Annotated in this window: 104 protein-coding genes and 3 pseudogenes (1 of these 107 running past the window's edge); 52 read left to right on the top strand and 55 right to left on the bottom strand. The window is 35.0% G+C overall.

Annotated features, from left to right (window positions below):
• From BMW63_RS13270 to BMW63_RS13260, 3 genes are all read right to left on the bottom strand, one after another.
• On the bottom strand, positions 1–588 hold the 5' portion of the coding sequence (locus BMW63_RS13270; RefSeq protein ID WP_074723959.1) for an aminotransferase class I/II-fold pyridoxal phosphate-dependent enzyme. It extends 444 nt beyond the left edge of the window; the window shows 588 of its 1,032 coding nt (coding positions 1–588); it begins with the start codon at positions 586–588; the stop codon falls past the left edge of the window.
• A 6-nt stretch (positions 589–594) separates the two neighbouring features.
• A complete protein-coding gene (locus tag BMW63_RS13265) occupies positions 595–1,605 on the bottom strand; it encodes a dipeptide epimerase (RefSeq protein WP_074723958.1) in 1,011 nt (336 codons plus the stop codon).
• 70 nt (positions 1,606–1,675) lie between these two features.
• Positions 1,676–2,479, bottom strand: a complete 804-nt coding sequence (locus tag BMW63_RS13260) for an alpha/beta hydrolase (protein WP_074723957.1) — start codon at positions 2,477–2,479, stop codon at positions 1,676–1,678.
• A gap of 415 nt (positions 2,480–2,894) precedes the next feature.
• Here BMW63_RS13260 and BMW63_RS13255 point away from each other — a divergent pair, with 415 nt between their 5' ends.
• Both BMW63_RS13255 and BMW63_RS13250 read left to right on the top strand, forming a co-directional pair.
• A complete protein-coding gene (locus BMW63_RS13255; RefSeq protein ID WP_139174244.1) occupies positions 2,895–3,185 on the top strand; it encodes a hypothetical protein in 291 nt (96 codons plus the stop codon).
• 296 nt (positions 3,186–3,481) lie between these two features.
• Positions 3,482–3,883: an excinuclease ABC subunit B gene (locus tag BMW63_RS13250; protein WP_074723955.1), complete on the top strand. Its 402-nt coding sequence runs from the start codon at positions 3,482–3,484 to the stop codon at positions 3,881–3,883.
• Here the strand turns inward: BMW63_RS13250 and uvrB are convergent.
• The 7 genes and pseudogenes from uvrB to BMW63_RS18010 form a co-directional block, all read right to left on the bottom strand.
• A complete protein-coding gene (gene uvrB / locus BMW63_RS13245) occupies positions 3,880–5,871 on the bottom strand; it encodes an excinuclease ABC subunit UvrB (RefSeq protein WP_074723954.1) in 1,992 nt (663 codons plus the stop codon). The two genes, BMW63_RS13250 and uvrB, sit on opposite strands and share 4 nt — an antisense overlap.
• Before the next feature lie 128 nt (positions 5,872–5,999).
• Positions 6,000–9,143, bottom strand: coding sequence for a TonB-dependent receptor (locus tag BMW63_RS13240; protein ID WP_074723953.1), 3,144 nt, complete (start codon positions 9,141–9,143; stop codon positions 6,000–6,002).
• Between the two features lie 307 nt (positions 9,144–9,450).
• Complete coding sequence (gene rlmF / locus BMW63_RS13235; protein ID WP_074723952.1) at positions 9,451–10,410, bottom strand: 23S rRNA (adenine(1618)-N(6))-methyltransferase RlmF; 960 nt, start codon at positions 10,408–10,410, stop codon at positions 9,451–9,453.
• Positions 10,411–10,532: 122 nt separating this feature from the next.
• Positions 10,533–11,195: a thiamine diphosphokinase gene (locus BMW63_RS13230; RefSeq protein ID WP_074723951.1), complete on the bottom strand. Its 663-nt coding sequence runs from the start codon at positions 11,193–11,195 to the stop codon at positions 10,533–10,535.
• Positions 11,196–11,296: 101 nt separating this feature from the next.
• The gene (locus BMW63_RS13225) at positions 11,297–12,127 is read right to left on the bottom strand and encodes a DUF4249 family protein (RefSeq protein WP_074723950.1); all 831 of its coding nucleotides are present in this window, start codon (positions 12,125–12,127) and stop codon (positions 11,297–11,299) included.
• Positions 12,128–12,156: 29 nt separating this feature from the next.
• Positions 12,157–14,538, bottom strand: a complete 2,382-nt coding sequence (locus BMW63_RS13220) for a TonB-dependent receptor (RefSeq protein ID WP_074723949.1) — start codon at positions 14,536–14,538, stop codon at positions 12,157–12,159.
• A 134-nt stretch (positions 14,539–14,672) separates the two neighbouring features.
• A pseudogene (locus BMW63_RS18010) lies at positions 14,673–14,813 on the bottom strand (NADP-dependent isocitrate dehydrogenase); the annotation flags it as partial.
• A 546-nt stretch (positions 14,814–15,359) separates the two neighbouring features.
• On the opposite strand from BMW63_RS18010, the gene BMW63_RS18170 reads away from it, so the two are divergent.
• Positions 15,360–16,172: a hypothetical protein gene (locus tag BMW63_RS18170; protein ID WP_083380495.1), complete on the top strand. Its 813-nt coding sequence runs from the start codon at positions 15,360–15,362 to the stop codon at positions 16,170–16,172.
• A 349-nt stretch (positions 16,173–16,521) separates the two neighbouring features.
• On the opposite strand, the gene BMW63_RS13210 is transcribed toward BMW63_RS18170, so the two are convergent.
• From BMW63_RS13210 to trmD, 3 genes are all read right to left on the bottom strand, one after another.
• Entirely contained in the window at positions 16,522–18,744 is a 2,223-nt protein-coding gene (locus BMW63_RS13210) for an NADP-dependent isocitrate dehydrogenase (RefSeq protein WP_074723948.1), read from the bottom strand.
• Positions 18,745–19,016: 272 nt separating this feature from the next.
• The gene (rplS, locus tag BMW63_RS13205) at positions 19,017–19,367 is read right to left on the bottom strand and encodes a 50S ribosomal protein L19 (RefSeq protein WP_074723947.1); all 351 of its coding nucleotides are present in this window, start codon (positions 19,365–19,367) and stop codon (positions 19,017–19,019) included.
• Positions 19,368–19,541: 174 nt separating this feature from the next.
• A complete protein-coding gene (trmD, locus tag BMW63_RS13200) occupies positions 19,542–20,219 on the bottom strand; it encodes a tRNA (guanosine(37)-N1)-methyltransferase TrmD (protein WP_074723946.1) in 678 nt (225 codons plus the stop codon).
• A gap of 239 nt (positions 20,220–20,458) precedes the next feature.
• Here trmD and BMW63_RS13195 point away from each other — a divergent pair, with 239 nt between their 5' ends.
• The 5 genes from BMW63_RS13195 (at position 20,459) to BMW63_RS13175 (ending at position 26,815) form a co-directional block, all read left to right on the top strand.
• Complete coding sequence (locus BMW63_RS13195) at positions 20,459–22,588, top strand: M3 family metallopeptidase (protein WP_074723945.1); 2,130 nt, start codon at positions 20,459–20,461, stop codon at positions 22,586–22,588.
• A gap of 248 nt (positions 22,589–22,836) precedes the next feature.
• Positions 22,837–23,832 (top strand): alpha/beta fold hydrolase, encoded by a 996-nt coding sequence (locus BMW63_RS13190; protein WP_074723944.1) that lies wholly within the window; start codon positions 22,837–22,839, stop codon positions 23,830–23,832.
• Between the two features lie 14 nt (positions 23,833–23,846).
• The gene (locus BMW63_RS13185) at positions 23,847–24,512 is read left to right on the top strand and encodes a peroxiredoxin-like family protein (RefSeq protein ID WP_074723943.1); all 666 of its coding nucleotides are present in this window, start codon (positions 23,847–23,849) and stop codon (positions 24,510–24,512) included.
• A gap of 141 nt (positions 24,513–24,653) precedes the next feature.
• Entirely contained in the window at positions 24,654–25,838 is a 1,185-nt protein-coding gene (locus BMW63_RS13180) for an MFS transporter (protein WP_074723942.1), read from the top strand.
• A gap of 44 nt (positions 25,839–25,882) precedes the next feature.
• A complete protein-coding gene (locus BMW63_RS13175; RefSeq protein ID WP_074723941.1) occupies positions 25,883–26,815 on the top strand; it encodes a peptidylprolyl isomerase in 933 nt (310 codons plus the stop codon).
• 278 nt (positions 26,816–27,093) lie between these two features.
• On the opposite strand, the gene BMW63_RS13170 is transcribed toward BMW63_RS13175, so the two are convergent.
• Positions 27,094–27,651: a thioredoxin family protein gene (locus BMW63_RS13170; protein WP_074723940.1), complete on the bottom strand. Its 558-nt coding sequence runs from the start codon at positions 27,649–27,651 to the stop codon at positions 27,094–27,096.
• 111 nt (positions 27,652–27,762) lie between these two features.
• Here BMW63_RS13170 and BMW63_RS13165 point away from each other — a divergent pair, with 111 nt between their 5' ends.
• From BMW63_RS13165 to BMW63_RS13150, 4 genes are all read left to right on the top strand, one after another.
• Positions 27,763–28,104: a tRNA-binding protein gene (locus BMW63_RS13165; protein WP_074723939.1), complete on the top strand. Its 342-nt coding sequence runs from the start codon at positions 27,763–27,765 to the stop codon at positions 28,102–28,104.
• Positions 28,105–28,500: 396 nt separating this feature from the next.
• Positions 28,501–29,835: an erythromycin esterase family protein gene (locus BMW63_RS13160; protein ID WP_217643734.1), complete on the top strand. Its 1,335-nt coding sequence runs from the start codon at positions 28,501–28,503 to the stop codon at positions 29,833–29,835.
• A gap of 37 nt (positions 29,836–29,872) precedes the next feature.
• Positions 29,873–30,205 (top strand): four-helix bundle copper-binding protein, encoded by a 333-nt coding sequence (locus BMW63_RS13155; protein WP_074723938.1) that lies wholly within the window; start codon positions 29,873–29,875, stop codon positions 30,203–30,205.
• Between the two features lie 85 nt (positions 30,206–30,290).
• Positions 30,291–30,746 (top strand): YbhB/YbcL family Raf kinase inhibitor-like protein, encoded by a 456-nt coding sequence (locus tag BMW63_RS13150; protein WP_074723937.1) that lies wholly within the window; start codon positions 30,291–30,293, stop codon positions 30,744–30,746.
• Positions 30,747–30,804: 58 nt separating this feature from the next.
• Here BMW63_RS13150 and BMW63_RS13145 read toward each other — a convergent pair whose 3' ends face one another.
• From BMW63_RS13145 to BMW63_RS13110, 8 genes are all read right to left on the bottom strand, one after another.
• On the bottom strand, positions 30,805–31,299 hold the full coding sequence (locus BMW63_RS13145; protein ID WP_074723936.1) for a nuclear transport factor 2 family protein: 495 nt from the start codon (positions 31,297–31,299) through the stop codon (positions 30,805–30,807).
• Between the two features lie 90 nt (positions 31,300–31,389).
• Positions 31,390–32,076 carry a GNAT family N-acetyltransferase gene (locus BMW63_RS13140; protein WP_074723935.1) on the bottom strand — a complete coding sequence of 229 codons (687 nt, stop codon included), beginning with the start codon at positions 32,074–32,076 and terminating at the stop codon, positions 31,390–31,392.
• A gap of 12 nt (positions 32,077–32,088) precedes the next feature.
• The gene (locus tag BMW63_RS13135; RefSeq protein WP_317040283.1) at positions 32,089–32,892 is read right to left on the bottom strand and encodes a sulfurtransferase; all 804 of its coding nucleotides are present in this window, start codon (positions 32,890–32,892) and stop codon (positions 32,089–32,091) included.
• A gap of 2 nt (positions 32,893–32,894) precedes the next feature.
• Positions 32,895–35,420 carry a cation-translocating P-type ATPase gene (locus BMW63_RS13130; protein ID WP_074723934.1) on the bottom strand — a complete coding sequence of 842 codons (2,526 nt, stop codon included), beginning with the start codon at positions 35,418–35,420 and terminating at the stop codon, positions 32,895–32,897.
• A 111-nt stretch (positions 35,421–35,531) separates the two neighbouring features.
• A complete protein-coding gene (locus BMW63_RS13125) occupies positions 35,532–36,701 on the bottom strand; it encodes an MFS transporter (RefSeq protein ID WP_074723933.1) in 1,170 nt (389 codons plus the stop codon).
• A gap of 121 nt (positions 36,702–36,822) precedes the next feature.
• The gene (locus BMW63_RS13120) at positions 36,823–37,740 is read right to left on the bottom strand and encodes a mechanosensitive ion channel family protein (RefSeq protein ID WP_074723932.1); all 918 of its coding nucleotides are present in this window, start codon (positions 37,738–37,740) and stop codon (positions 36,823–36,825) included.
• A 117-nt stretch (positions 37,741–37,857) separates the two neighbouring features.
• Positions 37,858–38,241 carry a PUR family DNA/RNA-binding protein gene (locus BMW63_RS13115; RefSeq protein WP_074723931.1) on the bottom strand — a complete coding sequence of 128 codons (384 nt, stop codon included), beginning with the start codon at positions 38,239–38,241 and terminating at the stop codon, positions 37,858–37,860.
• A 71-nt stretch (positions 38,242–38,312) separates the two neighbouring features.
• Positions 38,313–40,073: an ABC transporter ATP-binding protein gene (locus tag BMW63_RS13110; protein ID WP_074723930.1), complete on the bottom strand. Its 1,761-nt coding sequence runs from the start codon at positions 40,071–40,073 to the stop codon at positions 38,313–38,315.
• Between the two features lie 202 nt (positions 40,074–40,275).
• Between BMW63_RS13110 and BMW63_RS13105 the strand changes: the two genes are divergently transcribed.
• The 3 genes from BMW63_RS13105 to yajC all read left to right on the top strand — a co-directional run bounded on the left by BMW63_RS13105 (position 40,276) and on the right by yajC (position 42,802).
• Positions 40,276–41,382 carry a Glu/Leu/Phe/Val family dehydrogenase gene (locus BMW63_RS13105; RefSeq protein ID WP_074723929.1) on the top strand — a complete coding sequence of 369 codons (1,107 nt, stop codon included), beginning with the start codon at positions 40,276–40,278 and terminating at the stop codon, positions 41,380–41,382.
• 206 nt (positions 41,383–41,588) lie between these two features.
• Positions 41,589–42,500, top strand: a complete 912-nt coding sequence (gene nusB, locus BMW63_RS13100) for a transcription antitermination factor NusB (protein ID WP_074723974.1) — start codon at positions 41,589–41,591, stop codon at positions 42,498–42,500.
• Positions 42,501–42,529: 29 nt separating this feature from the next.
• Positions 42,530–42,802, top strand: a complete 273-nt coding sequence (gene yajC / locus BMW63_RS13095) for a preprotein translocase subunit YajC (protein WP_074723928.1) — start codon at positions 42,530–42,532, stop codon at positions 42,800–42,802.
• A 73-nt stretch (positions 42,803–42,875) separates the two neighbouring features.
• On the opposite strand, the gene BMW63_RS18000 is transcribed toward yajC, so the two are convergent.
• The 3 genes from BMW63_RS18000 to BMW63_RS13080 form a co-directional block, all read right to left on the bottom strand.
• On the bottom strand, positions 42,876–43,298 hold the full coding sequence (locus BMW63_RS18000) for a hypothetical protein (RefSeq protein ID WP_074723927.1): 423 nt from the start codon (positions 43,296–43,298) through the stop codon (positions 42,876–42,878).
• 346 nt (positions 43,299–43,644) lie between these two features.
• Positions 43,645–44,922, bottom strand: coding sequence for a peptidase T (pepT, locus tag BMW63_RS13085; RefSeq protein ID WP_074723926.1), 1,278 nt, complete (start codon positions 44,920–44,922; stop codon positions 43,645–43,647).
• Between the two features lie 101 nt (positions 44,923–45,023).
• The gene (locus BMW63_RS13080) at positions 45,024–45,569 is read right to left on the bottom strand and encodes a phosphoglycerate mutase family protein (RefSeq protein WP_074723925.1); all 546 of its coding nucleotides are present in this window, start codon (positions 45,567–45,569) and stop codon (positions 45,024–45,026) included.
• 176 nt (positions 45,570–45,745) lie between these two features.
• Here BMW63_RS13080 and BMW63_RS13075 point away from each other — a divergent pair, with 176 nt between their 5' ends.
• From BMW63_RS13075 to guaB, 5 genes are all read left to right on the top strand, one after another.
• The gene (locus BMW63_RS13075; protein WP_074723924.1) at positions 45,746–46,765 is read left to right on the top strand and encodes a quinone-dependent dihydroorotate dehydrogenase; all 1,020 of its coding nucleotides are present in this window, start codon (positions 45,746–45,748) and stop codon (positions 46,763–46,765) included.
• A 127-nt stretch (positions 46,766–46,892) separates the two neighbouring features.
• On the top strand, positions 46,893–47,756 hold the full coding sequence (locus BMW63_RS13070; RefSeq protein WP_074723923.1) for a hydroxymethylglutaryl-CoA lyase: 864 nt from the start codon (positions 46,893–46,895) through the stop codon (positions 47,754–47,756).
• Between the two features lie 112 nt (positions 47,757–47,868).
• Complete coding sequence (locus BMW63_RS13065) at positions 47,869–48,420, top strand: hypothetical protein (RefSeq protein ID WP_074723922.1); 552 nt, start codon at positions 47,869–47,871, stop codon at positions 48,418–48,420.
• Positions 48,417–49,817, top strand: coding sequence for a DUF5723 family protein (locus tag BMW63_RS13060; protein WP_074723921.1), 1,401 nt, complete (start codon positions 48,417–48,419; stop codon positions 49,815–49,817). Before BMW63_RS13065 ends, BMW63_RS13060 begins: the two co-directional genes overlap by 4 nt.
• A 210-nt stretch (positions 49,818–50,027) precedes the next feature.
• Positions 50,028–51,500, top strand: a complete 1,473-nt coding sequence (guaB, locus tag BMW63_RS13055) for an IMP dehydrogenase (protein ID WP_074723920.1) — start codon at positions 50,028–50,030, stop codon at positions 51,498–51,500.
• A gap of 110 nt (positions 51,501–51,610) precedes the next feature.
• Here guaB and BMW63_RS13050 read toward each other — a convergent pair whose 3' ends face one another.
• The 5 genes and pseudogenes from BMW63_RS13050 to BMW63_RS13035 form a co-directional block, all read right to left on the bottom strand.
• Positions 51,611–51,913 (bottom strand): WapI family immunity protein, encoded by a 303-nt coding sequence (locus BMW63_RS13050; RefSeq protein ID WP_449403944.1) that lies wholly within the window; start codon positions 51,911–51,913, stop codon positions 51,611–51,613.
• Positions 51,906–52,016, bottom strand: a pseudogene (locus BMW63_RS18730) (hypothetical protein); the annotation flags it as partial. The pseudogene BMW63_RS18730 and the gene BMW63_RS13050, both read right to left, overlap by 8 nt.
• A 225-nt stretch (positions 52,017–52,241) precedes the next feature.
• Positions 52,242–54,482 carry a cation:proton antiporter domain-containing protein gene (locus BMW63_RS13045; RefSeq protein ID WP_074723918.1) on the bottom strand — a complete coding sequence of 747 codons (2,241 nt, stop codon included), beginning with the start codon at positions 54,480–54,482 and terminating at the stop codon, positions 52,242–52,244.
• 331 nt (positions 54,483–54,813) lie between these two features.
• The gene (gene purB, locus BMW63_RS13040; RefSeq protein WP_074723917.1) at positions 54,814–56,160 is read right to left on the bottom strand and encodes an adenylosuccinate lyase; all 1,347 of its coding nucleotides are present in this window, start codon (positions 56,158–56,160) and stop codon (positions 54,814–54,816) included.
• Positions 56,161–56,228: 68 nt separating this feature from the next.
• The gene (locus BMW63_RS13035; RefSeq protein ID WP_074723916.1) at positions 56,229–56,921 is read right to left on the bottom strand and encodes an SIR2 family NAD-dependent protein deacylase; all 693 of its coding nucleotides are present in this window, start codon (positions 56,919–56,921) and stop codon (positions 56,229–56,231) included.
• Between the two features lie 276 nt (positions 56,922–57,197).
• Between BMW63_RS13035 and BMW63_RS13030 the strand changes: the two genes are divergently transcribed.
• The gene (locus tag BMW63_RS13030; protein WP_074723915.1) at positions 57,198–57,869 is read left to right on the top strand and encodes a TrmH family RNA methyltransferase; all 672 of its coding nucleotides are present in this window, start codon (positions 57,198–57,200) and stop codon (positions 57,867–57,869) included.
• Here BMW63_RS13030 and BMW63_RS13025 read toward each other — a convergent pair.
• The 6 genes from BMW63_RS13025 to BMW63_RS13000 all read right to left on the bottom strand — a co-directional run bounded on the left by BMW63_RS13025 (position 57,864) and on the right by BMW63_RS13000 (position 65,580).
• Complete coding sequence (locus BMW63_RS13025; protein WP_074723914.1) at positions 57,864–58,379, bottom strand: MepB family protein; 516 nt, start codon at positions 58,377–58,379, stop codon at positions 57,864–57,866. The two genes, BMW63_RS13030 and BMW63_RS13025, sit on opposite strands and share 6 nt — an antisense overlap.
• A gap of 1,034 nt (positions 58,380–59,413) precedes the next feature.
• Complete coding sequence (gene secA / locus BMW63_RS13020; RefSeq protein ID WP_074723913.1) at positions 59,414–62,758, bottom strand: preprotein translocase subunit SecA; 3,345 nt, start codon at positions 62,756–62,758, stop codon at positions 59,414–59,416.
• 85 nt (positions 62,759–62,843) lie between these two features.
• A complete protein-coding gene (locus BMW63_RS13015) occupies positions 62,844–63,065 on the bottom strand; it encodes a DUF2795 domain-containing protein (RefSeq protein WP_007138072.1) in 222 nt (73 codons plus the stop codon).
• Positions 63,066–63,262: 197 nt separating this feature from the next.
• Complete coding sequence (locus tag BMW63_RS13010) at positions 63,263–63,832, bottom strand: cob(I)yrinic acid a,c-diamide adenosyltransferase (RefSeq protein WP_074723912.1); 570 nt, start codon at positions 63,830–63,832, stop codon at positions 63,263–63,265.
• A 55-nt stretch (positions 63,833–63,887) separates the two neighbouring features.
• The gene (locus BMW63_RS13005; RefSeq protein WP_074723911.1) at positions 63,888–64,745 is read right to left on the bottom strand and encodes an ATP-grasp domain-containing protein; all 858 of its coding nucleotides are present in this window, start codon (positions 64,743–64,745) and stop codon (positions 63,888–63,890) included.
• Between the two features lie 148 nt (positions 64,746–64,893).
• The gene (locus BMW63_RS13000) at positions 64,894–65,580 is read right to left on the bottom strand and encodes an ABC transporter ATP-binding protein (RefSeq protein WP_074723910.1); all 687 of its coding nucleotides are present in this window, start codon (positions 65,578–65,580) and stop codon (positions 64,894–64,896) included.
• A 425-nt stretch (positions 65,581–66,005) separates the two neighbouring features.
• Between BMW63_RS13000 and BMW63_RS12995 the strand changes: the two genes are divergently transcribed.
• Positions 66,006–66,665, top strand: coding sequence for a DUF6565 domain-containing protein (locus tag BMW63_RS12995; RefSeq protein WP_074723909.1), 660 nt, complete (start codon positions 66,006–66,008; stop codon positions 66,663–66,665).
• 59 nt (positions 66,666–66,724) lie between these two features.
• On the opposite strand, the gene BMW63_RS12990 is transcribed toward BMW63_RS12995, so the two are convergent.
• From BMW63_RS12990 to BMW63_RS12965, 5 genes are all read right to left on the bottom strand, one after another.
• Positions 66,725–67,504, bottom strand: a complete 780-nt coding sequence (locus tag BMW63_RS12990; RefSeq protein WP_074723973.1) for an O-methyltransferase — start codon at positions 67,502–67,504, stop codon at positions 66,725–66,727.
• Positions 67,505–68,020: 516 nt separating this feature from the next.
• The gene (locus tag BMW63_RS12985; protein WP_074723908.1) at positions 68,021–68,650 is read right to left on the bottom strand and encodes a carbonic anhydrase; all 630 of its coding nucleotides are present in this window, start codon (positions 68,648–68,650) and stop codon (positions 68,021–68,023) included.
• Between the two features lie 727 nt (positions 68,651–69,377).
• Positions 69,378–71,240, bottom strand: coding sequence for an ABC-F family ATP-binding cassette domain-containing protein (locus BMW63_RS12975; protein ID WP_074723906.1), 1,863 nt, complete (start codon positions 71,238–71,240; stop codon positions 69,378–69,380).
• Positions 71,241–71,469: 229 nt separating this feature from the next.
• Positions 71,470–72,741, bottom strand: a complete 1,272-nt coding sequence (locus BMW63_RS12970) for a DUF445 domain-containing protein (protein WP_074723905.1) — start codon at positions 72,739–72,741, stop codon at positions 71,470–71,472.
• Positions 72,742–72,863: 122 nt separating this feature from the next.
• Positions 72,864–73,871: a T9SS C-terminal target domain-containing protein gene (locus BMW63_RS12965; RefSeq protein ID WP_317040282.1), complete on the bottom strand. Its 1,008-nt coding sequence runs from the start codon at positions 73,869–73,871 to the stop codon at positions 72,864–72,866.
• A gap of 123 nt (positions 73,872–73,994) precedes the next feature.
• Between BMW63_RS12965 and BMW63_RS12960 the strand changes: the two genes are divergently transcribed.
• From BMW63_RS12960 to BMW63_RS12885, 16 genes are all read left to right on the top strand, one after another.
• A complete protein-coding gene (locus BMW63_RS12960) occupies positions 73,995–75,158 on the top strand; it encodes a glycosyltransferase family 2 protein (protein ID WP_074723904.1) in 1,164 nt (387 codons plus the stop codon).
• Positions 75,159–75,242: 84 nt separating this feature from the next.
• Positions 75,243–76,553 carry a dihydrolipoamide acetyltransferase family protein gene (locus BMW63_RS12955; RefSeq protein ID WP_074723903.1) on the top strand — a complete coding sequence of 437 codons (1,311 nt, stop codon included), beginning with the start codon at positions 75,243–75,245 and terminating at the stop codon, positions 76,551–76,553.
• A 172-nt stretch (positions 76,554–76,725) separates the two neighbouring features.
• The gene (locus BMW63_RS12950) at positions 76,726–77,499 is read left to right on the top strand and encodes a 3'-5' exonuclease (protein WP_074723902.1); all 774 of its coding nucleotides are present in this window, start codon (positions 76,726–76,728) and stop codon (positions 77,497–77,499) included.
• A gap of 62 nt (positions 77,500–77,561) precedes the next feature.
• Entirely contained in the window at positions 77,562–78,173 is a 612-nt protein-coding gene (locus tag BMW63_RS12945; RefSeq protein ID WP_074723901.1) for a fumarylacetoacetate hydrolase family protein, read from the top strand.
• Positions 78,173–78,517 (top strand): Hpt domain-containing protein, encoded by a 345-nt coding sequence (locus BMW63_RS12940; protein WP_074723900.1) that lies wholly within the window; start codon positions 78,173–78,175, stop codon positions 78,515–78,517. Before BMW63_RS12945 ends, BMW63_RS12940 begins: the two co-directional genes overlap by 1 nt.
• A gap of 101 nt (positions 78,518–78,618) precedes the next feature.
• Positions 78,619–79,872, top strand: a complete 1,254-nt coding sequence (locus tag BMW63_RS12935; protein WP_074723899.1) for a CinA family nicotinamide mononucleotide deamidase-related protein — start codon at positions 78,619–78,621, stop codon at positions 79,870–79,872.
• 73 nt (positions 79,873–79,945) lie between these two features.
• Positions 79,946–80,182: a 50S ribosomal protein L28 gene (gene rpmB, locus BMW63_RS12930; RefSeq protein ID WP_007138096.1), complete on the top strand. Its 237-nt coding sequence runs from the start codon at positions 79,946–79,948 to the stop codon at positions 80,180–80,182.
• Positions 80,183–80,211: 29 nt separating this feature from the next.
• The gene (gene rpmG, locus BMW63_RS12925; protein WP_007138097.1) at positions 80,212–80,394 is read left to right on the top strand and encodes a 50S ribosomal protein L33; all 183 of its coding nucleotides are present in this window, start codon (positions 80,212–80,214) and stop codon (positions 80,392–80,394) included.
• 75 nt (positions 80,395–80,469) lie between these two features.
• The gene (locus BMW63_RS12920; protein WP_074723898.1) at positions 80,470–80,622 is read left to right on the top strand and encodes a DUF4295 domain-containing protein; all 153 of its coding nucleotides are present in this window, start codon (positions 80,470–80,472) and stop codon (positions 80,620–80,622) included.
• Between the two features lie 128 nt (positions 80,623–80,750).
• Positions 80,751–81,704: a signal recognition particle-docking protein FtsY gene (gene ftsY, locus BMW63_RS12915; protein WP_074723897.1), complete on the top strand. Its 954-nt coding sequence runs from the start codon at positions 80,751–80,753 to the stop codon at positions 81,702–81,704.
• 254 nt (positions 81,705–81,958) lie between these two features.
• A complete protein-coding gene (locus BMW63_RS12910; RefSeq protein ID WP_074723896.1) occupies positions 81,959–83,059 on the top strand; it encodes a sensor histidine kinase in 1,101 nt (366 codons plus the stop codon).
• Complete coding sequence (locus tag BMW63_RS12905) at positions 83,059–84,393, top strand: sigma-54-dependent transcriptional regulator (protein WP_074723895.1); 1,335 nt, start codon at positions 83,059–83,061, stop codon at positions 84,391–84,393. Before BMW63_RS12910 ends, BMW63_RS12905 begins: the two co-directional genes overlap by 1 nt.
• A 211-nt stretch (positions 84,394–84,604) precedes the next feature.
• Positions 84,605–84,826, top strand: a complete 222-nt coding sequence (locus BMW63_RS12900; protein ID WP_139174243.1) for a hypothetical protein — start codon at positions 84,605–84,607, stop codon at positions 84,824–84,826.
• Between the two features lie 6 nt (positions 84,827–84,832).
• Entirely contained in the window at positions 84,833–86,113 is a 1,281-nt protein-coding gene (locus tag BMW63_RS12895) for a Glu/Leu/Phe/Val family dehydrogenase (RefSeq protein WP_074723893.1), read from the top strand.
• Between the two features lie 92 nt (positions 86,114–86,205).
• Positions 86,206–86,622, top strand: coding sequence for a GreA/GreB family elongation factor (locus tag BMW63_RS12890; protein WP_074723892.1), 417 nt, complete (start codon positions 86,206–86,208; stop codon positions 86,620–86,622).
• The gene (locus BMW63_RS12885) at positions 86,619–87,038 is read left to right on the top strand and encodes a hypothetical protein (RefSeq protein ID WP_074723891.1); all 420 of its coding nucleotides are present in this window, start codon (positions 86,619–86,621) and stop codon (positions 87,036–87,038) included. Before BMW63_RS12890 ends, BMW63_RS12885 begins: the two co-directional genes overlap by 4 nt.
• A gap of 133 nt (positions 87,039–87,171) precedes the next feature.
• Here BMW63_RS12885 and BMW63_RS12880 read toward each other — a convergent pair whose 3' ends face one another.
• Positions 87,172–88,242 (bottom strand): serine hydrolase domain-containing protein, encoded by a 1,071-nt coding sequence (locus BMW63_RS12880; protein ID WP_074723890.1) that lies wholly within the window; start codon positions 88,240–88,242, stop codon positions 87,172–87,174.
• A 238-nt stretch (positions 88,243–88,480) separates the two neighbouring features.
• Between BMW63_RS12880 and BMW63_RS12875 the strand changes: the two genes are divergently transcribed.
• Together BMW63_RS12875 and BMW63_RS12870 are read left to right on the top strand one after the other, a co-directional pair.
• Positions 88,481–88,924, top strand: coding sequence for a hypothetical protein (locus tag BMW63_RS12875; protein WP_074723889.1), 444 nt, complete (start codon positions 88,481–88,483; stop codon positions 88,922–88,924).
• Positions 88,905–89,201 carry a DciA family protein gene (locus BMW63_RS12870; RefSeq protein ID WP_074723888.1) on the top strand — a complete coding sequence of 99 codons (297 nt, stop codon included), beginning with the start codon at positions 88,905–88,907 and terminating at the stop codon, positions 89,199–89,201. Before BMW63_RS12875 ends, BMW63_RS12870 begins: the two co-directional genes overlap by 20 nt.
• Before the next feature lie 159 nt (positions 89,202–89,360).
• Here BMW63_RS12870 and BMW63_RS12865 read toward each other — a convergent pair whose 3' ends face one another.
• The 3 genes from BMW63_RS12865 to bshC form a co-directional block, all read right to left on the bottom strand.
• Entirely contained in the window at positions 89,361–89,780 is a 420-nt protein-coding gene (locus BMW63_RS12865; protein WP_074723887.1) for a nucleoside-diphosphate kinase, read from the bottom strand.
• Between the two features lie 109 nt (positions 89,781–89,889).
• Positions 89,890–91,161 carry an acyltransferase family protein gene (locus tag BMW63_RS12860; RefSeq protein WP_074723886.1) on the bottom strand — a complete coding sequence of 424 codons (1,272 nt, stop codon included), beginning with the start codon at positions 91,159–91,161 and terminating at the stop codon, positions 89,890–89,892.
• 58 nt (positions 91,162–91,219) lie between these two features.
• Positions 91,220–92,812 carry a bacillithiol biosynthesis cysteine-adding enzyme BshC gene (gene bshC, locus BMW63_RS12855; RefSeq protein ID WP_074723885.1) on the bottom strand — a complete coding sequence of 531 codons (1,593 nt, stop codon included), beginning with the start codon at positions 92,810–92,812 and terminating at the stop codon, positions 91,220–91,222.
• Between the two features lie 97 nt (positions 92,813–92,909).
• Here bshC and BMW63_RS12850 point away from each other — a divergent pair, with 97 nt between their 5' ends.
• The 4 genes from BMW63_RS12850 (at position 92,910) to BMW63_RS12835 (ending at position 96,547) form a co-directional block, all read left to right on the top strand.
• Positions 92,910–93,164 (top strand): autorepressor SdpR family transcription factor, encoded by a 255-nt coding sequence (locus BMW63_RS12850; RefSeq protein ID WP_074723884.1) that lies wholly within the window; start codon positions 92,910–92,912, stop codon positions 93,162–93,164.
• 4 nt (positions 93,165–93,168) lie between these two features.
• Positions 93,169–93,816, top strand: a complete 648-nt coding sequence (locus tag BMW63_RS12845) for an SdpI family protein (protein ID WP_074723883.1) — start codon at positions 93,169–93,171, stop codon at positions 93,814–93,816.
• Positions 93,817–93,887: 71 nt separating this feature from the next.
• The gene (locus BMW63_RS12840; RefSeq protein ID WP_245744965.1) at positions 93,888–95,150 is read left to right on the top strand and encodes a DUF3887 domain-containing protein; all 1,263 of its coding nucleotides are present in this window, start codon (positions 93,888–93,890) and stop codon (positions 95,148–95,150) included.
• 113 nt (positions 95,151–95,263) lie between these two features.
• Positions 95,264–96,547, top strand: a complete 1,284-nt coding sequence (locus tag BMW63_RS12835) for an MFS transporter (RefSeq protein ID WP_074723970.1) — start codon at positions 95,264–95,266, stop codon at positions 96,545–96,547.
• Positions 96,548–96,561: 14 nt separating this feature from the next.
• Here the strand turns inward: BMW63_RS12835 and BMW63_RS12830 are convergent, their stop codons facing one another.
• Positions 96,562–98,655 carry a T9SS type B sorting domain-containing protein gene (locus BMW63_RS12830; RefSeq protein WP_074723882.1) on the bottom strand — a complete coding sequence of 698 codons (2,094 nt, stop codon included), beginning with the start codon at positions 98,653–98,655 and terminating at the stop codon, positions 96,562–96,564.
• Positions 98,656–98,851: 196 nt separating this feature from the next.
• On the opposite strand from BMW63_RS12830, the gene BMW63_RS12825 reads away from it, so the two are divergent.
• From BMW63_RS12825 to BMW63_RS12810, 4 genes are all read left to right on the top strand, one after another.
• Positions 98,852–101,125, top strand: coding sequence for a B12-binding domain-containing radical SAM protein (locus BMW63_RS12825; protein WP_074723969.1), 2,274 nt, complete (start codon positions 98,852–98,854; stop codon positions 101,123–101,125).
• A gap of 181 nt (positions 101,126–101,306) precedes the next feature.
• Positions 101,307–101,792, top strand: coding sequence for an acyl-CoA carboxylase biotin carboxyl carrier protein subunit (locus BMW63_RS12820; protein WP_074723881.1), 486 nt, complete (start codon positions 101,307–101,309; stop codon positions 101,790–101,792).
• Between the two features lie 4 nt (positions 101,793–101,796).
• Positions 101,797–103,239: an acetyl-CoA carboxylase biotin carboxylase subunit gene (gene accC / locus BMW63_RS12815; protein WP_074723880.1), complete on the top strand. Its 1,443-nt coding sequence runs from the start codon at positions 101,797–101,799 to the stop codon at positions 103,237–103,239.
• Between the two features lie 4 nt (positions 103,240–103,243).
• On the top strand, positions 103,244–104,785 hold the full coding sequence (locus tag BMW63_RS12810) for an acyl-CoA carboxylase subunit beta (RefSeq protein WP_074723879.1): 1,542 nt from the start codon (positions 103,244–103,246) through the stop codon (positions 104,783–104,785).
• A gap of 136 nt (positions 104,786–104,921) precedes the next feature.
• Here BMW63_RS12810 and BMW63_RS12805 read toward each other — a convergent pair whose 3' ends face one another.
• Positions 104,922–105,356 (bottom strand): DUF4268 domain-containing protein, encoded by a 435-nt coding sequence (locus BMW63_RS12805; protein WP_074723968.1) that lies wholly within the window; start codon positions 105,354–105,356, stop codon positions 104,922–104,924.
• Between the two features lie 84 nt (positions 105,357–105,440).
• Between BMW63_RS12805 and BMW63_RS12800 the strand changes: the two genes are divergently transcribed.
• Positions 105,441–106,091 carry an NUDIX hydrolase gene (locus BMW63_RS12800; RefSeq protein ID WP_074723878.1) on the top strand — a complete coding sequence of 217 codons (651 nt, stop codon included), beginning with the start codon at positions 105,441–105,443 and terminating at the stop codon, positions 106,089–106,091.
• Positions 106,092–106,212: 121 nt separating this feature from the next.
• The gene (locus tag BMW63_RS12795; protein ID WP_074723877.1) at positions 106,213–107,022 is read left to right on the top strand and encodes a lysophospholipid acyltransferase family protein; all 810 of its coding nucleotides are present in this window, start codon (positions 106,213–106,215) and stop codon (positions 107,020–107,022) included.
• Between the two features lie 92 nt (positions 107,023–107,114).
• Here the strand turns inward: BMW63_RS12795 and BMW63_RS12790 are convergent, their stop codons facing one another.
• Both BMW63_RS12790 and BMW63_RS12785 read right to left on the bottom strand, forming a co-directional pair.
• Positions 107,115–107,747, bottom strand: a complete 633-nt coding sequence (locus BMW63_RS12790; RefSeq protein ID WP_074723876.1) for a hypothetical protein — start codon at positions 107,745–107,747, stop codon at positions 107,115–107,117.
• Between the two features lie 5 nt (positions 107,748–107,752).
• Entirely contained in the window at positions 107,753–108,247 is a 495-nt protein-coding gene (locus BMW63_RS12785; protein WP_074723875.1) for an RNA polymerase sigma factor, read from the bottom strand.
• A 253-nt stretch (positions 108,248–108,500) separates the two neighbouring features.
• On the opposite strand from BMW63_RS12785, the gene BMW63_RS12780 reads away from it, so the two are divergent.
• Positions 108,501–109,805, top strand: a complete 1,305-nt coding sequence (locus tag BMW63_RS12780) for an NAD(P)/FAD-dependent oxidoreductase (RefSeq protein WP_139174242.1) — start codon at positions 108,501–108,503, stop codon at positions 109,803–109,805.
• A gap of 34 nt (positions 109,806–109,839) precedes the next feature.
• On the opposite strand, the gene BMW63_RS12775 is transcribed toward BMW63_RS12780, so the two are convergent.
• Positions 109,840–110,901, bottom strand: coding sequence for a DUF3810 domain-containing protein (locus BMW63_RS12775; protein ID WP_074723873.1), 1,062 nt, complete (start codon positions 110,899–110,901; stop codon positions 109,840–109,842).
• A 739-nt stretch (positions 110,902–111,640) separates the two neighbouring features.
• Here BMW63_RS12775 and BMW63_RS18695 point away from each other — a divergent pair.
• Positions 111,641–111,973: pseudogene (locus BMW63_RS18695) on the top strand (transposase); the annotation flags it as partial.
• Between the two features lie 280 nt (positions 111,974–112,253).
• On the opposite strand, the gene BMW63_RS12765 reads toward BMW63_RS18695, so the two are convergent.
• From BMW63_RS12765 to BMW63_RS12745, 5 genes are all read right to left on the bottom strand, one after another.
• On the bottom strand, positions 112,254–112,553 hold the full coding sequence (locus tag BMW63_RS12765) for a type II toxin-antitoxin system RelE/ParE family toxin (protein WP_074723869.1): 300 nt from the start codon (positions 112,551–112,553) through the stop codon (positions 112,254–112,256).
• The gene (locus tag BMW63_RS12760) at positions 112,546–112,794 is read right to left on the bottom strand and encodes a type II toxin-antitoxin system ParD family antitoxin (RefSeq protein ID WP_074723868.1); all 249 of its coding nucleotides are present in this window, start codon (positions 112,792–112,794) and stop codon (positions 112,546–112,548) included. The genes BMW63_RS12765 and BMW63_RS12760 overlap by 8 nt, the downstream gene beginning before the upstream one ends.
• 473 nt (positions 112,795–113,267) lie before the next feature.
• Positions 113,268–114,017, bottom strand: coding sequence for an IS3 family transposase (locus tag BMW63_RS12755; RefSeq protein ID WP_083380492.1), 750 nt, complete (start codon positions 114,015–114,017; stop codon positions 113,268–113,270).
• Positions 113,969–114,352 (bottom strand): helix-turn-helix domain-containing protein, encoded by a 384-nt coding sequence (locus BMW63_RS12750; protein WP_074723866.1) that lies wholly within the window; start codon positions 114,350–114,352, stop codon positions 113,969–113,971. The genes BMW63_RS12755 and BMW63_RS12750 overlap by 49 nt, the downstream gene beginning before the upstream one ends.
• Before the next feature lie 417 nt (positions 114,353–114,769).
• Positions 114,770–115,231 (bottom strand): hypothetical protein, encoded by a 462-nt coding sequence (locus BMW63_RS12745; RefSeq protein ID WP_139174241.1) that lies wholly within the window; start codon positions 115,229–115,231, stop codon positions 114,770–114,772.
• Positions 115,232–115,343 lie beyond the last annotated feature (112 nt).

Below are 115,343 nucleotides of genomic sequence, written 5' to 3'. Positions count from 1 at the left end.
ATTTTTATGATGGATCGTAGAAAAAATTCCACATCCGTTATTTCCTAAAACACCTAAAGAGTGAGATTCATCAATAACCAAAGTAATTTCCTTATTCGAAGCAATCAAATCGATAGCGGCTAAATCAACTTCTTTTATCTGAAAACTAGCGACGGCATCTGTTAGAATAGTTATTCTTTCATTTGTATCGTCTAGTAAGCGGGGATTTAATTCGTTTTCGATAAAAAACGGTAAACTATTAGGGACTTTTAGAGCCGTATGATTATTTGGAAAGCTAAAGAAAATATCTGTATGTGACGTAAGTTCTTCAATTACTAATTTTGCGGCAAGCATTCCCGATGAAACAGTAACTGTAGCATCTGCATTAATATATTCCGTTAAAAACTGTTCCCCTTTTTCATAAGCTGTAAGTTGTATGTTTGAATTCCTGGAACTTCCGTAAGCGGAGCCCCAACGTAGTATGTTTTTCACAATCAGTTGTTGAAATTCTGGGTTGGCAGGCATTCCTAAATAGGCTGTTCCGCCAAAGTATAAATAATTTTCTTTTTCAACCTCAATTATTCTGTCTGGAAACTGATTGATTTTCATTTGTAATTATTTTAAAACAACTCCCGTACCGTTCAATTCAGAATAGGTAATTTTTCCGTGTTTGATGGTTACACCATTTGCGATATCTTCTGCTAGAAGTAAGGCACCGTCCATGTCAACATAATTCAATTGTGGTAATAAATGAGCGATGGCTGAAATACCTACAGAAGATTCCGTCATGCATCCCACCATTGTTTTTAAACCTAGTTGTTTTGCTTCTTGAATCATGCGTCTGGCCGGAGTTAAACCGCCACATTTTACTAATTTGATATTTACGCCATGAAAATGGTTGTGGCATTTAGCGACATCTTCTTCAATGATACAACTTTCATCGGCTATGATTGGTAGCACAGAATGTTTGAAAACTTCCTTATGTCCTTCCCAATTATCCGCTTTCATAGGTTGCTCCAGGAATTCAACACCTAATTTTTTTAATGCTATAGCATTTCTGATTGTTTCCTCAACTCCCCATCCGCAGTTAGCGTCAATTCTGAAAATAGCATTAGTATGTTTTCTAAGCTCTGTTACGATGGCGATGTCTTCGTGGGTTCCTAGTTTAATTTTATATATAGGCCAAGGCAATTCCTTCATCTTAGAAACCATTTTGTCTATAGAAGCAATCCCGATGGTATAATCGGTTAATGGATTGTTTTCTATTGTATAGTTCCAGTATTCATATAATTTTTTCCCTTTTTTTCGAGCGTACAAATCATTGTATGCCATGTCCAAAGCGCATAACGCAAACATGTCCTCTTTTAAGTGAAAGTGCATTTTATTCCAAAAAACCTCAGGGGTTTCACCATCGCTGTCTTCGATAATGCTGCGAATTTTGTTTAAATCTTCCGTCATTACTGGTACAGTCGTATTATAATACGGATTTGATGTTGCTTCACCGAAACCCGAAAATCCTTCACTTTTTAATTCTACAATTAAAGAAGGTTGGAAATCGATTGATTCTCTCGAAATAGTAAACGTATGTTTTAACTTAAGGTCGTATGCTCTTATTATTAATTCCATAATTGGTTTTGTGGATTTATAATTTTATGTAAATCTGTAGTGACAATGGTTTGTAAATATAACGAATTAGTTAATATCCCAGCCAAATAATGGCCTTTGTAAATCCATCACGCCATAGTTTTTCATTGTGTTGGCCTCCTTCTACGATTTTCTTTTTATTCAAGTTTAAACAATAACAGCGCTTTGTATTTAAGAGATTTTCCATTTTGTTCAGGTCTGACACCATATCTTCACTTTCATTGTCGCCACACAGAAAATATATTTTGCTTTTAATTTTTTTTGTGTTTTCGACTACATCATATATTTTATCTGAGAACCAAAAGGAAGGGCTGAAAATGGCCGCTTTTCCAAACACTTGCGGGTATTTCAAAATTGCGTAAAAAGACACTAATCCACCTAGAGAGCTGCCCATTATTAGCGTATTTTTCTTTTTTGTCTTAGTTCTGTACTTTTGGTCAATTTGTGGTTTTAATGTTTTGACAATAAACTCAAGATAAGCATCGGCATTTCCTCCACCATATTTTTCATTTTTGAAGGGTGTCAACTCTTCCATGCGTTTATCATTACCATGTTCGATGCCAATAACAATTAGCTGTGCATTGATACTGTCCAATTTTTCATCAACATTCCATTCGCCTGCATAGGCCGTTTTTGTATCAAATAAATTCTGCGCATCGTGCATATAAAGAACGGAATACTTCTTCTTTGTGTTTTCATAATTCTTTGGAAGGTAAATCCATATTTTTTTTGTTGTCTGTAATTGTGGGACTTCAATCGTAAAAGTAGAAACTTGTTTTGAGGTAGTGCTTTCTTGCGCCGTTATATTTGTTACAGCAAAAAATAATCCAAGAAGGAGGAAGAGTCGGTTAATCATTAAGTATTATTTTGTGTTTTGATTTGGAAACAATTTCGTAGCTAAAAATAGTAATTATTTTTATAATTTGATTTTGAATCAAGCTAAAATACGATAGCTTTTTATTAAGTATTGCTCTTATTCTATAAATCAAATTAGTAGATTTTTATGCTGGACTTTATTTATACGGAGTATTCTATTTGTTAGTTTTAATTACTTTGAATAATGTTTTTGTCCAAGGAATGGATTTCGGTTGTCTTTTTTACTTTACTTTAACTTGCTGTAATTTATTGATTATAATGTGATTGTATATTTTTTTTATTTGTTTTGGTTAACTGTAGTAGTTTTAGAATCATTTAGTGGCACAGTTATTGGTTTTAGCCATAATAGTTATTAATTAAAATTTTGAAATATGAAAAATATAAAAATACTCGCAATGCTAGGAATTGCCTTTTTTGCCTCAAGCACAATAAATGCACAAGTTTCAGTGGGTGTAAATATTGGATTGCCTTCAATAGTTCTATCGGGTCATTATGAGCGTGGATACGAACCACAAAGAAGAACTGTTGAATATCAACAGGAGCGCGTCATTTATGTAGATAATAGAGATTATGATGAAGATAGATGGTATGATGAAAGAAGATGCGACGATAAAAAGCATCATGGAAAATGGCATAAAGGGAAAAAATATAAAGAAAGAGATCATGATGATAGGTATGATGATTAATACCCATTTCAGATAAATAGTAAAAAAGAGAACTAATTTGGTTCTCTTTTTTTTTGTTCCTTTCTCCTCATTCGATTGTTGTTCTGGTATAGATGTTTAGAATCAAAGGATGTTTTTATAGCTGTCTCTAGGCCTTCTGGCTTTTTTGAATGAAATATACTTTGATGAACACTTTACGAAACAAATGATTTGATAGTCATCAAAAAAAACAATTTAATTAGGATAAATTGTTGAATGCCTGCTTGTTTTAGGGTTTTAAATTTAAAAGCCATATTTTAGCTAAAATTAATAATTTGATGAATATGTACGAAGAAAAAAAGAGGCTACTTTTAGAAATGATTGCTTTTTCAACAGTTGATGGTCATTTACATAAAAAAGAATATGAATTTTTGTTTCTAATTGCTAATGATTTGAATATCGAAAAAGGAGGATTTAACGATTTATTTCATCAGGAATTACCAAAATTGCCTATTAAGAATGAACTTCAAAGAATTCAACAATTTTATAGATTGGCATTATTAATGCATAGCGATGCGATTTTGCACGGTAACGAAGCTACGGCCGTTAAACAAATTGCAATACGTATGGGATTGAATCCTGAGTCTGCCAAACTTGTGGTAAAAAAAATAGAAAAAGCTCCCAATACGGCCATTCCTGCTGATGTGTTATTGAGAATTTTTAGAGAAGAACGTAACTAGGTAAGCTGTTCTTGTAATTTTTTGATGTCATCACGTAATTTAGCCGCTTGCATAAAGTCCAAATCTTTTGCAGCTTTCTCCATTGCCTTTCTTTTTTCACGAATGCGCTTTTCTACTTCTGCTTTCGATAGATATTCTGTTTCTGATTCGGCAGCCGCATTTAAAGTGAGTCCTAATTCGTAATCCGCCAAAGGATTTTTAGTAAAAGCGCTCTCAATTTTTTTGTTTAGCGCTTGTGGAACTTGGTTGTTTTGTGTATTAAAATTAATTTGCTTTGTTCTGCGGTAATCGGTTTCGTCAATTGTTTTTTGCATGCTAGCCGTTATTTTATCAGCATACATAATCGCTTTCCCGTTAAGGTTTCTAGCGGCTCGACCTATAGTTTGCGTCAGCGAACGATGGCTACGTAGAAATCCCTCTTTGTCGGCATCTAAAATTGCTACAAGCGATACTTCAGGCAGATCTAGCCCTTCACGAAGTAAATTTACCCCGATCAAAACATCAAACATTCCTTTTCGTAAGTCTTGCATGATTTCAATTCGCTCTAAAGTATCGATATCCGAGTGGATATAGCGGCAACGAATATTAACCTTTGTTAAATATTTCGCTAATTCTTCTGCCATTCTCTTGGTTAGGGTAGTTACTAAAACTCTTTCGTCAACTTCACTACGCGCATGAATTTCTTCGATTAAATCATCTATTTGATTTAAACTTGGTCGAATTTCAATTACAGGATCTAATAATCCTGTTGGTCTAATAACCTGTTCTACTACTACGCCATCCGTTTTTTGTAATTCATAATCGGCTGGAGTTGCCGAAACATAAATAACTTGGTTTTGCATCGCTTCAAATTCCTCAAACTTCAAGGGGCGATTGTCCATAGCAGCGGGGAGTCTGAAACCATATTCTACTAAATTTTCTTTTCGGCTTCTGTCTCCGCCGTACATGGCGCTAACTTGAGAAAGGGTTACATGACTTTCGTCCACCACCATTAAATAATCTTTAGGAAAATAATCTAACAAGCAGAATGGTCTTGTTCCGGGCAGTCTTCCGTCTAGATAACGGGAATAGTTTTCAATTCCAGAGCAATAGCCCAGTTCTCGAATCATTTCTAAATCAAAATTAGTACGCTCTTCTAATCGTTTTGCTTCTAAATGTTTTCCGATTTCTTTGAAATAATCGACTTGTTTGACTAGATCTTGTTGGATTTCCCAAATAGCACCTTGTAGCACATCTGGAGAAGTCACGAACATATTGGCTGGGTAAATCGTCAATTTGTCAAATTTTTCAAGAACCTTAGAATCTTTTGTATCGAAACTTTCAATCTCTTCAATTTCATCTCCAAAGAAATGAATTCTGTAAGCTTCATCTGCATAACTAGGATATACGTCTACTGTATCGCCTTTTATTCTGAAGCTTCCAGGATTAAAATCGGCTTCTGTTCTGGAATATAAGCTTTGTACTAGTTGATGTAACAATTTAGTTCGAGAAATGATTTGACCTTTCTCAATAGGAATTAAATTTTTCTGAAATTCTACAGGATTACCAATACCGTACAAACAAGAAACCGATGCAACTACTAAAATATCTCTTCGTCCGGAAAGCAACGAGGCAGTTGTTGACATTCTCATTTTTTCCAGTTCTTCATTGATGGATAAGTCCTTTTCAATAAAAACTCCGGTAACAGGCATAAAAGCTTCAGGTTGGTAATAATCATAATAGGATACAAAATACTCTACTGCATTGTTTGGAAAGAATTGCTTAAATTCAGAGTACAGTTGCGCAGCCAACGTTTTATTATGTGCTAAAACTAGGGTAGGGCGCTGTACTTCCTGAATAACATTAGCGACTGTAAATGTTTTACCAGAACCAGTTACTCCCAATAAGTTTTGAAATTTCTCGCCGTCAATGATCCCTTGGGTTAATTTTTCAATGGCTTGTGGCTGGTCACCTTTGGGCTGATAATCTGATACTACTTGGAAATTCATTGGTATTGGGGTACAAAAGTTTTAGAACTGCAAAGTTACAAAGTTTATAATCATTCTAATCGAAAGTTAAAACCAAAAAAAAACCATCATGTTCGCATGATGGTTTTGATTAAATAAAATATTTTTTATTAGAAACTAAAGCTTAATCTAGCAAAAAGGAATCTTCCGTTTTGTCCAAATTGAGAAACGTTTCTTGAATATACAAATTGATTTGCGTTTGATAGATCAATTGAATTATTTGAAGATGTAGTAGGGGAATAAACAACATTTCCACTAGAGTCAACTCCAGAAGCTCTTTGAGCAATTGTTTGCGGTCCTAAATTTCTAGATGGATAAACATCAAAAATGTTATTGGCACCAATTACAACTTTAGTAGATTCTGAAACTTTGTATCCTACAGATAAATCAGTAATTACTCTGCCAGACCAAATTGGGTGTTCATTTTCAACAGCAGAACCATTTACAACAATTGCATTAATTTTCCCGTCACCGTTTGTATCTGCTATATTAGGATCTGTTACTTGACCAAAATATACGTTTCTCAAAAAGAAATCGAATTTTTTGTATGCAAGTGAGTTCGTCAAGTTTGCTTTTACTCTAGGTACCGCTTCTTCCAAATAGATTCTACTAGTCTCAGAGAAATATCTGTTAATTTGTCCGTTATCCTTTAATATTTGAGAACCGTGAATGTCGCCTACTTTTTGAGTATTTGATATTGTTCCTGATAAATCTGTTTTTAATGTTAATCCATTTCCAACAGAAGCTTTGTGACTAATTACAATATCGATACCTTTCGACTCTGTGTCAATTCCATTAGCAAAAAATGTTGCAGCTGTTGCGTTTGCATTGTCAAAAAGATTTTGCAAATCTCTTTGTGTAGTTCCAGTAGGATAAAAATAATTTGGTGCAACACCTCCATTACTAGTTGATAAACTAGGTCTAGAAAATTGGTCAGTAAGTACAACTCTGTCGGCAATTTTAACAAAATAAGCATCAGCTGTTATCGTAAGTTTAGCTTCAGGAATTTTAGCTGTAAAACCAATACTTGCACTTTGAGACTCTTCTTGTTTTAATTGTGGAATTCCTAATAATTTTGCTGCAGGTGAATCATTACTAAATGTTCCTACTTCAAATGGTACACCTCCTACGAATTGAGTAGCTGTAGAATTAAAATAAATTTGGTGTAATGAAGGAGCTCTAAACCCAGTTGAAATCGCTCCACGTAGATTGATATTCTCTGTTAGTTTGTAACGAGAAGCTAATTTATAGTTTGTAGTTCCACCAAAATCAGAATAATTCTCATAACGTAATGCTCCGTTAATCATCCATTTTTCAGTTACATCGTATTCTAAGTCAGCATAAACAGCACCACTATTGCGTCCTTTGTCAACTGCATTTACAGGTTTAAATCCTGGGAATACTTGTGCTCCACCAGCTCTTTGTCCGTTGTAAGCAGTAGTTGCTGATCCGTAGATAGCTCCAGCGTAACCACCTAATACACCGTTGTAAAAATCAGTAACTTTTATATTAGAAGGCGTTGTTCCTGTTACAACATTTCCATTAATATCATATTGATTGTATGAGTCTTCCTCGCCAGCTTTAATTTGAAAGTTTTCATGTCTGAATTCTGCTCCAAAAGCAACGTTTAATTTGTCAATTTTTCTTGATATATCAAAATTAGTTGTGTTTTGAGAAAAAGCCAATCCACCAGCATCAAACTCAGTAGGGGAGTTTTCTCTCAATGATGCATTTAATGTGTTTTCGATGTTATAATCAAATCCATTTCTACCAAAAGTATTACTTAAATCAAATTTCCAATCTTTAAAGATTGTACCTCTAAGTCCAGCAGCAGCAGAAATGTCATTAATTGTAGAGTGAATTTCAGGTAAGAAACCATTAGGGTATAAAGCTGTGTAAGCTCTTGATTGATTTGGTTTTCTGTAAAAACCTGCAGCTTCACCTGTTCTATGACTAGTACCTCCAAAAGCGTATACTTCAAGATTCTCGTTGATAGGGTAAGCAGCATTCAAGAAAAATTGCGCACTTTGTAATGATGATTGTCCCACCTTCATATTGAAAGCACTTCTTTCTAATTTTCTATAAGCTAATTCTCCAGCAGTTGCATCAAAGTTTAATGCAGTTTGCATAGAGCTTATCGAAGTTGCACCAAGAATTGATGCTTGTTGTCCTGCAGTAAAATAACTTATTTGCGGTGCATAAGTTTTAATAGTAGTAAGTATTTGTTCAGAATTAGGAGTGTTGTTAATATTTCCCCATAAAGCATTGATATTAGTATCAGCTTCTGTAGCTCTTTGTTCAATAGCATTAAAAGCACTGAATAGTCCACCAGTTACATCATTTGCTCTACTTGTTTGTCCTCTTAATTGAAAACTCGCAGTTGCGTTGATGAAACTTTTTTCTTTACCAAGACCCGTACCGTAGTTCAAATCTATTTGTAAGTTGTTTCCATCGTTACCACCTCTATGGTCATTAGAACCTTTAGAAACTTGACTTCCCCCTAAGATATTAATGTCTAACTTATTTGTTGCTTTTTTAACATTTACGTTAATTACACCAGCAATCGCATCAGATCCGTATTGTGCAGAAGCACCGTCTCTTAATACTTCGATTTTATCAATTGCAAATGCAGGAATAGCATTTAAATCTGTTCCTACAGACCCTCTTCCTGGTGATCCATTAATGTTTACAAGAGAAGATGTGTGTCTTCTTTTTCCGTTTACTAATACTAATACTTGGTCTGGCCCTAAACCTCTTAATTGAGCTGGGTCAATATGATCCGTTCCATCAGCTACAGTTGTAGTGTTTGATGTAAAAGATGGAGCAACCATGTTTAATATTTGATTTAAGTTGGCTTGTGGTCCTTGTGAAGCAATGTCTTTCATACTAATCACATCAATAGGCACAGCAGATTCTGTAACGGTTCTTGCAGCACTTCGCGATCCTAATACCACTACATCTTGCAGTGTTTCTCCACTTTCAGCTAGAGATACATTTACTGTGCTTCCAGTAACTTTTACACTTTTACTTTCAAATCCTACAAAAGAAAATTGTAAAACATCTCCGATAGCGGCAGATATTACATATTTTCCGTCGGCATCGGTTGATGATCCTTTCGTTGTTCCCTTAACCAGAATTGATGTACCTGGTAAAGGGGCTTTTGTGTTGTCTGTTACGACTCCTGAAACTTTAATCTCTTGCGCAGTTAATCCTGCAGAAAAAATTAAGGTTAAAATAAATAGTAGTTTTTTCATAGTTTGGGATTGTTTGAGTTTACAGCAAATTTACAATTAAAATAGCGAAAATGTTATTTTTATGTTAATTATTAACAAAACAGCATTTTTATGTTATTTTTAAGTTTGGGTATTATTGTATTCTTTTGTTTCGGTCTTTTTTTTGCGGATAAATCTTTTTAGTTCCATTTTAGTAGTAGAATTTGATTTTTTTTTTTAGGAGTAGGTCGTATTGGTTTAATTTTTATATAATAAAAACGACAAAGCCCTTTTATAATAAAAAAGGGCTTTGTCGTTTTAAGCTTGTTTTTAATCGGTAAAGTTTTAATTATTCAAATTTCCACTGTTTTTGTTGTCCTTCGCTCAGAAACGTCCAAGCAATTATGCGGCTTGTTTTTTGGCCTTGAGCCATATCAATAGTTTTTATTTCCACAACATTAACCTTGTTCAATGTTTTATAGATACTAGAAAGATGGGATTGCTTTGAAACTAAAGTAGTGAACCAAAAACATTGCATAGGATATTTAGCACTTTCATATATCATTTGGGTAATGAAGCCTAGTTCTCCACCTTCGCACCATAATTCCGCATTATGACCCCCAAAATTTAAAATGGGCTTTGTTGCTTTATTTACAAAATCGCGAGATTCTAAATTATTCACTTTTCGCAAAGAAGCTTTTGTGGCTTCTTCTTGTGATTTGTGAAAAGGCGGATTACAAATCGTGAATGCAAATTTATCTTCAGGTGTAATAATGTTTTTAAAAATAAAACGAGCTTCAGTTTGTTGTTGCAGACTTATAAAATCAACTAATTTTGGGTTGGCTTCAATTATTTTACTGCAGTTCTCAATTGCTTTTTCATCAATATCCGTTCCTACAAAACTCCAACCATATTCTACATTTCCAATTATTGGATAAATACAATTAGCGCCAACGCCAATATCTAAACCTTGAATTGCATTGCCTTTTGGGATTATGCCATTATTACTGCCAGCTAGTAAATCAGCGATATAATGAATATAGTCTGCTCTTCCAGGGATGGGAGGACAAAGATAGTTTGCGGGAATATCCCAATTATTAATATCGTAATAGCTAACTAATAATGCCTTATTTAAAGCCTTTACAGCTTCTGGATCACTAAAATCAATCGTTTCAATATCGTGCTCATTTATAGAAACATATGCTTTTAATTCTGGGCAGTTTTCTATTAAAAGTTTAAAATCGTATCGAAATCGGTGTTGATTTCTTGGGTGTAAATTTGTTTTTTCAGTATTCTTTTTAGGTGTCATTTCTTTTATTTCAAGGCAAATATGGCGATTTCTTTTAAAATCAAGATTTGTAGCAAGTTATGTAAAAAAGTGTTGCTTTAGTGATTTACTAAAGATTTGTTTTATTTTTTTGGAATTAAAAATTAATCACTGCACTCCATCATCAAGAGATCACCTGCATCATGTTCTATAATTACAATCCCGTCTTTTACCACGTGGTTGCTGCTACCAGTGCGATAACCAATGGTTAAACTGTCATCTTTTAAGGGATAAAATAAATTTTCAGAGTGAATTCCAGTAACATGACCTATTGGAATTAGTGAAATAGGGGTGTTTGCAGTGTACCATTTTTCGAATCTTTTGGATAATAAAAAAACCTTGGAATGGTCGTCCAGAATTACAATTTTTAATTTTTCGCGATAGCGAACGATATTAGTAAGATTTGTTATCGTATGATCCGTGCGTTTTCCGGTTGCCCAAACAACATTTACTGCAGGAATTTTTCTTTCATACAAGTAATCAAAGGCTTTTTCGAGATCTGTTTTACTTTGGTCTGGGGTATGTACGATTTCAATGGGATACTGAGATTTTCTGTAGGACTCTGCATCAAAATTTCGGTCAAAATCTCCTAATAAGACATCGACCTTTATATCGAGTTTCATTACTCTTTCCATAGCAGAGTCTAGTACAATCACTAGTGGTGACCATTCTAATAATTGCCCGAGTAATTCTGGATCGCAAGAAGCACCATTTGCTATTATTAATGCGGGTTCTTGGTCGTCGCGAACGATGTGGTGTGAGGACATTTTAGAGAATAGATTTCGGTTTTATTTTTAAAATTTAAAATTAGATTGAAAGGCAATCGAATTTCAGTTTTGCAAAGTTAATCAAAATCTGATTAAGGATACTATTGTATTGTATAGGTTCGTGTGTCCGTTTCACTTACAGCAAAATAACCCAATGGGTAGTTAGCTGCATTAGCTGCATTAGTGGTATTAATAATATTTCCTCTAACAGTTGCAGGTGGGGACTGAAAAGGTCCTCCGCCATTGCCACCGGCAATGCTCACTATTACATTAATATAATTATAATAGGCTTTAGAAATTCCGTAATGGCTTACAGTGACTTCATCTCCTACCTTTAAGTCATCGCTTTGTGAAATGCTGAAAAATTTATTTCCTTGAAAAAAAGTATCTTCATCTGCATAATAATTTTTCTTTTTTTGGTTTGAATAAATGTATTTGTATAGATAATAATTAGATTCGTCAGCTGGATCCGTATAATAGGTTTTGATTTCAATATTTTTTCCAGTAAATCCTCCTTCATTATTTTGAACGATTTCAGAAATTGGGGATACTGATTTTAGCTTTTCTGTAGCGTTATAAGTAGCTCCATCGTGTATTACCGTTAGGACATAGGTCTCGTTGATCACGGGTATAAAATTATTGCAAATGTATTCTCCCGTTTTAGGGGTTTCAATAAAATTAAATTGGGCATTGGAGCTGTTTGTAATAAATATTGTTGCTCCCGATACGACTGGAATTGTATTGCTGAAGTAGCCTGTTGTTGTCGTTAATTGTATTGTTTGCAAATTTCCGTCGGTTCCTTTAAGCCAGTTGATAGATGCTTCTATAACTAGTTTTGGAGAGGCAGTATCTAAATTTACATCCACAACTTCTTCACAACTGATTAAGAGAAAGGATAATAATAGTGCTGTATATTGAATTGCTTTTTTCATGTTATTTGTTTTAATTTCCGTTTCCGTTCTTAAAATTTAAAATTGTAACTAACGGCGGGTACTATCCCGAAAATAGAAGTTTTTATAGCTTCATTATTTCCGGTGTCATCGTTTCTTCTAAAATTAATGGAAGCCGCATTTTTCCTGTTGTATAGATTATAAATACTAAAAACCCATTCTCCTTTCCAGTTTCTACCCTCGTTTTTTCTCGGGGTCAAAGTAGCAGAAATATCAAGGTGATGATAGGTAGGAAGTCGGTTTTCATTTCTTAGTCCATAACTTGGAACAGTAATACCTAAGTATTCGTATTGTCCATTTGGATAACTGACAGGTTGCCCAGTTTGAAGTGCAAAGTTAGCTCCAAAAGACCATTTTTCATTTAGATTATAAGAACCGGTAACCGCAATGTTGTGTAGTTTGTCATAAGTTGAATTGTACCACTTACCGCCGTTTATACCTGACTCTTCTGCTGTTCTTCCTGGAGTTTGTTGCTCTGATTTTGATAAAGTATAGGAAATCCATCCGTTTAATTTCCCTTCGTTTTTACGGAGCATGAGCTCTAATCCATAAGATCTTAACTGACCATTCAAAACTATTTGTTCGATGGCTTTATTTGCAATTAAATTAGCGCCATCAATATAATCCAATCTATTTTTGACTTCTTTATAATAGGTCTCTACTTCCAGCGAGTAGCTATCCTCTTTAAAGTTCCTAAAATAACCAATAGCCACTTGGTCTGCAATTTGTGGCTTTATAAAATTATCACTTGGCATCCATACATCTAGTGGGGTAGGAGATGACGTATTGGAAATTAATTGTAAATATTGGGTCATTCTATTATAACTTACTTTTATTGATTGTGCATCGTTTAGCTGATAAGAAGCTGAGAATCGAGGTTCAAGATTATTGTAACTTTGAATCACCTCATTCTTGTCGTAGAATTTAGTTCCTATAGGTGTTGCTTTTTCATAAATTTGTAAATCCGTATTGAAATTTAGTGGGCTGTTATTTTCATAAATGTTCACTGTCGACGATCCTAATCTGTAAAATTGACTGTATCGAAGTCCATAGGAAAGAGAGAACCTAGTTGAAATTTCCTGAACTGCACTAATATAGACAGAAGGTTCGAATGCATATTTTTTGTCCAATTGGTCGAAATTGATTCCTGAGTCGCTATTAGATGGCCGTATGGTTCCTGGATTAAAATCATAGTAAATGGCATTTACACCATAATTTAATTTGAATTTATCAGAAATATAATTTTTGAAATCATATTTTATATTGTAATTCTTAATTCCTGAATCCCATTTGAATCCAACGAAATCCAAATCTAATCCATAGTAATAGTCGCTATAGATAAGGGATAGGTTTGAAAACAGTTTGTCTGAGAAAAGGTGGTTCCATCTTAGATTCAAAATCGAATTGCCATAAATATTAGTAAAGCTTTTATTTAATGAAAATACATCTCTCCCAAAATATCCTGATAGAAACAAGTTGTTATTTGGGTTTAATTTGTAGCTGATTTTGGTATTCAAATCATAAAAATAAGCAGAATTATCTTTTTGATCTTCAGAAAGTTTTAAAAATAAATGGGCATAAGAACTTCTACCGCCGATCAAGAAAGAGCCTTTGTCTTTTACTAATGGACCTTCCAGTAAAAGCCTGGACGAGATTAATCCTATACCACCATTCATGTGGAATCCTTTGCTGCTTCCGTCTTTTTGATAAATGTCCAAAACGGAAGAAACCCGACCTCCAAAATTTGCTGGAATACCTCCTTTATATAATTTTAAATCTTTGATGGCGTCAGGATTAAAAACGGAGAAAAAACCAAAAACATGTGAGGAATTAAATATGGTAGCTTCATCTAGTAAAATCAGATTTTGATCTGCACCACCACCACGTACATTGAATCCAGAAGCTCCTTCACCCGCGTTCGTTACTCCGGGGAGTAGTAAAAGTGATTTTAGGACATCGACTTCACCAAGGACAACAGGCATTTTTTTGATGGCAGAAATGGAAAGTTTGTTGAGACTCATTTCTGGAGAACGAATAGCGCTACGGGGACTATTATCTGTAATGATTACTTCTTTAAGGATTTCACCACTTTCAGATAGACTGAAATTCATTTTTTTATTTTCAGATAATTCTATTTTTTGGGATTCAATCTGAAACCCGATGTAGCTAATTAAAACGGTATAAGTAGCTTCAGGAAGTGTTATCGAATAAAATCCATACTCATTTGTTGTAGTACTTGATTTGATTTCAGGAATGTAAACATTCACACCAATAAGTGTTTCGTTATTTTTTATATCTGTAATTACACCGCTAAGTGTAAATTTATCTTGAGAATAGGAGGATAGTGTAAATAAGAATCCGACAATTAAGATGATAATTTTCTTGAAAAACATACTATTTATTTAGAATTACAAATTTGGAGTAACGGTAAGTGAAATGCTATTAAACAAAGGTTAAAAAAATATTAATAATAAAAAAGGCAACCGTTGATCATTGTCTTTTAAAGTAGAGTAAGTGAACGTATTAATTAAGTAATTTTAGCTAAAATAGCATTAAATGTTGGACTAGTACGCATTACCCTGCCTGTTAATTTAGGGTTAGGCTGGTAATAAAGACTTATATGTTGAGGTTTTCCTAAGGCTGCAATAAATTCAATAATAATTTTTTGTTTCGTTTTCTTCGAATTCTTTTATAATAGGAGTAAACATAACTTGTAATTACGTGTCTTTGGCTTGAGTTGTTAAAGTGGCTAGCTCAATACATCGCTAAATAAAAAGGAGATCTACAGTTATTAATTTGTACAACTCCTCTACATGGAAATCAATCATAATACATATACAGTTAAAAAAGTAAACATTATAGGTAAAATCAGTAAGGAAGGCAGTTGCTTTAAGTACAAATATTAAAACCTAAATTAAGGACTTAAGAGGAATAAGAAAATTAAAGTTGCAGTAGCTAGATAATGAAGCTTTTTTTATTGATGAGGTGATTCTGTCGTTGATGCAGCAAGATGATTTTGAGTTTTTTTTTAAACCTGATAAGTTGGGTAGAAGCTCCATACTATCAAGCAAAATGAATAAGATTCGAAAAAAAATAGCCTCTGAAAGCAGTATTAGTGCGTTATGTTATGTATTTTATCTTTTAATTTATCTTTTTTCTTTTTTTTAAATAGTATATATATTTGCGTAAAAAATAACTAATTTATAAAGAAATTATGGTTAAAAATTTATTAAAAGGAATAAGTAAAAGTATTCTAGTTTGTGGTTTGGGAGTGTTGGTTTTCAGTTGTACTCCAGAAGATGGTAAAAATGGTATTGATGGTATTGATGGTAAAGATGGAGCGCAGGGGATTCAGGGGATTCAAGGAATTCAGGGAATCCAAGGAATCCAAGGGATACCAGGGGTAACAGGTACAACAGGATTGGTTGGAGCAAGTGGAGCAGTTGGAGCGACAGGAGCAACAGGAGCAACAGGAGCAACAGGAGCAACAGGAACAGCTGGTGTTGGTTTTGATGAGGCAGCGAAGTTTGGTGCCATAACTTTAACTGTTTCTGGAGAAGAAACAGACGGTACAAAGTTTGATCAAACAAATAAGTTACCGTTCGTTTCTAGAAATGTAAGATATGCTTCGGCAGTTACTAAACAGGTGTATGACAATGGGCGAGTAGACTATGGATTTGATTTGCAAAGAGTAAATGTGTCTAGTAGTACTCCTTGGGAACCTGCTGGAACAAATTTATTTTTGCATTTGGGTGTTCAAGATTTTGGTACTGCTTCTCAGTTGTTAACACTTAATTCGAATCTACAAATAGAGATTATAGATGTTAAAGGTAATAACTTTACCTATAGTAGTTATGATAATGGACCAGATATGCAAGGCCTTGCGATATCAGAATTTAGTTATGATGAAACTACGAAAAAACTTAAATTCAATTTTAGTTACACAAATGTTAATAATGGCATGAAGGTTAGCGGGATTGTTGTTGTTATTGTTTCTTTAGAGGCTTCTGGTATATCTCAACCGTAGGAAACGCTATAGAGTTTTTTTAAATTTGTTTTAAAGTTATTTGAATCAAAGAGATAAAATAAAGGAGGCTGCCAAATATGGCAGCCTTTTTGCTGCAATTAAAACTTTTTTCTTATGTTATTAGACAAGGAGTTTATTTCAATAGTTCTTACTCTGTTATAACGCTTTAAAAGTACTGTAAGAGTTGTTTATATCTAGCTGTCTTTATTATATGTTAAAAGTCATGCCGTACCGTAGTAGTTATAATAGGACAAGAGCGGTAAAAGAATGGTTTTTTACTAGCTATTCAATAAAAAAGGCAACTGTTTCCAGTTGCCTTTTTTATTGAATAGCTAAGTAGTAAATAGAATTAAGCAATTTTAGCTAAAATAGCATTAAATGTAGCGCTAGGGCGCATTGCTTTAGTTGTTAATTCGGGATTAGGCTGGTAATACCCACCAATATCCTGAGGTCTTCCTTGAGTTCCAATTAATTCAGCGTTAATTTTCGCTTCGTTTTCTTCCAGTTCTTTTGCGATAGGAGCAAATATAGCTTTAAGCTGAGCATCTTTAGTTTGCTTTGCAAGAGCTTCTGCCCAGTACATTGCTAAATAAAAATGAGAGCCACGGTTGTCTATTTGTCCTATTCTACGGGCCGGAGATTTATCGTTTTGTAAAAATTGCTCTGTAGCTTGATCTAAAGTTTCTGATAATACCAATGCTTTTGGATTATTATAAACAGAGCCTAAATGTTCTAATGAAACGGCAAGGGCTAAGAATTCTCCAAGAGAATCCCAACGTAAATACCCTTCAGAAGTGAATTGTTCAACATGTTTTGGAGCAGATCCACCAGCGCCAGTTTCAAACAAACCACCACCACTCATTAATGGAACGATTGATAACATTTTAGCTGAAGTTCCCAGTTCTAGGATAGGGAATAAATCTGTTAAATAATCACGTAAAACGTTTCCGGTTACAGAGATGGTGTCTAATCCTGCTTTAGTTCTTTCTAATGTGAAATTAGTAGCGTCAATAGGGTTTAAAATACGAATGTCTAAACCAATTGTGTCGTACTCTTTTAAATATTTTTCGACTTTTTCAATTACTTTTCTATCGTGTGCTCTGTTTTCGTCTAACCAGAATATTGTAGGCACGTTTGTGGCGCGAGCTCTGTTTACAGCTAGTTTTACCCAGTCTTGAATGGGAGCGTCTTTGGCCTGGCACATTCTGAAGACATCTTTTTCTTCAACGGGCTGTTCCATTAAAATGTTTCCTTTAGTGTCTGTAACACGAACAACGCCGTCTCCAGTCATTTGGAATGTTTTATCATGTGATCCGTATTCTTCTGCTTTTTGTGCCATCAAACCTACGTTTGGCACACTTCCCATGGTTGTTGGGTCAAAAGCACCGTTCTTTTTACAGAAATCAATAGTTGCTTCATAAACACCAGAATAACAACGATCTGGAATCAAAGCGATAGTGTCTTGTAATTTTCCTGCTGCGTTCCACATTTGTCCTGAAGTACGAATCATTGCAGGCATAGAAGCATCTACAATAACATCTGAAGGAACGTGAAGGTTTGTAATTCCTTTATCTGAATTTACCATGGCTAAACTAGGACCATTTTCAATTGCTTGATTAATGGCAGCTTCTACTTCAGCTTGTTGTGGCTGACCTGCAATTTTTGCATAAACATCACCTAATCCATTTCTGGTATCAATGTTCAACTCAGTAAATAAAGTTTTGTATTTTTCGAATACGGTTGCAAAGAAAACTTCAACGATAGCGCCAAAAATGATTGGATCTGAAATTTTCATCATTGTTGCTTTCAAGTGTACAGAAAGCAAAACGTTTTCTTTTTTAGCTTCTGCAATTGCATTAGTAACAAAGCTTTTTAAAGCTCTTAAGTTCATCACTGAACTATCTATTATTTCGCCCGCTTTAAGTGGTGTGCTAGCTTTTAAAATGCTAGTCGTGCCATCTTTTCCTACGAATTCAATTTTTACGTCAGTAGCTTCAGGAACGGTTATGGATTTTTCACTTCCGTAAAAATCACCATCTTTCATAGCCTCTACTTTTGTTTTTGAATCTGCAGACCAAGCTCCCATGGAGTGAGGATGGGCTTTTGCAAAGTTTTTTACTGCTTTAGGAGCTCTACGATCAGAATTTCCTTCACGTAAAATCGGATTTACTGCTGAGCCTAATACTTTTGAATATTTGGCTTTAATTTCCTTTTCTTCGTCGCTTTTCGGGTCTTCAGGGAAATTTGGGATTTTATAACCATGTTTTTGTAATTCGGCAATAGCTTCTTTTAGTTGAGGGACTGATGCAGAAACATTTGGTAATTTAATAATATTTGCCTCAGGAGAATTGGCTAGTTTTCCAAGTTCAGATAAAGCGTCTTTCACTTTTTGGTCTTCATTTAAAAACTCTGGGAAGTTAGATAAAATTCTAGAAGCTAGTGAAATGTCTTTCGTTTCTATTTCAATAGCTGCAGTTGCAGTAAATGCTTGTACAATTGGTAAAAAAGAATAAGTGGCCAACAAAGGCGCCTCATCAGTCAAGGTGTAAACAATCTTTGATTTTTGTATCATTTTTTTATTTTTATAATCGTATCCCTATTAAATAGGATGTGAAATGTATATTATGCTTAAAAATTAAGCATAGCAAATATAAGGAAATCAGACCGAAAACAGACTCGGTTTGACACATAAATTATGATTTTTAAGATAACTAACGTGTTGGTCTCAAAATGTTATTTTTATGATTGATTGTGGCAGAATTTAAGGTTTAAAATAAAAGCAAAATAAAAGCAAAAAAAAAAGTCCCGACAGTGTCAGGACTTTTATGATAAAGAGATATTTTACTATCTTCTTTTGTCTTTAATTTTTGCTTTTTTACCAGTAAGTTCTCTGAAGTAGAAAATTCTAGCTCTACGAACTGCACCTTTTTTGTTGATTTCAACTTTTTGTAAAGCTGGCAAGTTTACAGGGAAGATACGCTCAACACCTATAGCACCAGACATTTTACGAATAGTAAAAGTTTCTGTGTTAGCAGAACCTCTTCTTTGGATAACAACTCCTTTAAAAAACTGTGTTCTAGTTTTTTCACCCTCTTTAATTTCGTAGTATACAGTGATAGTATCACCAGCTCCGAATACAGGAAAATCTTTTCTTACTACTAATTCGTCTTTAACGAATTTCATTAAATCTGCCATGATAATTTTAATTATGGTTTTGAATTAGAGCAACATACGCGGATCTCGCCAGAGGTTAGTCTAATGTGGGCGCAAAAGTAATTAAAAAAGTTTAAAGTTTAAAGCATTTCCTCTATAATGTTCTAATCAATTTACTTAGTAGCTTTCAAGTTTCCCCTTTTGGGGGTAGAGGGACTACTCTTCCAATAAATCTGGACGGCGATTTTTAGTATGCTCATAAGCCATATCTTCGCGCCATTTGTCGATTTTGGCAAAATTTCCACTGGTTAAAACTTCAGGTACCTTCCATCCGTTATAGTCCGCAGGTCTTGTATATATAGGTCCCGACAGTAAACCATCTTGAAAACTGTCTGTTAATGCTGAGGTTTCATCACTCAATACACCGGGAATCAATCGGATTAAAGCATCTGACAAGACTAATGCTCCTAGTTCTCCTCCTGATAAAACATAATCGCCAATAGAGATTTCTTTAGTGATGAAATGGTCACGTACGCGTTGATCCACTCCTTTATAATGACCACATAAGATGATAATATTCTCATACATGGACATGGTATTTGCCATTTTTTGATTTAGGGTTTCCCCATCAGGTGACATATAGATGATCTCGTCGTAGGTTCTTTCGCTTTTTAAATGCGTGATACATGCATCAATAGGCTGCACTGTCATTACCATTCCGGCACCACCGCCATAAGGGTAATCATCAACACTTTTCTGTCTGTTAGTTGTGTAGTCCCGTAAATTATGAAAATGAACCTCTACTAATCCTTTGTCAATAGCACGTTTCATAATGGAAGCCTCAAACGGACTTCTTAGCAATTCAGGTAAAACAGTAACAATATCAATGCGCATGATTTTATATCTAAGTTTGAAGGCGCAAAGGTACAAAGTTTTTTTTCAGAAGCTAATCGCAGTCTCACCCTAAAGGCGCGATAGCAATCTTTTTCTTTTTAGAGAAAAAAAGAAAGGGATTTTCACTGCTTTATAGACTATTGGATTGTATGTTAATGACGAACAATAGTTATGAGATCGTTTTAGTAACTGTTTTTTTTAACTACTTTTATGGCTGGAAAATTAATCAATCTTAAAATATGCAAATCTTTTCAAAAATTAATCTGGCAAGCGCAATACTTGTTTTTGCGGCCTCATTACAAACAAACACGATTCAAGCACAAAATAATTCGGTTAAAATGACAAACCCTCTTTTACAAAAAAGTACGCTGCAGTATCAAGCACCCCCTTTTAATTTAATTAAAGAGGAGGATTTCAAGCCAGCTTTTGAATATGGTTTAGGAGTTCACGATAAAGAAATAATGGCAATAGCAGATAATCCTGCTAAACCTAGTTTTCAAAATACTGTGCTAGCATTAGAAACTTCGGGAGTAGATTTAAAAAGAGCTACAAGTGTGTTTTATAATTTGACTGGTTCTAATACCAATCCAACTTTGCAAGCTTTACAAGCGGAATATGCACCTATCTTTTCGGCGCATAGCGATAAAATGTATTTAAATAGTAAATTGTACAAGCGCTTTAAAGCAATCGATCTTACTACTTTAAAAGGGGAGGATAAAAAATTAACAACGTATTATGTGCAAGAATTTGAACTTGCTGGAGCTAATTTATCTGATGCCGATAAAGACAAAATGAAAAAAATTAATGAAGAGCTAGCCAGTTTAGGTACGCTTTTCGGTACTAAATTATTGATTGCCCGTAAAAACGGTGCCGTTTTGTTTGATAGTGCAACTGATTTAGATGGTTTAAGTGCTAATGACCTTGCTGCTGCAAAAGCAAAAGCAACTGAAGCGGGTCATGAAGGACAGTATTTAATAGGATTACAAAATACAACCCAACAACCATTATTGCAAAGTCTTACTAACAGAGCAACTAGAGAAAAAATATTCAAATCGTCTTGGACACGTGCCCAAAAGAATGATGATGGCGATACTCGCGAGGTATTAGAAAAAATGGCGAAATTGCGTTTGCAAAAAGCCAATTTGATGGGCAAAAAGAATTTTGCTGAGTGGAAATTGCAAGACCAAATGGCGCAAACTCCAGAGAGAGCGATGAACTTATTAGCAAAAATCGCTGGTCCAGCGGTTGCAAAAGCAAAAGTTGAAGCAAAAGAAATACAAGAATTAATCGATGCTCAAAATGGCGGATTTAAATTAGAACCTTGGGATTGGAATTTTTATTCAGAGCAAGTACGTAAAGCCAAATATGATTTGGACGAAAGTCAAATAAAACCTTATTTTGAGTTGACAACAGTATTAGAAAAAGGAGTGTTTTTTGCAGCCAAAAAAATGTACGGTATTACCTTTAAACAACGCAAAGATTTGCCGGTTTATCACCCAGATGTTGTTGCCTATGAGGTTTTTGACAATGACGGAAAATCAATGGCAATCTATTATTTAGATTTCTATACCAGAGACAATAAAAATGGTGGTGCTTGGATGAGCAATTTTGTAGATCAATCTCATTATTTAAAACAAAAACCAGTAATTGTAAACGTTTATAATTTTGCAAAACCAGTAAACGGAAACCCTTCTTTAATTAGTTTCGATGATGTAACGACTATGTTCCATGAGTTTGGGCATACCTTACACGGTTTATTTGCAAATCAAAACTATACGAGTCTTTCTGGAACGGCTGTGCCACGTGATTTTGTAGAATTTCCTTCTCAAATCAATGAGCACGCAGCTTTAGATCCTGAAGTTTTAAAAAATTATGCACTTCATTATAAAACTAAAGAGGTGATTCCTCAGGAATTAATTGATAAAATTAAAAAAGCCGAAACGTTTAATAAAGGCTATGATGTAACTGAACTTTTGGCGGCCTCCACATTAGACATGAACTGGCATAGTGTTGAAAACGAAGCAGATTTCAAGCCCGCTTTAATTTTTGAAAACGAAGCGCTAGAAAAATATGGTTTGTTAGTAAATGAAGTACCTACAAGATACCACACGCCTTACTTTGCACACATTTGGAGTGGAGGTTATTCAGCGGGTTATTATGCTTATACTTGGTCTAAAACCTTAGATTATAATGTATACGACTGGATGAAAGCAAACGGTGGTCTAACAAGAAAAAATAGTGAGCGTTTTAGAAAATACATTTTATCAGTTGGGAACAGTGTAGATTTAAATGAAGCTTTCAAACAATTCATAGGACACGATATGGAAATCGAACCATATTTAAGAAATGCAGGACTTTCTGATAAGTAATCTAATTTTACCAATTAAAATGGCATTCGTAATGGATGCCATTTTTTTTAGGAGCAATTTCCAGCTGTACACTATATCTATTGTGTCTCGTCCAAAAAAAGACGATACACAATAGGATGCCGTTTCCATCTGGGCTAGCGTATGTACTAGCAATTATGTTTTGGTTTCCAAATTGTAAAGTTTTCCTAATAGTTTTCCAGTAGGAATTCTTCTGCTTAAATTTACAATTCTAATAAAAAATATTGAAAATGAAATTTAAACTTTTGATAGGACTCTTTCTTATAACGCTAGGATCTTCTGCCCAACAAGACCAATTAAAATGGTTGGATATCAATTTAAGTAATTATGAGTATCCGTATCCAGTACATTTTATAACTTTAAACGTGCAACAGCAAGTACTCAAAATGGAGTATATGGATGTGATGCCGGACAATTATAATGGAAAGAATATTCTGTTGCTCCATGGTAAAAACTTCAACGGAGCCTATTGGCAAACGACTATTGCTGCTTTAACTAAAAAAGGTTTCCGAGTGATTGTTCCGGATCAGATTGGTTTTGGGAAGTCAGATAAGCCAGATTATTTTCAATATACATTTCAGCAATTAGCACAAAATACAAAACAAATTTTAGATACACTCGGTATTCAAAAAACAGCTGTTTTAGGACATTCTATGGGAGGTATGCTCGCAACTCGTTTTGCATTACTATATCCGGAAGTAACGGAGAAATTAATTCTTGAAAATCCGATAGGTTTGGAAGATTGGAAACTTAAAGTGCCGTATCAAACCGTTGATTGGTGGTATCAAAATGAATTAAAACAGAGTTATGACGGAATCAGAAAATACCAAATGGACAGTTATTATGACGGTAAATGGGAACCAGAATATGACAAATGGGTTAATCTTTTGGCGGGGTGGACTTTGAACTCTGATTACAAAAAAGTAGCATGGAATTCGGCATTGATGTATGATATGATTTTTACCCAGCCTGTAGTGTATGAGTTTCAGAATTTGAAATGTCCTACTTTATTAATCATCGGAACCAGAGACAGAACCGCTTTGGGGAAACCCTTAGTTAATGAAGAGGTTAGGAAAACAATGGGATTGTATGCTGTTTTAGGAAAAGAAACACAAAAGAAAATACCAAATTCAAAACTTGTTGAAATACCTAATATTGGGCACATGCCACATATAGAAAGTTTTGACAAGTTCATTGAGCCTCTAACGGAATTTTTGGAGAAATAGTAAAACAATAAGTTATGAGTATAGAAAATATAACAAACGGTCTACAAGCAACTTTAGATAATGCAAAAAACGCATGGGAAGCAAAAGCACCAGAACAAATTAAAGAAATATACGCTGAAGGAATTGCTGATGTAACACGTCAAAATGTGGTTGTAAACGCTAAGAAAAATCATGATATAGTACCTAACTTTATCCTTACAAACGCTACAGGAAAAGAAGTGCAATTAAGTGATTATCTTAAAAAAGGGCCAGTTGTTTTAACGTGGTATCGCGGCGGGTGGTGTCCTTATTGCAATATGACTTTGCATTATTTGCAAGAGCAATTGCCAAATATTCAGTTAAAAGGAGCTAATTTATTGGCTTTAACGCCTGAGTTACCTGATAAATCTATGTCTACGGTAGAAAAGCACGAATTACAATTTGAAGTATTGAGTGATGTGGGTAACAAAGTAGCGAAGGAATATGGTATCGTTTTTAAATTGACTGATGCTGTTGCTGATACATATCAAAAAGGATTTGATTTGCATGGTTTTAATGGTGACGAATCAGATGAATTACCCTTAGCGGCGACTTATGTGATTGATCAAAATGGAGTAATTGTCTATACGTTTTTAGATGCTGAATATAGAAATAGAGCAGAGGCTAAAGATATCTTGGCAGCTCTTGATTCTCTAAAGTAATAATTAAATTGAACTATTTTTTAATACCCTCAAATGAGAAAATCTTCTAAGTGTGTTTTTAATTGGTGTACTTCTATTTTTGTCTTAAAATTTGGCTTTTGTTTAAAACAATAATCTAAAAACACAACGTATTTTTGCGCGATGAATTTATCAAAAAAGAATGTCTTGTTTATGGCGGCGGCTACTGGACTTATAGTAGCTAATTTGTATTATTGCCAACCATTAATAATATTAATAGCAGACGAATTTAAAATCCCTCATGCTGATGCTGGAACAATAACCTATCTCACACAGGCAGGTTATGCTATTGGTTTGTTTTTTATGGTTCCGCTAGGGGATAAGATAGAACGTAAAAGTCAGATACTTTATACCACTTTTGCATCTGTCATTGCTTTGATAATTGCAGCCACAGCGCAAAGTTATCTTATCTTAGAAATTGCTTCCCTTTTAATAGGAATCACTTCTATTGTTCCTCAACTTATTTTACCGTTAGCCGCCTCTTTAAGTGCACCAGAAGAACGAGGTAAAGTAGTAGGGACAATTATGAGCGGACTCTTAGTAGGAATTCTGTTATCAAGAACCTTAAGTGGTTTTATAGGAGATGTTCTTGGTTGGCGTGCCATGTTTTGGATTGCCTCAGGATTATGTCTGGTATTATTTTTTATCATAAAAAAACAATTTCCTTATAATAAACCTGTTTTTGAGGGCTCTTACAAACAACTGATTGGTTCACTTTTTACCTTAATCAAGGAGCAACCTTTATTGCGTGAAGCGACTTTAATTAATGTATTCAGTTTTGCTCAATTTGGCGCTTTCTGGACTACCATGGTTTTATTACTTTCGGCAGAACCTTTCAATTTCACTAGTACTACAATAGGACTTTTTGGTATTGTAGGTGCTTCGGGTGCACTGGCAGCTCCTCTGGTTGGGAAATTAAGTGATAAAGGAAATTCTAGAATTGCAGTAGGATACGGCTGTATGTTAATTGCTTTTAGTTTTATGATTTTCTATTTCTCAGGATCAAGTGTTGTCGGAATCATTTTTGGGATTATTTTCATAGATATTGGTTTGCAAGGGGTGCATATATCAAATCAAACTCGTGTTTATTCTATAATGCCTGAAGCGACAAACCGTATGAATACAGTATTCATGTCTTTTAGTTTTTTAGGAACAGCTGCAGGCTCTGCCTTTGGATTGTTTTTATGGCGATTGGGTGGCTGGCATGCTGTAACCTTAGGGTGTTTATTATTATCAGTATTAGCGTTCTCTGTGTATGCCTATACCTATAAATCCAAACGTAAAGCATTAGAAAGCATCAATGGATAACAAATTAATTCGTAAATTTGCACTTCAATAAAAATTATACAACAATGGAAAATGGAATATATGCTAAATTCAACACTGCAAAAGGGTCGGTTTTAGTAAAATTAGAGCACGAATTAACACCAGGAACTGTTGGTAACTTCGTAGGATTAGCTGAAGGAAACTTAGAAAATAAAGTAAAACCGCAAGGAACAAAATTTTATAACGGATTGAAATTCCACAGAGTGATTCCTGATTTTATGGTTCAAGGTGGATGTCCACAAGGAACTGGAACTGGTGATCCTGGATATAAATTTGATGATGAATTTCACCCAAGTTTAAAACATGATAAACCGGGAATATTAGCTATGGCTAATTCAGGTCCAGGAACAAATGGTTCTCAATTTTACATTACACACGTTCCTACTTCATGGTTAGACGGTAAACATACTGTTTTCGGACATGTGGTAGAAGGACAGGATGTTGTTGATGCTATCGCTCAAGGAGATGTTCTAGAAAGTGTAGAAATCGTAAGAGTAGGAGAAGAAGCTGAAAAGTGGAATGCTATCGAAGCTTTTATCACTTTCAAGGGAGCTCGTAACAAACGTGATATCGCTTTGAAAGCAGATGCAGAAGCAGCAATGGAAAAATTAGCTGCTGGGTTTGAAAAAACAGAAAGCGGTTTGCGTTACCAATTCATTCAAAGAGGTGAAGGAAAACAAGCTGTAGCTGGTAAAACAGTTTCGGTTCACTATGAAGGGTCTTTAGAATCTGGAAAAGTTTTTGATAGTTCGTATCCAAGAAAAAAACCAATCGAATTTCCATTAGGACAAGGAAATGTAATTGAAGGATGGGATGAAGGTATCGCTTTATTGCGCGTAGGGGATAAAGCACGTTTTGTGATTCCATCTCATTTAGGGTACGGATCTCGCGGTGCTGGAGGAGCAATTCCACCAAACGCTACTTTGATTTTCGACGTAGAATTAATGGACGTTAAGTAATATAGTGTTTAGTGATCCGTTTTTTAGTGGGCAGTTTACATAATATAAAATCCCAATTATCATTTTAGATAATTGGGATTTTTTTATGCGATAAAATGTTGCTATTCCTCAGTTCGTGCTGAGCAGCGGTTCGCAAAAGAAAACTGCTGCGAAGTATCGAGAACCATTTTACAGGACGAAGCTGATTGATATCTTTTAGCTAAATGGGATCTTTTTTTTTAAATTTTCACACCAAAAATAGTAGAAGTGACTATCGATTTTTTATCTAACCTCTAACCTTATTTCCATTTGATATTACACCCAATGCTCGGTTTCTGATTGGGGTTCATCGTACGATTGTAAATAACGCTGTCAATTGCCCCGCGCAAATCGTTACCGCTAAGGTGAATACCATTTCCTGGTCTGCTGTCATCAAGTTGACCGCGATAGACTAATTTATCCTGGCTGTCATATAAAAAGAAGTCAGGGGTACAGGCAGCATGGTACGCTTTAGCTACTTCCTGTGTTTCATCATATAAATAAGGGAATTCAAAATTATTTTCGAAAGCAAATTCCGTCATAAGTTCTGGCGAATCCTGCGGATAATTCACTACATCATTGCTCGAAATCGCGACAACACCAAGTCCCTGTACACGATAGTCATTAGCAATCATAACGACCTCTTCAATCACATGAAGCACAAATGGACAGTGATTGCAAATGAATAGGATTAACGTTCCTTTTTCTCCTTTTAAATCGGAAAAAGAAAACGACTCTGTTCCAGATTTCATGTCTTTCAGATAAAATTCGGGAGCCTTCGTTCCCAGGGCGACCATATTTGATGGGGTTCGTGACATTGATGTTTTTTTATAATTACAGGGTTTAAAGTTAAGAAAAAAGGATTGCTTTTAGTCTGAAATGATTATTTTTAGTTTTTATAATTCATTGGAATAAAACCAAAATTTAAGATGGAGAATAATTTAACTTGGCAAGAATTTGAAAGAGTGGCAATGCACGTGGGCACCATCGTGGAAGTTAATGATTTTCCGGAGGCCCGAAAACCGGCTTACCAACTCACCATAGATTTTGGAGAAAGTATCGGAATAAGAAAAACCTCGGCACAAATTACCAAGCGCTATTCCAATACCGATTTACTCCACCGCCAGATTGTTGCCGTAATTAATTTTCCAAAAAAGCAAATTGGCAAATTCATGAGCGAATGTCTCGTGCTTGGCGCAGTAGGAGAAGAAGGAGATGTGATTCTTCTAGCTCCCGACTTTAAAATTGAAAATGGGCTCCGAATAGGTTAATAATTATATTCCTCCTTTCGAATGTATATCTTAAAATACATAGTAAAGATCATCCTACTTACTTCTATTAATACTTAACATTTTTGTAGTTAAAACTTTAATTATAAAAATGTTAATATGTTATTAATCAGTTATTTGAATCAAAATTTATTTGTAACTTCACTATAGACTTGATTGATCTAGTATTTTTTTCGCCCCAAATATTTTTTCGCTTAATTAATTAGCAATCGACTGATGAGTAATCATTCCTTGGTATAAAAATAACGGCTGTGCAGCTGAGTTATTTATACAATAGTAGTAATTATCGTTAACTGCTATTAGGGTTACCTACACTTTTTACGCTTCTGAAATTGATTTGTAACCATCCTAATAAAGGACTTAAATATGTAGAATAGTATGGAAATGTCTGACTCAAAACATAAACCACCTGAAATTCTCGATGTGAGAAAGTTAATTGTTGATAATTCAATAGAATTAAATGAAGAGCGTGATCTCGATAAACTAATTGAAAAAATTGGCGATGCTAAATATGTATTGTTGGGGGAAGCCTCTCATGGGACACATGAATATTACACTTGGCGCATGAAAATCAGCAAAAAATTAATAGAAAAAAAAGGGTTTTCATTTATTGCAGTGGAAGGGGACTGGCCTGATTGTTATAAGCTGAACCGCTATGTAAAAAATTATCCTGACTCTGGGGATTCTGCTTTAGATGTTCTTCACTCTTTCAATAGATGGCCGACCTGGATGTGGGCCAACTGGGAAACGGTCGCCTTGGGAGAATGGCTTCGGGCACATAATGACAGTCAGTCTAAGGGGCATAAAGTAGGGTTTTATGGTTTAGATGTCTACAGTCTTTGGGAATCCTTTGATGAGGTTATTAAATATTTAGAAGAAAAAGATCCCACAACTAGAAAGGCCGCCTTAGATGCCTTCAATTGTTTTGAACCCTACAGCAGAGGCGAAGGGCAGGAATATGCACGGGCGGCACGGATGGTTTCGTTGTCTTGCGAAGATGAAGTGGTTAATCTGCTGACAAAAATAAGGAGGCATATTCCCACTCATAACGGCGATCCCGAAGATATTATGAACGTCAGACAAAATGCACAGGTAATTGTTAACGCAGAACGGTACTATCGCGCAATGGTAACTGCAGGGCCAAAATCCTGGAATATTCGGGATCGTCATATGGTTCATACTTTAGAAAACCTCATGGAATTTCATGGCGCAGAGGCTAAAGGAATTATCTGGGAACACAATACTCATATTGGTGATGCGCGGGCTACAGATATGGCTGACGACGGAACAGTAAATGTAGGGCAAATCATAAACGAAGAGCACAAACCGGAAGAGGTGTTTTCTGTAGGCTTCGGCTCCTATCAGGGGACTGTTATTGCCGGTCGGGAGTGGGGCGATGTCATGCAGGTTATGAGGATTCCGGAAGCGGTAAAGCATAGTTGGGAATATGAATTACACAAACTTGAGGCTAAAGACAGGATTGTGTTCATGACCGAATCAATGAAAGAGCACCTTGGAGAGCGGGAATTTGGGCATCGTGCCATAGGCGTCGTTTATCGACCACAATACGAGCATTTTGGCAATTATGTACCAAGCAAGATTCCCTATCGCTATAATGCTTTCATTTATTTGGACGAAACATCGGCATTGCACCCGCTACACACAAAACCGGATGGAAATCAAATGCCGGAAACATTCCCGTTTGGAGTATAAAATAGAAAGAACAATATAAATCTAAAAACCAATTACAATGGAAAAGCAAAAAATGATTGAGGTATTGCAATTTTGTGCTGCACAATGCACACATTGTTATGATGCATGCCAATTAGAAAAGGAAATGGATATGAGTGCCTGTATGATGCACGATCAGGATTGTGCTGATTTATGTCGTTTGACTGCACAAGTATTAGAACGAAAATCAGAGAATATCGATATTTTTTTAAAAACAACTTTAGTGATGTGTGAACGATGTGCCTCTGAGTGCGAAAAATACCCGCAAATGGAGCATTGTAAAAAATGTGCTGAGGCCTGCCGTAAATGCGCAGAGATGTGCCATGAACATGAATTGGCGCATAGAGAGTAGCAATGTCATTTTATAAAGGATGCTCCGTAGCACTAATAAACAACTAATCAGAATAAAAAATATAAACCTTATTACACTATTTATCATGGCAAAAACTGTAAGTACTACCCTAATTGTAAAAAGTTCGGCTTTTAAGAACAATGAAATGATCCCTTCGCAATATACTTGTAATGGGTTGAATATTAACCCAGAACTGATTATAGAAGAGCTTCCTGCAAATACAAAAAGTCTAGCTATTATTGTGGATGATGCAGATGCGTCTTCCGGCATCTATTGCCATTGGTTGGTATGGGATATTCTACCCGAAAGAATTGTTGAAGAAGATAGCGTTCCAGGCATCCAAGGCAGAAATACCATGGGAGAAAATAGATATACAGGTCCTTGCCCTCCAAGCGGAACACATCATTATCATTTTAAAGTATATGCTTTGGACAGTAAACTGAGTGCGTTGCCACCAAGTACCAATGAAAAAGAACTTACGGCAGCAATGAAACCACATATTATTTCCTCTGGGGAACTGATAGGCTTGTATAAAAAATAAGCTGATGGTTATAAAAAACGAAATAGCTGCTTTTTATGAAGGCAGCTATTTTGTGTTGTTAATGTAGGCTAATCACCTTTGCAATGTGCCATTCCGTATTTTTATGCTGCCACATTATTATAAACTTGCTTACTTTTGAGGGAGTTCCGGTTGGCTCCTGATTGTTGTGAAATTTGTGCAATCCTATTTCCACGGCGCCATAATCTTTGATCGGATACACTTCAATACTTCCTTTTACCAGTTCTCTGGTTACTTTGCCACAGATATTTCTTTTCGTGGCATCCAAAATTTCTTGTTTTGAAGTCATCAAACCGCCTTTGTCATGATAAAATTCTAGGCTGTCCCCATAGATTGCTGCCTGTTTGTTCATGTCGCAATTGTTGTAGGCATGGAAAAAAGTACTGTCCATACCGATAATTTCGTCGTACAATTCTTGGTCGTCTGGAGTGTAGGTATACTCTTTTTCGCGGGTAGAAATTTGCTTCGAAGAGCAGGCGGAAAGAAGAAGAACAATTAATAAGAAAGGAAAAAGGAAGGTTTTTATGCTTTTCATAGCGTTATAGTGTTTAATGTTTGATACTTTTTAATAGTGCCGAATTTAGAAAAAGTAATTTTAAACAAAGTTGGGTTTAGCCAACTTCTGTTATTCGTTTCTAGTGATGTTCCAAAAACTGATTTTTCGTCTCGTCTCAAATCCTAGTTTTTCGTATAATTTAATAGCGCCAAAGTTTTTTTCATATACGTGCAAGAAAGCGGTTTTATTTTGATTCAAAATTGTATTTGCGGTATGCGCTACCAGCTGTTTTGCATATCCTTTTCCAAGGTAATTGGGATGTGTAATTACCGCACTGACTTCAATAAAAGTATTCATTTGCATTCGCTCACCAGTAACAGCGACCAGTTGGCTGTCTTTGTAAATACCATAATAGTTCCCTAATGTGGCTGTTTTAGATTTAAAATATTCAGGATAGACTATTTTGACTAATCCCAGAAGATCTTCTCTGTGATTTTCTTCCAGTTTTATAATAGTGTCGATAATCGGAATGTCTATTGGTTCCCGAATCATCATTTGTAGACAAACCAATTCATTCGCTATTTTTAAAGTAGCGGGGATTTCTGGCTTTTCGCCGACAATAAAAAAATTATCGGATAAATTAGAATATTGGGCAATGGCATTGGAACTCTTTTTAGTATTTAGTGTAGCTCCAAAAGGGCAATATTCAGGATCGTAAAACTGAGTATCGTCATAGGTTATTGCATATTCTTTGTGACTTTCTGATAACGAATGCCAAACGGGATTGTCTAATTTGTTACTGCCTTTTTCACTCATAATTCTAACTCTCTATTTCTCAATCGGTAAATTTTCTTCCTGTCCCCATTCGGTCCAAGAACCATCATAAATTGCTTTGGGGTTATCTGAAACCAGTTCGTAGGCGATCAAATCTATGCAAGCCGTTACACCAGATCCACAAGTGAACAATAGCGGTTTGTCCTGCAATGGGAGAATTTTTTTTAATTCTTCTTTGAGCAAAAATTTCCCGTCTTTTAGGACTTGGGTATAGGGAATATTTATCGAACCGGGAATGTGTCCGCTTCTCAATCCTGCTCTGGGTTCTTCCGTTTCTGCAAAAAAGCGGTCCGTGGATCGTGCATCGACAAGCAAGGCTTCTTTAGACTGTATGTTTTCTAAAATTTGTTCTTTAGTTTTAAACAGCTGAGATTGGAAATTTGCAGTAAAATTCCCTTTTTCATATGATTTTTCCTGTCTTTTTTCAGTGGGATAGCCTTCCTTTATCCAAGCAGGTAAACCACCATCGAGAACCCAAACTTTTTCGTGTCCCATGACTTTAAAAAGCCACCAAGCTCTAGGGCTCGAATAAATCCCTTTGGTATCATAAACCACTATTTTACTGCCATTGTGAATGCCTAGTTTTTGGCAGGCTGTCGCAAAGGCTTCTGGATTTGGTACTGTATTGGGTAGCGGACTATTGGTATCGCTAAACTTGTTTTTAATGTCAAAAGTTCTGGCTCCTTTTATTTGGATATCCTCAGGTGGCATTTCCAAAATAGCATCCAGAATAATTAATTCAGTGTCTTGAAGGTGTTCATGAAGCCAGGCTACAGATACTATTGGGTTTTTCATCATTTTTATATTTCGTTTGATTGTTTGTTATTGTTTCGCTTGTTCCATTTCCAAATCTCAATCCAAAGCACCGAAACGCCACTTACACCAATACAAAATGCAATTTGATGGGGTTGTAACGGAAGAACGTCAAAGAAACGGGCAATTGGACTTATGTATACAATCACGGCTAGGAAAATCAGGGTCAGCGAATTGGCAATTACCATCATGTTGTTTTTATTTTTCAAGGAGGCGAAAACAGAATAATAGAATGAACGGTTTACCAATGACAGAATCACATTCGAAAAAACTAAAGTGGTAAACACCATTGTTCGTGTCAGTTGTTCGTTACCTCCATTTTGTACGGTCCATTGGTACACAAATAAAATTCCTATGGTAATCCCAATTCCTTGCACGATGCTTATTCCTAATTCTTTTAACGATAAAAAGGTGCTGCCTATAGGTCTAGGTACTTGTTGCATACTATTTTTTTCAGCGGGTTCATTTTCATACACAATGGAACACATGGGACCCATCACTAATTCTAAGAAAATGACGTGAACAGGCGTGAAAATATCAGGATAAATCCATCCCAGAAACAAGGGTAAGGACACGGTCAATATGATAGGAATATGAATGGAAACGATATACCGTATAGCTTTTTTAAGATTGGAATAGATGCGACGTCCTGCAGCTACCGCGATAATCATTTTTGATAAATCATCATCTACCAAAATAAGATCTGCGGCTTCTTTTGCGATTTCAGTTCCCTTTTTTCCCATGGCGACGCCAATATTTGAGGCCTTCAATGCAGGGCCATCATTTACGCCATCGCCTACCATTGCTACCACTTGCTTGTCTTTTTTTAAGGCATTTACAACGGCCAGTTTAGCTTCTGGAAACATGCGGGTCAAAAGAGTGGTATCATGAATGGCTTTTAGCATTTCGACTTCATTCAGTTTCATGAGCTGCTCTCCTTCCATAACACTTTCGGTATTTTTAATTCCTGCTTTTTCAGCAATGGCCTTTGTGGTTAAGCTGTTATCTCCTGTTATAACTTTTACTCGGATGCCCGCTTCATAGAATTTTTGAATGACACTGTTTATGTTCGCTTTAGGAGGATCGTAAAACACCACCAACCCTACGAAATGAAAAGGTAATTCCTGTTGGTCATTTGGGTAACTGGTTTCGGAATAATCAGAATAAGCAACACCAAGGATGCGATACCCTTTGGATGCCAGTGTACTAATTGTATCATTAATTTGTTCTTGTTTTTCCGTGCTGAGGTTGGATACCTTTATAATCGTTTCAGGTCCACCTTTGGCTGCAATAATGCGTTTCCCTTCCTTATTTTCAAACACATGAGTCATCATCGGCGGTTTCCCGTCAAGCGGGTATTCATGTGCCATGGAAAATTGTCTACGTGTATCGATGGTTGTCGTTTTTTCATATGCCTCATGCACCGTTTTTTCCATCGGATCAAAAGGCACAGGTTCGCTAGCCCACATTGCAATTTCAATAACTTTTTTAGCATCTTCCGTATCCCATTGCTCATTTTCGTATAATTTGCCGCTGCTAAAAGCGTAAACGGATTGCAGACTCATTTTGTTTTGAGTCAGCGTTCCTGTTTTATCCGTACAAATGGTAGTGGCACTTCCCAAGGTTTCTACCGTTCTGATTTTTTTGACTATAACACCTTCTTTCATTAATCGCCAAGACCCCAAGGCCATGAAAGTCGTAAATGCCACTGGTATTTCCTCTGGAAGAATGGACATCGCTAGGGTTAATCCTTTAAGTAAACTGGTTAATACATTATGTGTTTTCCAAAAATAGACGCCCCAAACTAATAAGAAAACAGCAATACCCATAATGGCCATTACTTTTACAAATTTTTGAATCTGAACTTGTAATGGGGTAGATGTTTCTTTGATGTTTTGTAACGAACTGCCTAATTTACCAACTTCTGTATTAGAGCCAATTTTGGTTACTCGGTAAACCGCTAAACCAGAGGCGACCAAGGTACCACTGAAAACAGATTTTAGCTCTGTTTTTTCTGATTTGAAAACAGCATACGGTTCGCCGGTCAATAGGGATTCATTAACTGAAAAATCATTACTGTGTATAATTTCGCCATCTGCATTAATTGTGTTTCCTTCCGCAGCTACTACAAGATCATCGATAACAATTGCTGCAGTGGGTATTCTTGTAGGTTCTCCATTTCGCAAGACCGTACTCAGGGGCTCATTCAATTTTTCTAAAGCTTCCATCGCAATCCGACTGCGGTTATCTTGGTAAAAAGAAATTCCAGAGACTGCCACTATTGCAGCAAGCATAAAATAAGCTTCGTTATTTTGTCCCATGATAAAATAAATGATTGCTACGGCTATCAATAATAGCAACATGGGCTCTTTGAACAAGTCAAAAAGAGCTATCCACCATTTGTGCTTTTGTTTGTGAATTTGTTTGTTCTGACCAAATTTTTTCCTTGAAGCTTGAACTTCCTCATCAGTCAAGCCGATGATGTTTTCGGGAATATTAATTTTTATAGACATAGTTTTGTGAATAAATATTGCCACTCAAATATAAGATTTTTAGTTGTAGTATACCTTTTATAGACCATGGTTTATGAGACAAAAAGTGTAATCAGAGTATAAATATTCAAATTATGCTTTTTCAGTAGTCATGAAAATAAAATAAAGACCAATTAAAACACTAGCAAATGCGGTCACTATAAATGTAGCATTCGCTCCAAACTGATACCAAATAACTCCCGCCATAGAACTGGCGAGCATAGTGAAAAAACTTTGAAAAGCAGAATAGGTTCCGATAGCGGTCGCGGTGTCCTTTTCGTTTGAAATATTACTGAGCCACGCCTTGGATATACCTTCCGTTGCGGCAGCGTAGATTCCATAAAGCGCAAAAAGTCCAGCGAAAACATAAATATTTTGGTTGAATCCCATGCCAAAATAGACAATAGAGAAAATCCCTATTCCAAAAATCAGCATTTTCTTTAGCCCAATTTTATCGGCCAAGATTCCTATTGGGAAAGCAAATAAAGCATAAACGAGATTGTAAAAAATATAAACACCAATAACCAGCGTATCACTTAATCCAGATTCCTTAGCTTTAAGTAGAAGGAAAACATCGGAGCTGTTAAATAATGTGAAAGCTAAAAGTCCGATAACGACCTTGCGGTACATAGGAGGGCTTACTTTCCAATAGTCTAGAAACGAGAAGAAAGGAGTTGCTTTTTTTTCTATTGTGTTGGTTCTTTTTCTGTCTTTTAACAAAAAGGTAGCGCCTATGGCAAAAAGTCCTGGAATGAACGCAATGTAAAATAGGGCAATGTAATTCTCAGGATAAAAGTAGAGGTATAGCAATGCTAATGATGGACCCAAGACAGCGCCCAATGTATCCATAGAACGATGAAAACCAAATATTTTTCCTTTGGTTTGCGCAGTTGCTTCGTCAGAAAGCATGGCGTCTCTTGCTCCAGTTCGGATTCCTTTTCCAAAACGGTCGATTGTTCGCGCAAAGAAAATCCATAGCGGATAAACGAATAATGCCATCATAGGCTTTGAAATAGCGCTAAATGTATAACCTAGTTGAACAAACCTAACTCTTTTTCCGCTCACATCTGAACGCTTTCCAAAATAGCCTTTACTTAATCCAGCAGTAGCTTCGGCAACACCTTCAAGAATCCCAATAAGCACAATGGAGAAACCAATTGACTTTAAATAAATCGGCATTATAGGATATAGCATTTCACTGGCCGTGTCTGTAAATAAGCTTATTAAAGATAAAATCCAGACGGTGCGACTGATGTTTTTCAAAACAGGAGAGATTGAAAGTTATGTTGGATAAATGTAAATAAAAAGTCTGAAAATCATAAGACTTTCAGACTTTTAAAATCATGCTTTTATTGGGGCAAATTAGTTTCCTAAATGAATGCGATTACGATTTTTGAATTTCGTTGGCGTCATTTTTAACTTTGGCTTCTTCAACACCTTTTGGTCGGTGCATCACCACTTGCGGAAATGGAATTTCTATTCCTTCATTGTCAAAGGCAATTTTTAGTCTTTTGCGCAGCTCTCCGGTCACTTCCCATTGCTTGCTTGGTAATGTTTCTCCTAATATTTTTAGCATAATGGAAGAATCTGCAAAATCATTAACGCGTAAAAATTGGGGAGAGAGGATAATGTAATTTTCCCATAAAGGATCAGTGGAAAGTTCGGTTCCGACTTTGTTTATTACTCCGATAACGTGTTCTAAATTAGATCCATATCCCACGCCAATGTCTAAGTTTATTCGACTGAAATCCTTGGAAAGATTTGATACTTTTTTTATTTCGCCATGAGGAATGTGGTGAACGGTTCCGTCTAAGTCTCTTAAAGTTGTTTTTCTCAAACTGATCTCTTCAACAGTACCACCTGCGTTGTCAAACTTCACGATATCACCCACGCGGTATTGATTTTCGAGAATAATAAAAAGACCGGAAATAATATCTCTGATAAGATATTGACCTCCAAAACCAAATGCCAAGCCGACAATTCCGGCTGCGGCCAAGATAGGGGCGATCTCGACTCCAAATTCTTGAAGGACCATCAAACCAGCAATGGTCAGTAATCCAATTTTAGAGGTAGTGGTAAAGATCTGGATTAGCGTATTTTCTCTTTTTTCCTCGGCATCTTTAGAAGAAATTCCATCAGGTCTTACGGCAATTCGCACTGCTTTTTCGATAAAGGTTATAATAACCTTATTTAGAATTAAAGAACCTATGATAATAAATACGATTTTAAGTCCGCTGGTTAATAGCCATGGGATGATAAGTTCAGCGTATTTGTCTGTGTATTTCATTAAAATCTCCTGCATGGATACTATAATTTTTTAGTTGTAAAAGGGTTTTGTAACTATGTAAAAAGTCCAAAAACCGTTTGATTTTTGGACTTTTTGCTTAAGTAAGTAAAGTGTTTAGTTCATATTTATAAATTAAATATCATCAAAATCAATATCTGTAAAAGTAGATATGTTTGGCAACGCTTCATCTGCGGTTACTTTTTCAGTAGCGTATTCTTTTTTGAAATCTTTCTGATGTCTCTCTGAAATTACTTCTTCACCTTTATGGTTCAAAACATAAGAAGTCATATCTCCAAGAATTTCGGCGAAAGCAGAAAAATCTTCTTTATACAAATATATTTTATGTTTTTTGAAGTGAAACGATCCATCTTCTTCCGTAAATTTTTTGCTCTCCGTAATCGTAATATAATAATCATCTGCTTTTGTCGCTCTTACATCAAAGAAGTAGGTTCTTCTTCCAGCACGTAAAACTTTAGAAAATATCTCTTCTTTTTCTAACATATCATTTTCTCTCATAATCCTTTCTCTCAATTTATGGTTGTTAAATCGCAATCAAAAATCATAAAAATATATGTATTAAACAACAATTACAGCAATTCTTTTTCTGAAAGTTGTTTTAAATATAAAGAAGCATAATAGCCTTCTTGATTTACTAACTGGTTATGAGATCCTTGTTGAATAATTTTACCTTCGTCTATAATGATAATCTTATTGGCATTCTTGGCAGAGGAAACTCTGTGGCTTACAATAATGGTTGTTTTATCTTTACAGATCTCGTTTAGGTTATTCAGGATAGTTTCTTCGGTTTCTGTATCGACAGCTGATAAACAGTCATCAAGAAGTAAGATTGGTGGATTTTTAATGATTGCTCTTGCAATGGAAACCCTTTGTTTTTGTCCGCCGGAAAGTGTAATCCCTCGTTCACCTAGAACAGTATCGTATTGTTTTTTGAATCCTACGATATTATCATGTACCACAGCACTCTTGGCGGCAGCCATAACTTCTTCATCGGTAGCGTCTTCTTTGCCAAATTTGATGTTGTTCTTAATTGAGTCTGAAAAGAGAAAAGCATCTTGTGGAACGATCCCAATACTGTTTCTCAAATCATTAAGATTTAAAAGACTAATCTCTTGATTGTCAACGGTAATTTTTCCATCAGTTACATCATACAGTCGTGATATCAATGATAAAATGGTTGATTTTCCCGAACCTGTTTTTCCAAGAATTGCTAATGTTTCCCCTTTTTTTACCGTAAAAGAGATGCCTTTAAGTGCCTTTATGTTGGTGTCTTCATAAGTGTAGCTTACATTTTCGAAAGAAATCGAACCGTTGATGATTGATTTATTTGGGTTTTTGTTTTTTATTTCCGGTTCAATTTTTAGGAATTCATTCAGACGCTTTTGGGAAGCTTCTGCTTCTTGAACCATTGATGAAACCCATCCTAATGAAGCTACAGGCCAAGTAAGCATGTTGACATACAAAATAAATTCAGCGATAGTACCGATACTTTTAATAGTACCTTCAATATACATCAAACCTCCAAAGTAAATTACAACTAGGTTACTAATTCCTATAAGAGCCAACATTAATGGGCCGAATAAAGATTGCACTTTGGCTAAATTTAAACTTTTACTTTTGCTTTCTTTAGCTAGGGACACCATGTTGTTTTGGTGTTGGTCTTCTAGTGAATAGGCTTTGATTACTCGGATACCTGAAAATATTTCTTGGGAGAAACTCGATACTTTCGATAAATATTGCTGAAAAATGGTACTTCGCTTATTGATTTCTGAACTCAATTTGAAGATTCCATAAGATAATAAAGGTAAAGGAAGAATGGTATATAATGTTAATCTTGGGGAAACATTGTACATGTACACAATAACGATAGTAAAACGGATAATCGTATTGATGGAATACATGACGGCGGGACCAACATACATTCTCACTTTTGAAACATCCTCGCTGATGCGATTCATCAAATCTCCAGTGCGGTTCCTCTTATAAAAATTCTGGGATAAATTTTCATATTGCCTAAAAACTTCATTTTTTAGATCAAATTCAATGTGACGGGACATAACGATTAGTGTTTGTCTCATCAGGAAAGTCAGGAAACCAGCAATTATAGTGGTGGCAATGATTAATAGAATGTTCGAAATTAACTCTTCCCGAATAACAGATGCCGAGATGTTCTTGTCTTTAGAAAATGCTTCAATTACTTTAAATGAACTGCTGATCAATTTAGGGGTGAACAGCATGAAAATTTGTGCGATGATTGTGAATATAATACCCAGTAAAAAACTGTATTTATATTTGACGAAGTATTTGTTTAAATAAAGTAATTCTTTCATTTTTTTAAGATATTCTGTATGGTAATCGTTTTATTTTTATGATTTTTTTTAATTTTTTACTAATTGTACAATTTGCTTTTATTGCGGCGAATTATTGAATCAGTAAATTTTATTAATAATATTAATATATATTCATTTTTTGTGTAATTTTGACTTGTCTTTTTGACAAATTCATAATTTTATCACTATAAAAATTAATACTATGGATGCAACTTTCACAACAGGAAAGGAACTTCAAAAAATGGATCCCGTTTTTGGACAATTATCATTTGATGATCACGAACAAATTGTATTTTGCAACGACAAAGATACGGGTTTAAAAGCAATTATTGGTATTCATAATTCGGTTATGGGACCCGCTTTAGGAGGAACTCGTATGTTTAATTATGCTAATGAGTGGGAAGCATTGAATGATGTGTTACGTCTCTCTCGCGGAATGACTTTTAAAGCAGCAATTACAGGGCTGAACATTGGAGGAGGAAAAGCTGTTATTATGGGCGACGCCAAAACTCAGAAAACACCTGAATTGATGCGTAAGTTTGGAGAATTTGTCCACGGTTTAAGCGGAAGATATATCACTGCAGAAGATGTAGGAATGGAGACGAAGGATATGGATATCGTGCGCGATGTTACGCCTTACGTTACAGGGATTTCTGAAGAAAGAGGAGGAGCAGGTAATCCGTCACCTGTGACTGCTTATGGAGTTTACATGGGAATGAAAGCGGCTGCGAAACATAAATTTGGATCTGATGTACTTACGGGAAAGAAAATATTGGTTCAAGGAATTGGTCATGTTGGGGAAACGCTAGTAGATTATCTGACTAAAGAAGGAGCTATTGTCACCATTGCAGATATCAATGAAGAGAAACTCTATGAAATGGGAACTAAGTACAAAGCTCAAATTTTCACAGGACCTGATTTATATACAGCTGATGTAGATATTTATGCGCCTTGTGCAATGGGAGCAACCATTAATGACGCGACAGTTCATAAAATAAAAGCAAAAGTAATTGCGGGTGCTGCTAACAATCAATTAGCAAACGAAGATGTTCATGGTGCGATTTTGCAAGAGCGCGGTATTTTATATGCTCCGGATTTCTTGATTAATGCCGGTGGAATCATTAATGTTTATGCTGAATTAGCGCATTATGGTAAAGAAGAAATCATGCGCAAAACAGAAAACATCTACAATACAACCTTAGAAATTATAGATTATGCTGTTGCCAATGGAATTACGACGCATCATGCGGCGCTTACCATTGCCCAAAACCGCATTGATCAAAGAAAAATAGAGAACAGTACGAAGTAATTTATTTTTTAATATGTTAATAGTCACAGTTTTCAGGATAGCATCGGAAACTGTGACTTTTTTAGTATAAAGGAAACAAAATTAGCAGCAAAATCTTTATTTGATGTTTTAATTTTATTTTGAAAAAGGAAATGCTTATTTTTGCAAACTAATTTAATAAAAGTTCTTACAAGGTGGTAAATAGAAGACACATTCGCGTTAAAGTCATGCAGTCCATTTATGCAATGCATCAAAACGGTTCTGATAATCTAGAAAAAGAAGAAAAATTCCTTTTTTATAGTATCGACAACATTCAAGATTTATACCTTACAATGATTTCTTCCTTATCGGAAATATGTAAAAAAGAATCCGAATTTTTACATAAATCAAGTCTTAAGCATCTTGCGACTCCTGAGGAGCGTAAACCCAACGAAAAATTCATTAAGAACAGCATCTTTCAAATTTTTGCCGAAAACAATTCTCTTAGCATTGCTATGGAAACACGTAAGATTGACGCTTGGACTTTAAATGACGACTATATTTTGTTGTTGCTTAATGCTATAAAAGCAAGTAAGTTTTATGCGGATTACATGAGTAATCCAGCATCTTCTTTCGAGGAAGACAAGCAGCTTATTGTAGATTTGTTCATTGAAGTAATTGTACCTAATGAAAAATTGTACGAATATCTGGAAGATGATAAACTGACTTGGATTGATGATATACCATTGGTAAACACTCAAATCATTAAGCAGTTAAAAGCAATGAAACCTATCATGGATGATAATTTTAGCGTGCCTAAAGTATACAAGGATAGTGATGATAAGGCTTTCGTTAAAGATTTGTTTAGAAAAACAATTTTGAATGAAGCAGAGCTTGCAAAAGAGTTTGTGGACAAAACGCCAAACTGGGATAGTGATAGGATTGCTGAAGTAGATACAATCATTTTAAAAATGGCTATTTGTGAATTTTTAAAATTCCCTTCAATTCCAGTAAAAGTGACGCTAAACGAATATTTAGAACTTGCTAAGGAGTATTCTACACCAAAAAGTAGTATTTTTATCAACGGAATTCTTGATAATTTAGTTAAAGAGCTAGAAGTCAATAAAAAATTAAACAAAACCGGTCGCGGTTTAATGTAACACTAATAATAAAAAAAGAATTTAAAATTATGGAACAGTTAACTCAATTTGCACCTTTCTTATTAATGTTTGTAGTGATCTATTTCTTTATGATCAGACCACAACAGAAAAAAGCTAAGAACGAAAAAGAATTTGAAAGCACATTAAAAATAGGTGATAAAATCATCACTAAAAGTGGACTTCACGGTAAAGTTTCGGAGCTTGCAGATACTACAGTTGTAATTGAAACAATGTCTGGAAAATTAAAAATGGAGCGTTCTGCAATTTCTATGGAAATGAGCGCTACACTTGCTAAAAAATAATTTTATTTTTTAACTAATAAAAAAGTCCCAACTGATATTTCGGATTGGGACTTTTTTAATGATATAAAGTGTCTTATTTTTTCTTATTTTTATTCTTCTTAGCTTTTTTCGCCTTTTTTGCTTTCGCTTTTGCTTTTTTTTCTTTTAATTTAGCTTTTGCTTTTGCCTTTTTAGCTTTATCTTTTTTTTCTTTTTTAGCTTTGGCTTTTTTAGCTTTGGCTTTTTCTTTTGCATGGGCCTTTTTAGCTTTCTCTTTCTTCTTCTTTGCTTTACTTTTTTTCTTCTTCTTTTCTACTTCTGGGTTAAGTATATTGTCCTTTTTTTCTATAGTTTCGTATTCAGAAGTGATTACTTTCTTTACAGTGGGATTTACAATATCTGTTTTAGGCGCTGCAGTAGTCTTGGTTGCCCGGGGTTTTCTAGTTTTAGTTGGGGGAACTGTCTCGATTTTCTCGGTTGTGTTTTGTTCCGCAACTTTTTCTTTTTTTACAGCCATAATTTCAAGTGTTAGTTTTAAAATAAATTATTGTTAACAACAATTAGCAGGGACAATTTTTATTGTCATTGTAAAGGACATTAAATATAATAATTTAATCTCATCTATAATGTTAATTTTTTATGAAATTTAATTGTTTTTAGTAAATATAATTATTTCAAAACTTTGGACAGTCGAGTAAAACGTGAATGTGAAGTAGTGAAATTATTCGAGCCAAATATAATGACATCGGCAAATAAAAAAGTCCCATCCGATATTGGGATTGGGACTTTTTAAATAAGTTAAAGAGATTGTTTTTTTTATTTGTAGTTATCGTTTAAACCCTCGCTCTCCAGAATCAAGAGTTTTACTTTTTCTTTTTTGATTTACTTTCATCCAATCCAAAGTTGGGCATTGCAGTCAGTTCGGCTATTTTTACTATAACGTTTACTGCTTTTTGCATACTTTCAACAGGAACATACTCGTACTTTCCGTGAAAATTATGTCCACCGGCAAAAATATTTGGGCAAGGCAATCCCATATATGATAATTGACAACCATCAGTACCTCCACGAATGGGTTTGATTAATGGTTTAATGTCTAATTCCTTCATCGCTTTTTCGGCAATGTCAACAATGTATTTTACAGGAACTACCTTTTCTTTCATATTGTAATACTGATCATTGATCTCAGCTATTGCAACATCTTCACCAAATTGTTTCGCAAATTTCTTATTGATTTTACGAACAATCTTTTCTACTTTTTCTTTTCGTTTTTCGAATTTAATCTTGTTATGGTCTCTGATTATTAATTCTAAAACAGTTTCTTCGATACTTCCTGTTAGGTGATGAACATGATAAAAACCTTCATATCCTTTTGTTTCCTCTGGTGTTTCATCTGAAGGTAATGCCGTAATGAAAGCATTAGCAATTAACATAGAGTTAATCATCTTTCCTTTGGCATAACCGGGATGCACACTTTTACCTTTGAAAGTAATTTTGGCTCCAGCCGCATTAAAATTTTCGTATTCTAATTCACCTACTTGACTTCCGTCCATGGTATAAGCCCAATCAGCACCAAATTTGGCTACATCAAAATGATGCGCTCCACGACCAATTTCTTCGTCAGGTGTAAAACCAACTCTGATTTTTCCGTGTTTGAGTTCTGGATTGTTGATTAAGAATTCCATTGCAGTAACAATCTCTGTAATTCCCGCTTTGTCATCAGCACCCAGAAGTGTAGTTCCGTCAGTTGTGATTAAGGTTTGTCCTTTGTATTGCAATAAATCTTTGAAATAGCTAGGAGATAAAACGATGTTTTGTTCCGCATTTAAAACGATGTCTTTACCGTCATAATTTGGGATAATTTGAGGTTTTACATTGGCTCCTGTAAAATCAGGGGTCGTGTCAAAGTGCGATACAAAACCGATTGTAGGTACTTCGTGATCTACGTTGCTCGGTAAGGTTGCCATGATGTAAGATTTGTCATCTATGGTCACGTCCTGCATTCCTATTTTTTTAAGTTCTTCAACCAATTGATTGGCTAAGACCCATTGTTTTGCTGTGCTTGGTGTTGTTTCCGAATTCGAATCTGATTCCGTGTCAACAGTAACATAACTGATAAAACGGTCTATAATATGTTGCATAAAGTATTTTTATAATGAGGTACAAATATAAGGTTTATTTAGAAAGGAGGGTTCAAAACTCCCATTTTGAGTTAGAATACCGCTAACAATAAGTAATTGTTTTAGGGCATCATTTGTGCTCCTTCTTTATGAGAATTTGCTTTTCCGTAATGCATCACTTTTACTTTTATTTTTCCATTGGTGCGAATAGTAACTAGAAATAGGTAATCGTACTCTTGATCTTCAATAGTTGGTATTGGTCTTTTGGCTCCGAAGGCTTCAATCGTTTCTAAAATGGTATTAGAATGGCCTATGACTAAAGTGCATTTCCCTTTGTTTTCCTTGAGGATCATTGCCGCTGCGTCGTTTAATTTTTTTGCGTCATATACTTTTATTTTCTTTTTCTGATTTTCGGATGCTGGCTTTGCGGTAGACTCAGTGCGTTTGTAGTTTGTACTATAAATTGCGTTTAATGGTGTGTTTTGTAATTTCTCAGCAAGCGCAATGGCTCTTTGATTTCCATCCTCAGTCAGTAATGGATTGTTATCTTTTTTATCGCTTGTTATTTTTTCAGCATGGCGAACTAAATAAATGTGCGTTGGTTTTTCTGCTTGCGCAAAAAGGCCAACGGTCAGAAATAACAGTAAAAAGCTGCAGTAATTTTTCATGTTTTTGGATATTAATTTCATAGGCTAATTTAGAAATTAATTAAGGATTCTTTGTTTTGCATTACTGTTTTCTTATCCATCAATGTTGTTTATGGGATAGTAAAATTAAATTTTAAGGCTAAAGATTTATTTATCGGCGAGATAGTTCTATTTTTGCAGCACACAACAAAACACTCATGTATAAATTAATTATTCGTCCCATTCTTTTTTGGTTTGATCCAGAAAAAGTACACTATTTTACTTTTTCCCTGATTCGATTTTTATCGAGGATTCCAGGATTTTCTTCTCTATTTAAATCGCTTTATGAAATCAATGACCAGCGATTAGAAACCGAAGTGTTTGGGTTGAAGTTTAAAAATCCGGTAGGACTTGCAGCTGGTTTTGATAAAGACGCTAAGTTGTACAAAGAATTATCCAACTTTGGTTTTGGGTTTATTGAAATAGGTACGCTTACGCCAAAAGGACAGGAAGGAAATCCAAAAAAACGCCTGTTTCGTTTGAAAGCGGATTCAGCTATTATTAACCGAATGGGATTCAATAATGGTGGGGTTTTAGAAGCTGTGGAACGACTTAAAAAAAATACTGGGGTTTTAATTGGAGGAAATATTGGAAAAAATAAACTGACGCCAAACGAAGACGCGACCTTAGATTATGAAATTTGTTTTGAAGCCTTGTTTGATTATGTTGATTATTTTGTGGTGAATGTGAGTTCGCCAAATACGCCTAATCTTCGGGCATTGCAAGACAAAGAGCCCTTGACTCAATTGCTGCAAACCTTACAAAATAAGAATTTGGCAAAGCCAAAACAGAAACCCATATTGCTAAAAATCGCTCCAGATTTGACGGATGAGCAATTATTGGACATTATAGATATTGTGAAGGAAACTAAAATTGCAGGAGTTATAGCTACTAATACGACTATTTCTCGCGAAGGTTTGAAATCTGAAAATAAAACAGAAATGGGTGGATTGTCAGGAAAGCCATTGACAAGCCGTTCTACTGAAGTGATTCGTTTTCTGTCTCAAAAAAGCAACAAAGCCTTTCCGATTATCGGAGTGGGAGGGATTCATTCTGCAGATGATGCGATAGAAAAACTACAAGCAGGCGCCAGTTTAATACAATTGTACACTGGTTTTATCTATGAAGGACCCGCTTTGGTGAAAGCTATAAATCAAAAGATATTAAGCCGCATGTAAAAGGGATAGGTTTACACTATTATCAAAATGCGTAATTCTTCATTGTGAATTACGCATTTTTATTTCCTAAAAAATTTTATAATCTTAGTCTTTGCTACTTTCTAAGTTTTCTTATCTTTGAAAACCTATGGAGCCAATAAAAATTATAGAATGTCCGCGTGATGCCATGCAAGGCATTAAGCCATTTATCCCCACCGAAAGAAAAGTAGCGTACATTCAATCTTTATTGAGAGTAGGCTTTGATTCGATCGATTTTGGGAGTTTTGTGTCGCCAAAAGCGATTCCGCAAATGGTGGATACCGCTGCACTATTGGCACAATTGGATTTATCGCAAACAACAAGCAAATTACTGGCTATTATAGCTAATACTAGAGGAGCGGAAATGGCTTCTGAGCATGCTGAAATTCAATATTTAGGGTATCCTTTTTCGATATCTGAGAATTTTCAGATGCGTAATACACACAAAACCATTGCAGAATCGCTAGTTACCTTGGAAGAAATTCTGGAAATTGCCGATAAAACCAATAAAGAAGTAGTTGCTTATTTGTCTATGGGTTTTGGAAATCCGTATGGAGATCCTTGGAATGTAGAAATTGTGGGGGATTGGACGGAGAAGTTATCCAATATGGGAGTGAAGATTTTGTCGCTGTCGGATACTGTGGGGAGTTCTACTCCAGACGTAATCAGTTATTTGTTCTCTAATTTGATTCCAAAATATCCCGAAATTGAGTTGGGAGCTCATTTGCATACCACACCAGATAAATGGTTTGAGAAAATAGATGCAGCTTATAATGCGGGTTGCCGAAGATATGACGGTGCTATTCAGGGATTTGGTGGTTGTCCAATGGCTAAAGACGATTTAACGGGTAATATGCCAACGGAGAAGTTACTGTCCTATTTTACTGCTAAAAAAGAAATTACAAATCTAAATCCATTAAGTTTTGAAAGCGCTTACAATGAGGCTTCTAAGCTATTTGGAGAGTTTCATTAGAAAACTTTGAATAATGAAATTGCTATAATATTCTATAAATGTAATAATAAGTTAACAACTGCATCGTTGTTATTGCAATCAATGATTTACTTTTGTTACTTACACTTTTGATATGAATCAATACAACCCAAATAAAATTTTAGGATTGATGCTACTTATGCTGCTCTCTTTTTCATGTAGCAGTAAGTTAGATTTTGATCAAGTAAACGATTTTAAATTAGAACCTGTTTTTATTGCAAATTTGAGTGCTTTTGAAATTCCTGCCAATCAATTTGTTGTGAATGGAATGGAGCAGAATATGGTCTTTGGCGCTAAGGATTTTGATATTTTCAGGGATGCTTCTTTTCAAAAGAATTTAAGACGAGCCGACTTTTTTTTTGAAATTAATAATACTATTAATAAGTCTTATACCATAGATATTCTATTATTGGATGGAAATGACCAACTACTAGAGACTATTTCTTTTATTGTGCCTGCCTATTCAGGAACACAAAAATTAATCACTCAAACAGAAGTTTTTGAGAATGCTAGAGTAGACTTATTAAAAAGAACCAAAAAAATGGAATTTGTTATAACAATGGGTGCTGGTCCTGCTTTAAATGCGAATAGTCCGGGAAGCTTAAAACTGCGTTCAAGTGCAACTGTTTATCTGTTGGTAGAATGAGAAAAGTATATCTGTTTTTGATGGTGTTTATAGCTGCGGGGTGTTTTTCTCAAAATAAACAAATTTTATATAATTTCACTACAGTGCCTCAGTCTTTAATGACTAATCCTGGTGCTGATGTCAGCTATAAATTTTATTTTGGAGTTCCATTGCTATCGGGTATTTCTGGGAATGTTGGATCTACTAGTTTTTCAGCCTATGACTTATTTGCGGATAACGGAGTAGATTTTAATACTAAATTACTGAATGTAGTACACCGTTCTTCGCAAAATGACAAATTGGTTTTCAATGAGCAATTAGAAGTGTTTAGCGGCGGTTTTAAATTAGGAGACTGGTTAGAAAACAAAGGATATATTTCGTTTGGAATGTATCAGGAGTTTGATTTCATGATGTTTATGCCTAAAGATGTTGCTATACTTGCTTTGGAGGGAAATAGAGATTATCTAGGTAAATCATTTAATTTAGGGGATTTGAGTTTAAAAACAGAGATGCTTTCGGTACTGCATGTAGGATTTCATAAAAATGTAACCGATAGACTTGTCCTTGGGGGCAGAGCCAAAATATATTCAAGTGCTTTTAACGCAACTTCGACTAAAAATTCAGGATATATTTATACGGTTCCAGGTACGACTACTGCATATGAACAAGTTATTTATTCGGATTTGCAATTGAATACGGCCGGAATTGCAGCATATACTGCCGAAGGTTATGAAGGGGATGTAGCCCGCGATATCAGAAAAAAGATGCTGTTTGGTGGAGACTTAGGACTCGGATTTGATTTGGGACTAACGTATTACCCTAAAAAGAACATTCAGTTTACAGCCAGTATCCTAGATGTTGGATTTGTAAAACACAGCAAAGATGTTGAGACGTTTACCTATAAAGGCTATTATAAATATGAAGGCGTAAATCCAAATTTCGATGGTACAAATACTCCAGACAATGCGTATCAGCAGTTTGTTGATGCGATTCCGCTAGACACGATTTACAACGCATACAAAACTTGGAGACCTATAAAATTCAATAGTTCGTATCAATATTCTTTTAATGATTCAAGAGGAGGAGCAGACTGTAATTGCAGTGTGTCAGAATCGCAATATAAAAATGCAATAGGCGCACAGCTGTTTGTAATGACTACTCCTAGAGCACCTATGGCAGCATTGACTGGGTATTATAGGAGAAACCTATTCGATAAGTTGGAAATGAAAGCTACCTATACAGTAGATTCCTATTCCTATAAAAATATAGGTTTAGGAATGTCAAGCACGTTGGGGGCATTCAATGTCTACCTCATGGCTGATAATCTTTTAGAATATAGGGATTTGGCGAAAGCCAATAGTTTGTCCTTTCAATTTGGTTTTAATTTTATTTTTAAAGACAGTAATTCGCCGTACTAAGCGTGTTTTTTTTGCACTGATATCTATTTCTTTAATCTGATTGTAATTATTTCAATTTCTTAATGAATTATTTTTTAAAGAAGATTAGTGCAAACGAGCGGTATTGTTTTCTTACCATGTTGTCGGTTTTTTTTTGAAACCTTATTTTTTCACTTTTTTAAATCAAAATAATTTGCTATATTTGCACGCAATTCAACTACAAATTGCAACATGATAGCACATAACTCCAAGATTATCGGCGAAGGTTTAACGTACGACGATGTATTATTAGTTCCTAACTACTCTAATGTGCTTCCTCGAGAGGTAAGTATCCAAACAAAATTTTCAAGAAATATAACGCTTAATGTTCCTATTGTATCCGCAGCTATGGATACCGTTACTGAAAGTGCTATGGCAATTGCTATGGCTCAAGAAGGTGGAATAGGTGTTTTGCATAAAAATATGACAATCGAGCAACAAGCTGCCAAAGTACGCAAAGTAAAACGTGCGGAGTCAGGTATGATTATCGATCCAGTTACTTTACCGCTTACTTCTACAGTAGCGGACGCTAAAAATGCGATGAAAGAATACGGAATTGGTGGTATTCCTATTATCGATGAAGATCAAAGATTAAAAGGAATTGTAACCAATAGAGATTTGCGTTTTGAGAAAAACAATACAAGACCTATTATTGAGGTAATGACAAGTGAAAATTTGGTTACCGTCGCCGAAGGAACTTCATTAGAACAAGCCGAAGTAGTTTTACAAGGTCATAAAATCGAGAAACTCCCAGTTATCAATAAAGAAGGTAAATTAGTGGGTTTAATCACCTTTAGAGATATCACTAAATTAACTCAAAAACCAATTGCTAACAAAGATGTTTACGGGCGTTTGCGTGTAGCAGCAGCTATTGGCGTTACAGGTGACGCAGTAGAAAGAGCAACCGCTTTAGTAAATGCAGGTGTTGATGCCATTATTATTGATACGGCTCACGGACATACGCAAGGTGTGGTAAATACATTAAAAGAAGTAAAAGCTAAATTCCCTCAAATAGATGTTATTGTTGGTAACATTGCTACTCCTGAAGCAGCAAAATTCCTTGTTGAAAACGGCGCTGACGGTGTGAAAGTAGGAATTGGACCTGGTTCAATTTGTACCACACGTATCGTGGCGGGTGTTGGTTTTCCTCAATTTTCTGCAGTTCTTGAAGTTGCAGCAGCATTAAAAGGAACTGGAGTTCCAGTAATCGCTGATGGAGGAATACGTTACACAGGAGATATTCCTAAAGCAATTGCTGCAGGTGCTGATTGTGTGATGCTAGGTTCACTTCTTGCAGGAACTAAAGAATCTCCTGGAGAAACTATTATTTTCGAAGGAAGAAAATTCAAATCTTACCGCGGAATGGGATCTGTAGAAGCGATGGAGGGTGGTTCTAAAGACCGTTATTTTCAAGATGTAGAAGATGATGTTAAGAAACTAGTTCCCGAAGGAATTGTAGGTCGTGTGGCTTACAAGGGAGAACTAAACGAAAGTATGCTTCAGTTCATTGGCGGTCTTCGTGCCGGAATGGGATACTGTGGTTCTAAAGATATTCCAACTTTACAGGAAACAGGACGTTTTGTTCGTATCACCGCAAGTGGTATCAACGAAAGTCACCCGCATAATGTAACCATTACAAAAGAAGCTCCTAATTATTCTAGATAAGTTAAAGAGTAGGATAAAATATAAAACCGATCTAACGTAGTAGTACGTTAGAGCGGTTTTTTTTTAGAGCTGTTAATATAGGGAATCCTTATTTTTAGCGACAGAATATATTAATCTAAGTCTCCACTTTTTGGAAACTTACTCATTATTTTTTCCAGTTGATTGATTATTTTTGGAATTTTTGTTTGGTCAAAAGCTATTTTAAATTCTAATTTATTACCAAATCCAGCATTGTCCATTACCATGCAATCTGCTTTTAGATTTCCAAGGCTATCACCAATAATTTTCATTTCAACTTGACCTTCAAGAGTAGCGAATGTGGCAGTCCCATCCAGTTTATCGTAAAGTTTGTCTAACTCAAACTTAAATAGTTCAAAATCAGTGGTCATTAAATTAGCTTTAAATTTACCCAAAAAAACCTCCAGCTTTAATCGAAATTATTGATTTTAACCAATTGCAATCCCAATCTAATTCGGCATCTGGAGAAATTAGTTCAACTATTTCAATGCGGATTGAATTTCCATTATCTCAAATTTCAAAATAGGGATTAATTTCATTTGTCATCATATCGTTAGTAAAGCATTTTTCCAAATATTTTACTAGAACTTCTCGTCTTTTTTGTTCAATTGATCGTCTTATGCATTGAATCCATGGCCTGTTTGCAATTGCAAAGTATAAATAGAATAGAAAATCAGGATTCAGAAATACTATCCATTATTCCCAAAACTAATTTCCCAGAACTTACTCCTTAAAGAATTTATTCATTCGCTTTTTATCACCTACTACCCATAAAATATCGTTTTTCTGTAATATTACATCAGATTCTGGATTTAGAAGGCGTTTCCCATTTCGTTCGAGACCCACAACCATACCATTAGCCCTTTCTCTAATTTGAGATTCACTTATGCTTTTCCCAATTAGCTCTTCTTTATTTAGTTCCAGTTGTTGCAATATAATTTCGGTTTTCTCGACATTTTTAGGAGGCTCAAATTCGTTTTGATGGAGATAATTCTTGAATTCACTAACTTGCGCATCTGTACCAATCACGCAAATTTCGTCGCCGGGAAAGAGGCGTTCATTTTTAGTCGGGATTTTCACCATTATACCTCCTCTTTTTATAAAACCAATATTGATTCCCATATCCTCTCGCATGCGCAATTCTTTTAAGGTTTTACCTGCGATATTTGATTCTTTTGCAATGGTGAAGGTCGTCATGTGCCCATCCCAAGGGGTTAAACTAGCATATCTTCTATTTATGTTGATGATCTCTCTTTTGTTTAGATTCTGTAGAAAGTGATTTTCAATTCTAAGGTATTGACGATGTAATCTCTTTGGAAAAAAGAAATAAACTCCAATGGCAATAATTAATGCGAAGAAAGCGACCAGCGGAGAGAAAAAGATGTTCAGTAAAAAACCAATGTAAAATATTGCTAATCCCATTCTAAAGAAAACCATCATCATGATTGGTCCTCTATATCTCCGTTCTTGACGTAATATTTCCACCTCTTTTACAGCGACTCTGCGTAACGATAACGCCCATAAAAACGGCGAAATAATGATGATAGTAAACAAAGCCGTGATCGCATTTCCAAATTTAGAGCTTTCCACTAATGGCAAAACAAATTTAGAAGAAAGCAGGATTATAGCAGTTATAATTACAGTATGAATCACTATTTGTAAAAGATGGGCTTTTAAAACCACCTGCCAGTTAGTCGCTGATTTAATAGCTTGGGTATTTGTGCTGTATCGGGTTATTCTTTTTAACCATTTTCGGGGTAATTTCCGTTCTAAAAATTCCGAGAAAGGAGTAGCCATTTTTACCATAAATGGGGTCGTGAACGTAGTAATTGCTGATACTGCTACGACAATTGGGTAGAGGAAACTACTAGTAACATTCATTGTCATTCCTAAAGTAGCAATAATAAAGGAGAATTCTCCAATTTGCGATAAGCTCATTCCCGTTTGTACGGATTGTTTTAAAGGTTGTCCTGAAATTAAAGCACCAATAGTTGAACTAATTGATTGTCCAAAAATAGTGATGAGAGTTAAAATTAGCACCGGAAATGCATATTCATATAACGTTGTAGGATCAATTAGCATTCCAACGGATACGAAAAAGATTGCGCCAAACAAGTCTTTTACAGGCTTTACTAAATGTTCAATGAGTTCTGCCTGAGTAGTTTCTGCAATGATGGATCCCATTATAAAGGCACCTAGGGCAGGGGAGAATCCCACATTAGAGGCTAGGATAACCATCATAAGACACAAAGCGAGGGAAATGATTAGCATCATTTCATCGGTTAGTAAATGTTTTGCTTTTTTAAGTAAGGTTGGAATAAAAAATATCCCGCTGACAAACCAAATGATCAGGAAGAAAATCAATTTTAGAACAGAAAGTACTAATTCAGTTCCTGAAAATTGCTGACTCACAGCCACAGTAGATAATAAAACCATCATCAAAATGGCCACAATATCCTGAACGATCAATGAACCGATTACTATTCCCGCAAATTTTTGGGCTTTTACGCCCAGTTCCTCAAAAGTTTTTAGAATAATGGTAGTGGAGGAAATAGAGAGAATTACTCCTAAAAAGAGGCTGTCCATTTGTTTCCAACCCATCCATTGCCCTACTAAATATCCCATTAAGACCATCGTGATGATCTGGGTAAGAGCAGTTATAGAAGCGGTACCGCCCACTTTCATCAGTTTCTTAAAACTAAACTCCAGTCCGAGGCTAAATAGTAAAATAATCACCCCTATTTCTGCCCAGACTTCAACACTCTTAACATCTTTTACGGACGGAAAGAAATCAAAATGAGTTCCGGCAAGAAAACCGGCGATTAAATACCCTAAAACTAAGGGTTGCTTTAACCATTTAAATATTAACACAGCAATTCCCGCTGTCATGAGTATGAGTCCCAGGTCGCTTATAAGTGGTTTTAAATGTTGTGATGCTTCAGCAACTGTTGCTACAGTACTCATGTTTTATTTTTTTAGGAGCTATTTCCAGCCTTTCATTGCAAGCTTTTGTCTAAAACCTTTTTTATTAGACAATTGCAGGAGCTTCCGTTGGTCGCTCTGCAATTTGCCATAAAAATAGTTTTTATCCGGCAAGGCTTTCCATTGCAGTCTGGGCTAAACTCAATTCGTTCCTTGATTTAATCTGTTTTAATAGAAGGATTTCCGAAAAAAAAGCTATCGTTAAAGATAGCTTTTTTTGGAGTTGGTTTTATTTAATATACCAATCCTCGATGTATTTTTTTGAATTTCATAAAAATATAAAGTAACAATTCACGATTCTCAGCTACGGATATTAAATCCCTACAAAATTACTTGGCGTGATTTGCATCAATTCTGCCCGTACTTCTTCTGTCACGTCTAAAGTGGCAATGAAACCGTGAATCGCTTTTTTATCAATCGCTTCATTTGTTCTAGTTAAACCCTTTAAGGCTTCATAAGGATTTGGATACCCTTCACGACGCAAAATAGTTTGAATCGCTTCCGCCACCACGGCCCAGTTTTTTTCTAAATCTTCGTGGAATTTTGGCTCATTCAACAATAATTTGCTCAGTCCTTTCAAAGTAGATTCAAAACCAATTAAAGTATGTCCCATAGGAACTCCTATGTTTCGTAAAACCGTACTGTCAGTTAAATCACGTTGTAATCTAGACAATGGTAACTTAGCCGAAAGGTGTTCGAAAATAGCATTTGCTATCCCTAAGTTTCCTTCAGAGTTTTCAAAGTCAATCGGGTTTACCTTGTGTGGCATCGCTGATGATCCTATTTCTCCCGCTTTGATTTTTTGTTTGAAATATTCCATAGACACATAAGTCCAGATATCTCTGTCTAAATCTATGATAATAGTATTGATTCTTTTTAAAGCATCAAAAAAGGCTGCAAAATGATCGTAATGCTCAATTTGAGTTGTTGGGAAAGAGTGGTGTAAACCTAAAATGTCCTCAACAAACTTACCTCCAAATTTTCTCCAGTCGATTTGCGGATAAGCCACATGATGTGCATTGTAATTTCCTGTTGCACCACCAAATTTAGCAGCGAATGGGATATTAAACAACAAACGCATTTGCTCTTCTAAACGTTCCACAAAAACGCTGATTTCTTTACCCAAACGAGTAGGAGAGGCCGGTTGTCCGTGTGTACGTGCTAGCATTGGTATATCCTTCCATTCGACACTTAAATCTTTTAATTTAGAAGTCAAAGTAATTAGCGAAGGCATGTATACTTTTTCGAATGCGTCTTTTGTAGAAAGAGGAATTGCTGTATTATTGATGTCTTGGGAAGTCAATCCAAAGTGGATGAACTCTTTGTATTGCGATAAGCCTAATTTTTCAAAAGCGTCTTTGATAAAGTATTCTACGGCTTTTACATCGTGGTTGGTTACTTTTTCAGTTTCTTTGATCCAAAGCGCGTCTTCAGTAGAGAAGTTTTTATAGATATTTCTTAAAGTATCAAAAAGATCAGGATTTACACCTGAAAGTTGTGGCAAAGGCACTTCGCACAAAGCAATGAAATATTCAATTTCAACTAATACGCGGTATTTGATTAATGCTTCTTCCGAGAAAAAAGGAGCCAAAGAAAGAGTCTTGTTTCTATATCTTCCATCAATTGGAGAAATAGCATTCAATTCGTTTAAAGTAGTCATTGTTTTGTTGTTTGTTCGAAAGGCACAAATATAAACCTTTAAAGGCAATTTCGAAAAGGATTGTTTTTTTAAATAAGGGCAATAAGTGTCTTTTGTAGAAGTTTCATTCCTTCAGAAGCGACTTCTGGAATTACATGGAGTGGATTTCTCAAATTCGGAATTTTTATGGGTTTTGGATCAATGTAATAAATAGGCGTTTTTGAATTTGTAAAATCAATTAACCCCGCAGCAGGATATACTTGTAATGAAGTGCCAATAACAGCAAAATAATCCGCAGTTTCCGTAATATTGATTGCTTCTTCAAGAGCAGGAACTTCCTCGCCAAACCAAACAATATGTGGACGCAACTGATTTTTATTATTGTCTAAATCACCAAAGTTTAAATCTTCTGTCCAATCTAAAATGTAATTTGGATTCGCGTTGCTTCGTACTTTTAACAATTCGCCATGCAAGTGCAATACATTTTTACTGCCTGCGCGTTCGTGTAAATCATCTACATTTTGCGTAATTACAAAAACGTCAAAATGAGCTTCTAATTCAGCCAAAATCTGATGTCCTAAATTGGGTTGCACTTCTTTGAGTTGTTTTCGCCTTTGATTATAAAAATCAAGAACCAAAGCGGGATTTTTATCCCATCCTTCGGGTGTAGCAACATCTTGGATATTATGTCCTTCCCAAAGTCCATAACTGTCTCTGAAAGTTTTGATGCCACTCTCTGCACTTATTCCTGCTCCGGTTAAGACTACGAGTTTCTTTTTCATAGTTATATTTTTTCGCCACAGATTCACAGATTTTTTTTGAATTAGGCTTTAAATAGAAAGGTTAAAATTATTAAAAAGAATTGGAAATTTTAGTGTTTACATTTTTTTTTGTCACAGATTTCAAGATTTTTGTTGGATTAGAAAAACAATTTAATCTGCGAATTTGCCATGAATTTTTGTTTCATTTTTGGTTTTATATTTGGTATTAAATAAGAAATCAGTGAATCTGTGGCTATTTTTTATTTTTTACTATTTTTGCATAAAAAATAATCCGAAATGATTGATATCGATTACCTCGCTTTTCTTGAAAATATCCTAACCGATAACCGCAAAGAGAAATTCTTGAAAGTACTAGAAAACAGAACCAATCATTTTACCATTGCCGTAGAAGATATTTTCCAGATGCACAATACGAGTGCGGTAATGCGCAGTTGTGAAGTTTTTGGAATTCAGGAATTGAACGTAATCGAACAGCGCTATGGTAAAAGTATCGACAAGGAAATTGCAATGGGTGCCCAGAAATGGGTTGATATTAATACTTTCGACAGTATTACGGATTGTTTAGATACAGTCAAAAACAAAGGGTACCAAATCATTGCGACCACGCCACACGATAATGACTGTTTACTAGAAGATTTTGATATTTCGAAACCCAGTGCCTTGTTTTTTGGAACGGAGCGTGATGGATTATCAGAAGAGATTTTACAGCGTGCCGACGGTTTTCTTAAAATTCCGATGGTAGGTTTTACGGAGAGTTTGAATATTTCTGTGTCAGCTGCGATTATCATTCAAGATTTAACAAACCGATTGCGAAAATCAGATATTGATTGGCATTTGTCTGAAGACGAAATTCTAGTAAAAAGATTGGCGTGGGCCAAGAACTCCATCAAAGATATTAAACGAATAGAGGAGAGGTATTTTTTAGAAAATAATAAAACTGCTTTATAGGCCGTAAAGCAATTTTACACGGTTTATATTGATTGGTTTGTCAGATGGGATTTCTAAGAAATAATCCAATTGCCATTTTTGGGTTTTCTGTGCTTGTGCATTGTTTGCTTGATTCCAAGGAGGATAAACTCGAATGGCTCGCTTGCCTTCTTTTTTGCTTGTCGTTATTACGCCTCGTTCACACAATACCAATTTTGGAAATATAAATTGACCCAAACGCTGGCCTTTTCTCGTGTTAATAATAACGAAATCAATCGGGTCTGTATAGGCAAAGGGTTGAATAGGCCCTTTCTCAATTCTTTTCCACAATGTAACAAATTGGCCTGTTTTAGTTGGAGTTATTTTTGCATTTCTGAATGTTACGGAAACGCCGTTAAGTTCAAAAGTAGCAGCTCCATACTCAATACTTTCGACTTCTTTTTCTAATGAAGAAAAATTAAAACCACAGGGGTCATATATAAGTTCTTTTGTAATAAACAGGTCGTTGTAGATGGTAGTAGCAGTTTTCAAAGACGTTTGATTTTAAGAAGTTTCAAATATAAAAAAAACCCAACTACGGTGTAGATAGAAGTCAATAGATTTTCCGCTTTTTTTATATTTCATAGATTCCGTATTTCCAGTAGCTACTTGTTTGACGTTAATTGGATTGTTACGGTTAATCTCCTTTAAACGAAAGTCATTGCGAGGAACGAAGCAATCTCATCCAGCATTTCGACAAAGTAGATTAGTCATTATAGAAAAAAAAGTAATTTTTATGACAATCCATTTACTTTTTATTTTTTTGATGTGAACAAGGAAACCCAAACCACATCTTTCACTTAGGTCTAAAGTGCCGTATTATTTTTTTTGGTAAATTTTCTCTTTTCCATCGTACAAAATTATAGATTTCTATTTGTAATTGTGTCCGATTATTTAAGGGACTGAAACATTTGTAAAGAAACTCACCTATCTTGAGACGCTTTCAGCGTGACAAACTATGAGGTATAGTTTGGTTCTAGAATTGAATACTTTTATTATGGGGTTATACAATATTAGCAGATAGTATTTTATGTGCCATTATTACTGGAAGTAATACCATTTAAGCTTAGGAATTACTGTAAAATTTTCCAAACGCTAAATCTAACAATTAGTTTGTCATTCCGATGAAGGTGGAAACTCGGTAACGTGAGCAGTTTGATGAGATTGCTCTCTCGTTCCAAAAAACGAGACGGAATGACAAGTTTGTAGTTGTATTTTATTGCAGTATTTTCAAAAGTCAAATAGTATAACAATCACTTCCATTATTCTACAAAACGCTTAGTCCTGACAGCAGTGGAAAGCCTATGCAGGTTTGAAACTACTTTTTTCTGGTGGTGGTAGAGCGACCAAAAGAAGCTCCTACCAGCGCCTAGAAAAAGGGTTTGTCACCAAATAGCTTGAAGCGTATGGCGGGGATAGCTCCTTAAAAAAAACAACAAAAAAATCCCCAACTACTTTCATAATTGGGGATTGTATTATTTACAGCTTTTTTTCAAGACCTAAAAACGATAACAGAAAAGGAGTTGTTATTTTACAACAACCCATTGGCCACTAGCGATTAAGCTTTCGGCTTTTTTGTATTTCATTTCTTGCGTTTGACCGTTAGCCACATTTTGAATCGTAATGGTATCGTTACGATTAATTTTTGGCATATCTCTCACTATAGTTTCAGTAACTTGTCTTTGTTGCGTTTCACCGGCTTCACGATTGGCACTTTCACTACTTGTAATCTCATCTTTGCTTAATTGCAAATTTTCTTTTGGACGAACTTCTTCTCTAGCTTCTTGAATTTCAGGAGCACTTTGTTGTGGTAAATCCCCTTTGAATAAGAAGGAGATTACTTCTTTATTTACACCGTTCAACATAGCGTTGAAAAGGTTAAATGCTTCAAATTTATAGATAAGTAAAGGATCTTTTTGTTCGTGAACGGCAAGTTGAACGGATTGTTTCAACTCATCCATTTTGCGTAAGTGCTTTTTCCAAGCTTCATCAACAATCGATAAAGTGATGTTTTTTTCGAAATCAGCAATCAGTTGTTTTCCTTCAGTCTCGTACGCTTTTTTCAAATCAGTAACCACGCTCAATGATTTCACACCATCAGTAAATGGTACTACGATACGTTCAAACTGGTTGTTTTTATCTTCGTATACATTCTTGATAATAGGAAACGCTTCTCTTGCGCTACGCTCTGTTTTCTCTTGATAGTATTTTAACGCTTCTTTATATACTTTTCCTGTTAACTCGATGTCAGTCATTTTCATAAAATCAGCCTCACTTACTGGAGAAGTAATCGAGAAGTAACGAATCAAGTCAAATTCAAAGTTTTTGAAATTATTGGTTGCTTTTGCGTCTTGTATAATTAACTCACAAGTATCGTATAACATGTTAGCAATATCCAGTTTCAAACGTTCTCCAAATAAAGCATGACGACGACGTTTGTAAACTACTTCACGTTGTGCATTCATAACATCATCGTATTCCAACAAACGTTTACGGACACCAAAGTTGTTTTCTTCTACTTTTTTCTGTGCACGCTCGATAGATTTGGTCATCATAGAATGCTGAATCACTTCACCTTCTTCAAGTCCCATTCTGTCCATTACTTTGGCTACTTTTTCAGAACCAAACAAACGCATCAAGTTATCTTCCAGAGACACATAAAATTGTGAACTTCCTGGATCTCCTTGACGACCAGCACGACCTCTCAACTGTCTGTCAACACGACGTGAATCGTGACGCTCTGTACCTACAATCGCAAGTCCACCAGCTGCTTTTACTTCGGCAGATAATTTAATATCGGTTCCACGACCAGCCATATTAGTTGCTATAGTAACCACTCCGGCTTTACCTGCTTCTTCTACGATTTGCGCTTCTTGTTTGTGCATTTTTGCATTCAAGACATTGTGTGCAACACCTCTCATTTTAAGCATTCGGCTTAGTAATTCAGAAATCTCAACAGAAGTCGTACCAATAAGAACTGGCCTTCCTGCATTTGATAATTGTGTTACATCTTCAATAACTGCATTGAATTTTTCACGAGTCGTTTTATAAATAAAATCCTCTTTGTCTTGTCTTGCCATTGGTCTGTTAGTAGGGATTTCTACTACATCCAATTTGTATATTGTCCATAACTCACCTGCTTCAGTAACAGCAGTACCGGTCATACCGGCAAGTTTGTTATACATTCTAAAGTAATTCTGTAAAGTAACCGTAGCAAAAGTTTGAGTTGCTGCTTCGATTTTTACATTTTCCTTAGCTTCAATCGCTTGGTGTAATCCATCAGAATAACGACGACCATCCATGATACGACCTGTTTGCTCATCAACAATCATGATTTTGTTGTCCATGATTACATACTCTACATCTTTTTCAAAAAGACTGTATGCTTTCAAAAGTTGAGTCAAAGTGTGAATACGTTCACTTTTTATTCCGAAATCTTGGAATAATCTTTCTTTTTCCTCGGCTTCAGCATCCTTGTCTAATTTTTTCTTCTCGATAGCGGCAATTTCAGTTCCGATATCTGGAAGAACGAAAAAGTCAGAGTCAGTATCTCCCGAAAGGAATTTAATTCCGTTATCAGTTAATTCAACCTGATTGTTTTTTTCTTCAATTACAAAATACAAGGCTTCATCAATCTTATGCATTTCGCGATTGTTGTCTTGCATGTAGGTGTTCTCCGTTTTTTGAAGCAATTGTCTGATTCCTTCCTCACTTAAAAACTTAATCAAAGCTTTGTTTTTAGGCAAACTTCTGTAGGCTCTTAAAAGCAAGAATCCACCTTCTTTAGTTTTTCCTTCTTTAAGTAATTTTTTAGCTTCAGATAAAAAACCATTTGCTAATTGACGTTGTAAACTTACTAAGTTTTCAATTTTTGGTTTCAATTCATTGAATTCATGACGATCTCCTTGTGGTACTGGACCAGATATAATTAAAGGAGTTCTTGCGTCATCAATCAATACAGAATCGACCTCATCGACAATAGCATAATTATGTTTTCTTTGTACTAAATCATCAGGAGAATGTGTCATGTTATCTCTTAGATAATCAAAACCAAATTCATTATTTGTACCGTACGTAATATCAGAATTGTATGCTTTTTTTCTTCCTTCAGAACTTGGTTGGTGGTTGTCAATACAATCCACAGTCATACCATGAAATTCGAATAAAGGTGCTTTCCAGGTGCTATCACGTTTAGCCAAGTAATCATTAACTGTTACTAAATGCACTCCGTTTCCAGTTAGTGCATTCAAGTATAGTGGCAAAGTAGCTACTAATGTTTTTCCTTCACCTGTTTGCATTTCTGCAATTTTTCCTTCGTGAAGTACCATTCCACCAATTAATTGAACATCATAGTGAATCATGTCCCAAGTAATTTCTTTTCCAGCAGCATTCCATTTGTTTTGCCAGATGGATTGGTCTCCTTCAAGGCTAACATAGGCTTTAGTTCCAGAGAACTCTCTGTCCATTGCCGTTGCTGTAACAGAAATTTCTGAATTATCTTTGAAACGTCTTGCAGTTTCCTTCACTACTGCAAAGGCTTCAGGAAGAATCTCCAATAATGTTTTTTCAGATAATTCGTAAGCTTCTTTTTCTAAAGCATCGATTTCAAGATAAATATCTTCTCTTTTGTCGATGTCTTCAACCGCCTCAACATCCGCTTTAAGCGCTGCTATTTTAGCATCGATTCCAGCACGGTTCAGTTTTATTTTTTCCTTAAAAAAGTAGGTGCGCTCTCTTAATTCGTCATGCGAAAGGGCGATAAGACTGATTTCAAAAGTCTTAATTTTGTCAAGGTAAGGTTGTAAAGCTTTAACATCTTTCTCGGATTTGTCTCCAACAAAGGCTTTAATTATACTATTTATGAAACTCATAATATGGTTGTATTTCTAATTATTTTAAAATGTAAATTTAACCAAAAAAAAAGCCTCTTTTGAGACTTTTTCTTTGATTATGTATTTAATATTCATCCTCATTCCAAAGATAGTCTTCGTCAGTGGGGTAATCCGGCCAAATTTCTTCCATCGACTCATATATCTCTCCTTCGTCTTCAATAGACTGTAGATTTTCTACTACTTCTAACGGAGCTCCTGCACGTATCGCGTAGTCAATAAGTTCGTCTTTGTTAGCGGGCCACGGTGCATCACTTAAATAAGATGCTAGTTCTAATGTCCAATACATTTTTTGTCGGTTTAGTTTTGTGCAAAAATAAAAATTTTACCGAAAAAGACAAGTAAAAATCTATTTATTTTTAAAAAAAGTTAAGAACGTTTTTGTTTTAGTGTTCAGTAGTCAGTTTTTAGTGTTCAGCTTATGCTGTAAACGTCTCGTATTCTCAGATTTTTTTAACTGCGTTCTGAATACTTTTTAACTGATTACTATTTCCTTGGAATCCATTTAACTTCCTTAGCGTTCAAGTCATGAGACAACTTTCGTGCCAATACAAAAAGATAGTCAGAAAGGCGGTTCAGGTATTTAATTGCAATTTCAGCTACTGGCTCATTATGGCTTAAATGAACGGCAAGGCGCTCTGCACGGCGGCAGACGCATCGTGCAATATGACAATATGACACAGTAGTGTGTCCGCCGGGTAAGACAAAATGAGTCATTTCAGGCAGTTCGCTTTCCATACTGTCAATTTCATTTTCTAACAACTCAATATCACTCTCTACAATTCCCAATTTTTTTAAACGAAGTTCTCCGTTTTTCTTCACCTCTTTTTCTTGAGGTGTTGCCAGTATCGCTCCAATAGTGAATAAGCGATCTTGGATTTCTGCCAAGGTGTCTTTGTAATGCGAGTTCATATCCTGGTCACGAACCAGTCCTATATAGGAGTTTAATTCGTCTACAGTTCCATAACTTTCAATCCTAATATGGTCTTTAGGAACGCGTGTCCCTCCAAAAAGTGACGTTGTTCCTGTATCGCCGGTTTTAGTATATACTTTCATATGCTGTTTATTTGTTTATTCGTGGATTTGCTTGTTTTTCCAAGGAACACCAAATTTACTTTATTAATTCCACTATCGCGTTAACAAATCGTTCTAAGGAACCTTCACTTAGGTTAAAATATAGATCTGGTTCGATGCATTCTACTTCCATGAGATGCAACTCATTGTCAATTACAATTCCGTCCACTCTGGCGTACAATAACTTTCCTGCATAGGTATCGACAATTTTTTGCGCTTTGGCTATACGCTCTGCATCGGGATGCGTTACTCTGTATATCCCGCCAAACTGTACTTGAATCCTAAAATCACCTGGGACAGGTTTTTTATTGACTGCGTGGGAGAATTTTTTATTAAAGAATATGATGGAAGTTTCGCCTACCGTTTGAATTTCTGGCATAAACTGCTGTAATAACAATTCTTTTTGAGACGCTATGGTTTTATATTGGGTATTTATTTTGTCAGCTTCGGCTGTTTCAAAGACTTCAGTAAGATAAGATCCGGCAGAAAAAGCGGGTTTTATAACCGCTTTTTTCCAATGGAAGGGTATTAGTTCTTTTAGATTCAGGTTATTGGTTTTATCTATAAATACGGTAGGGAGTATTTTGATTCCCTGCTGTTCCATTTCACGTAAATAAAACTTGTGTTTATTCTGTTTTATGATTGCAATGGGATTGAGTGTTTTAATTCCTAATTGTTCTATTTGATCAAGCCAAAGGTTGAATTCGGTTTCTTTTTCGAAATAATCCCAAGTATTTCTAAAAACTAAATAGTTATAATCACTCCAATTTATACTTGCATCATCCCAAATTACGGCAGTTGCAGTAATGTTATGTTTGGCCAGTTCAGGAATTAAAAGTTGGTCTTGTGGCGTTAATTCAGGCAGTTTTCCGCAGGTTAGTAAGGCAATTTTCATTTTCGAATAGTGTAATGGGTTAGTTGGATGCTATTTTGGAAACGATTCCCCTAGCCCGGATAGAAGTGAAAATCCTTTTTTATTCTGAATGCAGTTCAGGATAAAAAAGATTGTAATGAATAGCCGGAAAAAGCTCCTGAAAAAAAAACTATTTTGTGATATCGCTTTCCACCATACCGTCGCGTAAACGAATTATTCTATGTGCGTAAGCGGCAACTTCCTCTTCGTGAGTTACTAAAATAACGGTATTGCCCTGCTCATGAATGTCATTAAAAAGCTTCATAATCTCTTCAGAGGTTTTACTGTCTAAGTTTCCTGTAGGTTCATCTGCGAGAATGATAGAAGGCTTGTTGACTAAAGCTCTGGCAATGGCCACACGCTGGCGTTGTCCACCCGATAATTGATTGGGCTGGTGATCCATTCGGTCACCAAGGTTGACTTGTTCTAATACTTCGGAAGCGCGAGCGGTTCGTTCTGATTTAGAATATCCTGCATAGATCATTGGCAAAGCTACATTGGCCAGTGCTGTGGTGCGGGGTAGCAGATTAAACGTCTGAAAAACAAAACCAATCTCTTTATTTCTGATTTCGGCTAATTCATCATCTTTTTGCTTGCTTACATCTTGGCCATTTAGAATATATGTTCCAGATGTAGGCGTGTCTAAACAACCTAAAAGATTCATCAAGGTAGACTTTCCGGAACCAGAAGGTCCCATCAATGCGACATATTCTCCTTTATTAATTTCTAAATCAATACCTTTCAGTACATAAATAATCTCGTTACCAAGGACAAAATCTCTTTTGATATTGGTTATTTTTATTAATGGATTTGACATTGTTATTTGCAATTGGTGAATTATGTTTTTTGAATTTTAAAAGTACAAAACACTTTTGAATTATAGGTAAGTTGCTTAAAATACATTTTTGTTACAAAAAAATATAGGATAGCCTTTTTTATATTTTTTGAAGGCTCGTTTTGTACATATAATGAATTAATATCATTGTTAAGCACACTGTAAAGAGACGTTATACTTTAATGGCGCACTAGGCTGATTATTATTGACAATAGCAGTCGTTTTATAGCGAAATATTTTTAAAACGGGTAAATTTGATACTGTTTTGCAGCTCTTAATAGGGTGTTAATTTTAATTTATTTCACAATTTTGGGAATTGTTTATATAATTAACATGTTTATATTGAATGCAATACAATCCGCTGTACATTCGCTTTATAATATTTAATAAAAATAAAATCAAACATTATGAAAAGCACAAATTTAGTATTAGGAATGGCGGTTATAGCCTTAGGATTTACATCTTGTAAAGACGAAAAGACAGAGGAAGCAAATAAAACAGTTGAATCTTATGTTGTTTATGTTGACTCATTAGAAAATGTAGCAGCAGTGGATGCTAAAGCAAACTGGTCTTCAATTGAGGCTACCTATGAAGTAAGAAGTAGTCAAGCTGAAACAGCACTTGTAGATTTAAAAGAAAATGAAGAAGCTAAAGCAAAAATAGAAGCTAGTAAAGCAAAATATGCTGCATTGCAGGCTAGAATGAAAGCAGATATGGAAGCTTCAATGCCAAGTTCTAAACAACAAATGAGAAATTCATTGTTTGGTGAAGGAAAAATTGGTGATGATATGAATTTTGACTGGGTAAATGCAGCCAATATTCATGGCGTATACCAACAGTTTGTTCATACTGTTGAAGATAACAAAGATAAATATTCTCGTGAAGACTGGGATGAAATTAAATTGATGTATGAAGCATTAGACAACAGAAAAAATACTGTTGAAAAAGAGGGGCTTACATCAGAGGATAATAGAAAAATCGCATCATTAAAATTGAAATTTGCGCCAATGTACACATTGAACAGAATGGGAGCAAAAACAGAGGAAATGAAAGAAGCTAAAGAATAAGGTTTTACTAATTCATGTTAGAAAAAGACAGTCAGTGATGGCTGTCTTTTTTTTGTGGATTAAACTCGGATGATAAAATGTTCTTTTGGCTGTTCGTGTCTAAAGAAAACGAATCCCCACTGAAAGGTGTCAATAGTTACCGTAACTTTTGGATGTTTTTTTATCGTTTCCCAAGCGTCTTCCATTTCTGCAGACCAATGGATATCGTCAAAAATCCACAGCGTATCATTAGTTATTGTGGGCAATAATAGATCAAAGTACTCTAGCGTAGCTTTCTTTTGATGGTTGCCGTCGAAGTAGATTAAGGAAAAGGGCTCCATTGAAGTATTCACTTTTTCTAAATAGTTACTAAATTCACTCACTACAAATTCTACATTGGTTAAGCCAAATTTCTCTAATTGCTCTTGGGCAATTTTTGATGTTTCTGGGCAACCTTCAAGTGTCGTTATTTGTGCTTTTGGGTTTCCAACGGATAAGGCAACAGTTGCCAATCCTAATGATGTACCAATTTCTAAAATTGCATCAGGCTGAAAATAGCTTGTGATTCTAAACAATAATTCCCCTCGTTTCTGTGTGATTCCGGCGGTTTTCGCAATCCTTGATATTTCTCTTTTGTTGGATTTGAAGACCTTCGAACCCGCCCCAAAATCAGTGACTTCAATTGTATTTTTATTTTCTAAAAGTGCCTTTCGATAGTCTTTTAAAACTTGGTATTCCAGTTTTGGCTTGCGGTCGTAAAAACATTTGGTAATCAAACTGAATACAAAAGGGGAGTGTACGGCATGCTCATTCTTAGAATGCCAAAGGAATTTTAGGTAAGATTTGATTTGGAATAGCATAGCGGTTATTACACGGATTTTCACAAAGGAAACGCGAAGATACAAAGGCATTTTATAATTGTGGAATTTTATAAATTACAAACCGCAACAGAAATAGACTCTTTTACGGTTTTTATTGATTAATCATATCCCTTTCGGGAGAGTTTAAATCTAGGTTATCGGGTTTTATTTACATATCCTGAATGTCGTTTGTCATAATTTGCACAATCTTTTCCTAATTGAAATATACAAAAAACAATAAGGGCCATCAGTATAAATCCTCGCATTATCTTATTAGGCGTTCTTGATAATGATTTGAATGATGAATTAAAAAGGTAATGATTATTCTTCATTTTTTTTTAGTGTTAATTAATTTTGTCTCTAAAATTGCTTTTTCCAAAGTAGTTCGTAAGCAAGGTAATATTTCTTCTTTTTCAATAACAACTCAAATAGTTTCTGTTGCGGCCTTTTGTTTCATTTTACAGACATTAGTTGTAATTCCGTAATGGCGTTTGTGATTGATGTGCTTGGGTTTGACTAGTCTGTTATTTTATAAATCTTTGTAATGTCTTTTAATATTTCATCAAAGTCAATGTTCAAATCAATTAATTTTCCAGTGTGAATGTCAAAAATCCAACCGTAGACTTTTAAATTTCGTTCGCTGTTTGCTTTTTGAACCTCTGCTGTCTTGATGACATTGATGCATTGCTCCTGAACATTTAATTCGATCAGTCTTTTGTATTTTTTTTCTTCATCAGTTATGGCGTCTAGTTCTTTTACATGAATCCGGTACACATCACGAATATTTCTTAACCAAGGATTCAATATTCCTAAATCTACTTGTTGCATGGCTGCCAGTACACCGCCACACCCATAATGACCACAAACCACAATGTGATTTACTTTTAGATTTGTCACTGCATAATTAATTACCGACATGGAATTGAGGTCGGTATTTGGTACCATATTAGCAATATTGCGATGGACAAAAACAGTACCGGGTTGCAGACCCATTAGCTCTTCGGCAGAAACACGGCTGTCTGAACAACCTATGTATAGAAATTCTGGTGATTGTCCTTTGGCTAATTTGTCAAAATAAGTAGCATCGGTTTCAAGTTGTTTTGCAATCCAATTTTGGTTATTTTCGAAAATTTGCTTGATATCCATGAGATTGTATTTATAGTTCAAATATACAGATGAATACTCGAATTTTAAAATGTTCTTTTAATGGGTTCTTTGCTTTTTTAGTTTTCCTTGAATAATTTTATGGGTATAGATTGCGAATATTTTTGTTTTTAATCCTTGTGGTCAGGAGAAATAATTGTTTTTTTTTTCTAAATTCTTTAGCATTTATCGCAATAGATACGGTAATAATCACTGGTATATACTTCCTTAATTCTATGTAGGAAAGAAATTCGATTAGCGTAAAATTTTTCCCAAGGAATAGTCCTTTTAGGGGAACATATAGCGATATTAGTGTAAAAACTAAAGTCATTGTAAACATAATATACAGTGTTCCCACTATAAATTTTTCCCAGTTTGTATTCAATTTGAGGGTTTGTTTCATGGGGTTTTAAGTGTAAATAGTTTTGTATTTCATTTTGGACTAAAGATTATAGATACTCGAACAAGCTTGTGTTATTGTTGTTTTTGGTTGTTATTTGTTTCTCAACTTTATGGAAACGAAATGTAGTTATTTCTATTTTCGATCTAAATTACTTTTGCACAAAACGAAAGTAAATATAGTTGATTTGTCGTACAAAAAATTTTATTAATAAGAAAATTACCTAATAACAACAACCCCCAACACTTTCAAGCAATCTTGCTAAAAATGTTGAGGGTTTAATTTTATAAAGTATGTCTTTTTATTCCCCCTTCGGGGGCTAGGGGGATTTTATCCCTCGATCTTTGCGCTCAGCTCAAACCAGCGTTCTTCTCTATCTTCAATTTTATTATTGATGTTTTCGAGTTCTTTTGCTTTTTTTGATATGTCGTTATCGGGTACTTTTCCGTCCGTGAATAATTGCTCGATTGCAATTTTTTGAACTTCTAAATCCTTGATTTCTTTTTCTATTTTTTGATATTCTTTTTGCTCGTTAAAAGTCAAATTCCCTGTTGGGTTGTTTTGCTTCCAGTCTTTCTTCTCTGCCTTGTTTTCCTCTTTTTGAGCCACATCTGTACTGTCTTCGTAGGCTCTGAAATCAGAATAGTTCCCAGGGAAATCTTCGACCACACCATCGCCTCTAAAGATGAATAAGTGATCTACAATTTTGTCCATGAAATATCTATCGTGAGAAACCACTAGTAAACATCCTGGATAATCCAAAAGAAAACTTTCTAATACATTTAAGGTTACAATATCCAAATCGTTTGTTGGTTCATCCAGAATCAAGAAGTTAGGATTCTGAATCAAAACAGTACATAAATACAAACGTTTTAATTCTCCCCCGCTCAATCGGTCTACAAAGTCATATTGTTTTTTGGCATCAAAAAGAAAACGCTCTAGCAATTGCGAGGCCGAAATAATTCTTCCCTTCATCAACGGAATAAATTCTCCGTATTCTTTAATGACATCAATTACACGTTGTCCCGGTTTCGGGTTGATTCCGCTTTGAGTATAATAACCCACTTTTATTGTTTCACCAATCACTACTTTTCCAGCATCAAGCGGAAGTGATCCAGTTAATAAATTTAAAAAAGTTGATTTTCCAGTTCCGTTTTTTCCAATGATTCCAATACGCTCTCCTGGTTGGAAGTCGTAACTGAAATTATCCATGATCACATGATCCTTGAATTTCTTGGAGATTTTGTGAAGCTCAATAATCTTGCTTCCCATACGTTCCATATTGATTTCAAGTTCTACCTTGTTTTCCTTACGGCGACTTTGTGCTTTTTCTTTAATGTCGTAGAAATCATCCTGACGCGATTTCGATTTAGTCGTTCTCGCTTTCGGCTGACGTCGCATCCATTCTAATTCTTTAACGAAAAGGTTTTGAGCCTTGTCCACACTTGAATTTTCAGAAGCAATGCGTTCTTCTTTTTTCTCTAAGTAGTAAGAGTAGTTTCCTTTGTAGGAATATAATTTTCCATTGTCCAGTTCGATGATTTCGTTACAAACACGCTCTAAGAAGAAACGGTCGTGCGTCACCATAAACAAGGTAATGTTTTCTTTGGCAAAATAAGCTTCAAGCCATTCGATCATCTCTAAATCCAAGTGATTCGTAGGTTCATCCAGAATCAGTAAGTCTGGACGGTTGATCAAAATGATAGCCAGAGACAAACGTTTTTGCTGTCCACCCGAAAGGTTTTTTACTTTCAGTTTGAAGTCTTCCAACTTCAGTTTGAACAAAATTTGCTTGTATTGGGTTTCAAAATCCCATGCATTGTGTTGATCCATTCCGTCAAAAGCTTTTTGGTACGCTTCTTCGTCTTCTGGGTTTTCTAATGCTTTTTCGTAGGCTTCAATTACTTTCAAAGTTTCATTATCCGAGGCAAAAATACTTTCCTCAATGGTCAGTTCGTCCTGTAGATTATTGTTTTGAGACAAGAAAGCCATTTTGATTCCTTTTCTCAAAACCACCTGTCCAGTATCTGATTCGTCCAAACCATTAATGATACTCATTATAGTAGTTTTTCCCGAACCGTTTTTGGCTATAAAGGCAATTTTCTGGTCTTTGCTAATCCCAAAAGAGATGTTTTCAAAAAGCGTTCTCTCTCCGTAGGATTTCGAGATATTTTCAACTGATAAGTAATTCATGCGTGTAACTAGATGTATTTGTTATGATTAGGGCTTTTTTTGCTGTGTAAAGGCTACTTAAATTACTAATTATAAGACGCCAAAAAAAAACCACCGTGCAAAGGTAGTTTATTATTTTTAGGTTAAAATTATTTGGAAAGAAGAACTTTCTCTAATTCAGCCAATTTAAGTTGGTTAAATGAATCTTCACAGGAAATCCTGACGGTTGTGTGACATTCTATCCTTTAACTTAAAGCAATTTCAATAAAGCAAGTATAATACCAACTAAACCACCCACAACAGCGCCATTCAAGCGAATATATTGCAAATCATTGCCAACTTTATCTTCGATTTGTTCGACCAATTCTTTATTGTTGAGTTTCATCATGCTAGAGCGAACCATATTGCCGATTTCACTATGGAATTTCACCAACATTTCAGAAATGGTTTCACGAATCCAAATGTTTATTTTTTGTTGGGCGTCTAAATCCTGCTGTAAATCAGCTAACATGCGATTTAGATTCGAAATTAAGAATTGCATCAATGGAGTTTCATTATTTTCAAGCTGCGCTGCAAGAGTTTGTTTGGAACGACTTAAAAGAGTATGAATCACTTTTTCTTCTTCCACATGCTGCATAACACGTTCTTTTAGGTTCTGGATTAGCTTGATAGACTTTTCATCGCCCGAAGTTAGTTCTTTAGCAAATTCAAGAATCCAGTTGTCAAATTTGGCACGAATGGGGTGATTAACATCTGTTTTGGCTTCAGATATGAGTTCTTTTGCTTTAGTCAGAAGTTCATCTGCAATAAGGTCTAAATCTATTCCTCCGCTTTTTTCGGCTAAAAACAAGGCTGTTTTTTTGAGAAAACCTTTATCCGAGTATTCATCGGCTGCATCTTTAAGCTTAGAAAGAAGCAAGTTTTTTGTCTCGGGATTAGTAAGAGCGGAAGCGCTCTCCTCGATAATCAGTTCCCATATTTGGTGATGGTCTCCGTTTTTGATGGATTTTTCTATCCAAGTTCCCAGCGGGGAAGCCAAATCTATACTGAGAATCTGCTCTCGTAATATTTTTTGCAAAGCATATGCAAATTTTGGATTGTCTAATTCGTTGGCTAATTTTAAAACTATATTTTGAATCAAATGAATTGCATTCTGTTGATTTTTGGGTTGTTGGATGAAATTCAAAATGGTTTTAGCCAAGTCCACTTCATTTAGTTTCTCAGCAATAACGTCAGGCGAAAGCCATTTATTAGTCACTAAATCGACGATTCCTTCTGTCAGTTTTTCTCGGTTTTTGGCGATAATGTTTGTGTGCTTACGTACAAAGGGAATTGGAATTTCATGAAACAAAGCACTAACTGCAAACCAGTCAGCAAATCCACCGATGGTTGCCGCCTCAAAACCTGCTGTGACAATTTTCCATCCTTGATGGTTTAGAATGTCCAAACGCAGTAGTGATTCAAAAAGTACTAGGCCTCCGAAGGCAACAAATAAAGAGATCGATCCGAGGTTGTTTTTCATGAATATTATTAGTTTAAAAGGACTTCGTAACTAGTAGAAATGTAAGTAATTATTGTGGAATATTTTTCAGAAAACCGTTTTTTTTATAAAAGAGAAACATAAAAATAATAGTTGTACTGGAATTATTTTTGAAGATACTGCGACAAAAAGGGACTTAGATCCAACTGATGTAATTGTTGCGGTACAGCTATAAATGGTTTTCTTGTAAAATTTTCGTTGGTTAGATAATACTGAAGGCCATTTTGGGTAATAATCCCTTCAATTTGATGAAAAGGAAGCGCTATTTTTATTTTTCGTTTGTTACCCGAAAAGAATGCTGAATGGTCGTAATCATAGAAAAGATAGACAAACGGAGATAGCGATTTACTGTAGCCACTTAAGACAAGTAATTTTTTATCGGGTAGAATTGTAGCCGACGTAATCAAGCCTTTTACATTAAAAGTGTCTTTCAATCGTGCCGTATAATTGCCGGGAATTTTTGGGATGACATATACAGTCGTTCTTTTTTGCTTCCATTGTTTTGTAAATAAGTAGATGCTGTCATCGATGACAACAAAGGCTTCACAATCAAAATTAGTCGTATTAGATTTTAGTTTTGTAGAGTTAGTTTGATTAGAATACGAGAATGAGATGGTATCAATTTTCTGAATATTCCCTTCAATAGATTTTTTTTCAATTCTTAAAATATGAAGGTCTTTTCTGTTTCCGGAGACATTGTTTCCAAAATCACCAACATAGAAATAGCTGCTGTCTTGCACAATCTCCTCCCAGTCTTTGGTAGCTACTTTTTGCAGTCCTATTTTCTTTTTAATCACTCCGCTTGTATCGACTCCGTAAATCGTGGTGTCCGTATCATCGTTTGTCGTCCATAATAGATTATCGCTAAAGGTTAAACCAGATGTTTCATGCAGAACTGCTGGCAATTGCGCAGAATATCTCGGTTTTACTTTTGCTGAACGATAGCTGCAACTACCATCATTTATAGTTGCGGACGGATTGAAGGTTTTTGACAATGGGTCAGTACATCCCAAAATTTGGGCATGCATTTGACTGATCAAAAATAGGAATACTAATAAAAATGCTTTTTTCAATGACTTGGAATAGATTTGTTGCGGTCTTTTGTTTTTCAAAAGTAATTTATTCGCGGGATTAAAATTAGAATTGAGATTGAATCATTAGGTTTTATTTAGACAATTGCTACTGTATTGTAGTTTACCGTTGTGATTTTACATCTTAAAAGATATCTTTGAGACATGCAATTGTCAGTAATCATCCTCAACTATAACGTGCGCTATTTCTTAGAATTATGCGTTTTAAGTGTACAAAGTGCTTTAGAGCATATTGAGGGCGAAATAATCGTCGTCGATAACAACTCGCAAGATGATAGTTGCGAAATGATGAAGCAGCGTTTTCCAAATGTAAAACTCATAGAAAACAAAGGTAATTACGGTTTTCCAAAAGGGAATAATATAGGGGTTGCCGCCGCTCAGGGCGAATATATTTGCATCTTGAACCCCGATACCGTGGTTGCCGAGGATACTTTTACAAAAGTATTGGCTTTCGCCGAAAGGCAAAAAGACTTAGGGATCGTGGGGGTAAAACTAATCGACGGAGCAGGTAATTTTCTGCCTGAAAGTAAAAGAGGGGTGCCTACGCCTTTTGTCGCTTTTACTAAAATGATGGGACTTTACAAGGCGTTTCCAAAAGTGAAAGTCCTAGGAAAGTATTATGCACAACATATATCGGAAAACGAAACGGCGAAAGTAGATATTCTCGTTGGCGCTTTTATGCTGATGAAACACAATTTATATCTGGAATTAGGGGGGTTTGATGAGAACTGTTTCATGTATTCAGACGACATAGATTTGTCCTATAGAATGCTGCTTAAAGGAAAATCGAACTATTATTATCCCAAAACAACAGTGATGCATTTTAAGGGCGAAAGCACTATTAAGGACGGAGTTTACATGAAGCGGTTTCAGGAAGCCATGGAGTTTTTCTATAAAAAACACTTCGAGGTTTCGAGGTTTTTTTCGTTTTTTATGAAAACAGGAATTCTGTTTTTTTCTTTTATTAAAATGTTTCAAGGTCAAGCCAAAGAAAAAAAGATCTCACAGTCCTATGTCTTATATTCTTCTAGTGATGAGTTAATTGAAAAAATAGTGTCAAAACTTCAAAAAAAAGTATTTTTTCACGATTTGAAAACAGAAAAAATGGTAATTTCGTCAAAGATTTCATTGGATACAAAAACAGAAATGGTATTTGATAATAATTATGTTTCTTTTAAGGAGATTATAAATTTTATAGAATCGTTAAAAAACAAGGGGTTATCCTTTAAATTATTACCAAAAAACACCGCTTTTCTTATAGGTAGTGATAATTCTAATGAAAGAGGAGCGATTGTAAAATTAGAGTGATAAATTACATTTAATGTAATTTATGTTTAAAATATTTAGTAATTTCGCAAACTGAAAACAAAAACGCCTTCTTAGGTTAACAATATGGCAAAATTTGAATTAAAACTTCCTAAAATGGGAGAAAGTGTCGCAGAAGCAACCATTACAAACTGGTTAAAAGAAGTAGGCGACAAAATTGAAGCGGATGAAGCGGTACTTGAAATTGCAACTGATAAGGTTGACAGTGAGGTACCGAGTGAGGTTTCAGGTATTTTGGTGGAACAATTATTTGGTAAAGATGATTTAGTTCAAGTGGGTCAAACCATTGCTATTATTGAAACCGAAGGTGGAGAGATGGTTTCAGTTGTTAAAACAGCTGCAACTCCAGAGGCTGTAGCCGAAGTAACAAAAACGGTTGATGCCGCTAAAGATAGCGTGGCAACACCAACTGATTTTTCTGATTCTGATAAATTCTTTTCTCCATTGGTGAAAAATATTGCTTCAGCAGAAGGTATTTCTGTTGCTGAATTAGAGCAGATTAATGGTACAGGAAAAGACGGAAGAGTTACTAAAAATGATATTTTAGAATACGTTAAAAATAAAGGAAGTCAAGCAGTTGTTGCTCCGGCAAAAACGGTTGAAGCTCCTAAGGTTGTGCAAGCAGCAGCTCCATTAGCACAAAAAGCAGCACCTGTTTCGGTAAACGGTGGTGATGAGATTGTAGAAATGGACAGAATGCGCAAGCTTATTGCGGGTTACATGGTCGCTTCTGTACAAACTTCAGCACACGTGCAATCGTTCATCGAGGTAGATGTGACTAACATTGTAAAATGGAGAGAAAAAAATAAAAATATTTTCGAAAAAAGAGAAGGGGAGAAATTGACCTATACTCCAATATTCATGGAAGCGGTGGCTAAAGCATTGAAAGATTTTCCAGGTTTGAATATTTCTGTAGATGGTGATTATATCATCAAAAAGAAAAACATCAATTTGGGTATGGCTGCATCATTACCTAACGGTAATTTAATTGTTCCTGTTATTAAAAATGCAGATCAATTGAACTTGGTAGGAATGGCCAAAGCCGTGAATGATCTTGGTGGACGTGCTAAAGCAGGAAAATTGAAACCGGATGACACACAAGGCGGAACTTATACGGTTACCAATGTAGGGACATTTGGAAGTGTTTTTGGAACGCCAATTTTAAATCAGCCGCAAGTTGGGATTTTAGCTCTTGGAGCGATTAGAAAAGTACCAGCAGTGATAGAAACCCCGGAAGGTGATTTTATTGGAATTCGTCAAAAAATGTTCCTTTCGCACAGTTATGACCATCGTGTTGTAGATGGAGCATTGGGGGGTGGCTTCGTAAAACGAGTTGCTGAATACCTAGAAGCATTTGATGTGAATAGAGATATTTAATATTGAAATAAATACATAATAGAGCCCAACAGATTTTTTAAATTTGTTGGGTTTTGTTTTTTTAAATAGACTTCCGCAGCAAAAAGCTTTGTTCTTTTAGACGAAATTAATGTCTGATAATTGGTGAAATTCAGCTTTAAAATTTACATTTGTATGATAATAAAAACAAAAAATGGAACTCAAACTTAATAAACCAATCTGCTTTTTTGACCTTGAAACCACTGGAATTGACGTTGGAAAAGACCGAATTGTAGAAATAGCAATATTCAAAGTTTTTCCTAACGGAAATAAAGAAAGTAAAACCTGGTTAGTAAATCCTACTATTCCTATTCCGGCGCAAACAACGGCTGTACATGGAATCACGGATGAAAAAGTAGCGAATGAGCCTACGTTTAAGGAGTTAGCTTCGCAAGTTCATGCGATGATCAAAGACTGTGATTTGGCTGGATTTAACTCTGATCGTTTTGATATTCCTTTGTTAGCAGAAGAATTACTTCGTGCAGGAGTTGATTTTGATATGAAAAATAGTGTTTCTGTAGATGTTCAAACGATTTTTCACAAAAAAGAAGAGCGTACGTTAAGTGCAGCTTTAAAGTTCTATTGTGGGCAAAGTTTAGAAAATGCGCATTCAGCGGAGGCAGATACTATGGCGACTTATGAAATATTAAAAGCGCAGTTAGAACGTTATCCAGATTTACAGAATGACATGAAAGCGTTATCGGAATTCTCGACAAGAAAGAAAATTGCTGATTTTGCAGGAATGATTGCATTTGATAAAGACGATGAAGAAATTTTTGCTTTTGGAAAACACAAAGGAGTAAAAGTTGATAAAATTTTAGAAACAGAACCGGGCTATTTTAGTTGGATACAAAATGCAGATTTTCCTTTATATACTAAAAAGGTGTTAACGGCGATTAAACTTAGAAAACTGAATACTAAAAACTAGGTAATTAGTGATTAGTGAAATAGACTATTTACTAATTACTATTTACTATTCACTATAAAGAAATGAAAATAATCTGTATTGGTAGAAATTATGCTAACCACATAGAAGAATTGCAGAACGAGCGACCTACGGAGCCTGTTATTTTTATGAAGCCCGATTCGGCGATTTTATTAAAGCAACATCCCTTTGTGATTCCGGAGTTTTCGGAGGATATACATCATGAAATTGAAATTATTGTTAAAATAAATAAGGTTGGAAAATACATAGAACCTAAGTTTGCTCATAAATATTATGAGGAGATTAGCGTAGGGATTGATTTCACTGCCAGGGATTTACAAGTAAAGCTAAAAGCTAAAGGATTGCCTTGGGAAAAAGCGAAGGCATTTGATGGTTCAGCGGTAGTAGGCGATTTTTTACCAAAAGAACAATTTAGTTCGTTAGAAAATCTTACATTTGAGTTAACCAATAACGGTAAAACGGTTCAAATAAGTAATTCCAGTTACATGTTGTGGAAAATCGATGAGCTTATTTCATATGTTTCTCAATTTTTTACATTGAAAATTGGAGATATTATTTTTACAGGAACCCCTGAAGGGGTGGCTGCTGTAAAACCAGACGACGTGTTAGAAGGATTTTTAGAAGGACAAAAACTATTTAGAATACAAGTAAAATAATGGCTTTAAACTACAACCTTGCAAAAGTGTACGCACTTTCAGATAACGACCCAGAATTTGTAAATGAAATTCTAACGTTGTTCGTTACTGAAGTTCCAGAAGATTTGGCACAAATCAAAGAAGGAATTAAAAAGAAAGATCATAAGCACGCCTATGCTTATGCACATAAAATAAAACCAACCCTAGACTTGCTCGGGTTAAATGTGGCCTTTGAGGAAATTCTTCAGGTGGAAGCGTGGACAAAAATTGAAGGAAAAAGAAAAGATATAGATCATACTTTTAAGAGTATAAAGACTCAGGTAAAAGATGCCATCAAAGAAATAAAAAAGGATTTTGACTTATAAAGAAGTGTCAATCCTTATTTTTAAACACTAAAATTCAACATTCAAATTATTTGAATGTTGAATTTTAGGTATAAAGCAAAACCTAAATTCAAAGAAAAAAAATGAAGGCAACCATAGTTACTATAGGAGATGAGATTTTAATTGGGCAAATTATTGATACCAATTCAGCTTTTATAGCAAAGTCTCTAGATAAAATTGGAGTTGAAATCAACGAAATGATATCGATTAGCGATGATAAACAACATATATTAGATACGTTTCAAAAGCTTCAAAACACCGTCGATTTAGTCATTATTACTGGAGGTCTTGGGCCAACAAAAGATGATGTAACTAAAAAAACTTTTTGCGATTATTTCGAAGATGAATTGGTTGTGAACCAATCTGTTTTGGTACATGTAACTGAGATGATAGAAGGTTTTTATAAGCGAGCGATTACTCAAATCAACAAAGATCAGGCGCTTGTTCCGTCAAAATGTACTGTGCTGCACAATGCGGTGGGAACGGCTCCGGGGATGTGGATGAAAAAAGAAAATACTGTTTTTATTTCGCTTCCGGGGGTTCCGTATGAAATGAAATATCTGGTTGAAAGTGAAATAATACCAAAAGTAGTACGTGAATATAGTCGGCCGTATATCATACATAAAACTATTCTTACCTATGGGCAAGGGGAGAGTCTAGTTTCGGAACGAATTGAAGATTGGGAAAATAGCCTTCCGGAATTTTTAAAGCTAGCTTATCTACCGAGTCCAGGAAAAGTTCGTTTACGACTTTCAGCGCGAGGTACGAACAAAGAATTATTAGAAAACGCATTGGAGCAATATGTTAACTCGTTAGATGCAATTATAAATGATATAATTGTTGGTTTTGAAGAAGAGGAAACCATCGAATATGTTATAGGAAAAATGTTAAAACAACAGCGCAAGACGTTAGCTACCGCTGAAAGTTGTACGGGAGGCGCAATCGCATCGGTATTAACTTCTATAGCGGGCGCTTCAGAATATTTTAAGGGAAGTGTTGTGTCTTATACTACGGGAGTTAAAACTGACGTTTTAGGGATTCCTGAGAGTGTAATTAAAGAATTTTCGGTAGTAAGTGCAGCAGTGGCTTCGGCGATGGCTTTGCGGGTAAAAGAAATTATGAATGCTGATTATGCGATTGCGACAACTGGGAACGCTGGTCCGACAAAAGGGTATGAAAATGCCGAAATAGGGACTGTTTTTATCGCCTTGGCTACGCCAAATGAAGTTATTGTTGAAGAATATAATTTTGGTCAACCCCGTGAGCAAGTGATAGATAGAGCGGTGATTAAAAGTTTAGAGTTATTGAAGAAAGAAATTTTTAAAAATGTCCTATAATTTTGTTGGTTTATAGGTTTATTTTTCTTTTCTTTGCACCCTGATTTTGAATAACGATTAAAAGAGATATATAATGTCAAGAGTTTGTGACCTTACAGGTAAAAGAGCGATGGTAGGAAATAACGTTTCTCACGCTATGAATAAAACTAAGAGAAAATTTTCTGTTAACTTAGTGAAAAAGCGTTTTTATCTTCCAGAAGAAGATAGATGGATTACTCTTAGAGTAGCAGCATCTACGGTAAAAACAATTAATAAAAATGGAATTGCTGCAGTTTTGAAAAAAGCTCAAGCGCAAGGATTTATTAAATAATCTTTAAATTCTAAAAAAAAAATAGCAAGATGGCAAAGAAAGGTAATAGAATCCAGGTAATTTTAGAATGTACTGAGCACAAAACTAGTGGTGTTGCAGGAACTTCAAGATACATAACGACGAAGAACAAAAAAAATACTCCAGATAGATTAGAGATTAAGAAATTTAATCCAGTCTTGAAACGTGTAACTCTTCACAAAGAAATTAAGTAATAATTAGAGATTTTAATATAAATCTCAAGTGGTCACATTTGTAGATTTTGTTTAAATTTAAATAACATTTGAATCATGGCAAAGAAAACAGTAGCAACGTTACAAACATCTTCTAAGAGATTATCAAAAGCCATCAAGATGGTGAAATCTCCAAAAACTGGGGCTTATACATTCGTAGAATCTATAATGGCACCTGAACTAGTTGATGAATTCTTGAAAAAGAATTAATTAAGAAATGCATTATATAGAAAAGCTACTTTCATTCGGAAGTAGCTTTTTTATTTTATATCTTTACCGTTCAGAAGAGCGTGTTAGTTCATTGTGTCTAATGCTTCATTCCTAACACTGGTAATACAATGAGTTTTTTTAAAAGAATATTTTCATCGGAAAAAAAAGAGACTTTAGATAAAAGTCTCGAAAAATCAAAAACAACTTTCTTTTCTAAGTTAAGTAAAGCTGTTGCAGGAAAGTCTAAAGTTGATGATGCTGTGTTGGATAATTTAGAGGAAATTCTAGTTTCCTCCGATGTAGGAGTGAATACCACCCTTAAAATCATTACCCGTATAGAAAGTCGTGTGGCGGCTGATAAATATCTAGGTATTGAAGAACTTAATAAAATTCTGCAAGAAGAAATTTCTGGTCTGCTTTCTGAAACCAATACAGGAGAAGCAACAGAATTTGTAATTCCAAAAGATAAAAAACCATATGTTTTAATGGTAGTAGGTGTAAATGGTGTTGGTAAAACAACGACTATTGGAAAACTTGCATACCAATTTAAAAAAGCGGGTTATAAAGTAGTTTTAGGTGCTGGAGATACCTTTCGTGCCGCTGCAATAGATCAATTACAAATTTGGGCTGACAGGGTAGGAGTTCCTATCGTTAGACAAAACATGGGTTCTGATCCTGCTTCGGTGGCATTTGATACTTTGCAATCAGCGGTTGCTCAAGATGCTGATATCGTAATAATTGATACGGCAGGACGCTTACACAACAAAGTCAATCTGATGAATGAATTGACCAAAGTAAAACGCGTGATGCAAAAAGTTGTTTCTGATGCTCCTCATGACGTTTTATTAGTTTTGGATGGTTCAACCGGTCAAAATGCTTTTGAGCAAGCTAAACAGTTCACAGCTGCTACTGAGGTGACTTCACTTGCTGTAACCAAATTAGACGGTACTGCAAAAGGTGGCGTTGTCATTGGGATTTCAGATCAATTTAAAATTCCTGTAAAATATATTGGAGTAGGCGAAGGAATAGAAGACCTGCAAGTATTCAATAAACACGAATTTGTAGATTCTTTCTTTAAATAAAATAACCCTATGAATTTCTCTTCAATTAAAAATACGAACCCGATCATTTTGTATTTAATCAGTGTTGTTTGCTTTGTTTTGTCAAATGTGATTCGAGATAAAAATGTTGTTCTTTATTATGTATTATTAATTGCAGGGGGATTATATTTTATTTTTGGTTTCTTTAGAGCCAGGAAAAAGTGACTTAAAAGTATTGTTGTAATCACAGGTTACGTTTAAGCTGATTTTCTATATAATCTATCACTTTAGGAACTATGGATTCCACTATATCTACAGAAGAAATACTTCAAGAGCGAATTAAGGAATTATCTTGTTTGTATGATGTTTCGTCAGTGATTGTTCAGCATGAAGAATCGATCTCAGAGACTTTAGATAAGATTTGTTCTATTTTAAAAAATGCTTGGCGATTTTCAGAGCAATCAATTGTAGAATTGCAGCTAGAGAATTATTATTACGCCACGAGTGTAATCCCACAAAACACTGTTTTTCAAAGGTCATCTATAATCATTTTTAATGAAAATAAAGGATATGTAAAAGTGCATTATCCATCAGGTCAGTTTTCAAAAGATCACTTTTTGGCCGATGAGCAAAAGCTACTTAATAAAGTGTCTTCAGATATTAGTGTGTTTTATGAGCGACAATTAAATAAGGGGAAAGAAGAATTGTTGAAACGAAGTGTTGAACGAGCAGATCGTCTCTCTATTTTAGGAGAAATTACAGCTGGTATCGCTCACGAATTAAATACGCCACTAGGAAACATTCTTGGTTTTGCAGAGTTCATTCGAGAACGAACTAAAGATAAACAATCGCAATTAGACACCGATAAGATTATTAAGGCGGCTATCTATTCCAGGGAAGTGGTTAAGAAGCTTATGTTTTTTTCGTGCGAAATGCCACAAAACATGAAGTTTGTTAAAATTATACCGATTGTTTCAGAAGCATTAAGTTTATTGGGACCAAATTTCAAGAAAGCCGAAATTAGCTATGAGTTTGACTTTAATGACCCTCAATTAGAAGGACAGCTAGATTCTATTCAACTTACTCAAGTCTTATTTAATATTCTGATAAATGCTATTTATGTGTCGCCTAGAGACACGGTTATTAAAGTAAAAGTGTATTCAGAGGAATCGAATTTTGTTATAGAAATAGCCGATCAGGGACCTGGTATAGAAGAAGGATTGAAGTCTAAAATATTTGAACCTTTTTTTACTACAAAACCTATTGGAGAAGGTTCTGGTTTAGGACTTAGTGTAGTACATGGAATTGTTAAAAGCCATAAAGGGGATATTCTCTCTATTGATAATGTACCTCAAGGAACTATTTTCCAAGTGAGATTACCCTTAAAGATGATGTAATGAAATTAAAGAAAGAAAACATTCTAATTGTTGACGATAATTATGATATGCTTGAGTTGCTTCATCGCAATTTGAAAGCTCAAAATTTTCATACTTATAAAGCTTCTTCCGTTGTGGAGGCAATTGAGATATTAAAATTCAGCACCATAGATTTGCTAATTACTGATTTGCAAATGCCAGGTATTAATGGTATTGAGTTAGTAAAATATGTTCAAGAACATTTCCCGACTATTCCTAAACTCGTTATTACAGGATTTCCTTCGGTAGATAGCGCGATTGAGGCGGTAAAATCAGGCGCTTTGGATTATTTGGCAAAACCGTTTACCAACGATGAGTTAAAAAAGGCAGTGCAAGCTTTAATTGATTCGAAAGAGGATGCTAAAACGAGTACTAATGAAACGAGTATTCCTTCTACAGATAATATAACGGAATACGCAGGAATCGTTGGGCAGTCGCAACAGATTGTCCAATTGGTAGATTTGATTCAACGCGTTAAAGACAATAGAGCTACCGTATTAATCCAAGGAGAGAGTGGCACAGGAAAGGAATTAGTTGCTAGAGCAATTCATTATGAAGGCGCTTTTTCTTCGAAACCTTTTATTGCTGTAAATTGTGGCGCTATACCCGAGAATTTAATGGAATCGGAACTTTTTGGATACGTAAAAGGGGCTTTTACCGGTGCAAATGATACCCGAGATGGTTTTTTCCAAGCTGCTGCTGGTGGTACTATATTTTTAGATGAAATAGGAACGGCTCCATTAGCAGTTCAAACCAGATTACTGCGAGTATTGCAAGAAAAGGAGGTCAGTATGATTGGTTCTCAGAAAACTCAAAAAATAGAGCTGAGAATTATTGCTGCTACTAACAATAATTTATATGAAATGTGTAGTAAGGGCAGTTTTCGTGAAGATCTTTATTATAGATTAAATGTAGTGAATATTGAAACACCACCGCTTCGTAATCGTAAAAGCGACATAAGGCTATTGATAACTACTTTTCTTTATAAATACGGCGCTGAGTATAGTAAACCTAAAATAACTATTTCAGAGAAGGTTGTTTTGGTTTTAATGCGTCATTCTTGGCCAGGAAACGTGCGGGAATTAGAAAACGTAATTCAAAGAATGATTATCATGAGTGGTGATCAAATTGAAGTTGCGGATGTGCCTGAGTACTTAAAATACCCTATGCCTTTTGAAAAAGAAGAACTTAGAACATTAAAAGATATTGAAAAAGCGCATATTCTAAAAGTGCTTGCGGCAGTTGATAATAATAAAACGCGAGCTGCTGAAATTCTTCAAATTGATCGAAAAACACTACGTCAAAAAATAGAGTAATCTCTCTTATTTATCCGAGGAATTTCTCCTCTTTCGGGTAATTTCTCCCCACTACTTTTTCGCATAATACAATCTGTGTTTTTTATAAACCCTTTGATTTCAAGGGTTTTGTTGTTTGTGCTATTCTGATATGTCCCATTGGCATGCAGTTTGTCTATTGTTATGGAAACAAATGCTGTTTTTTACTAAACAAACATTAAAATTAGATGAGATGAACATTCTAGAGAAAAAAGGGATTGATTCTATTCCTGTAGCCATTAAAAGAAAAGTCAAAAGAGATAAAATGATCATTGACTTGGATTTTTCTGCCGTTGCAAAAGAAGAATCAGCTTTTAAAGGAGAAGTGAACGTTGGATTATGTATCAATTGTGATAGCAATATCCATTGCACTTGGCAACGTAATAACAAAATATTTTGTGAACATTATCAATAAATTAATATGATGGCTATAAAAGAAGCGACCAAAAGAAGCATGCTTGACAACGTAATGGAACAGTTTAATAAAACAGCTGATTCTATCAACTTAAACTCAAACATTAGAAAAATTTTATCAATAACAAATAATGAAATTATACTTCATTTTCCCGTAAAAATGGATAATGGTGGAGTTCAGGTTTTTACAGGATATCGTGTCCAGCATAATAATGCATTGGGACCATATAAAGGAGGGTTGCGTTATCATCCAACTGTAAATGTGGACGATGCTAAAGCGCTTGCGATGTGGATGACTTGGAAAACATCATTGGCAGGTTTGCCTTATGGTGGTGCAAAAGGAGGGATTCAAATTGATCCTCGAGATTATTCGATAGGGGAATTAGAACGAATTACACGTCGTTTTACATATGCTTTAGGAGAAAATATAGGGCCTGAACATGATATCCCAGCACCAGATGTCAATACTAATGAACAAACGATGGCATGGATGGCTGATACTTTCATGTCTACTAAATCATCATCAGAGCGCTCTCGTAATCAGCATGTCGTAACAGGGAAGCCAGTCGGTTCTGGAGGTCTTGAAGGGAGAAATCGTTCCACTGGTTACGGAGTGTATCTGACAATTAAATTGTTGTACAAAAGTAGAGGCGAAAGTTTGGAAGGCAAAAAGTTTATTGTTCAAGGTTTTGGTAATGTAGGCTATTGGACTTCTCATTTTTTAACACAAGAAGGAGCTATTTTAGTCGCTGTACAAGATGCTCATGCCTCTATTATTAATAAAAAGGGAATCGCGGTTGAAGAATTATTTGAACATTCGAAACCAAGAAAAGGATCTATACAAGGATTCACAGGGGCAGAAGAAATTGACCCAGAGTTATTTTTTGGAGTCGAATGTGATATTCTTATTCCTGCTGCATTAGGAAATCAAATTACAGCGGATAATGCTTATTTAGTCAAAGCAGATGTTATCGCTGAGGGTGCTAATGGGCCAATCGATACGGAAGGTGAAAAAATATTATTACAAAATGGAATTGCCATAATACCCGATATTTTGTGTAATTCTGGAGGTGTTATAGGAAGCTACTTTGAGTGGCTGCAAAATAGGAATGGAGAACTGTGGCAACTTGATGAAGTGATGCAAAAGATTGATAAAAAACTTTCAGAGGTATTTTATAAAGTGGAAGGGCTGGTTAAGGAAGGCAAAATAGATTGGAGAACTGCAGCTTATATTTTAGCAATTACAAGAATAGAAACCGCTTACATTCAAAGAGGTATTTTTCCTTAAATTTTTTTAATAATTCTGTCAGATTTTAAAAACCTTTATAGTTATTACCCATTTCTATAAAGGTTTTAGAATTTGTACTTTACAACTAATTTATGAAATACGGTCAGCTAATAGTAAATATAAAAGAGTACCGCTTACTGATGCGAAGCATAGCTAATTCTCAAGATCAAGAAGATCAAGTTTATAGAGAATCAATGAAAAAACTAAGAACAGAACTGTTGACGGCAAAAATGCTCGATTATGACGTTATGCCGCAAGATGTGATTAGGTATAATTCTATTGTATGTATTAAAACTCCTTATAATGTGGAACGCAGTTATCAAATTGTAACGCCTGAAAAAAGTAATATTCAACAAAACAAAATATCTATTTTGTCACCGATGGCATTGGCTCTGTTTGGCTATGCAACTGGAGATGAAATTGTATGGCAGTTTCCATCAGGGATTAATACGATTAAGATTATTGGAGTACAGCAAAAAGGTAGAACTATAGAAAATGAAACAATATGAAAGATTTAATTTATAAGCACGAGACAATCGATGATATTCAAATGAAGTTCATGGATTTAGATATTGAAAGATGGAAAGAAGACGTTTCTCTTATTAGAATAGAAATTCTTTTTTTTAAGAGAATGCTATATTCTTCTATTTTTAAAATTTTAAACTGCGATGAGCAAAAAAAGAAGAATTTGATTATTGATCTAACTAACGTTGAGAATATTAACGAATCATACAATAACAATTTATTAGGATTTGTTAATAAATTAGAAATGATTCGGGAGTGTGATGATGTGCAATGTGAGACCTTTTATTTGAATAATCATACAAGGTTTAGGGCAGATATTGAGAGCCATTTTTCAGCGTATCGATTTTATAAGACTAATGTTATTTTGTTTTTTGATGTTTGTTTAGAAGATGAGATTTAAAAAATAAGGTTTATACTTGGCTTTTTACAAAAACATATTTGGAGTGTATTCAGATATGTTTTTTTGTTTTCGATGGGTTTTACGGTTTTTTTGTTCGGGCTTATCGCCAAAAGAAAAACGAAATAATGAGCTCTTACTGATAGAGACTTTTTATTTTTATCCATAAGGTTTCATCAAAATCGGATAATGCCAGATTTATATTATCGGCGGCGTCCCCCATTCTTATTACTACCATATTCTTGCTTGGAATAACATAAATTTTCTGATCGTTTTTTCCTAAAGCCATGTACATATCATTTGGGGCAAATGGAATAATACTTCCCGAGAATTGCAATTGTGATTGCGGCAAGTGGTAACTACTTTTTCCATTTAACCACCATAAATAGCCGTAACTAAGGTTGATGTTTTGCGATGTTGTAGTAGCGTCATTACAATAGTTGTCATTGAGTATTATCGTATTTTCCCATTTCCCTTTATTAAGCATTAATAGTCCAAAGCGGGCCATGCTTCTGGTTGTGCTGGCATAAACGGAATTATTGCCAGAATCAAACCAAGCGCCATCCATGCCAATCTTATCCCTTAGTCTAGTGTTGAAATAGTTGCTCCAAGTTTGTTTTGTTGCTTTAGCCACAACATCTTGAAGTTTGACGTATACATTATGGTATGCCCAACGTGTTCCTGCATCTGCTTTATATTTTAAACTTGCTGGAGTGACATCGTCACCATTTGTAATATCCTCAATTCCGGATGTCATGGTCAGCAAATGTTTATTAGTAATCAAGTTTTCTTTTGCCAAGGGTAGGCTCGTCCATCCAGCACCAATATAATCTGAAACTTTAGAATTGATGTTTAAATACCCTTCCTGTTCTGCAATTCCTGTCACTGCAGTTGTAAGTGTTTTTCCAGCACTTGCCCAATACCAATTAGCTGTTGCTGAATGTCCATTAAAATAGTTCTCCATGACTATTTTACCATTGATTAAAATAATAAAAGACTTAGAATTTTTGAGTTCTAAATAATCTAATAGAGGTTGAACAGCTCCTTGATTCCAATTCAGACTGGCTATGGATTTTGTTTCCCACTGCGTTCCCGTTAAAGGAGGGAAGTAGTTGGTTGCAGAAGGAGTAGGGTTCGTTTCTGTATTTTCTTTGGTGCATCCAAGGCATAATAGCAGGATTAGCAGACATTGTATCGATTTTGGCATCTTGTAGGGATTAGTCTTTCTTTAATCAAAAATAATCAAAATAGTTTAATGTGTTTTGCTATTTTTGTTTTCTTTGAATTTAATAAGCTTAGCTTTGTGGTATAAAAATATTAAACTTATTTATCAAAAAGCCTAGCCCTGATTGAAACGAAAATCCTTTTTATCTCGTTTTTAGGACGAGATAAAAAGATTGTAGTGGAAAGCAGGAAAATGCTCCTAAAAAACCAGATAATTGATTATGAAAAATACATTTAGAATTTTAGTGCTGTCTTTCCTTTTTGTGGGCTGTCAGCAAAAGATTGAACCTACTGATGTTGCCAAAATAAATGGCTATTGGGAAATAGAAAAAGTGGTTTTTGACAAAGGCGAAGACAAGGATTATAAAATGAATGAAAGTTATGATTTTTTTGAAATTGACAAGAATAATAAGGGGATTCGAAAGAAAGTAATGCCACAATTAAACGGTACTTTTTTGGTGAATGATGCGTATGAAAATGTAAATGTTCGATTTAAGGATGGTAAAGCATTCTTAGATTATTCTACCCCTTACTCAAAATGGAGTGAAGAATTAATTGCCATTTCTGATAAGGAGTTAGTGGTGCGAAATGAAGAGAAAAAGGAATATCATTATAAGAAAACGGGAGCAATAAATCTAACAGGCGATGGCGAAAAGACTAAATAATCAAAGTACGGTAGGAGATGTTTTAAAGCAAATTATTCAGGTCAATAAACTACAGCCCGGAATGGACCAGATTGATGTGAAAGATGCCTGGAAAAACCTGATGGGAAATGGGGTAAATAGTTATACTAAAAATGTGGTGCTTAAAGGAAGTACGCTGTATGTTGAGTTGACTTCGTCTGTGTTGCGTGAAGAGTTAAGTCATGGAAGAACTAAAATTGTGACCATGATAAATGAAGAACTACGTCGCGATGTGGTGAAGGATGTAGTGTTGAGATAGATTCTCCCCCTGGCCGCCTCCGAAGGAGGGGGAGGTAGAACTTAAGTGTTAATATAAATAAATCCCGTCTCGCTTTCAGCGGACGGGATTTTATATGTTGTTTAGTTTTTGTTAATTCAGTTATTTTAACTGAACACTAAAAAAACTGAAAACTGAATACTAGAACTGCTCTCTTCTTGCAAAATGAAAAGCACCTTCGATAGCTGCGTTTTCATCACTGTCAGAACCGTGAACTGCATTTTCTCCAATAGAAGTAGCATAAGCTTTACGGATTGTACCTTCAGCAGCATCAGCGGGGTTAGTAGCACCGATTAATGTTCTAAAATCTTCAACAGCGTTGTCTTTTTCTAAAATAGCAGCAACAATAGGACCTCTTGACATAAATTCTACTAATTCACCATAGAAAGGTCTTGCAGCGTGTACTGAGTAAAATGCTTGAGCATCTGCTACAGTAAGTTGAGTTAATTTCAAAGAAACAATTTTGAAACCTGCAGTTGTAATCATTGCAAGTATGTTTCCGATGTGTCCGTTAGCAACAGCATCAGGCTTAATCATTGTAAATGTTCTATTTGTAGCCATTTTGTTTTGTATTTTTTAAATTTGTGCAAAAGTAGACTTTTTTTTGAATTGAAATTAGGAAATCAGCAGTTTAGGCTTTTTTATTTGTTAATCAGGTCTTTTTTTTGCTCTATACTTTAAAAATTAAACTGTTTTTGTAAAACAGCCATAAAATAAAAGTCCAAATGCAGGAATAAATTAAAGCCCCAGCCAAAGATGCCGCCATGGGGTTGTCGAAATAGGGAAGGACCCAAAAACTATAAAGATATTGCTGGAGGTTAATTTGTTCCAATGGAATGTTTGGGTTTTGAAATTGAATCATTCTTAATCCTTGTGGTATGATTTGGGAAAATGAAAAAACGATCATTGGGTTCACCCCCCAAATTAAGAATAATTTATACCCATTCCTGATGTTTACAATGTCAATTATATAATAGAGAAAGGTAAAAATGAGTATGCCTAGACCAGCTGTAAATAAAACATACGAACTTGTCCAAAGCGATTTGTTTATTGGGAAAACGGTGTTCCAGATCATTCCTATGAGCACTAGTACACTACCTGTAATTATCATTTTTTTTATAATGGCAAGTTTGCTGGAGTCGCTATTCAGCAATTGACCAATCAGCAGTCCTATTAGTCCTGTGGCAATTGCAGGTAGAGTGCTTAGAATCCCTTCTGGATCCCATGTTTTTGAATACACCCAAAGATGGTCCTTTAATACGGCATTGTCGATCCAGGCGGCTAAATTGGTCCCTTTTTCAAGGTTTGCTTCGCCAATTCCAGGAACTGGTACTAATGTAATTAACGCCCAATAACCTAACAATAAAGCTATCGCTGTTATGATTTGTGTTTTATGATTTGTTTTGAGGTACAAAAGTGATATGAAAAAATAAACAATCCCTATGCGTTGCAGTACGCCTGGTAGTCTCACTTCTTTATAGGCTTCAATACCGCCGAAAGCTAAAAATAGATATGCCGCCAGAATGGTAAGTGCGAGGTACAATTTGATTTTCGAATTGAAATTACCCAAAAGGGCATAGCCTACGCCAAAGGTTATGACAAGTCTTCCTATTAATAAAGGAACGCCTTCTAAACCAAAAAGTTGGATTTTGTCAAAATAATTGAAAAAGATTCCCAAACAAATTATCCGCAGCGAGCGCGCCAGTATTTTAATGAAAGTGGCGACATCAAAAGTTTTTGCTGGTAAAGCAAATGGAATTGCTACCCCCATGATCAAAATGAAGAAAGGAAAAACTAGGTCAGTGGGAGTCCAGCCATTCCAATCTGCATGTTCTAACGGTGGATATATGGCGGACCAATCACCTGGATTATTGACTATGGTCATCAAAAAAACAGTAAGACCTCTAAATACATCCAATGAAATTAAGCGTTCTTTTGCCATTGATTTTCTTTTGATTATAATTAAAAGTACGTACTATTTTTTTAATGCTTGTATTCCTTTATGAAAGTGTAATTATATTAAAATTTTGTTCTAAAGGTTTCAAGGTATCAATTACTGTTGGAATTAAATTAGCGCCTGATTCCAAATAGAATTCTGAAAAATTAGCTTGACGTTCCTGTAAACTTTTATTCGGAAATAGTTCGTTTTGTAAGTCGGTGATGCGTTCTAAAATGGTACTTAGTTTTCTTTTCTGTGCTTTTAGCAAACGTTTTTCTAGGTTGTCTAGTCCTTTTGTTTGTTTTACTTCCTGCGCTTTTACAGCTCCAACGAAAGACTTGTCCGTTAGTTTAGTAATCTCATACAATGCTTTGAACTGTTCTTCCAACTGATGTTTTAAAGTGGACATATCGATTGGGAATTCCGATAATTGTATTGTTTTAGTATTTACTAAATCGGCTTGTTTAGAAAACAAGTCGCTCCAAGTTAATTCTAATTTGTCTGCTTTTTTAAGTTGCTTTTCGGTAGCTAAAAGAACAGAGTTACGTACTAATAGCATTGGGAAAGTAACCTTTACCGTGTCAAAAAATGATTTTAATTCTAACCAATAAGCGATTTCTCCACCTCCGCCAATGTAACATAGATTAGGCAAAATCACTTCCTGATATAAAGGACGCATAATCACGTTAGGGCTGAACATCTCTGGGTTGGTATCTAGTAATGTTAAGATCTCGTCCTCAGAATATTCAATTTTAGTATTGTTTATTTTGTATTTCCCCTCTTCCGGAATAATGCGTTCTCGCATTTTATCTTCGATATAAAACAAGTTGATTTCGCGTGGATTTACCTGTATGTTGTATTTTTTTAATTTTTCAGTTGTTTCAAGTACTGCCTTATGTGAAGTTTGGTTTAGCAATTCTTCTTTTGCAAAAGGAATAAAACTACGCTTTAAATCGGCATCATCTGCGTCAAGAATTACCAGACCTTGTGCTCCAAAAAGTGCATTCGCTAGATGACGTGTGGCATCTGCTAAATTGTCGTAATTTAGATAGGCGTCTTTAAATAAGTTCTTCAAGGTTTCAGCATTAGTGCTTGAACCCAATTCCTGGGAATATAATTCAAAAACATCTGATAATCCTTCAGTAGATAACCTTCCCACGGGTCCAGTGCTTTCCTTGTTCCACCTGAATTTTTTTCCTTTAAAATTAAAATAATTAATTTCTTCAAAATCATGGTCTTCGGTCGCCATCCAATAAATAGGGACAAAGTTATAGGCAGGATATTTTGCTTTTAATTCCTTGGTAAGATTAATCGTGGAGATAATTTTATAAAGGAAATATAGAGGACCAGTAAATAGATTCAATTGATGTCCGGTAGTTACTGTAAAAGTATTGTTCACTTTCAAAGCTTCAATATTTTGAAGTGTTAAATGAGAGGTTTCAATACTAGCATATTGTTTTTGTAGAACCGAAACTAAAGTGACTCTATTTGAATTGTCGAAATTGGCCTGCTTTTCGAGGATTTGTCCCTCAAAGTTTTCAGGTGTAGGGAAGCGGTTGTATAAAGAGTGTAAATTGTTTTTTTGATCTAAATAATCGTTCATCAAAGGGGAGAAATACCCTGAATTTTGATAGCTGATACAGTCGGTAGGCATAGTTTAGTAATTTGTGTAAATGTACTAAATTCAAATTTAATTTTGTTATTTCAAATAATATTTAGATATTTGTCTAAATATATAAATACAAGAAAAAATGAATGCTATTTTTAAAGCATTAAATGATGTGACTCGGAGGGAGATACTAGAGCTTTTGAAAGTAAAAGATTTATCTGCAGGTGAAATTGCAGCTCATTTCAATATTTCAAAACCGAGTATTTCACATCATTTAGATATTTTGAAACGTGCAGATTTGATCACTTTCGAAAAAAATGGGCAATTCATCATTTATTCCATTAACACAACAGTAATGGAGGATGTATTGCAATGGATATTAACTTTTAAAAAATAAAATCATGAAATTAACGTTGAAAAAAGAGCTGCCTTTAATTGGAATTGTATTGGCACCTTTCGTCTATTTGGCTATTATTTGGAATATACTACCGGAGAAAGTACCGACACATTGGAATTACAAAGGAGAAGTTGATAAATGGGGGGATAAATATTCATTGATAGTCCTATTGTTTTTATTGCCTGTTTTGACTTATGTTTTAATGGTGGTCATCCCTAAAATTGACCCGAAAAAGAAAATTGAGCAAATGGGAGGGAAGTATTATCAATTGAAATTTATATTGGTTTTGTTCATGTCGACTTTAGCTTTTATTATTTTGCATATATCGGTAAATCAATCCACTTCAAGTGCGAATTTGATTTTCATTCCCATAGGTGTTTTGTTTATCGCGTTGGGTAATTATTTCAAAGTAATTCAGCCCAATTATTTTATTGGTATTAAAACACCTTGGACTTTGGAGAATAAAGAGGTATGGAAATTAACGCATATAATGGCGGGTAAACTTTGGATTGTTGGCGGTTTATTGATTGTCTTAGGGAGTTTGACTTTAGATAAAAGCATTTTCATTTACATTCTTATCACAATTATTGCTATCATTTCGATAGTGCCAGTCGTTTATTCTTATATTAAATTTAGAGAACTAAAGGAGTAGAATTGATTTTATAAATAAAGAACAGGATCACCTTTTAACTGAATATGCAATTTTAAAATAATTTTAAAATAATGAAACAGACTCTGACAATAGTACTTTTAGTAAGTTCAATGCTTTCTTTTTCTCAAGATAATAATAAAAAAACTGGAGAGTCATTTATTAAACTATTGCTTCAAGAAAAAAAATATCAAGAAGCGTATTCCTATTTTGAGGAGACAGTAAAAAGTAAGATATCTTTAAAAGTTTTAGAGGATACAGAATTGCAATTGAATAATCAATTGGGAGGATTTAAAGCTATAATTGAAGTTAATAATGAAGCTAGTACCTATTTTTATTATTCTGATTTTGAAAAAATTAAATTGGATGTGAAAATAACATTTAATGAGAATAGTAAGATCGTAGGTTTTTTCTTTACTCCTCATAAAGAATTCAAAAAAGTAAATTCATTGGGAAAAGACCTCAATATACGAAGCGGTAATATCGATTTGAAAGGAACTATTCTCCTACCCGAAAAGGATAATTTTAAGAAATTAGTGCTTTTTGTTCATGGATCTGGTCCACAAGACAGGGATGAAACTATCTATGAAAACAAACCTTTTAAAGATATAGCAGAAAGTTTATATACGAAAGGAATTGCATCCTATCGATTTGATAAAAGGACACTAACGAATCCGGAAAGTTTTAATGAAAAAAGCACGATTGATGATGAAGTAACCAATGATATCCTAGCGATTATAAATTATTTCAAGGAAGACAAGCGGTTTAAGGATTATGAAATTATTGTATTAGGACATAGTTTAGGGGCTAATTTAATGGCTCGAATTGCAAACAAATCAAAACAAATTTCAAAAATAATACTGATGGCTGGAAATGCTCGACCATTAGAAGTTCTTATTGGCGAACAATACGATTATCTCTATAAACTCAATCCGTCAGAAGAATTACTGGAGGCTGTAAATAAAGTTAAAGGGCAGATTGCAGTTCTAAAAGCAAAAGAATTTAATTTAAACAGTCCTAAAGATAAGCTTCCATTTAATTTATCAGGATACTACTGGCAATCAGTATTAGATTATAATCCGTTAAAAGAAATTAAGAAAGTGAAAATGCCAATATTAATTCTTCAGGGCGAAAGAGATTATCAAGTAACCATGAAAGATTTTAAGCTATGGAAAAGTACAATGAAAAACAATAATAAAGCGACTTTCATTAGTTACCCAAAACTGAATCATTTATTCATGAGTGGAGAGGACAACTCGGGACCTAAAGAGTATTTGATAAAGGGAAATGTTGAGCCAATTGTTATTGATGATATTTATAATTTTGTGAATAAATAAACATTTGACTTTGTAGGGTATTTAGAGTAAATAAGCTGAAATCTATTAGGATTAAATTCATTTGTTACTTCCGAAAATTAATGTCAATTTTACAGAAAAATTTTATTTTCCCTATGAAAGATAATACAAATCCGAAAAAAGAAAACTCATTAAAACATGTTCTTTTTGGTAGTTTAATTGGAACAACAATTGAGTTTTTTGATTTTTATATATACGCTAATGCAGCGGTCTTGGTGTTTCCTCAATTATTTTTCCCTTCTTCAGATAGTACGAATTCCGTTTTGTTATCCTTAGCTACTTTTTCAATAGCCTTTTTGTCAAGACCATTAGGCTCGGCGGTATTTGGTCATTATGGGGATAAGGTGGGACGTAAAACAACCTTGGTAATTGCTTTGTTAACCATGGGGATTTCAACGGTCAGTATTGGCTTTTTACCTAGTTATGCAAGCATAGGAATTGCAGCACCTTTATTATTAATGCTATGTCGCTTTGGTCAAGGAGTTGGTTTGGGGGGCGAATGGGGTGGAGCTGTATTATTAGCAATAGAAAATGCTCCTCCTAACAAGCGGGCTTGGTACGGTATGTTTCCGCAATTAGGTGCGCCAATAGGTTTGTTGCTTTCTGGTGGAACTTTCTTGATTTTAACGGACACGATGAGTTCCCAAGATTTTCTTGATTATGGATGGAGAATTCCTTTTATAGCGAGTTCTCTTTTAGTATTACTTGGATTTTATATCCGATTAAAAATTACTGAAACTCCCGCTTTTGAAAATGCAAAAAAGGAAAAAGAAGAAGTGAAGATTCCGTTTTTTACTTTAATAAAATTTTATAAAAATCAATTGATTTTTGGCACATTTGCTGCCATTACTACGTTTTTAGTATTTTATCTGATGACAGTGTTTACGCTTAGCTGGGCTACTTCAGATTTGGGCTATTCCAAAAGAGATTTTCTTTTAATGCAGTTATTTTCTGTATTGTTTTTTGCACTTTTTATTCCAGTTTCGGCTTTAATTGCTGATCGTATTGGGCGCAGAAAAATGCTTATTTACACTACGATTGCCATTGCTCTTTTTGGTTTCGTTTTTTCTTTATTTCTAAACTCAGGAAACCCTCTTCTTGTAACTTTCTTTTTATGTGTTGGAATGGCCTTGATGGGATTTACTTATGGTCCATTAGGAACTTTTCTGTCAGAATTGTTTCCTACTAGCGTTCGTTATTCAGGGACTTCGTTAGCTTTTAATATGGCTGGTATTATTGGAGCTGCATTTGCACCTATGATTGCCATATGGCTGGCAACGCATTATAGTTTAACTTATGTTGGGTTTTATTTAAGTGCTGCAGCTTGTATCTCTTTATTTTCATTGTTAATGATTAGTAAGGAGGAGCATAAGTTTTAATGATAGATAATGGACTATCGCTTCAAACTAAAATGACCTCGATATTCTTTTCCATTCGATCTTGTTGCAACAAACCAATAGTCTGTTGCCGGAAGTTCGTGTCCATTGAAAGTTCCGTCCCAAGAGTTGTTCTGGGTTAATTCTTTTAGGAATTTACCGTATAGGTCAAATATTTTTATAATTAGCGTTGTCTCTAAGTCTGAAAATTTTATTTTCCAGCTGTCATTAAAGCCATCGCCATTTGGCGTAAAGAACTTTGAGTATGCTAATGAGGTATCATTATTTAGTATTAAATCACAATCTGCAGCTGCAGAAACTCGGGTGTTTATTAAAACTCGATTGCTTTCACAATCAGCTATAGTTTGTGAAGCGTAATAATTACCTCCATTTTTTAATACTGTGGTTTCAGGAATTTGTAATCCTGTTATCAGAGAATCGTACCATTTTATGTTTTGGCCGTTTATAATTATATTGTTTAAAGATGCATTTTCGGTAATGCAAAATGATTGCGGTGAAGTTGCTACTGGTTCTGATAGACTATTGATTACAACAATAGTAGATTTTGTATCGTCACATCCGCCAGGTCCTGTTATAGTGCATGTATATTGACCACCTTGCAATAGAGCTGCATTAAGAATGAATGGGTTTTGTTCAGTGGATAAAAAGCCATTTGGACCCGTCCAAGAATAGTTTGTTCCACCATTAGCAGAGAGTTGTATGGTTTTACCTTCACAAATTGGAGAATTACTACTTGCGGATAAACTTTGAGAACATAGCTTAAGCTTAACTACCCATAAATCCTGCAACCCACTTTTATTTTCACTTTTGTCTCCTGATTTATCAGATTGAGACCATCCCAATGTTACATATCCTCCATCTTTTGCTTGGACAATAGATTGAGGCTGGTCAAGATTATCACCCCCTATCGTTTTATCCCATTCAAACTTACCCGTTTGATCAAGCTTTACTAGCCAGTAATCACGATCACCAATTGAACTTTCTGTTTTGAATCCGGAAATTCCAGAGTAGGACATGACTCCAAGTATGAAACCTTTATCAGAGGTTAAACGAATATCTGCTAGATTGTCAGTGTCACTAGCACCAATATCTTTTTGCCATACTATTTGCCCTAGGCCGTTTATTTTTAAAAGCCAAACGTCATTTGAGTTATTTACTGTTGTTTCCGCCTTGTCTCCGGAAATATTTGAAAAAGAGTCTCCTCCTAAAATATAATTGCCATCGGAGGTAGCTATTATAGATTTTAAATAATCACCATTATTCCCTCCATAAGTTTTTTGCCATATGATTGAGCCTAGAGAATTAATTTTTATGATCCAGTAATCGCCTCCGCCTCTTGAACTATCAGTTTTATCCCCTGAAATACCTGAATGGGATGACCCAGCTAAGATGTAACCACCATCGGTAGTTTGTATAATTGATTGTACCCAATCAGAATTACTGCCGCCAAATGTTTTTTGCCACATTATATTCCCGGATATGTCTGTCTTTATAATCCACATGTCAAGCATACCTTGTGAGTTGTTGTTTTTTTCTCCTGATATATTTGAATCAGACGAGCCTCCCATTAAGTATCCTCCATCATTAGTTTCTATTATTGTAGTTAATCGGTCAACACCTGTTCCTCCATAAGTTTTATCCCAAAGAATATTTCTATCGGCGTCAAGTTTTACCACCCAATAATCATCCCGGCCTCTAGAATTTTGTGATTTCTCTCCTGATATATTCGAAGAACTGTATCCACCTAGTATATATCCACCATCTTTAGTTTCCTTTCCAGAAGTTAAATGATCAAAATTATTACCACCAATCGTTTTTTGCCATATTATATTACCTGAAATGTCACCAATTTTTACTAACCAATAATCTCCTTCACCTCTTGAATTCTCATTTTTATCATCAGAGATATTTGAATAGGAATAACCGCCCAAAATATAATTTCCATCTTTTGATAATTCTATAAAATCACTCCAGTCATTATTATTTCCTCCAATTGTATTTTCCCACTCTATAGATTGAGAGTAGGTCTTTATATTGAGAGCGAATATAATTATTAAAGCTAATATACCGAGTTTGTAGTTTTTAAACATAGATTTTTAAACGTGTTGAAAGAAAAATATTATTTTGAAGTGTAGATTGTAAATATAGATAAATATGTAGAAACCCAAATAGTTTTTTAGTATGACACACTTTTTTAAAATTAATACAACCACAATAAATTTGTCTTTTAATCTTTTGGTGGAAAGAACACAAATAACCCTTATTTTTGCACAAAACAATTTCCTTTTGAAAACAAAACTCTTTCTCATTACGCCTCCTTTTACCCAATTGAATACACCGTACCCAGCAACTGCCTATATAAAAGGGTTTCTGAATACTAAAAACATTGATTCTGTTCAGGCGGATTTAGGGATTGAAGTAATTTTGAAATTGTTTTCTAAAGTAGGATTATCAGATTTATTTAAAATTGCAACTATAGACAATGCTATTTCAGATAATTCCAAACGAATTTTTGCCTTGCAAGAGGAATATATCAAAACGATTGATGCGGTAATCCGTTTTCTACAAGGGAAAAATCCAACTTTAGCACTCCAAATCTGTCAAGAAGATTATCTGCCCGAAGCTTCTCGTTTTGCGCAACTGGAAGAACTCGATTGGGCTTTCGGTACGATGGGAACGCAGGACAAAGGCAAGCATTTGGCGACCTTATATCTTGAAGATATATCCGATTTTATTGTGGAATGCGTGGATGATAATTTTGGCTTCAGCCGTTATGCAGAGCGTTTAGGGCGAAGTGCTAATTCTTTTGACGAATTGTACGAAGCTTTACGGCAAGAACCAACTTATATCGACCAACTTTTATTATCCATTTTAAAAGAGAGAATTGAAGCGATTCAGCCTACTTTATTCTTGATTTCTGTTCCCTTTCCGGGGAATTTATACAGTGCTTTTAGATCAGCGCAATGGATCAAAAACCATCATCCTGAAATTAAAATTACCATGGGAGGCGGCTTCCCTAACACCGAATTACGTTCCCTTTCGGACGAACGTGTTTTTGAGTTTTTCGATTTTATTACTTTAGACGATGGCGAAGTACCTGTTGAGGAATTGATCAATAATATCGAAAACCCAGCTCACAACTCTTTCAAAAGAACATTTCTTCTAGAAGACGGGAAAGTTATTTATAAAAATAATTCCCTAAAATCAGATTACAAGCAAGCGCAAGTAGGTACGCCAGATTATTCTGATTTGCCTTTGGATAAATACATTTCGGTTATCGAAATCGTAAATCCCATGCACCGCATGTGGAGCGACGGACGCTGGAATAAACTCACCATGGCGCACGGATGCTATTGGGGGAAATGTACTTTTTGCGATATTTCATTGGATTACATCAAAATTTACGAACCAGTTGCGGCTAGTTTGCTTTGCGATCGCATGGAGCAAATGATGGAGCAAACTGGTGAAAATGGATTTCATTATGTGGATGAAGCAGCACCTCCAGCATTGATGCGGGCATTAGCACTCGAAATACTTCGAAGAAAATTATCAGTGACTTGGTGGACTAATATTCGATTCGAAAAAAGTTTTTCCAGAGATTTGTGCTTATTACTAAAAGCTTCCGGCTGTATCGCGGTATCTGGTGGTCTCGAAGTAGCCTCCGATCGTTTGTTGAAATTGATAGACAAGGGAGTAACGGTGGAGCAAGTAGCCAAAGTGACCCGCAATTTTACCGAAGCAGGGATTATGGTGCATTCTTATTTGATGTACGGCTATCCAACGCAAACGGTTCAAGAAACAGTAGACAGTCTGGAAATGGTGCGCCAATTATTTGAAGCAGGTGTTCTGCAGTCTGGATTTTGGCATCAGTTTGCTATGACGGCGCACAGTCCTGTTGGGATGTATCCAGAGAAATTTGGCGTTGTCAAAGAAACGGAAGTCATTGGGACTTTTGCCAATAATGATATTAACTATATTGACTCGACAGGAATCGACCATGACAAGTTTAGTTTTGGACTCAAAAAATCATTGTTCAATTTCATGCACGGAATCTGTTTCGACTATGAGTTGCAAGATTGGTTTGAATTTAAAATTCCGAAGACTAAAATCCCGGAAGACTACATTTTTAATGCTTTAGAAGTAGCGGAAGATTTTAAAATTAAATCCACAGCCAAAATTGTTTGGTTGGGAGGGAAGCCTTCTGTTGATCATTTTACCAAATCAAAAAAAGGGAATACTTGGGAAACACCCAAAAAAAAATATTCTTCCGATAAAATAAAAAAGGGTGTTCCTGAAGACCTTGGGCAAAAAACTATGCTGACTAAAGAAATGATGACACTGACTTTTCACGATAAAAAAGAAAGTTTTACCATTCAGACGAATAAGCAAGAAGGAGAATGGCTTGTGGAAATGTTGTTGAAAATTACTGTTTCAAACGCTAAAACCTATTCATTTCAGGAAGTTAAAGCTGATTTTGAAACTAAGCTAGAGGACTTTGAATTGTTTTGGTACTCAAAACCAATTAACACTTTAAGGGAGTTTGGGTTGTTGGTTCTTTAGTAGCTATACTAACTTTTTTCATAAAAGAGTTTTTTATATAATTCTAAAGATTAAAGGAATGAGTTAAATTTATATTTTTTAAATATAGTTGCGCAACTATATCATTTTAGCATAAATCTCTCTTTTTATCTTACGAAAACGTTTTCTTTTACCTATTTTTACGACCATAAAAATTGCATTAATGAGTGATAGCTATAAAGTAAAAGTAAATGATTCTTTTCAATTTGATTTTGATAAGGAACAAATTTCGCGGCTTGACGCTGTAAATATGGATGCTAAAACATTCCATGTATTACAAGAAAGCAAGCCCTACAAAGCGGAGATTATCTCGGCTGATTTCAATCATAAAACCTATACCGTCAAAGTAAATAACAATAGTTATACTGTTGCTATTTCTAATGATTTAGATCAGCTTATCCATGAATTGGGATTTGAGGTAGGATTGACTAAACAGGTCAATGCAATCAAAGCACCTATGCCGGGATTGATCTTGGAAATTAGTGTGGTAGTAGGACAAACGGTAAAAGAAAATGACAGTCTGTTAATTCTAGAAGCTATGAAAATGGAAAACAGTTTTCTTTCTCCACGCGACGGAATTATCAAATCGATATCGGTAGGATTGGGAGATGCTGTGGATAAAGGGCAGTTATTAATTGAATTTGAATAAGCGTATGAAAAAGATATTAGTTGCCAATAGGGGAGAAATTGCCATTAGAGTAATGAAGACCGCCCAGAAAATGGGTATTAAAACAGTGGCTGTTTATTCAACAGTCGATAGAAATGCACCACATGTCAAATTTGCTGATGAAGCCGTTTGGATTGGGGAATCACCTTCAAACCAGTCTTATTTATTAGGAGATAAAATTATTGAAGTGGCCAAATCATTGGGCGTGGACGCTATTCATCCAGGATACGGTTTCTTGAGTGAAAATGCTGATTTTGCTGAAAAAGCAGAAAAAAACAATATCATTTTTATTGGGCCAAAATCGAAAGCCATACATATAATGGGAAGTAAGTTGGCTGCGAAAGAAGCAGTTAAAGCTTATAATATTCCAATGGTTCCTGGTTTAGACGAAGCGATTACCGATATTGAAAAAGCAAAAGGAGTTGCCCGAGAAATAGGTTTCCCTATTTTGATTAAAGCTTCTGCTGGTGGTGGTGGAAAAGGAATGCGCGTTGTCGAGAATGAGGAAGAGTTTGAATCCCAAATGAAAAGAGCGATCAGCGAGGCTATAAATGCTTTTGGTGATGGTTCTGTTTTTATAGAAAAATACGTTGCTTCTCCTCGTCATATTGAAATACAAATCATGGCCGATAGTCATGGGAATATTTTATATTTATTCGAAAGAGAATGTAGTATTCAGCGTCGCCATCAAAAAGTAGTCGAAGAAGCTCCTTCTTCAGTTTTAACACCTGAATTGCGCAAAGAAATGGGTGAAGCTGCCGTTATGGTGGCTAAATCTTGCGATTATTTAGGAGCAGGAACTGTGGAGTTTTTATTGGATGAAAACAATAATTTCTACTTCCTTGAAATGAATACGCGTTTGCAAGTGGAGCATCCAGTAACCGAGTTGATTACAGGTACTGATTTAGTTGAAATGCAAATAAAAGTGGCTCGTGGAGAGGCTTTAACGATTAAGCAGGAAGACTTAGTGATTAAAGGTCACGCATTAGAATTGCGTGTATATGCCGAAGATCCTATGAATGATTTTCTTCCAAGTGTTGGCCATTTAGAGGTGTACCAATTGCCTGTTGGCGAAGGAATTCGCGTTGATAACGGTTTTGAACAAGGAATGGATATTCCCATCTATTATGACCCGATGCTGGCTAAGTTGATTACGTATGGCGAAACACGTGAAGAGGCTATCCAACTTATGATCAAAGCAATTGATGGATATTTGGTCGAAGGAGTACAAACTACTTTGCCTTTCGGGAAATTTGTATGTGAACATGAAGCTTTCCGTTCGGGGAATTTTGACACTCATTTCGTGAAAAAATATTATAGTGCAGACTTGTTGAAAAACCAATTGGCACAAGAAGCGGAAATTGCCGCTATGATCGCTTTGAAACAATATTTTGAAGATCAAAAAATAGTACGATTACCAAATCAATAAATTTATGGAGTCTAAAATAAAAGAATTAAACGATAAAATTGCTCAAGCCCATTTGGGTGGAGGTAAAAACAGAATTGCAAAACAACACCAAAAGAAGAAACTAACAGCCAGAGAGCGTGTTAATTATTTGATGGATGAAGGTTCTTTTGAAGAAATTGGAATATTGGTAACACACCGTACCACTGATTTTGGGATGGAGAAAGAAAAATATTATGGAGACGGTGTAATTACCGGGTACGGAACCGTCAACGGAAGATTAGTCTATGTTTTTGCTCAGGATTTCACTGTTTTTGGTGGCGCGTTGTCTGAAACACATGCCGAAAAAATCTGTAAAGTGATGGATATGGCAGTCAAAATGGGAGCGCCTATGATCGGATTAAACGATTCAGGTGGTGCTCGTATTCAAGAAGGGGTTCGTTCTTTAGGTGGCTATGCCGATATTTTTTATAGAAACGTACAGGCAAGTGGAGTGATTCCGCAAATATCTGCTATCATGGGACCCTGCGCCGGTGGAGCGGTATATTCTCCCGCTATGACTGATTTTACCATGATGGTAGAAGATACTAGTTATATGTTTGTGACTGGGCCTAACGTAGTTAAAACGGTTACTAACGAAACCGTAACTTCTGAGGAACTGGGAGGAGCAAGTACGCATTCTACTAAGTCTGGTGTGGCACATTGTACTTCTGCAAATGATGTAGAATGTCTGGAAGATCTAAAAAAATTGTTGAGCTATTTACCGCAAAGTAATAAAGAGACGACTGCAAAGTTGCCTTATGAGCTAAACGATGAGGTACGCGAACAATTGGCAACGATTATTCCTGATAATCCGAACAAGCCGTATGACATGCATAACGTTATTGCTGGGATTATTGACGAAGATTCTTTCTTCGAAGTTCATAAAAATTATGCCGAGAATATTATTGTAGGCTTTGCCAGATTAGGCGGAAGAAGTATTGGTATTGTGGCCAATCAGCCGTTGTATTTAGCCGGAGTTTTGGATGTAAACAGTTCGATTAAAGCAGCACGATTTACCCGTTTTTGTGATTGTTTTAATATTCCTTTGTTAGTCTTGGTAGATGTACCAGGTTTCTTACCGGGAACAGATCAAGAGTGGCATGGAATTATTGTCCATGGAGCCAAATTACTTTATGCGTTAAGCGAAGCGACCGTGCCAAGAATTACGGTTATTACGCGTAAAGCTTATGGTGGTGCTTATGATGTTATGAACTCGAAACACATTGGTGCCGACATGAATTATGCTTGGCCAACCGCCGAAATTGCGGTAATGGGAGCAAAAGGAGCTTCAGAAATTATCTTTAAAAAAGAAATTAACGAAGCAGCAGATCCTGCAGCTAAATTATTAGAAAAAGAAGCAGAATATGCAAAGCTGTTCGCCAATCCATATACTGCAGCGCAAAGAGGCTTTGTGGATGAGGTTATTTTACCCCAAGATACACGCAGAAAATTGATTAAAGCATACAGTATGCTTGAAAATAAAGTTAGTGTTACTCCCAATAGAAAACACGGAAATATTCCGTTGTAGTTTTTTTAAATATATATCATAAAAGCGATTGTTGAATAGAGGAAATTCTATTTAACAATCGCTTTTTTACTCGTAAGAATATAGCATGAGTGCTGTCTTAAACACGAAAAAACCTAATGCAACCAGCTTTTTTAGACTATGTTATGTCTTTTATAAAATCATCATATTCTGAATAGAAAAGCTCTAAAGCAGCCATTTTCTCGTTATAAAAAGAATATATTTCGTCCCAGTAGTTTCTATTACTAACACTTACTCCTAGTTTTTCAACCCAAATACGACTAATTGTTTTTCCGTTTTCAAGAACATAATCTCTTTCGAATACTAAATCGGCAATGAATTCTTCCGCTAATATGCTTTTTAAAGCTTCTAGTTTTTCAAAATAAGCAATTCGGGTATCATTATTTCGATGCTCAATATCAATTATAACTTGGGCTTTTTTATTATCTACATAAAATTTAAAAGAGAAGTCTTTAATTTTGGTGTCATATAATACCCATTTTCTTGGAAATTTTTCTGCGAATGTGACCCAGAACTCTCTCTTTAATTTTTGAGTTTCTTCTTTGCTATACATTTTGATTGTTTGATTATTAGAAAATTTGCGCACTTTAATTTTCTAGAGTATATTTACTTTAATATGCAAAAATAGACTTTGATTATGGATTTTCAACATTTTTTAGAATATGTTCCTCATTTCGCTCAAGCGAAACTCCCGGCAATGGAGGCGCATCTTAAAATGGCTCCATTTGAAAGAATGGAAAGCTTAAAAAATGCATTTAGTGAAAATAAAGTCCCAAGGATGGCGGCGGTTATGATGTTGTTTTACCCAAAGAATGGAATGACACATTTGGTTTTAATTGTTCGGAATTCTTATGAAGGCGTTCATTCGGGACAAATAGCATTCCCCGGCGGGAAATGGGAAACAGAAGATAAAGATTATTCTGAGACAGCGTTGCGGGAAACACATGAGGAGGTGGGAATACGGCCTAATCAGATGGAGATTATTAAGTTATTTACGCCTACCTACATTCCTCCAAGTAACTTTATGGTCTATCCTTTTTTTGGAATCTGTAAAGAAGAAGCTTGTTTTGTGCTTGATCCAACTGAAGTTTCTAGTATCATTGAATTGCCATTATCGGTCTTCCTGAGCGACAAAATAATTATTGAGGCAAAGCTAACGACTTCCTATGCCAAAAACATTAATGTTCCTGCCTTTGAGATCGAAGGACATGTGGTTTGGGGAGCTACGGCAATGATGCTTAGTGAGTTAAAAGATGTATTGAAATCAGTTTTGTATTCACAAAAATAAAATGATATACGGCGTGCAATCAAGGTTGTTATTTCAGTTCGTCATATATTGATAACATTAGAGTACAAAAATAAATTTCGTAAGTTTGTAAAGTAAATTTAGAAGATAAACATACAATTATATGGGGTTATTTAAGAGAAATCCTTTTGGTCACATCCTTTTCGTGAAGAGATGGTTGATTCGAATTTTCGGGGGGATTACCCATAGACGATATAGAGGTTTCAACGAATTACAGATTGAAGGTTCAGAGATTATTAGAAATTTACCAGACACTAACGTGCTGTTCATTTCGAATCATCAAACTTACTTTGCTGATGTAGTAGCCATGTTTCATGTATTTAACGCTAGTTTAAAAGGGAGAGAGAACAATATAAAAGATGTATTGTATTTGTGGAATCCTAAGTTAAATATTTATTATGTGGCAGCCAAAGAAACGATGCAAGCGGGTTTACTACCAAGGATAATGGCTTATGCAGGTGCAATTAGCGTAGAACGAACCTGGCGTGCAAAAGGCAAGGATGTTAGCGATAAAAAAGATGTAAATCCTAATGATACCGAAAATATTAAAATTGCACTTAAAGATGGTTGGGTGATTACATTTCCGCAAGGAACAACTAAATCATTCAAGCCAGTTCGTAAAGGGACGGCGCATATAATTAAAGAACACCGTCCTATAGTAGTTCCTATTGTTATCGATGGTTTCCGCCGTTCCTTTGACAAAAAAGGGTTGCGCATGAAAAAGAAAGGAATTCTGCAATCGTTCATCATCAAAGAACCGCTTAAAATTGACTATGACAATGATTCTATTGATGAAATCGTAGAGAAAGTAGAATTTGCAATCGAGCAACACTGTTCTTTTCTAAAGGTAATTCCAGTCGAAGAAATCGAAGAGCAGGAGAAATTAAATAAATTCAGAAAATGGGAATATTGAGAGCTTAATAAATACCTTTTTTTATAAAAATACAAACCCAGCAATTACTTAAAATTGCTGGGTTTTTTATTTGAAAAAAATAAGTACCACTACTACAAGTCTATTTTCTTCAGTTCTTTATAATTGGCGTGTAATCTTCGCAGTAAAATACCATACAACAGTCTATAAAACAGCCAAAACAATCCAAACAGCACGATGGTAACTAAGGCTAATATTCCAACAGTGATTGCCATTATTTTTGGGTCACTTTCTATTTTTTCTCTTAAAACAATGGTTTCGGGATTGTAAAATAAGGCGATTATAAATCCTATAATTAAACCAAAAACAATCATTCCTAGATTGTACCAAACATAATATTGCACCGTTTTACGAGTTTTTAAAATGTCTTTCATCAATTGTTTTGTCGACGCTATTGTTGAAATACGGATGTAATTTTTATAAAATAAATAGATAAAAATCACGATTACCCCGTAACTTAAATAGGAGAATATCTTTATGTAGGAAACGAATTCCTTACTATTGATTTTATCAAGATAATCATCGGTATTGGTAATTAAGCTTAAACAAGTCCACAACAAAACCTCTAATATACTGATGATTAAAATCCACTTCACAATGGATGATGATTTTTTGTGAATCATCTTATAAATTTCTTTTTCTGATATCTGCTCAAAAGAATCTTTGTTCTTTTGCCAGTCTTTTTTTAATAAATCCAGCTCTTTCATATTCTTTAAGGATTTAGTATTTTTTTTAGTTTTCCTTTTATTCTATTCATTTTCACCCTGGCATTCACCTCGCTAATTCCTAATGTTTCTGCTATCTCGCGGTAGTCCTTATCTTCTAGATACATAAAAACCAACGCTTTCTCAATGTCGTTTAATTGATAAACAGCCTTGTACATCAGCTTAATTTGCTCCTCCTCTTCATAGTTATATTCGACGTCCTTAATAAAATGTTGTCTGCCTTCGTACTCAACGGTAGATAATGATCGTTTGTTTTTTCGGTACAACGTGATTGCTGTGTTCAGCGCTACGCGATAGGCCCATGTAGAAAATTTACTATCGCCTCTAAATTTTGGAAAAGCCTTCCATAATTGAATCGTAACTTCTTGAAATAAGTCTTTATGAGAATCTTCGCAATCAGTATATAACCGACAAATTTTGTGGATTATATTCTGATTCTCCTTCAATTGTGTAACAAAAGAATGTTCTAGATTTTCACTCATAATTCATTAGTGTACTGCATTTCTATTTTGTTACAAAGTAATTCATTTTTTAGGAGCAAAAAGCCTTATTTTAACATTTTCGCCTCGTCCCGCTGTACATTACAATCTCCCTAAAAACGGGAGGATTTCCATTTCCATCGGGGCTATTTCCAACGAATATTTTTCAAAAGCACATTTTCAATTGTTGTAAATTTCAACAACAAACCCTAAACTTTGTATATTTGATTTTTAAAAATAGAAATAAAAAATAATTATGAATATCCCTAATTCAACTTTACCTAGAATCGTAATTATTGGTGGTGGTTTTGCAGGAATAGCATTAGCCAAAGAACTAAAGAATCAAAAAGTACAAGTCGTTCTTTTAGATAAACACAATTACCATACTTTTCAACCACTATTGTATCAGGTGGCTACGGGTGGTCTTGAAGCAGGTTCTATTGCGTATCCAATTCGTAAAGTAATTCAGGAATATGATGATTGTTATTTCCGACTAACAAATGTGCAAGAAATAGATACTAAGAATAAAAAAATAATTGCCGAAATTGGAGAATTAAGCTATGATTATCTGGTTATGGCTACAGGATCAAAAACCAATTATTTTGGTAATAAAGACATTAAACGCTACAGTATGGCGATGAAAACCATACCGCAATCATTAAATATCCGAAGTCTTATTCTGGAGAACTTTGAGCAAGCAGTCTTAACGACTGATGTTATTGAACAGAATAGTTTAATCAATTTTGTACTAGTAGGAGGTGGGCCTACAGGAGTAGAACTGGCTGGCGCTCTTGCCGAAATGAAAAAAGCGATTCTACAAAAAGATTATCCCGATTTAGACATTGCAAAAATGGAAATTAACCTGATTCAAAGCGGGGATCGAATTCTTAACACCATGACCGAAAAGTCATCAAGAGCCGCCGAAAAATTCCTAGTTGATCTTGGCGTTAAGATTTGGAAAAATGTTCGTGTGACTAATTATGATGGTCGTACCATAACCACTAATTCTGATTTGACTTTTGATACTGCCACTTTAATCTGGACTGCCGGTGTTCAAGGAGCAGTAGTAGCGGGTCTCGATGCTAATTCTTTGGTGGAAAAAGTGGAGCGCATCCGTGTGAATGAGTTTAACCAGGTAAAAGGCTATGATGACATCTTTGCTGTAGGCGATATTGCTTCTATGGAAACAGAGGAGTTCCCACAAGGACATCCCATGATGGCCCAGCCTGCGTTACAGCAAGGAAAGCTGCTTGGGGAGAACCTGATCAAATTGATAGCTAAAAAACAAATGAAACCTTTTGAATATAATGATAAGGGATCGATGGCGACTATTGGGCGTAATAAAGCCGTAGTAGATTTACCTAATTACCATTTCAGTGGTGTTTTCGCTTGGTTTGTATGGATGTTTGTACATTTATTCTCCCTAATTGGATTTAAAAATAAAGCCGTAGTGTTCTTAAACTGGGTTTATAACTATATTCGTTTTGACCGGGAAGGCCGTTTGATTATCAGACCGTATAAAAAGAAAAGTTTTACTGCTTTTACCAGTGATGAGGTTTAGAAATAATTCCTGAATATTTGATAATCAATACCGTTTATAATTGATTGTCTTTATAATAATTCACCATCAAATTCACGAACTTACTGTAACTCTCTATGCCGTCTTTTTGTTGATTCAATTTCAGGAATTGATCATAAAATAAGTAGAAACCGGTTTCAATAGGTGTTTTATATTTTTTTCTAAAATTGATGCTTTCCTGATAGTTTTTTAATATTCCGGGGTGAACCGTTTTTAGTAATTGGTCAAATGATTCGGGGTTGTTATATTCTAAAATTCCTAAACAATACCGCAAGGCATAACTGTAGCCTGAATATTTAACATACAAATTATCGTTTTTTACAGAAGCGAGGAAACCAATAAAATTGCATTCGGTTTCGTTGGCAAATCCCATTTGGTGTGCCATTTCATGATTGGTAGTCATGGGAAAACTATACATCGGGCCTAAATAGTTCACATTCGCCTCGTTAGTAAACGGATTTAGATATCCTCCAAATCCCATATAAGTTAAGGGCACACTAAACAATGATTTTTTATTGCTTAAATTTTGAAAACGAAAGTTTTGGTGTTGCCTGGATAAGTTATTGTAACCATTTAAATTCATTGTAAAAACCTGTTCTTGTGAATAAGGAAAAACTACTTTTAAGCTATCTGATTTTGTAAGTTGGATTTGGATCTGGTTGGTTTTTGTAATCAGCTTTTTAGTAAAGCCCAACAAATCAGCATCGGTGTATTCTCGTTTAATTTCCATTTTTTCAAATAATGGCTGGCGATAATAGTTCAGTGCCCACAGAATATGAAACAAAAAATAAAAAACGGAGAAAGCACTAAGCAGCTGCAAGCTATTGTCTTTCCAGTTTTGTTTCCAGGATTTTCTTTTGTCCCAGAACCATTTCAAAACAAAGAAAATTAAAAGGATATAAAGACAATCTCCTACTGAAAAAGGCATGTTGCCTAATGCTGTTCTTGAAAATTGAGAGATGGAAAGATAGAGTCCATTACTGTAATAACGCTCCACACTTTCAGGAAAAAACGGAATAAGCTGCAGCAGAATTATTTGGATAATAAGGAAAAGAGGAAGTAAGTATTTTGATTTCACGAAGCAGAAATTTATTTGCGTGGCTGTTTTTTTTGTGAATGGTAAATATAGTAACTTTTTGTTTCGCAGTAAGACGTTAAGTTTTTTGTTTCGCAGAGAATCGCAAAGTAAACACAGAGCGGCACAAAGTTTTTTTACTATATAAGTTATATAAGTTTTATTTCGCGGCCATTCTTAGAGAGAGGTCAGCCATTCATAAAGTTTTTCCACACAGCTTGTCATTTTTCAGAATTTCGCGCATACAGTCCAAATATAGCAGCGCATCTACGTTTTGGGTGTAAAAAAACGACAAAAAAACTCCATAAAATGAGTTATTGCGAGCTTCGATAGCTATCGGAACGCAGCAATCTTATGATCTAAATCAGTTTGTGTTTTAATTTATAATATTCTATAATAATTTCTATAAAATTTTTCATTTCTACATAGGATAAATCATACTATCTAAATCCGATTATTGTTTGGGAAAGGATTTATAATTCACTGTATTGTGGTCGATAAGTACACTAAATCCTAGTTTATCATTAAACTGCGATTACAACTTATAATTCTCTTTTGTTATTGTTTTTTAGATTTCTAAAAAGGCAAAACATTAATTCATTTTAAAAGAAATATGATCAGAATTTTAACCCCGTTACTGACCAATAGTACGCCTTACCAATAAAAATACCACAGTTGTGGCAACTACCATCGCCCGAACTGCGGCAGACTCAAAGGCAAACAATGGATCGAGAACCGCACCAACGAGCTTTTGCGTCGGTTCGAAATGCATATTTTGCCCAAAAGTTTTACTAAAATAAGGCAGTACGGTTTTTTGCAAAACCACTGCAAGCGAGCTCGATTACAGAAAATCAGACAATGCATGAAACTCTCGCCGATGCCGAAAATCGTAAAAATTCCAGTAGCGATACGCATACTCGAAAAATATGGCAATAATATTTTTAAATGTCCGTGTTGCACTCAAGGTCGTTTGCAAATTGTAAATACGGTGCGGTATTTTAAAACTAAAACACAAGATGTAAATGAGATTCAGAGAATTGTAAATACAAAAAATAAGGCTTCGCCTTGTGCATAGGAGTTGCAAAAACAGCGAGTGACCCCAAGATATTTTAGAAATGATACTCCTCCATTTATGGGTAGGGAGAAGCGGTGTTCTAAAAGCACAAAAAAGCTTCAATTATTGCTTTTTGGTTGTCCAATAAACTGGTCAAAAGAAATCCAAAAGCTACTAAACCTCCAATCGATAAACTCAAAAAAAGGAGGCACTCAGTCAACACAAACTAAGCAAAAAAAGCCCCGAAAGTTATCAAATTCGGGGCTTTTTTCGCCTAGTTTGCTAGATGTTAACTGTAGTTTTATTCTTGAATTCGATTTCTCAAGTCCATTCTTGAGTGCAAAATTCTTGTGACTTCAATTTTAGTTTCGCTTAATTTTCTATAAAATATTATATGTTGGCCAGATTTACAACCAAAAATATCTGGACTAATTTCATTATAATTCTTTCCAAAATTTTGGTTTTCAGCTATGTCTTGACAATTTTCAAGAAGTCCTTCGTAATATTTATCAGCTTGACTTTCTGACCAAACTTCATACGTATAATCCCAAATCTTCGTTAAGTCTTCTACAGCCTTATTTGTAAAAACATATTTAGCCATTTCTTTTTTTGACTTTTAAAGATTCAAGATGTTTTTTTGGATCAAAATTTTTAGCTATTCCACTTTCAATTCCTTCGTTTATTGCATTTTTTAAAGCAATAATTTTATTTTCCTCTTCTTCCAACAATCTTAAACCAGCGCGAATGACTTCACTTGTATTTTTGAATCTGCCTTCTGAAATCCTGTTATCAACAAAATTTTCAAAATAATTTCCTAAAGAAACCGATGTATTTCGTCCCATGACTTTAATATTTTTGTAAAGTTACCAAAATTTGGTAATATAAAAAAAATAATGTTCTCTTTTTTCGGTGTCTTGTCCTATCCTACGTTGACCTTTTTTTGTTAAAAATTAGGCTTAAAACTATAAATTGGGTTACCAATTTTTGGTTAGGTTTTTTAAGTTTTTTCATCAAAAAAAATGAAGATTAAAAGAAGTGGCATTTTGAAAATGCCATCTTCATTTTCTTTGACTATAATTTTGGCACTATTCGAGTTGCTCCTCAGCATTGCTCGTTTCCATCCTCACATAGAGTTATAATAGTACTAAATTGGCGATTAAACGGCAACTTTTTTTACTTTTTTATAGGATTTATTTTTTTGTTTATTATATTGTAAATGAACGTATTGTAGTGTTTTTAGATCGAGACTCCAATGAGTCCTTTCATTGTTGTAAATTTCTATAGCTTCTTTGGTTATAGCTTTAGCTATTTGAATTTATTTAAGGGTTCTTTTTAATCCAAATTCATATTTTAAGATTCTGTTAATTCGCTCTGCAATTGCATTTTCGTACGGGTCATATTTTTGGGTTGTACTTAATATAAAGCCTTTTCCTTCAGCAAATTCGCTATGATCTGTACAACAATATTGTATGCCTCTGTCGCTATGATGAATGATATTCTTATGGCTGAAAACACAATTTTTATGAGTCATTTTAAGGTTGTTTTTTACCATTTCTACTCTCATATTATCTTCTAATGCCCAGCCCATTACTTTTCTAGAATATATATCTGTAACCAAAGCTAAATAGGCATGTCCTGCATCGGTTTTTATATAGGTTATATCGGCAACAAAAACTTGTTCAGCGTGTGTTACTGGTAGATTGTATAGTAGGTTAGGTGATTTGTAATAGAAATGTTTAGAGTCAGTTGTAATATGAAAGCGTTTGGGCCTCTTTATGAATAACCCTCTCCATCTAAGCAAATCAAATAGGGCATCTCTTCCCATTTTAATGTTGTTTTGAACAAGTTTTTCTTTTAAATGATCTAAGAGTTTTCTGGTTCCTGTTCCAGGCATTCTTTCGCGTATTTCTAATACTAAATCAATTACGGTATTGTTTCTAATTTCTTTAATTTTATCGGTAGCAATTCGTTGATAATACCCTTGTTTGCTTAGCCCGAGTGATTCGTAAATCCATTTTAGTTTAAAAGCTTTTTCTTCTTTCTCTGAATTTCGTCGGCTAACCATTCGGGCAAGTATTTTTTTGAAAGTTCTTCCCCCGTAACAGATTCAAATTCAATGATTAGCTCTTGTTGAAAAGCTTTAACTCCTTCTAAATCTTTTATTTTGCTTTTTAGTTTACGAATTTCATCGTCTTTACTAATGCCTTTGTTGGTTTGTTCGTAATTGGTTAGTTTTTTCATCCAGTATTCGATTGTGCTTTTAGAAATATCGTATTTTTTAGAAGCGTAATTTAAAGAAATTTGTCCATTGTTGATTTGTTGAATTACAAAAAGTTTGTATTCAAAACTTACTTGTTTGCCGTTTCTTCTTCGGACGGGCTGATTTTCGGGTGTTTCCATTGGTTACTAAAGGTGTTTAAATTTTAGTCAGCCTATTTCAGGATTTGTCAGTGTTAAAATATATTACAACGGTTCCTGGCTTAGCTTGGTGGGGAACTTTTAAGCAGATTATTTTTGGCTGTACGAATATATGAAATTAAATGGTAATTCCACTAAATTCCCCATCATGCTAAACCAGTGTTGTAGGCTGGTTGTTTTTAGTCAAAATTGTAATACAACAGCAAATTTTGGCGATTCGTTTTTCCGCTTCAACTTTCGTATTTTGGTTTTTAGATTCCAACTTTTAAGGTTCTGCTTTTCCGTTTCAACCTTTTCGGACTAGGTATCTTTATCAATTAAAGCGAACTGAAAATTTCGGAAATTTAGAACATTTTTCGTAAACAATTCCTAAGTTACCTAAATATTCGGCAATGACGCTTACTGTGTTTTGGCTGTCGTTGGTGACTTAGTAAATAGTTTTTCTAAATAAAAAAAAAGAGCGATGAATGAAAGACAAGAAATTATGTGAAATGGTAAATTGTCAATTAAATTGCTAAAACCTAACACCAAATAAACAACAATACTACAAAAAAGGCTACCAAAGAAGCCCAAAAATATAAATAGAATCCGTTTGATTTTAGCCATAACAACGAAAAATAATGAACCTAAAAGCAATATTGATTCAAATGTATAAAATAGTCCGCCATCTTTCCCTGAGTGAAAATCAAGATCTGTAGATATTTTCCAATCCAAATAAGTTACTATACTTGCAATAAATACAATTAATATGATGAATTTTATTTTTCTAGTCATTAGTTCGTTAGTTGAACAATTATCGCCTACTTTAAAGTTTTTACTATTCCGTTCCAATTTCGGCAATATATTTTTTTTAGATTCCAATTTTTTTTCTGCGCATTGGCGGATTCAAGGACCTATCGCAACAAGTCCATTTATTAATAGTTATTCAAAGTTAATTTTTTTGAGGAATATTGTCATCAAATTCAGAATAACT

Origin of the sequence: Flavobacterium frigoris, assembly GCF_900111075.1 — a bacterium.
GTDB lineage: Bacteria > Bacteroidota > Bacteroidia > Flavobacteriales > Flavobacteriaceae > Flavobacterium > Flavobacterium frigoris.
The sequence above is the reverse complement of the archived record's forward strand: the minus strand, read 5'-3'. Positions and strand labels throughout refer to the sequence as shown.

Coding starts and splice junctions, on each gene's coding strand:
- BMW63_RS12895 (WP_074723893.1), top strand. CDS start 84,833: ATGATGGCTATAAAAGAAGCGACCAAAAGAAGCATGCTTGACAACGTA.
- BMW63_RS18000 (WP_074723927.1), bottom strand. CDS start 43,298: ATGGCTGTAAAAAAAGAAAAAGTTGCGGAACAAAACACAACCGAGAAA.
- BMW63_RS13075 (WP_074723924.1), top strand. CDS start 45,746: ATGTATAAATTAATTATTCGTCCCATTCTTTTTTGGTTTGATCCAGAA.
- BMW63_RS13030 (WP_074723915.1), top strand. CDS start 57,198: ATGATTGATATCGATTACCTCGCTTTTCTTGAAAATATCCTAACCGAT.
- BMW63_RS13165 (WP_074723939.1), top strand. CDS start 27,763: ATGGAGAATAATTTAACTTGGCAAGAATTTGAAAGAGTGGCAATGCAC.
- BMW63_RS12950 (WP_074723902.1), top strand. CDS start 76,726: ATGGAACTCAAACTTAATAAACCAATCTGCTTTTTTGACCTTGAAACC.
- BMW63_RS13110 (WP_074723930.1), bottom strand. CDS start 40,073: ATGAAAGAATTACTTTATTTAAACAAATACTTCGTCAAATATAAATAC.
- BMW63_RS13060 (WP_074723921.1), top strand. CDS start 48,417: ATGAGAAAAGTATATCTGTTTTTGATGGTGTTTATAGCTGCGGGGTGT.
- BMW63_RS12805 (WP_074723968.1), bottom strand. CDS start 105,356: ATGTATAGCAAAGAAGAAACTCAAAAATTAAAGAGAGAGTTCTGGGTC.
- BMW63_RS12905 (WP_074723895.1), top strand. CDS start 83,059: ATGAAATTAAAGAAAGAAAACATTCTAATTGTTGACGATAATTATGAT.
- BMW63_RS13185 (WP_074723943.1), top strand. CDS start 23,847: ATGAGTATAGAAAATATAACAAACGGTCTACAAGCAACTTTAGATAAT.
- accC (WP_074723880.1), top strand. CDS start 101,797: ATGAAAAAGATATTAGTTGCCAATAGGGGAGAAATTGCCATTAGAGTA.
- BMW63_RS13115 (WP_074723931.1), bottom strand. CDS start 38,241: ATGAGAGAAAATGATATGTTAGAAAAAGAAGAGATATTTTCTAAAGTT.
- BMW63_RS12990 (WP_074723973.1), bottom strand. CDS start 67,504: ATGCTATTCCAAATCAAATCTTACCTAAAATTCCTTTGGCATTCTAAG.
- BMW63_RS12880 (WP_074723890.1), bottom strand. CDS start 88,242: ATGCCAAAATCGATACAATGTCTGCTAATCCTGCTATTATGCCTTGGA.
- BMW63_RS12760 (WP_074723868.1), bottom strand. CDS start 112,794: ATGGGACGAAATACATCGGTTTCTTTAGGAAATTATTTTGAAAATTTT.
- BMW63_RS12885 (WP_074723891.1), top strand. CDS start 86,619: ATGAAAGATTTAATTTATAAGCACGAGACAATCGATGATATTCAAATG.
- BMW63_RS13265 (WP_074723958.1), bottom strand. CDS start 1,605: ATGGAATTAATAATAAGAGCATACGACCTTAAGTTAAAACATACGTTT.
- BMW63_RS12870 (WP_074723888.1), top strand. CDS start 88,905: ATGGCGAAAAGACTAAATAATCAAAGTACGGTAGGAGATGTTTTAAAG.
- yajC (WP_074723928.1), top strand. CDS start 42,530: ATGGAACAGTTAACTCAATTTGCACCTTTCTTATTAATGTTTGTAGTG.
- BMW63_RS13130 (WP_074723934.1), bottom strand. CDS start 35,420: ATGTCTATAAAAATTAATATTCCCGAAAACATCATCGGCTTGACTGAT.
- BMW63_RS13035 (WP_074723916.1), bottom strand. CDS start 56,921: ATGAAAAAGAAACTCGTAGTCTTAACCGGAGCAGGAATAAGTGCAGAG.
- BMW63_RS13015 (WP_007138072.1), bottom strand. CDS start 63,065: ATGTATTGGACATTAGAACTAGCATCTTATTTAAGTGATGCACCGTGG.
- BMW63_RS12835 (WP_074723970.1), top strand. CDS start 95,264: ATGAAAGATAATACAAATCCGAAAAAAGAAAACTCATTAAAACATGTT.
- BMW63_RS12785 (WP_074723875.1), bottom strand. CDS start 108,247: ATGAGTGAAAATCTAGAACATTCTTTTGTTACACAATTGAAGGAGAAT.
- BMW63_RS13175 (WP_074723941.1), top strand. CDS start 25,883: ATGGAAAATGGAATATATGCTAAATTCAACACTGCAAAAGGGTCGGTT.
- rpmG (WP_007138097.1), top strand. CDS start 80,212: ATGGCAAAGAAAGGTAATAGAATCCAGGTAATTTTAGAATGTACTGAG.
- purB (WP_074723917.1), bottom strand. CDS start 56,160: ATGACTACTTTAAACGAATTGAATGCTATTTCTCCAATTGATGGAAGA.
- BMW63_RS12900 (WP_139174243.1), top strand. CDS start 84,605: ATGAACATTCTAGAGAAAAAAGGGATTGATTCTATTCCTGTAGCCATT.
- BMW63_RS13210 (WP_074723948.1), bottom strand. CDS start 18,744: ATGATACAAAAATCAAAGATTGTTTACACCTTGACTGATGAGGCGCCT.
- BMW63_RS12960 (WP_074723904.1), top strand. CDS start 73,995: ATGCAATTGTCAGTAATCATCCTCAACTATAACGTGCGCTATTTCTTA.
- BMW63_RS12810 (WP_074723879.1), top strand. CDS start 103,244: ATGGAGTCTAAAATAAAAGAATTAAACGATAAAATTGCTCAAGCCCAT.
- trmD (WP_074723946.1), bottom strand. CDS start 20,219: ATGCGCATTGATATTGTTACTGTTTTACCTGAATTGCTAAGAAGTCCG.
- BMW63_RS12800 (WP_074723878.1), top strand. CDS start 105,441: ATGGATTTTCAACATTTTTTAGAATATGTTCCTCATTTCGCTCAAGCG.
- BMW63_RS12975 (WP_074723906.1), bottom strand. CDS start 71,240: ATGAATTACTTATCAGTTGAAAATATCTCGAAATCCTACGGAGAGAGA.
- BMW63_RS13160 (WP_217643734.1), top strand. CDS start 28,501: ATGGAAATGTCTGACTCAAAACATAAACCACCTGAAATTCTCGATGTG.
- BMW63_RS12830 (WP_074723882.1), bottom strand. CDS start 98,655: ATGTTTAAAAACTACAAACTCGGTATATTAGCTTTAATAATTATATTC.
- BMW63_RS13190 (WP_074723944.1), top strand. CDS start 22,837: ATGAAATTTAAACTTTTGATAGGACTCTTTCTTATAACGCTAGGATCT.
- BMW63_RS13010 (WP_074723912.1), bottom strand. CDS start 63,832: ATGAAAGTATATACTAAAACCGGCGATACAGGAACAACGTCACTTTTT.
- BMW63_RS12970 (WP_074723905.1), bottom strand. CDS start 72,741: ATGAAAAACAACCTCGGATCGATCTCTTTATTTGTTGCCTTCGGAGGC.
- BMW63_RS12795 (WP_074723877.1), top strand. CDS start 106,213: ATGGGGTTATTTAAGAGAAATCCTTTTGGTCACATCCTTTTCGTGAAG.
- BMW63_RS13220 (WP_074723949.1), bottom strand. CDS start 14,538: ATGTTTTTCAAGAAAATTATCATCTTAATTGTCGGATTCTTATTTACA.
- BMW63_RS13170 (WP_074723940.1), bottom strand. CDS start 27,651: ATGTCACGAACCCCATCAAATATGGTCGCCCTGGGAACGAAGGCTCCC.
- BMW63_RS12910 (WP_074723896.1), top strand. CDS start 81,959: ATGGATTCCACTATATCTACAGAAGAAATACTTCAAGAGCGAATTAAG.
- BMW63_RS13105 (WP_074723929.1), top strand. CDS start 40,276: ATGGATGCAACTTTCACAACAGGAAAGGAACTTCAAAAAATGGATCCC.
- BMW63_RS13180 (WP_074723942.1), top strand. CDS start 24,654: ATGAATTTATCAAAAAAGAATGTCTTGTTTATGGCGGCGGCTACTGGA.
- rplS (WP_074723947.1), bottom strand. CDS start 19,367: ATGGCAGATTTAATGAAATTCGTTAAAGACGAATTAGTAGTAAGAAAA.
- BMW63_RS13240 (WP_074723953.1), bottom strand. CDS start 9,143: ATGAAAAAACTACTATTTATTTTAACCTTAATTTTTTCTGCAGGATTA.
- BMW63_RS12955 (WP_074723903.1), top strand. CDS start 75,243: ATGGCAAAATTTGAATTAAAACTTCCTAAAATGGGAGAAAGTGTCGCA.
- BMW63_RS13070 (WP_074723923.1), top strand. CDS start 46,893: ATGGAGCCAATAAAAATTATAGAATGTCCGCGTGATGCCATGCAAGGC.
- nusB (WP_074723974.1), top strand. CDS start 41,589: ATGCAGTCCATTTATGCAATGCATCAAAACGGTTCTGATAATCTAGAA.
- BMW63_RS12865 (WP_074723887.1), bottom strand. CDS start 89,780: ATGGCTACAAATAGAACATTTACAATGATTAAGCCTGATGCTGTTGCT.
- BMW63_RS12780 (WP_139174242.1), top strand. CDS start 108,501: ATGAATATCCCTAATTCAACTTTACCTAGAATCGTAATTATTGGTGGT.
- BMW63_RS12765 (WP_074723869.1), bottom strand. CDS start 112,553: ATGGCTAAATATGTTTTTACAAATAAGGCTGTAGAAGACTTAACGAAG.
- BMW63_RS13150 (WP_074723937.1), top strand. CDS start 30,291: ATGGCAAAAACTGTAAGTACTACCCTAATTGTAAAAAGTTCGGCTTTT.
- BMW63_RS12750 (WP_074723866.1), bottom strand. CDS start 114,352: ATGGAAACACCCGAAAATCAGCCCGTCCGAAGAAGAAACGGCAAACAA.
- BMW63_RS12945 (WP_074723901.1), top strand. CDS start 77,562: ATGAAAATAATCTGTATTGGTAGAAATTATGCTAACCACATAGAAGAA.
- BMW63_RS12940 (WP_074723900.1), top strand. CDS start 78,173: ATGGCTTTAAACTACAACCTTGCAAAAGTGTACGCACTTTCAGATAAC.
- BMW63_RS12850 (WP_074723884.1), top strand. CDS start 92,910: ATGAATGCTATTTTTAAAGCATTAAATGATGTGACTCGGAGGGAGATA.
- BMW63_RS13120 (WP_074723932.1), bottom strand. CDS start 37,740: ATGCAGGAGATTTTAATGAAATACACAGACAAATACGCTGAACTTATC.
- BMW63_RS13250 (WP_074723955.1), top strand. CDS start 3,482: ATGAATATGTACGAAGAAAAAAAGAGGCTACTTTTAGAAATGATTGCT.
- pepT (WP_074723926.1), bottom strand. CDS start 44,922: ATGCAACATATTATAGACCGTTTTATCAGTTATGTTACTGTTGACACG.
- BMW63_RS13195 (WP_074723945.1), top strand. CDS start 20,459: ATGCAAATCTTTTCAAAAATTAATCTGGCAAGCGCAATACTTGTTTTT.
- BMW63_RS13145 (WP_074723936.1), bottom strand. CDS start 31,299: ATGAAAAGCATAAAAACCTTCCTTTTTCCTTTCTTATTAATTGTTCTT.
- BMW63_RS13065 (WP_074723922.1), top strand. CDS start 47,869: ATGAATCAATACAACCCAAATAAAATTTTAGGATTGATGCTACTTATG.
- BMW63_RS13080 (WP_074723925.1), bottom strand. CDS start 45,569: ATGAAAAATTACTGCAGCTTTTTACTGTTATTTCTGACCGTTGGCCTT.
- BMW63_RS13155 (WP_074723938.1), top strand. CDS start 29,873: ATGGAAAAGCAAAAAATGATTGAGGTATTGCAATTTTGTGCTGCACAA.
- rpmB (WP_007138096.1), top strand. CDS start 79,946: ATGTCAAGAGTTTGTGACCTTACAGGTAAAAGAGCGATGGTAGGAAAT.
- BMW63_RS12890 (WP_074723892.1), top strand. CDS start 86,206: ATGAAATACGGTCAGCTAATAGTAAATATAAAAGAGTACCGCTTACTG.
- BMW63_RS12845 (WP_074723883.1), top strand. CDS start 93,169: ATGAAATTAACGTTGAAAAAAGAGCTGCCTTTAATTGGAATTGTATTG.
- BMW63_RS13230 (WP_074723951.1), bottom strand. CDS start 11,195: ATGTCCTCACACCACATCGTTCGCGACGACCAAGAACCCGCATTAATA.
- guaB (WP_074723920.1), top strand. CDS start 50,028: ATGATAGCACATAACTCCAAGATTATCGGCGAAGGTTTAACGTACGAC.
- BMW63_RS12820 (WP_074723881.1), top strand. CDS start 101,307: ATGAGTGATAGCTATAAAGTAAAAGTAAATGATTCTTTTCAATTTGAT.
- secA (WP_074723913.1), bottom strand. CDS start 62,758: ATGAGTTTCATAAATAGTATAATTAAAGCCTTTGTTGGAGACAAATCC.
- BMW63_RS13000 (WP_074723910.1), bottom strand. CDS start 65,580: ATGTCAAATCCATTAATAAAAATAACCAATATCAAAAGAGATTTTGTC.
- BMW63_RS12920 (WP_074723898.1), top strand. CDS start 80,470: ATGGCAAAGAAAACAGTAGCAACGTTACAAACATCTTCTAAGAGATTA.
- bshC (WP_074723885.1), bottom strand. CDS start 92,812: ATGCCTACCGACTGTATCAGCTATCAAAATTCAGGGTATTTCTCCCCT.
- BMW63_RS13005 (WP_074723911.1), bottom strand. CDS start 64,745: ATGAAAATTGCCTTACTAACCTGCGGAAAACTGCCTGAATTAACGCCA.
- ftsY (WP_074723897.1), top strand. CDS start 80,751: ATGAGTTTTTTTAAAAGAATATTTTCATCGGAAAAAAAAGAGACTTTA.
- BMW63_RS13045 (WP_074723918.1), bottom strand. CDS start 54,482: ATGAGTACTGTAGCAACAGTTGCTGAAGCATCACAACATTTAAAACCA.
- BMW63_RS12790 (WP_074723876.1), bottom strand. CDS start 107,747: ATGAAAGAGCTGGATTTATTAAAAAAAGACTGGCAAAAGAACAAAGAT.
- BMW63_RS12935 (WP_074723899.1), top strand. CDS start 78,619: ATGAAGGCAACCATAGTTACTATAGGAGATGAGATTTTAATTGGGCAA.
- BMW63_RS12875 (WP_074723889.1), top strand. CDS start 88,481: ATGAAAAATACATTTAGAATTTTAGTGCTGTCTTTCCTTTTTGTGGGC.
- rlmF (WP_074723952.1), bottom strand. CDS start 10,410: ATGACACCTAAAAAGAATACTGAAAAAACAAATTTACACCCAAGAAAT.
- BMW63_RS13135 (WP_317040283.1), bottom strand. CDS start 32,892: ATGATGAAAAACCCAATAGTATCTGTAGCCTGGCTTCATGAACACCTT.
- uvrB (WP_074723954.1), bottom strand. CDS start 5,871: ATGAATTTCCAAGTAGTATCAGATTATCAGCCCAAAGGTGACCAGCCA.
- BMW63_RS13255 (WP_139174244.1), top strand. CDS start 2,895: ATGCTAGGAATTGCCTTTTTTGCCTCAAGCACAATAAATGCACAAGTT.
- BMW63_RS12985 (WP_074723908.1), bottom strand. CDS start 68,650: ATGGATATCAAGCAAATTTTCGAAAATAACCAAAATTGGATTGCAAAA.
- BMW63_RS13140 (WP_074723935.1), bottom strand. CDS start 32,076: ATGAGTGAAAAAGGCAGTAACAAATTAGACAATCCCGTTTGGCATTCG.
- BMW63_RS12860 (WP_074723886.1), bottom strand. CDS start 91,161: ATGGCAAAAGAACGCTTAATTTCATTGGATGTATTTAGAGGTCTTACT.
- BMW63_RS13225 (WP_074723950.1), bottom strand. CDS start 12,127: ATGAAAAAAGCAATTCAATATACAGCACTATTATTATCCTTTCTCTTA.
- BMW63_RS18170 (WP_083380495.1), top strand. CDS start 15,360: ATGGTTAAAAATTTATTAAAAGGAATAAGTAAAAGTATTCTAGTTTGT.
- BMW63_RS12840 (WP_245744965.1), top strand. CDS start 93,888: ATGAAACAGACTCTGACAATAGTACTTTTAGTAAGTTCAATGCTTTCT.
- BMW63_RS13260 (WP_074723957.1), bottom strand. CDS start 2,479: ATGATTAACCGACTCTTCCTCCTTCTTGGATTATTTTTTGCTGTAACA.
- BMW63_RS12995 (WP_074723909.1), top strand. CDS start 66,006: ATGAAAAGCACAAATTTAGTATTAGGAATGGCGGTTATAGCCTTAGGA.
- BMW63_RS12755 (WP_083380492.1), bottom strand. CDS start 114,017: ATGGTTAGCCGACGAAATTCAGAGAAAGAAGAAAAAGCTTTTAAACTA.